Below are 113,142 nucleotides of genomic sequence, written 5' to 3'. Positions count from 1 at the left end.
GCCGCGCCAGCTCCTCGATCAACGGCCGGGAGACCGGGCTACCGACCTCCTCCTCCGTATTGATCAGCCAGCGGATCGCTCGGTGTTCGAGACCCTGCTCCTCGAGCCAGCGTACCGCTTCCAGCATCATGGCCACGCTGGCTTTCATATCGAAGACACCGGGGCCACGGGCCACGTCGTCTTCGACCACGAACGGCCGACGCTCGATCGTGCCGAGCGGCCAGACCGTATCGATATGGGTCATGACCAGCAGTGGCTCGGCATCTCGCCCGCGGGCGGGCCAGGAGGCGACCGTGAGATCGCCGTACTCTGCCTGGGGGTAGACGTCCACCTCGGCGCCGAGCTCGCGGCAGCGTTCCTGCAGGAGGCGAGCCAGCCGGTCAACGGCCGCTTTGTCGGTGCTGGGCGACTCGAGGGTAACGATCTCTCGCAGGATCTCGAGCAGCGCCTCGCGCCGGCGCGCCATCTCACCGATCAGGCTCATGCGGCTCTTCCTCTTCTTCCTCCGCGGGCAAATCGAAGCGCTGCGTCGCCGGCCGGTATCGCCAGGCCTCGGGGTCGAGCCGGCCGGTGCCAGTGTTGCGCGACCACTCCGAATAGCCGGCCGGCCGCGGCTGGCTGAAGTGACGGAGGTTCGCCTCGAGGTCGATGTAGCGGTCGGCAGCCTCCATCAACTCGACCGACGTGTTGCGCGGTGTCGAGGCGACCTCGACGCGCAGGCCCAGACGTTGAGCGCTCTCGACCAGGTACGTGAAGTCGCCGTCCCCGCTGACCAGCACGGCCACGTCGAAGTGCGGCGCCTGCGTCAAGAGATCGACCGCCAGCTCGAGATCCAGATCGCCCTTGAGCGAGCCATCGGGCAGACGCTTGAGCGATTTGGTCACGACCCGAAACCCGTTACGCCGCAGCCAGGTCAGGAACGGCACCGCGGTGCTGTCGTCTCCAGAGAGCGCCACATACGCGTACGCGCAGTAGAGACGACGTCCGGCTACCAGGAATTCGAGCAGCTTGGTGTAGTCGATCCGCACGCCTAGGTCGCGCGCAGTGAAGTAGAGGTTGGACATGTCGAAGAAGACGGCGACGCGATCGAGCTTTTCAGGCTGAATCATCTGTAACCCTGACTTCCTCCAGATATGGTCATCTGGCTCTTCTGTTGTGTGCCACCACTGGGCACCCACGCTCACCCCCTTCGCCTCCCCTGAGTGACCTCTGCGTAAGCTCAGGCGCGGGCGGTCACGATCGGCAGATCTTTCATCGTCACCAGTCCCGGCGCATGCTCCACCACGCGCGGCACCGCGTTGAGCGCGATGGCGGTCGTCGCCCGATCTCCCTGGAGACCGCCCGGGATGACCAGCTCCAATGGCGTCGGCCCCTCGAGCAGGATCTTATCGTAGGCCGGATCGGCGTCCAGATACATGCGCAGGTGAAGCGTGATCTTCTCCTCGCCACCGACGTAGCCCCGGCCGAGCTGCTCGACGCCGCAGACATAGCCTGGCTCCACCGTAAAGTATTGGGTCGTAATCCGTCGCTCGGCGATGACCGGCTCCGTCGACTCGCGGTAGTCGTCCAGCTCCCAGCCGAGCCCAGCAGCGATCAGGTAGACCGACTCCTGCAGACCGACATGCCGCACCGTGCCGGCCGCTACGAGCTCGCGGAATTCCTCGACGGTCTTGCCCGAGCCGATCTTGGCCTGGAGCGGGCGACGCCGGGTCGACGCATTCTGCACGCGCTGCACCCGGACTGCAGTGACTGACTGAGCGATGCCGCTGAAGAACAGCGGCAAGGCATCCATCACGTAGCCCGGGTTCACTCCCGTGCCGAGCACCGTGACCGCGTGCTCTCGGGCCAGCCGGTCGAGCTCCTGCGCGAGATCGGGGTGCTGGGCAGCCGGGAAGGACAACTCCTCGCAGGTCGATACGACGTTGCAGCCGCTTCGGATGATCAACTCGAGCTGGGGCCAGACCTGGTGCAGGTACGAGCCAGTGCAGTGGAGCACGCAATCGGGCTTCGTCTCAGCGAGCACCCGCTCAGCATCGCTGCGCACTGTCACGCCGAGCGCGCGGTCAAGCCCGATGACCTCCCCAATGTCGCGTCCCACCTTCCCGGGGTCGATATCCACAGCGCCGACCAGCTCGTACGATTCCCGCCGCGCTGCGAGACGCGCGATCTCCTGCCCGATCGGGCCCAGGCCGAACTGGACAACGCGATAGACCGTCATCTACCCTCCCACCCTGCTTCACCTGCACGCGGCCGACTGGTCTCAGGACTTGCGCTGGTCCTTCTCCTTGAGCTGGCGGTAGTACTTCTTCGGCTTGGGTAGCGGGCGACTCTCCTCAGCCGCCCGCGCGGCAGCAGCCTGGGTGGCAGCCTGGGTGAGCTGCTCCTCCAGGACTGCCAGATCGTCGTAGATGCCGATGTTGGCATTCGCGGCCGGAGTACGCATCAGGCGACGGACGAGCTCGAGCTGGGAGCGCACCTGCGCCTGCTCACCGCCCTGCCGCTCGGCTGTCTGCATCACGCTATCCACCAGCCGGATCGTCTCCGGGCGAGCGTGGTTCTCGATCAGTCGCTGGCGCACTCGCTGCAACGCCTCGATCAAATACATCGCTCATCCTTTCGCCGCTCCAGAGGAGCGTCATACGCCCGTGGAGTATCCAGCACCCGAACGTCGGGTGCAAGGGTACTGGCTGAGCATTACAGTCAATTGTAGTACTTGTGCAGTCGAAAGTCCTGCTCCTAATGGTCAGGTAGAGCGCGTCACCCCTTCTGTCGGTCGCAACCCGCCGTTGCCGCCGGATATCCGCCGTGCTTTACTTCTCTGACGCTGTCGCCGAGCCGGCGCAGGTTTCCGTGGCAGGCAGATGTCGACCGGCGTTTCGCCTGAGATGACGTTCGCTGTCGCGCCGGCGCACGGCGAGGCGAGCCTCCGAGCGATACGCGGGGCGGCGTCACGGGAGGATCGAGCGTTGGAACGCTTCCGCGACGAGCACGAGCTCCAAGCACGCTTCCTGGGCTGCCTGCTCGGCCTGGCGATCGGGGACGCGCTCGGTATGCCGGTCGAAGGCTGGGCGCCGGAGCGCATCCGCGAGCAGTACGGCTGGATCGATCGCTACCTGCCGCGTCTCGGCCCCGATGGCCAGGTGGAGACGCCGGCCGGGGAGTTCACTGACGACACCGAGCTAGCGCTCTGCCTCGTCGAGAGCCTGATCGGTGCCCACGGCTTCGTCGATCCCGAGGCGGCCGGCTATCGCTTCCTGCGCGTCCTCCAGAGCGACAGCGGGCACTTCCTCGATCCGACCAGCCGCCGCGCCCTCGAGCGGGCCGCCGAGTCCGACGACTTCCAGCAGGGGATCGGCGGCGAGGAGCGGCCGAACTGCTCGGCGGCCTCACGGGTCGCCCCTATCGGGCTAGTGCACGCGCTCGGCCGCTTCAACCCGGAGGTCTTCACCCGCGACGTCCTGCGCGCCTGCCTGATCACGCACAGCGACCCAGCCGCGATCAACGGGGCGCTGGCCGTGGCCTACGCGGTGCGCCTGCTGGTGGCGGCCGAAGTCCCGCCGGAGATGCTGATCGAGGACGTGCTGCACTTCATCGACGAGGACGCGGTCGCCCGTCGCCTGCGGCTGGCCGCCTCGCTGGCCGCGCACGGCGGCCAGCCGGAACGCGACCTCGCCAACCTCCGAGAGATCGGCACGTCGTCGTACGTCGCCGAAGCCGTGGCCGCCGCCTTCTACTGCTTCGCAGCACACCCGGACGACTTCGCCGCCGCGGTGCTCACCGCGGTCAACGCCGGCGGGGATACCGACTCGATCGCCGCGATGACCGGCGCGCTGGCGGGCGCCTACCTGGGTGCCCAGGCGATCCCGGCCGAACTGGTCGATGGCCTGGAGGGACGGATGTACCTGCTGGTCGCCGCGCCGGGGCTCTTCCAGACGGCCCAGCGCCGGGCCGGGCTCTACCTCCGGCTGCGGAGGCGCTGATGGAGCCAGCGATCGCGGTTCGGGGAGTCGTCTTCGACCTCGATGGCCTGCTGGTCGATAGCGAGCCGCTTCAGATCGCCGCGTGGCAGGCGTTCCTGGCCGGCCACGGCAAGCGGCTCGACGAGGGGCTACTGAACGAGCTGTTCGGGCTGCGGCTGCGCGACTCGGCCCGGCTGGTGATCGAGCGGTTGGGCCTGTCGCTCACGCTGGAGCAGGTGCTTGCGGAGCGCGACGCGATCTTTCTCGACTCGCTCGCCGGTCAGCTACGAGCGATGCCGGGCGCGCGGGAACTGGTCACGGAGCTGGCCGAGCGCGGGGTGCCGCTCGGGCTGGCCACCTCCGGCCACCGGCACTACGTTGAGCGGGCGCTCGTCGAGATCGGGCTGGCCAGCGCGTTCTCCGTCGTGGTCACGGCCGAGGATGTCGAACGAGGCAAGCCGGCGCCGGACTGCTACCGGCTAGCGGTAGACCGGTTGGGCTTGCCGCCGGAAGCCTGCCTGGCGCTCGAAGACGCTCCGCTCGGCGTACGGGCAGCCCGAGCGGCCGGTCTGCGCTGCCTTGCCATCCCCAACGAGCACACGCGGTCACTACCCGGGCTGGAGGAAGCAGACGCGATCCTCCCCTCGCTGTGCGAGGTGTTGCCCTGGCTGGAGGCACAGGGCTGGATGGGGGACATCAGGCCCGAATGATCGATCGCGGTCGCTGCAGAGGCGAGTTGCGATTCGCCTCTGCTTTCGAGACGTCCCATCGGGAAGGTTTCGCGACTCGGGCGGGTTGCAGAATCACGGGGAGACGACCGCGGAAGCCAGGAGCGGGGACGAAGGAGAGCTGAGTACAGGGCGCGAGTGAGCCGATCAGGAGAGGGGAGGGAACACGCGTGTACGACCTGCTGATCCGGGGTGGTGAGGTGCTCGACGGCAGCGGCCGTGCCGGATTCCAGGCCGATGTGGCGATCGAGCGGGATCGGATCGCGGCTATCGGGCAGCTCGGCGAAGCCCCGGCCCGCCGGGTGATCCAGGCGCGCGGCAGGGTCGTCGCGCCGGGGTTCATCGACATCCACACCCACTCCGAGCTGCCGCTGCTCGTCGATGGCCGCGCCATGAGCAAGGTAATGCAGGGCGTCACGCTGGAGGTCGTGGGCAACTGCGGCACCTCGCCGGGGCCGTGGACGGCCGCGGTAGGGCAGAGACTGCGCAGGCTGGCGCCGCCCGACGACGAGCTGCAGCGCTGGCGCTGGCAGTCGACCGGCGACGTGATGGCGAAGCTGGAGGAACGCGGGGTCGCGCTGAACGTCGCGTTTTTAGTCGGGCATGGCACGCTGCGCGCGGCGGTGATGGGGTCGGAACAGCGGCCGCCGAGTGGGGGCGAGCTGCGGGCGTTGCAGGAGCTGCTGCGGCGGGAGCTGGAGCAGGGGGCGCTCGGGCTCTCGACCGGGCTCATCTACGCGCCGAGCATGTACGCCGACACCGACGAGATCGTGGCCCTGGCGCAAGTACTGCGCGAGTACGGGCGGCTGTATACCAGCCACGTCCGCGGCGAGGGCGACACCGTGGCCCAGGCGGTCGCTGAGGCGATCGAGGTCGGCCGGCGAGCCGGGGTGCCGGTGCAGGTTTCCCACCTCAAGGCGACCGGGCGCAACAACTGGGGTCGCGGGCCGGAACTGCTCTCGCTGATCGAGCGCGCCCGCGCCGACGGCGTGGACGTGATGGCCGACCAGTACCCCTATGTCGCCAGCAGCACCACGCTGACCGCGGTGCTGCCACCCTGGGCGCTCAGCGGCGGCACCGGGGCGATGCTCGGGCGGCTCGCCGATGCCGAGCAGCGAGCGCTGATCCGGCGCCAGATCACCGAGGGCGCACCCGACTGGCCGAACCCGCTGATGCGTGGCTGCACCTTCGAGGATATCGTCGTCGCCTCCTTCGCTCCCAACCCGAGCTGGGAGGGGAGGTCGATCGCGGCGATCGCCGAGGAGCAGGGCGTCGAGCCGGAGGAAGCGGTGCTGCGGCTCCTCGAGGAGGCCAACGGTGACGTCGCGATCATCCGCTTTGCGATGAGCGAGGACGATGTGCGCGAGATCATGCGCCACCCGCTGGTGATGGTCGGCTCGGATGGCTCCTCGCTCGCAGCCGACGGGCCCCTGGCGCGCGGCAAGCCGCACCCGCGCTCCTACGGCACCTACCCGCGCGTGCTGGGCCACTACGTGCGCGAGGAGCGCGTGCTGAGCTTGCCCGAGGCCATCCGCAAGATGACTGGGCTCCCGGCCCACCGGCTGGGACTCAAAGATCGCGGCCGGATCGTGGCCGGGTTCAAGGCCGATGTCGTCGTCTTCGACCCGGACAGCGTGGCCGAGACGGCGACCTGGGCCGAGCCACACCGGTATCCGGCCGGGATCGAGTGGGTCATCGTCAACGGCGTGCCGGTGGTAGCCGAGGGACACCACACTGGCGCCCGGCCTGGCCGGGTGCTGCGCTGGGGCGCGAGCGGCTGCCCGGAGTAGCGCGCTCGCGCGGAGGCATGCCACTCTCCACCCAGTGCCGGGTCTCGCCGTTCGGTCATTGGGGCGCGGCGAGGGGCAGAAGCGGGAGAGCTCGGTCAGGAGGAGACCCGCCACGCCCCCATCCCTGTCCACGTCGCGAACGACTCGGATCGGGATCCGGGCAAAGGGCACGTGGCGCTCGCCCGGACATGAGAGCGCGACGATCCCAGGCGCTACGCCGTCTTGATCTCAGTCCAGAGCCGGTCGAACTTCAGCGTATCCTCGCCGACGTCCTCGATCCACTGGAGCCGCTGCCACACCTCGTCCGGCGGATAGACGCCGGGATGGTTGAGCATCGCCTCGTCGATGAGCCCCTGCTCGCGCGCCGTCTTGTTCGGGCAGCCGTACCAGATGAAGTTGGCGTTGCGGGCAGCGATGTCGGGCCGGTTCATGAAGTCGATAAACGCCATCGCCGTGTACTTGTGCGGCGCGCTCGCCGGCACGCAGAGGTTGTCCTGCCAGACCGTGCAACCTTCCTTCGGGATCACGTAGCGCAGGCCCTCGCGCTCCTGCTCGGCCAGCAGCGCGTCACCGGTCCAGATGTGCGAGATCACGGCCTCGCCGGCCACGAGCAGGTCGTCGTTGTTCTGGCTGCTGTAGGCCAGGACGTGCGGCTTCTGAGCCAAGAGCAGCTCCTTGACCTTAGCCAGTGCCTCGTCGCTGGTCTCGTTGATCGAGTAGCCGAGATACATCAGGGCTGCGCCGATCACCTCGCGCTGGTCGTCGAGCATGACGATCTTGCCCTGCGCCTCCGCGCCCGGCTCGAAGACCTCCTTCCAGCTCTCCAGATCCTCGCCCAGGATCGCGGTATCGTAGCTATAGCCGGAGGTGCCCCACATGTAGGGGATGCTGTACGTGTTCTCCGGGTCGTAGTACGCCTTCAGGTTGTTGGGATCGATGTGCTCGATGGTCTTGATCACGTTGTAGTCGAGCGGTTCCAGCATGCCGAGGTTGATCATGATGCTCACCATGTAGTCCGAGGGCACGATCACGTCGTAGCCGGTGGCGCCACCCTGCAACTTAGCGAGCAGGTCCTCGTTGCTGGCGTAGGTATCCTGAGTGACCTTGACGCCGTAGGTCTGCTCGAACTCGGCGATCACCTCGGGATCGTGGTACTCCGACCAGTTATAGAAGTTGAGCTCGCCCTCGAGCTTGCTGCGGTCGATATAGTCGGGGATGCCACCCGCGGCCGGCGTCTCGCCGGCGGCCGGTGTTTCGCCAGTGGCGGGCGTCGTCCCGCCTGGCGCGGTCGTCGGCGTCTCTGCCTCACCACCGCAGGCGGCGAGCAGCGCGGCGATCGCCGGCAGGCTGAGCCCCATCAGGGCGAGCCGGCGGATGAGCTCGCGGCGAGAGAGCCGGCCCTGCTGCCACGTCCTGATCAGCCGCTGAACGCGAAGGTCCTGTCTCACGGCGTCCTCCTCACGGATCGAGCATTACCTCTCGGTGTATCGATCGTCCGGCTCGCAGTTCCCCGGCCTGGTTCTCCAGTCGTCACCTCCACTCTATCGCCGGCGTTGCAGGAGCACCGACCCGAGCACGAGCGCGATGGAGGCGAGCAGCAGCACCGCCGAGAGCGCGTTGACTTCGGGGGTGATCCCGCGCCGGATGCGGCCGTAGATCTCGAGCGGCAGCGTCGTCGCCCCGATCCCCGCATTGAAGAAGGTAATCACGAAGTCGTCGATCGAGAGCGTGAAGGCCAGCAGCGCGCCGGCCAGGATACCGGGCATCAGCAGCGGTAGCGTCACATAGCGGAACGTCTGCCACTCGTTGGCGCCGAGATCCTGGGCAGCCTGCTCGAGCGTGCGGTCGAAGTCGGCCAGCCGGGCGCGAACGACTACCGCGACGAAGGGGAAGGAGAAGGCGATGTGCGCGATCGTGATCGTTCCCAGCCCGAACTTGAGCGTGAGGCCGAGCCAGCGGTCGAGCAGGGTGAACGTGGTGTTGAAGAAGACCAGGAGCGAGATCGCCATCACGATCTCGGGCACGATGATCGGCAGGTACATCGCGCCCTCGAAGGCGGTCTTGGCCCGGAAGCGGAAGCGATCGAGCGCCAGGGCGGTCAGCGTGCCGATGACGGTCGAGACGGCCGTCGAGACGAGCGCGATGATCAGGCTGTTCTTGGCCGCGGCGATGACTCGCTCGTCGCGCATCATCTGCTCGTACCACTCGATCGTGAAGCCGACCCAGACAGCCTGCTGGCGAGAGGCGTTGAAGCTGAAGATGACCAGGATCAGGATCGGCGCATACAGGAAGAGGAAGGTGAGCACCACGTTGGTGTTCAGCACCAGCCAGCCCGGCTTCAACCGCCGGCGTCGCCGGGGCGCGAGCGGCGCAGTCCGCGGGGCTGTCGTCGCCGTGGTGCTCATACTCGCCGCTCCCCGCCGACCCGGAAGTAGGCCATCGTCGAGATCAGCACGATGGCCATCAACACGAAGGACACTGCCGAGCCGAACGGCCAGTGCCGAACCGTCAGGAACTGCTGCTGGATCAGGTTGCCGATCATGACCACCTTGCCGCCACCCAGGAGATCCGGCGTGACGAACGCGCCGACCGATGGGATGAAGACGAGGATAGAACCCGCCACCACGCCCGGCATGGTCAGCGGCAGCATCACCCGGGTAAAGACCTGCCAGGTGTTGGCCCCCAAGTCCTGCGCCGCCTCCACTAAGGTAAAGTCGAACTTCTCGATGGAGGCATACAACGGCAGGATCATGAATGGCAAATAGCCGTAGACCAGCCCCAGTACCACGGCGAAGGTGGTGAAGAGCATGGTGACCGGCTGCTCGATGATGCCGAGCCACCGTAGCGCGCTGTTGATCAACCCCTCGTTGCGCAGCAGCAACATGATGGCATAGGTACGAACCAGGAAGTTCGTCCAGAAGGGCACCATCACCAGAACCAGCAGCGCGTTGCGCCAGCGGCGCGGCACCCGGGCCATCACGAAGGCGAACGGGTAGCCGATGACGAGGCAGATGACGGTCGTGAGCAGCGCAATCCAGACCGAGACGAGGAAGACGCGGATATAGAGCCAGTCGAAGAACCGGGTGTAGTTCTCGAGCGTGAGGCGCCAGATCACCTGGCCGTAGGCGCCGCGGCTGGCGAAGCTGTAGGCCAGCACCACGCCCAGGGGGATGAGAAAGAAGACCAGCAGCCAGAACGCTCCCGGCCCCAGCACCAGCGAGAGCTTGACTCCGGAACGCCGGCGCACCCAGTCGACTAGTCGAGTCGCCAGGTTCGCCGGCGGCGGTGATGGTGTCTCGACTCGCTCAGCCAGCGCCACGCTCAGCTCCTCCTCGCCCGCTCGCTCAGATCGACGAGACGATCCCGGGTCGATCTTTTGCTGGCGCTCATGTCTTCAACACCATCGCGGTCTCGGGTAGCCAGCTCAAAAGGACTTCCTCCCCATGACCGATCGTCTCGCTGCTATCGAGCCGGTTCTGGCTGTTCTGCACCCGCACGCGCACGGTACAGCGGTCGGTCAGCCGCACCAGATAGTAGGTGTCGGTCCCGATGTAGACGATCTCTTCGACGCGCCCACGGACACACCCATCGGCCCCTTCCGTCCCCAGCGAGCGCAGCCGGATCTTCTCTGGCCGGATAGCGACGGTCACCTGCTCGCCGATGGCGAGACCGTCCTGCGCGCGTGCCGGTACCGGCACGCGGTCGTCGACCACCACCGTCGCCCGCTGCCCGTTCAGATCGACCACCCGCCCGTCCAGGAAGTTCGACTCGCCGATGAAGTCGGCCACGAACCGGCTGCTCGGCCGCTCGTAGATCTCGAGCGGCGTCCCTACCTGGAGCACGCGGCCGGCGTTCATGACCGCGATCCGATCGGACATGGTCAGCGCCTCTTCCTGGTCGTGGGTGACGTAGATGAAGGTGATACCGACCGTCATCTGGAGGTGCTTGAGCTCGAGCTGCATCTCCTTGCGCAGCTTGAGATCGAGCGCGCCCAAGGGCTCATCGAGGAGCAGCACCCGAGGCCGGTTGATCAGGGCCCGGGCGAGAGCGACGCGCTGCTGCTGGCCACCGGAGAGCTGGCGCGGGTAGCGGTCTTCGAAGCCGCCCAGGCGGACGAGCTGGAGCGCCTCCCGTACCCGCCGGGCGATCTCGTCTCGCGGGATCCGCTTCATCCGCAGGCCGAACGCGACGTTCTCGGCGACGGTCATGTGCGGGAAGAGCGCGTAGTTCTGGAAGACCGTATTGACGTTGCGCCGGAAGGGCGGGGTCTCCCCCATCGGCCGGCCTTCGATCGAGATCTCGCCGGAGGTCGGCATCTCGAAGCCAGCGATCATCCGCAGCGTCGTCGTCTTGCCACACCCGGATGGCCCCAGCAGCGAGAAGAACTCTCCCTGCTCGATCTCGAGCGAGACGTTATCGACCGCGACGACGGAGTTATCGAACACCTTGCTGACGTTGCGCAGCTCGACGTCGGCAGTGCGGCTCAAGCTGCCTCCTCCCCACGCATCCCCGACCCGGGGTCATCGCTGGCGACGCTCAGAAGTGCCGATGGCTCAGTACGCTGACCGCTGTCGCGATCGGCAGGCGCACTGGAACCTGCGCTATTTTACTCTGTCCGCTCGCCAGTGACCGGGTTCCCCGCCACAAGAGCCCAGGAGCTACGACGCGCGCTCACCCTGGCGTGTGGTGATCAGCGGCCAGCAGGAGCACTGGAGCACGATCTCGCTCGCAGGGTACCAGCGCTCGCGGGCCTGACCCACCAGATAGAGCGAGCCCGTCACCAGAACCTGGTCGTCCGGCTCGGCCTGCTCTAGCGCCCAGTCGACCGCTTCCAGGGGCTCGGGGATGGCGACTGCCGGGCAACCCTGGGCCTGGAAGGTCTCGACCAGCAGCTCCAGCGGCGCGTGCTCGCGCTGCACAGCAACCGGTGCCGTCACCACCACCTGGTCGGCTGCCGCGCTGAGCTGCTGCGCCATCGCCGTCGCGTCGTGCCCCTCCAGCACCCCATAGACGACGATCCTCCGCCGTGGATGCCCCAGGCATCGCAGGCTCTCGAGCAACGCCCCGACCTTGTCGGGATTGTGCGCGCCATCCAGCACCACCTGCGGCGTCACCTGCACCACCTCGACTCTCCCCGGTATGCGGGCCTGCTCCAGCCCAGCGGCGATGGTCTCCGCGCTCACCTCGCCGCGCGGGAGATGACCGAGCTTCTCCACCGCGGCGATGGCGACGGCGGCGTTCGCGACCTGAAAGTGCCCGGGCAGGCCGATCCGATAGACCCGGCCACGGCGCAGATCGAGCATGCGGCTACCCTGCTCGTCACACTCGAGCTCGGCGTAGTCCTGGCCGGGATACAGGACGTCGAGCGGCGCGGCCTGGAGCTCGGCCTCCTGGCGGATCACGGCGAGCGGGCCGGGATCGGTCACGGTCGTCACCGCCGGCCGGCCATCCTTGATAATCCCAGCCTTGTGCCACGCGATGTCGAGCAGCGTCGGCCCCAGCGTGCGCACATGGTCGAGCCCGACCGAGGTGATCACGGCCACTTCCGGTTGGAGCACGTTGGTGAGATCGAATCGACCGCCCGCTCCCACCTCGACGACGGCCACGTCAACGCGGTCGCGAGCGAAGGCCAGGAACGTGAGCGCCACCCAGAATTCACCGTACGTGAGGCGCTGGCCGCCACGCGCGGTCCAGGAGCCGACCAGCCCATCCAGCTCGGCGACATAGCGGGCGAAGCGATCCGCCGGCAGGAGCCGGCCATCGATCTGAAGCTTCTCGGTCTCCACCTGAAGGTAGGGCGAGAGGTGCAGCCCGGTGCGGTAGCCGGCCTGGGTCAGGATGCTGGCGATGAGCGTCGCCGTCGAGCCCTTTCCTGAAGTGCCGGTGACGTGAACGGAGGGATAGGCATCCTGCGGCCGGCCGATGAAGTCCAGGAATCCGGCCAGCCGCTCGAGGCGAGCTTTGGCCCGCGCGCGAATCTCCTCCGTCGTTGCTCCCGGTGGTGGCGAGGGTGGGCCCTGGATAAGGCCGAGAAGGTACTCCGCGGCCCAGCGATACTGCGCGAGCGCCTGCTCGACGGACTCGGTCATGGCTCTCTTCGCCCCTTACGTCAGCCGTCCCGCGGCGAGACAGGGTGATTCTAGCAGTGACCGGTCGTCCAGGTAGGGATACTGCGACACTCCGGGTGCGCCGGAGGGGCTCTCCCGCCCGGGCTTCGTTCGCGCTATGGTATCCCAGCAAGCACCAGCCGGTCGCTCTGCGTGCCCGGCGGGCGCAGCGCTGAGGGACGGAGCCGGCGGATGGCCGGAGCATCGAGCACAGAGATAGCCAGCAAGCCTGCCCTTCGGATCTGGCGCGCGTTCGCCGTGGCCGGGCTCGCGCTGGCGATCCTGGCTGGCTTCGCCTCGGGCACGCTCGCCGTACTCGTCCGTCTAGCGGGCGGCCCGTCACTCTGGACAGCAGCGCTGGCCCAGGCCCACGGGCACGTGCAGATCTATGGCTTCGCCGGGCTGATGACGCTCGGTGTGGCCCAGCACTTCGTCCCCCGGCTGCGCGGGGTGAGCCCGCCCGATGCGAGGCTCTGCTGGCTCGGGCTGTCGCTGTTGGGCGCTGGGCTGGGGCTTCGCATCCTCAGCCAGCCACTGCTGGCCGGCGGGATCACCATCCAGGCTGCCGCGACCGCTCTAGTCATCTCCGGGACGCTGGAGCTCGTCGGCGGCAGCCTGCTGGTCTGGGCACTCGCCGCTACCCTGCGCCGGCCCGGCGTCACCCACAAGCGGCCACTCCGCACGTTCACGACGGCCCTGGTGACCGGCCTTGCGGCGTACGAAGCGGCACTGGCAATCAACCTGCTCGGCACCTGGCACGCTGCGGCTAGCACCGAGCGCCCCGGGATCGTGCCGGCGCCGGCCAGCACCGCGCTGGCGGCGCTGGGCTTCTACGGTTTCCTGCTTCCGATCGCCTTCGCTATGGGCAGCCGTACGTTCCCGCTCTTCTTCCGCACGCAGGCGCCGCGACCCATCCTCCTCGCCAGCGCCCTCGGCGCGCTCGCCCTCGGCACTGTCCTCCGCGCACCTGGCGTGCTGGTCAGCACGGGCCCGCTCCGTGCCGGCGGAGAGGCGCTCCTCGGCTGCGGCCTGCTGGCTGGTATCGCTGCGCTGCAAGTCTTCGCCCCACGCCGCCCGTTACCGCGAGACCAGAGGAGCGCCTGGCTCGACCCGCTGAGCCTCCTGGCCACCTCGGCGCATGGCTGGCTGGCGCTCGCGGCGCTCGCGCTGCTGGGCCGGCTGGCGTTGCCTCGCGCCAGCCTCGTCCCGCGCTCGCTCGACCTCGAATGGCACCTGCTAGGTGCCGGCTACGTCACGCTGCTGATCCTGGCCGTCGGGTCGCACCTCCTGCCTGGGTTCAGCGGCCAGCGGCTGCGCTGGCCCCGCGCGAGCTGGGCGCTGCTGGGGCTCGGTAACGTTGCCGTCGCTGGCCGGCTGGCCTGGTCGCTCGCCCCGGCTGCCCCGCTGGCCGGGTGGCTCGGGGCCATCGCCGGGCCTGCGGCGATGGCAGCGCTGCTGCTCTTCGCCCTGAACACCAGGGTAGTGGGCATGTCGGGGCCAATCCGAACGGCCTTGGCCGGGAGGTCGCCGCGATCGGCACACCGGTGAGGAGAGCGCAGTCACCGGCTGGCCCCGGGGAGATCCACCCGAGGGAGTGCGCCCGGCGACTGGCGATGTTATGATAGCGGCAGGTTGAGAAAGCCGAGCGCGCGCCTCTTGCGGGCCGGTAAGAGAAGAAGGGGCGAGTATGACTGGGATACATCGCGAGCAGGTCATCGACGCTCTGCGCCCGGTGAAGGATCCGGAGATCGGCCGCAGCCTGGTCGATCTTGGCATGATCAAGGACGTGCAGATCGAAGACGGAACGGTCCACGTCCAGGTCGAGTTGACGACGCCGGCCTGCCCGCTGCGGGCCAGGATCCAGACCGATGTCGAGCAAGCGGTGAAGGCCCTGCCGGGCGTCCATCAGGTGAAAGTCGCCTTTAGCTCCCGGGTACGGGCTGCCGGCACCGGGATGACCAGCCGCACGCCGCTTCCTGGCGTCAAGAACACGATCGCCGTCGCGAGCGGCAAGGGCGGCGTAGGCAAGTCGACGGTCGCAGTCAACCTGGCGGTGGCGCTGGCGCAGGACGGGGCGGCCGTCGGGCTGCTCGACGCGGACGTCTACGGCCCCAGCATCCCGACGATGATGGGCAACCGCGGGCGGCCGTACCTCCAGAACGACAAGATCATGCCGCTCGAGTCCTACGGTGTGCGCATCATGTCGGTCGGGTTCATCCTCGACCCCGAGCGGGCGCTGATCTGGCGCGGCCCGCTGGTCTCGCAGCTCATCACGCAGTTCCTGAACGACGTGGACTGGGGAGAGTTGGACTACTTGGTCATCGACCTGCCGCCGGGTACCGGAGACGTCCAGCTCACGCTGGTACAGCGCATTCCGCTCTCCGGTGCCATCATCGTGACGACGCCGCAGGACGTGGCGCTGGCCGACGCAGTGAAGGGACTGCAGATGTTCCGCGAGGTCAAGACGCCCGTCCTCGGGATCGTCGAGAACATGAGCTATTTCATCTGCCCGCACTGCGGTGGCCGCTCGGAGATCTTCGGCTTCGGCGGGGGCCAGCGCACAGCCGAGCGCTACGACGTACCGTTGCTGGGCCAGATTCCGATCGACCCCGCGGTGCGCGAGGGTGGTGACGCTGGTGCGCCGATCGTGGTCAGCGCGCCGGAGTCGCCGACCGCGGAGGCGTTCCGCGAGGCAGCGCGCCGGGCAGCCGGCCGGCTCTCGGTCGAGGCCGTACGCAAGCCGCGCAAGCCGACGATCATGCTCAAGCCGGGGGCGTAGGCACGCCGGCGAGCACGAGCGACCACGACGGGGCGGGTCGCCCGACCCGCCCCGCACTCTGCCTGGCGCGAACGCGTCAGCAGGCGCGATTACCGCTGCACACCGCAAGGCTACGCGACGTCTGGCTGTGCCGGCTGCGCGACCCGCCTGGCCAGCCGGCAACTCCCACCCGCAATGCTCCCGTCCTGCCGGTGACCGTCACCCCGCTACTCCGGCTGTGGCCGGAGACAGGGTAGACTGCCGACTGCGTCAACGGGGTCGATGAGAGGCGACGGGATCGGCAGTGGGCCTAGAGCCGAGCCAGGGCAGAATGGAGACGCCGCGAGAGCGGATCGAGCGCCTGGTGGCTGAAGGACGGAAGGCCCGGGCCGATCTCGAGCGAGCGCTGCTGTTCTGGCGGCAGCGTTTGCAGGCGGGCATCCTGCTGCCAACCGGCGAAATGGTCCGGATCACCCTCGACGACCTCTACCACCTGCTGGTCGATGATCGAATTTTTCGGAAGCCAGAGCGGATCGAGCTGATACTGCTCAGCATCTTCAAGATACGACAGGCCAGGCAAAACCGTCGGCGAGCGCTCAGCGCCTGGCAAGAGGGTGAGCGCCACCTCTTCGGGTTTGCTATCCTGGACGCTGAGAGCCGGGCGCGGACGATGCACGTCATCGACGAGCGCGATCTCCGCAAGTACGCGAAGGAACCAGTGCTGTGGTCACGGTCAGAGCGACCGTCGTCTGGGACGGACCAGGGGCAGACATCGTCCGCGTGTTCGTAGAGCCTGCGCTTCCCTCCGGCGCGGTGGTGCACGACGAAGACCTGATCCTCTACCGCGCGCTCGATCGGAACGAAGAGCCAACCGGTCCGGTTACCGGCATCGAAGTCATTGGCTTCCTCGAGTTCGACCGCTGGGACTCACTTCCCAAGCTCGACCTCCTGTGGCAGCTCCCCGGCCAGGAGCCGTTGCCGCTCGACGAGCTGCTGCGGCGCTTGCAGCGCGAGCTACGCCAGCAGGCGAGGCAGATCGCGAGCACGGCCTAGCACCCCCGTATACACGTTCAACGCGCGGTGGGCTGGCGCTCCCCATGCGGCTCGTCGCGGCCGGCTTGCCTGGGGACAACGCTCCCGAACGCCACCGCACCGCTCGCCATGGACACTCGCTGCGACGGATGGCTGTTGCCCTGTGCCCCGCCTGTCGCGGCTGAGACTGCGGTATCCATTCCCAAGCCCGGCCGGGAACTCCTATACTCCCAGCCAAGTCGACCAATGAGGAAGGGTAGACAGGGTTAGGGGAATACGACGGTGGAGCCGGAGCCGGGCCGTGGCAGCGCGGAGCCTCCCCGAGAGCGGATCGAGCGCCTGGTGGCTGAGGGCCAGATGCCACGGGCAGCGGTCGAGCAGGTCGAGCGGCTCTGGCAGGAACGGCTGCGGCACGGGGTCACCATGCCGAACGGCGAACTAGTGCGCATCACGCTCGACGACCTCTACCACGTCATCGTCGATAGCCGCATCTGGCGTCATCCCGAGCGGATCGAGCGTGCTATCGCACACGTCTTCGAAATTCGCCGTTCCCACAGTGGACGCCGCCAGGCATTCAGCAGATGGACAAAGGGCACGAAGGCACTGCTCGCTAGCATCATTCTCGAACCAGGAAATCGGTTGTGGTCGCTGCACCTCATTGATGCGAAACGCATGCGGCGCTATACTCGGCGTGGAGGCGAGATCATATGGAGACAATCAGAGCGACCATAGAGTGGACGCCCGAGATCGATCGATTCGTGCTGTGGAATGACGATCTCGCCGGCCGGGCATTCGTGCCAGAGCCGTTCGGTGACGTCACCGATAACCTCCTGCTCGAGCTCGATGAGCACGAGCAGGAGACCGGCCGGATCGTCGGCGTGGAACTCGCGATCCTCGAGTTCGACCGCTGGGATGATCTCCCCAAGCTCGACCTCCTGTGGCAGCTCCCTGGCCAGGAGCCGCTGCCGCTCGACGAGCTGCTGCGGCGCGAGCAGCGCCGGCTACGGCAGCAGGTCGCGCGCGCCGCTAGCCCGGCGTAACGAGCCCAACGAACGCACAAGGACACTCCAGCGCGCGGGTCGAGCGCGCGTTCGCCCGCGCATGTGCGGCTCCGCCTTCCCTCATCGCTGCCGTCCCCCGTGGCTGGCCGCGATGCTCCTCCCATGATCCTCCCGGTGATCCGCGAGAGGCATGACGACGGACGCGCCGTCCTCTGGGAGCGGCGAGACGATTCTGGTACGATCGGCAGCGCGAGCCGCTGGCTCGAAAGGCCAGGTCACAGCCGAGAAGGAGTGAGCGGTTGAACTGCGGTGCCTGCCAAACGCCGGTTCCGGAGGGAGCACGCTACTGCCCGCAGTGCGGGCAGGCGCTCGGCGAGCACGGGCGCGCGGCGCGCCGTCGGGTCGTCATCACGGGAGTCGGGGCAGTCACGCCACTGGGCCTGAGCGCCGAAGAGACCTGGCGCGGGCTCATCGCTGGGGAGTCCGGCATTCGCCGGATCGAGCGCTTCGACGCGAGCGAGCTGCCGGTTCAGATCGCCGGCGAGGTGCGAGACTTCGTCCTCGGTGAATGGGTCGACGCCAAGACCGCCCGCCAGATGGCACCGTTCAGCCAGTACGCCGTCGCCTGCGCAGGCATGGCATTGATTGACGCGAGGCTGGACCCAGAGACCGTGGATCCGGCGCGGGCAGCCGTGGTGATCGGCACCGGGGCTGGCGGGATGGCGACGATCCTAGAGACGCACGAGCTGGCGCAGCGACGGGGTCTGATGCGGGTCTCGCCGCACTTTATGACGACCTTCCCGCACAACATGCCGGCCTATCACATCGCCCAGGCTTTCCGCTTCCTCGGCCCGAGCCTGACCGTGTCCACTGCCTGCGCCACTGGGGCCCAGGCGCTCGGCGAGGCCGCCGAGCTGATCCGCAGCGGCCAGGCCGATGTCGCGCTGGCCGGCGGCACCGAGTACTGTGTCTTCCCGCTCTTCATCGCCAGCTTCGCCGTGCAGCGCGCGGCCTCCACCTGGAACGACCGGCCGCAGCGAGCAAGCCGCCCCTTCGACGCCGAGCGCCACGGCTTCGTCGTCAGCGAGGGGGCCGGGATCATGGTTCTGGAGGCCGCGGAGCACGCCCTGGCGCGCGGTGCCACCATTTACGCTGAGTTGCTCGGCTATTCGTCCAGCAACGACGGCTATCACCCGATCGCTCCCGATCCCGAGGGAAGCGGCGCCGCGCGCGCGATCCGCGCCGCCTTAGCCGACGCCGGCGTTCGACCGGAGCAGGTGGACTACATCAACGCGCATGCGGCCAGCACGCCGCTCGGCGACAAGGCCGAGACGCTGGCGATCAAGCAGGTTTTCGGCGAGCACGCCTACCGTGTGCCCGTTAGCTCCACGAAGTCGATGCTCGGGCACCTGATGGGCGCGACCGGTGCTGTCGAGTCGATCGCCACGGTGCTGACCATTCGGGACGGGATCATCCACCCCACGATCAACTACGAGACGCCCGACCCGGAGTGCGACCTGGACTACGTGCCCAACTGCGCTCGCCGCGCGACGGTACGGATCGCGCTCAAGAACTCGTTCGGCTTAGGGGGGCAGAACACCTGCCTGGTCTTCGGCGCCTGGGTGCCCTAGACGGCCGCGCGCCAGAGGAGGGAGTCGATGCCTCGCCGCTATGCACCGGCCAGTGGCCTGGTCAGCCCGCGCTTCAGCGGGATCCGCACCTTCGCTCGCCTGCCGCACGTCCGCGACCTGGACGAGGTCGACGTCGCGGTCATCGGCGTGCCGTTCGATACCGGGGTGACATACCGGATCGGTGCCCGCTTCGGCCCGGCGGCAGTTCGCGAGATGTCGGCCATGCTGCGGGCCTACAACCCGGCGCTCGACGTGAACGTGTACGACGTCCTCTCGGTCGTCGACTACGGCGATCTCCCCGTGGTACCGGGCTACATCGAGGACAGCTACGCCCGCATCGAGGAGGGGTTATCGCCGGTGCTGGAGGCCGGGGTGATCCCGATCTGCATCGGCGGCGACCACTCGATCTCGCTGGCCGAGCTGCGCGCGGTGGCGAAGAAGTACGGCCCGGTCGGCTTCGTCCAGTTCGACTCGCACACCGATACCTGGGACGAGTACTTCGGGCGCAAGTACACGCACGGCACGCCGTTCCGGCGCGCGGTCGAGGAGGGGCTGATCGATACCGCCCGAGCCATCCAGGTCGGCATGCGCGGCTCGCTCTACGGGCCGGAGGACTACGACCAGTCCCGCGCGCTCGGCTTCGAGGTCTGGCCGACCGACGACGTGCGCCGCGCGGGGATCCCGGCGGTGATCGAGGCCGTCCGCCGCCGGCTCGGCGATGGGCCCGTCTTTCTCAGCTTCGATATCGACTTCGTCGACCCCAGCTTCGCGCCCGGTACCGGCACGCCGGAGATCGGCGGGTTCACCAGCCGCGAGGCCCAGGAATTCGTCCGCGGCCTGGCCGGCGTGAACCTGGTGGCCATGGACCTGGTGGAGGTCTTGCCGGCTCACGACCCGGCCGGGATTACGGCGCTGATCGCAGCCAACGTTATCTTCGAGGCGCTGAGCGTCATCGCGCTCAACCGTCGCCCAGCGTGACCGCACTGGGACGACCGGATCTGGAGTGTCGGGACAGCCAGGCACCGTGCCGGATCGGGGCAGCCGGAGCAGTGGCGTAGGACGAGGGAGGGACTCATGACCATCACCGGCACCGAGCATATTCTCTTCGGGCGCATTCCCCGCCGGGCAGCGCAGATCCGCCCGACGGCCCCACTCGCTTTCCCGGTCAAAGAGGGACAGCTTCTCCAGATCACCGATGTCCAAGGCAAGCAGGTGGCCGATATGGTCGCCTTCAACCGGCACGATATCAAGGAGTTCCTCTCGACTTCGCACACCCGGGCGATCAACAACTCGTTGATGCTGGTTCAGGGCATGACGCTCTACAGTAACCGGCGCAACCCGATGCTGGTGCTGATCGAGGACACCGTGGGGCGGCACGACATTCTCTTCCCGAGCTGCGACCCGCGGCGCTACCTGGACGACTACGGCATCGAGGGCCATCCCAACTGCCGGGACAACTTCTACAACGTGCTCAAAGAGTACGGAGTGGAGTACGACTACATCCCCGACCCGGTGAACTGGTTCATGAACGTGGGGCTGAAGGCACGCGGCGAGTTCGAGATCCGCGAGCCGCTGTCGGAGCGGAACGACTACGTGCTGCTCAAAGCGATGATGGATCTGATCGTCGCGGTCTCGGCCTGCCCTCAGGATCAGAATGCCTGCAACGCCTTCAACCCGACCGATATCCTGATCCGCGTCTACGACTGACCTCCTGGGAAGGAGGGACAACGATGGCGACCGTCTCCGGCTCTCCGAGCTTCGCGCGCGATATCCAGCCGCTCTTCCGCGACAAGGACCGCGAGAGCATGCGCTTCTTGTTCGACCTCCACAGCTACGAGGACGTGGCGGCGCACGCCAGCGAGATCCTCGAGGAGCTCGAAGAGGGCGAGATGCCCTGCGACGGCCCCTGGCCGCCGGAGCAGATCGAGCTCTTCCGTCGCTGGGTGGACGAAGGCATGGCCCCTTAGCCAGAGTGGCAGCCGCAGGCACTCACCGATCCGCCGCGCGACCTGTAGCGCGGCGCCGAAGCTCTGCCGGCACGCCGGAGAGAAGGGGCACGGGATAGAGGCCCCGTGCCCCGATTTGACGGCCGGCCCATGTTGCCCACTCGAGGTCAGGAGTTACTCCTTTCAGTGCGTTACGACTAGCTCTCCCTGCTTGACCGAGCTCATATTGGCGAATACCGCAGGGTCCGGGGTAAAGTCGGTGGTGCCATCCGAGATGGGCCCGGAGGCCTGAGCCGTGCGGAAAGTGCCGTCGAAGCGGGCATTGAGCTTGAAGCCTGGTGCCTTGACCTGGAAGTGATCGCTGATCCGGACGCGATCGCCGGAGCCTTCCCAGCTCACGCTGACGTCGACTGGGAAGGAGGTGCCCGAGACATAGTCGAAGACCTCGATAGTGGTCTCGAGCGTCGCCGTGGTCAGCCGATGATCGATCTGAAACTCCCGCTCTGTCAGAATAGGGAAGCCTTCAGCAGCGAGGAGCTGTGTCCCGGTGCACTGGTCGAACCGGGAGATGAACAGGAAGGCTTGTGAGCTGACCTCTGGCGTACCCGCCTCCTTGCTACGGCCATCGACGGCCGCGACGAAGGCATCGGTGACGACACATCCAGTCTCATCGAGGTTGGAGAAGAACGCCTCGGCGAACTGGCTCTTGAACCAGAAGTGATGTGTCTCAGCTTCAGCGGCCCTGAGCGGCTGCAGGGCGGCGAGCACACCGAACAGGCCGAGCGCGAGGACCAGTGCGAGGAGCAAGCGGCGTGCCATGCTGGCCTCCTTATCGACGACGTCGCAGTGGCGGGTGCAGCATCGTGAGTCGTAAACTCTGGCCCACCCTGCTGCTGGTCCTCCTTTCGTTTGTCCTGCGGTGAGTGCCTGCCCATAAGCCGGCAGGCTGTGGAGCTTCAGCGGTGGAGCACCCACGCGCTCGCTCGGCCACAGCCTAGTACTAAGCGTGACAGGAGCTGTACCCCACGTCTGCACCTCGCTAGAGGGAACCGTATGTTTACAGTATAGCTGATGCGTTTCAGATTCTGTAAATCATACACCGCGTGAATCAGCTCACAATGTACCAGAGATTGAACAATTGCGTCCTTCTTGCTTCGATTCGTAGTCGCACCGGCTGCCTTGCGCCCTCAAGCCCTCGGCTGGGATGCACCCCTGTCTCGAGCCGGCTCTAGGCCACGAAGTAGCGGAGCGTGAGCGGGAGAGACTCCGCTGGCGGTACGTCGACCCGCTGGCCCTCGATGCTGACCTCCAGCGTCCGCGGGTCGACGCGTACCTGGGGCGAAGCCGTGTTGTAGCGCATCGCCGCTTTGAAGGTCTGGCGCGTGCTCTCGACTGGCACCGCGCGGCGGCGCAGCCCGTTCCGCTCGGAGAAGCCGGACTCGAACGCTTGCCGCGAGACGAAGTTGACCGCGAGCGCGGCGGGCGCCGCACCCAGCCCGCCGAACATGGGCCGGTAGATCAACGGCTGGCTGACCCGGGTCGAGCCCATGCCATCGCCGACGACCGCCCAGGCGACGAACCCGCCTTTGATCACGGCCTGCGGCTTGGCGCCGAAGAGCGCCGGGTGCCAGAGCACGATATCGGCCAGCTTGCCGGGCTCCAGGCTGCCGACCTCACGGGCTAGCCCGTGGGCGATCGCCGGGTTGATGGTGTACTTGGCCAAGTACTGGAGGATCCGCGGGTTGTCGTCGCCCTCGCCGGTCGCCGGATCGAAGCCACCTCCGCGCACCTCCTTCATCCGGTGAGCAAGCTGCCAGGTGCGGCTGATGACTTCGCCGATCCGCCCCATGCCCTGCGAGTCGGAGGACATGATGCTGATCGCGCCCAGGTCGTGCAGCACGTCCTCCGCGGCGATGGTGCTCGGCCGCACGCGGTCACGCGCCGCCTGCACGTCGGTGGGAAACAGCGGGGTCATCCGGTGGACGACCATGATCATCTCGTACAGCTCGCGGGCGCTGTTCACCGAGTACGGGATAGTAGGGCTCGTGGAGGAGCCGATGATGTTGGGCACGCTGGTAATCTCCAGGATGTTGGGCGCGTGCCCGCCGCCCGAGCCCTCGACATGGTAGGCATGGATCGAGCGCCCGCCGATGGCAGCGATCGTCTCCCGCAGTGCCCCGGCCTCGTTGATCCCGTCGGTGTGCAGCGCCACCTGCACGCCGGTCTGGTCGGCCACGCTCAGGCAGGCATCGATCACCGCGGGGAAGGCGCCCACGTCCTCGTGGATCTTCAAGCCGGCGCAGCCGGCCTCGATGTGCTCCTCCAGATGGTCACGCGCCGAGGAGCCACGGCCGAGCACAGCCAGGTTGATCGGGATCGCCTCGAACGCCTCGAAGAGGCGCTGGATGTTGGACGCCGGGTTGACGCCCAGATCCCAGACGCCGCCGGAGCCCTGGGCCACCAGCGTCGTGATCCCTCCGGCCAGGGCTGCCGGGATCAGGCTGGTGGAGGAGAGATGGACATGAGAGTCGATCCCGCCGGGGGTCGCGATCAGTCCATCGCCCGGGATAACACCGGTACTGGCGCTCAAGACCAGCTCGACGTCATCCATCACGTCCGGGTTGCCGGCCCGGCCGATCGCGGCGATACGGCCGTCCTTGATCCCGATGTTGCTCTTGAAGATGCCGAGCACGGGATCCATGACGACGACGTTGGTGATCAACAAGTCGAGCTTGCTCGGGCCCGGCTGGCGCCCGGCGAGCATGCCGTCGCGTACCGGCCTGCCGAAACCGGTGAGCGGCTCGAAGCCTGGCGGGGTATCGTCGCGCTCGATCCTGGCGAACAGGTTGGTGTCGGCCAGCCGCACGCGGTCACCGGTGGTCGGGCCGTAGATCGCGTTGTAGGTGCGGCGGTCCATCGAGTGCGGCATCGTCGTCCTCCTGGCACCCCTGGCTCGCCATTGCCCGGCGGCGCATGGCCCGTGCGCCTACTCCGCCGGCTCCTCCGGCTCGTGCAGGAACCCCTGGGCGACCATGTGCTCCAGCACGGCCTCGAGATCGACCTGATCGAGCGGGCCATCGACCAGGCCGTGGAACCCCCGCACGACTCGCCGCCCGCCGATCGGCACCAGCGGCACCTCGACCGTTTGCCCTGGCTCGATGCGAATCGCCCCGCCCGACGGGACGTCGGGGCGCATACCGAACGCCTTGCGCCGGTCGAAGCGGAGCCGGGGGTTCGCTTCGAAGACGTGGAAATGCGCCGTCAGGTGGACGGGAACGTCGTCCTCGTTGGTGATCCGTACCCGAGTCACCGGCAGCCCGGCGTTGATCTCGACCGGGTCGGAGGCCGGCAAGATGGCACCGGGCGGCAGGTCATCCAGCCTCATCGGATCGGGTTCCTCAGCGTCACCAGCCGGGTGCCGTCAGGGAAGAGCGCGTCGATCTGGAGCACAGGGATCATCTCCGCCACGCCGGGCAGCACGTCCTCACGGGTGAGCACCGAGCAGCCATGCGCGACCACCTCGTCGTAGGGCCGGCCGGCGCGCGCCTCCTCGAACACCTCGTCGCAGATGATGGCAACGCTCTCCGGATAGTTGAGCTTGAGCCCGCGAGCGCGTCGCCGCCGGGCCAGCTCGGCTAGGGTGAAGATGGTCAGCCGGTCAAGCTCTTTCTGTGTCAGATGCACCTGCTGCTCGCCCTCGCGTCCGGCTCTTCGACGGCTGATTATCCCCGGCGTCCCTCGGGCCGCCAAGTGGCGAACGGCCGGTCAGCTCGAAACGCACGCGGTACGGGATCCGGTAATCGCGCAGGAGCCTCGTGAGATCGACCGTCCGGTACCCGGCTGGCGTCTCCGGTCGCCGGTGGGGCGAGATCGCGAGCTTCGTCGGCAGCAGCGTGCCCAGCCGGCCGGCGGCAAGGGCTTCGGCCACCAGGTCCAGGTCGGCACGCCCGGGGACATCCTCGATCGTCCGATCGGGCGGGTGTGCCAGTGGATCGCTGTCGAGCCAGATGTACAGCTTACGCTCAGGCATCTACGTGAACGGGATCCAGGACTCGGCCGGCGGGAGGCGCTCATCGCTGGCGCGCTCGCGCTCGGCTGGCTGCAGGCGCAGCAGCGCCTCGATCTCGGAGCGGCGGTAGTAGCGCTCCCGGCGCACCCCGCGCCGGTAACTCTGGATCCGCCCCCGGCTGGCATAGGCGTAGAGGGTCGCCAGCTTGACACCCAGCAGGCGCGCTGCCTCCTGGGCGGTGAGGTATTCAACGCCGTCGATCTCGATCATCGCCCTGCACTCCCGGGCCTCGCATCGACAGTATACGGGTGAGCAGAGGGCACGTCCAGCGCTCGATCAACCTCCGTCAATGACAATCGCGTTTCATCGTGTTAGCATGAGGCACAACAGGGGTGCGCGAGAGGCATCAGTGAGAGGGGCAAGACCATGAGCCAGTCGGGTTCCACCATCGTTGCGCCGGGGCTCGAGGGAGTGGTCGTCGCCGAGACCGCGCTCAGCGAGGTCGACGGCCTCAATGGTCGGCTCGCCTACCGCGGGTTCAGCATCGACGACCTGGCGCGCCATGCGACCTACGAGGAGGTCCTTTACCTGCTCTGGCACGGGGAGCTGCCGGCGCGGGACGAGCTCGCCGCGCTGCACCGCGAGCTAGCCGCGAACCGTGCCCTCCCGGAGGAGGTGCGACGCGCCATCGAGGCACTGCCCAGGTCAGGAGAGCCGATCGACGCCCTGCGAGCCGGCGTGACCGCACTGGGGATGACTGACCCGGAGATCCGTGACCTGAGTCCCGAAGGGATCCTGCGGCGCGGGCTCCGCCTGGTCGCCATGATGCCCACGATGCTGGCGGCCTACGCGCGGTTGCGCCAGGGCGAGCAACCGGTGGAGCCGGATCCGGAACTGGGGCAGGCCGGCAACTTCCTCTCGATGCTCTACGGCCGGCGGCCGACCGAGACGCAGCAGGCTGCTTTCAACTGCTACCTGGTCCTGCTGGCCGAGCATAGCCTGAACGCCTCCACCTTCGCGCTCCGGGTCACCATCTCGACCCTGGCCGACCTCTACGCTGCGGTAGCGGCCGCGCTGGCTGCGCTCAAGGGCGATGCCCACGGCGGGGCGAACCAGCGGGCAATGGAGATGTTGCTCGAGATCGGATCGCCCGACAACGTCGTCGACTACGTGGAGGAGTCGCTGCGCATCAAGCGCCGGCTCATGGGGATCGGTCACCGGGTCTACCGCACGCGTGACCCGCGGGCAGCTCACCTGATGGGGTGGTCGAAGGCGGTGGCCGAGGAGTCCGGCGAGAGGACCTGGCACACGATCGCCGAGCGGCTGGAGGAGGTGACCGCGAATCACCCGTACTACGTCGAGCGGAAGCTCTACCCCAATGTGGAGTTCTACTCGGCGCCGCTGCTCTACGGGCTGGGGCTGGCGCCCGATCTCATGCCAGGCGCGTTCGCGATCAGCCGGGTAGCCGGCTGGGTGGCGCACGCGCTCGAGCAGCTCGCCAGCAACCGGCTGATCCGGCCACAGGCGAGTTACGTCGGCGAGCGCGAGCGCCACTTCGTCCCGCTCGACCAGCGGGGATAAGGGATCCGCTGCCGGATCGGTTCCGAGCGAGGCGAGACGGCCACACGCGGAATTCACTGTACGTACAGGAGCAAACCGGTCAACCATGTGATATACTGGGTCGGTGTGACCGGTGGGCCAGGGTCTGGCTACCTGGGATAGGTTCAGTGTCTCGCTCAATGGGAGAGTGATAGCCGGTGGCGAAGACTGTGCGTGTGGAGCTGCGCGATAACGAGAGCTTCGAAGCCCTTCTCAAGCGCTTCACTAAGGAGCTCCAGAAGTCCGGTGTGCTGCGCGATTATCGCGCGAAGCGGCACTTCGTGAGCAAGAGCGAGCAGCGCCGGGCCAAGATGCGCAAGGCCGAGCATCGACGGCGACGCAAGCTGGCCAAGCTGGCGAAGAAGGGCCAGAACCTGCTCTGAGGGGTCTGATCGGGCGAACTCGTCCGATCGGCGTGGGTAGAGGTCGATGCCGGTTTCTCGTTGGGGTGCTCGCCCGGGACAGCAGCGTAAGGATACCCTGGCCCAGGCAATCGCCGGCCTCACGTGGATGCTCCCGGTCGCGACAATCGTGTTCGTGGTCTATGTCGCTGGCGCGCTCGCCGGCGGCATTTTGTATGATCTGCCGATCTGGGTACTCATCCTGCCCAGTGTGCCGTCGCTGCTCGTCACCTGGATCGCGCTGATCGTGGCCCTGGTGGACGTGACCAGCCGGCCGGCGACGCAGCTCTCGGAGAGCGCTCGGCTGGCCTGGCTCATCGCTCTGGCCTTCCTCAACGTGCTAGCTTTCCTACCCTACTGGCTCGTCGTCGCGCGCAGGCCGCTCCAGCTCAGCCAGCCCTGATCGGCCCTGGCGCGCGCCGCTATATGGCCAGCCGCGGTTACCTGCCACGCTTACCGGCACTGGACAAGACGTAGGGGCGACCGGCCGGTCGCCCCTACCCGCTCGCGGCAAGTTCGGAACCTGCCCGTTTGACACTGCGCCAGTTGCCCTCACGCTCCACGCAGGACGGCATCCACCTGGTGCGGGCATGCGCTGTCGGGCAGCCGCCGGGAGCTGGTCAGACCGGCCAGGTCTCTTGCCGGTAGGCGGCGTCCCAGAACATCCACTCATACCGGCTGGTGGTGACGAAGTGCTCGCGCACCGGCGCTCGCCGGCCCTCCGGCAAGTCTTCGACTGCCCGATCCATCACCTCCAGCACCTGCTGCACCACCGTCCCGAACTCCTCAGAGGCGTAGGTGTCGATCCAGCGCCGGTAGAGCGGGTTCGGCGAGCCCTCCCGCTCCAGATGCTTGCCTACCTCCCAGTAGATCCAGTAGCAGGGCAAGACCGCGCCCACGACCTCCTCGAACGGCCGGGCATGGGCCACCCGCAGCAGGTACGAGGTATAGGCCAGGTTGGTGGGCGCTTTCGGCGTCCGGTAGATCGCCTCCGGGCTCAAGCTCCAGCCCTGAAAGAAGCCCTCGTGCAGCGACCGCTCGACGACCAGCGCCGTTTTGGCGTGCTCAGCGAACATCTCGCACCAGGCGTCGACCGGCGACTTGGCTCCGGCCAGCGCCAGGCAGCGGGCGTAGTCTTGCAGGTACAGGGCGTCCTGGATCACGTAGTACCGGAAGGCCGGCTCCGGCAGCGAGCCATCGGTCAACCCCCGGATGAACGGGTGCGCCAGGATCGCCTGGTAGATCCCTTCGATGGACGTCCACAGTTCAGCCGTAAACGGCCTGCTCATCGCGTTCCTCCCTCCAGCTAGCCACGCCTCGTCACGTTCCAGTCCCGACCCCACGCTCCGTCTATGGGAGAAGACGCCAGCCGCCGTGCGTTACCCCGAGAAAGAGGATGAGCCAGATCGCGATCACCATGAGCAAAACAATCGTCCAGATGCGCAGTACTCGCCCCATCACCGCCTCCTCAACGTCGCATCGCCGGCCCGCCGAACGGATCGAGCCGTGCCGGTAACCCCATCCAGACCAGTAGCGAGAGAACGACCACCGCGAAGACCGCGTACGCTAGCAAGAACGCCAGGTCGCTCCCAGAGAAGCGCAGATGCCGGTAAAACGTCCGCCGGCGCTGGGCACCGAGCGCCCGCGCGTCCATCGCCACGGCTACCTGCTGGGCACGGCGGATGCCGCTCGCCAGGAGCGGGATCGCGTAGCCGAGCAGCCGGCGAGGCGCCGCCAAAGCTCCGCCGCCCTCTGGCACCCCGCGCACCCGGTGCGCCGCGCGGATCTGAGCCAGCTCAGTGCTCAGGAGCGGGACGAACCGATAGGCTGCCATCACGCCGTAGCCGAGCCGAACCGGCAGCCGGCACTGCTGCACCAGCGCCAGGATGAAGTCGGTCGGATGCGTCGTGAGCAGGAAGAGAAGCGAGGAGGTATAGATCGCCAGCACGCGCAGCACGATGCTTACGGCATAGATGATGCCAGCCCTGGTGAGCTGGAGCGGGCCGAGATCGAGCGCCACCGCTGGCGCCTCCGCCATCCGGGTCTGGTAGAAGGCCGCCGTGGTCCAGAGGAGACCGATGCCGGCTGGCAAGAAGGGCAGCAGCGCTCGGGCCAGCCGCGACGGCGGGATACGCCCGAGCACGAGCAGCGCGAGCAGGAAGAACAGGCTGAAGAGGGCCGGTACAGCGATATCCACGACCAACGTGAGGATGAGCGTCGTCGGGATAACCAGCACGAACTTGGTCACCGGGTTCAGCCGATGGAGATACGAGCTGGTCTCCATGTAGATGCCCTGGCTCATCGCCCCGCTCCCAGCGCGGCGAGATAGTGCTCGATCGTGCTCAGCAACGGTAACCCGTCTCTCTGCTCGGCCAGGCGCTGGCCGAGCCGCACCAGCGGCGGGGGAACCAGCCCAGCCCGCCGCAGGAGCGACGTGCTGCCGAGCAACGCGGCGACCGGCCCGAGGAACGCGAGCTGCCCGGCGACGAGCACCCCGGCTGCGCTGGCCTCCTCGGCGACGAGCCGCAGATCGTGCGTGATCGCCACGACCGTCCCCCCACCACGGACCAGCTCGCGGAGGCGGCCCATGATCAGCGCCGTGGTCCGCCGGTCCTGGCCGAAGGTCGGCTCGTCGAGGATGAGCAGGCGGGGACGTAGCACTAGCGCGGTCGCGACCGAGAGCCGGCGCTTCTCCCCCTGGCTCAGCGTGAACGGGTGAGCGGGCGCCAGCGACGCCAGGCCGAACTCCTCGAGGATCGCGCTCACGCGGGCCTCGACCTCCCGCTCGGCGAGCCCCTGGACCCGGAGCCCGAACGCGACTTCGTCGTAGACGGTTCCAGTGAGGAACTGATGCTCGGGGTTCTGGAAGACGTAGCTCACGAGGTGCGGCAATCCCTGGCGCGTGTACGCCCCGAGCGGCCGGCCGAGCAGCCGGACCGCCCCAGGCGGCGGCTCCAGCACGCCGACGAGGTGGAGCGCCAGCGTGCTCTTGCCCGCGCCATTGGGGCCGACCAGGGCGAAGAAGCTGCCCTCGGGGATCGCCAGACTCACCTCGCGGAGCGCCTGGAATCCAGACGGGAAACGGTACGAGAGGCGACGAACCTCGGTCGCCGGCTGTCGCTCCGGCGGATCTACTATGGGAGGCCAGCGCAGGCATACCCGCCCCAGGTAGGGCTCCAGCGCCTCGGCTGCCTCCTCGACCGTCAGCGGCAAGGGATCGATCTCAACGCCTGCCTCGGCCAGCCGGTAGGCCAGCTCGGTCACCTGCGGGATCCAGATCCCGGAGCGGTCGAGGTCCTGCCGGTAGGTGGCGAACACCGCGCGCGGCGGCCCCTCGGCCAGCAGCCTGCCCCCAGGGCCGAACAGCAAGACACGGTCGACCAGCGGCATCAGGTCGTCGAGCCGGTGCTCGATCACGATGATCGTGTGCTGCCCGGTCGCCTTCAGGTGGGCTACAGCGGAGAAGAACTCGGCGGCCGCCTGGGGATCGAGGTGCGCGGTCGGCTCGTCGAGCACTAGGACCTGGGGCTCCATCGCGAGCACGCAGGCCAGGGCCAGCCGCTGCTTCTGACCGCCGGACAGCCGATCGATCCGCCGATCCCGCAGCTCGGAGAGCCCGACCAGCTCCAGCGCGGCCGCGATCCGCCCCGGCATCTCGCCTGGCGGAATGCCCAGGTTTTCCAGCCCGAAGGCGATCTCCTCCTCGACCGTGAGCAGGCAGAACTGCGACTCCGGGTCCTGGAAGACCACGCCGACCTTCTCGCTCAGCCGGTTGAGGGGCGCGTGGCGGGTATCGAGCCCGGCGACACGGACCTGCCCGTCCATCATCGCCCCAATGGCCTGCGGGATCACGCCGTTGAGGCAGAGCGCCAGCGTGCTCTTGCCACAGCCCGACGGCCCGAGAACGAGCGCGAGCTCCCCCGGCTGAATGGAGAAGGAGACCTCCTCCAGCGCCGGGCACTTGCGGCCCGGGTATTTGACCGTCAGGCCTTCGACCAGGACGGCCGGCTCGAGGCTAGATCTCCGGCCGGCGCTCGCGAGCGATGGGGAAAGCATCGAGCACTCCCGTCGGCACCAGGGCATCGGCGATGAGCTTGGCCCCACCACCGGCCAGGATCGCCGCGCCGGCCATGCGCATCAGCGTGTAGAGAACCTGCGCCTCGATCGCCAGCCGCCCCCATCCCTGGATGGGATAGAGGTAGAGCAGCGAGAAAGCCAGTCCACCGAACGCGGCTGCGCCCATGAGCCAGGGCAGGCTGAAGCGGCGGTAGCCGGTGGCGAGGAAGAAGAGCTCGCAGGCGCCGCCCTCGATCAGCCCGGCTATGAGGACGATCGCGCCCCAGGGAGTCAGCGGCATCTCGGCCAGGGCAGCGATCAGCTCGCCGAGCAGTGCCGCGCCAGGCTTGCGCACGATGTAGGGCGTGATCACGCCGCCGATCAGCCAGAAGCCGCCGACGAAGTGGGCAGCCCAAGGACCAAGAACTGCCGCAGTCGCCTGGTAGAACCAGGTCCAGGGCACCCAGATCAGACCGATCGCGATGCCCATGGTCGCGACGACGAGGATCTCGGCCGTCGTCCAGGGTTGCAGCAGTCGTCTCATCGTGCTCCCTCCGCGCCGATTCGCTCAGACCGGCCAGCTCTCGCGACGATAGACCATGTCCCAGAAGAGGTACTCGAAGCGCGCGGTCGTGAGGAATGCCGCCCGCACGCGCTCGAGCTCATGGGCCGGCTGCCCCTCCAGCAAGCGGGCGAGCGTTGTCTCCAGCCACTCGACCCAGGCAACGAAGCCGGGGCTGGTCCAGTTCTCGATCCACCGCTGGTAGTCGCCGGCCGACCGGGCGGCGCCCTTCACTGTCGACCAGGTATCGAGGTACGCCTTCTCAGCCGCCCAGGTTCCGGCGAGAAACTCGGGGAACGACCCCAACGCCGCGGCGGCCTGCCGGTAGGCGGCATAGCCGAGGCAGACCGGAGTCGGCTCGACCTCCAGGCTGAGGCCGTGCTCCCGAGCGTACTCCTCGAACAGGTCCAGCTCCCGACGCAGCGCGGCCGCGTTGTCGATCAGCGCGCGCCGGATCCCCTCATCCGGCGCGCGGGCGATCGAGAGCCCGCGGATCTTGAGCGCCTCGCGCACGAACAGGTAGTCCTGCTGGACCCAGAAGGCGAACCGCTCGGGCGCGAGCGTCCCGGCCGCCAACTCCCGGACGAAGGGGTGACGGACCATCGCCTCCCAGATCGGCCGGGCCTCGGTGAGGAGGCCGGCGAGGTACGCATGGCTCCCGCTCATCGTGTCTACTCCGCTCGCTGGCCTCGAACAAATAAGAAGAGCACCACAGGCGAGGCGATCGATTGCCCATGGTGCTCCGTACGCCGCACGAGTGCTCCCTCCGCTGGCATTACCCAGGTCAGGTTCACCGGTCGGTGGCGGGATCGTAAGCCACCCTCTCAGCCTGGTTCCCCCAAGCTCCCGGGACGACTGGCTGTTGCGTTGTCGCCCACACTCTAGCAGCAGCTCCCAGCGCCGTCAAGCGATGCCCAACAGCCCACGCGCCGATCAGGCGCACCGAAACTTGACACTGGCCGTATCAAGTCCTATCCTTGCAATGGCTAGCACTCGATCATGCTGAGTGCTAACGGGATGAGACGCCGTGGAGCTGACCGAGCGACAGCAATCCATCCTCAAATACGTGGTCGAGGAGTACATTCGGACCGGCCGGGCAATCGGCTCGAAAGCGCTGCTCGATCGATTCCCGCTAGGCGTGAGCTCGGCGACGGTTCGCAACGAGATGGGCGTGCTGGAGACCCTCGACTACTTGCAGCAGCCGCACACCTCGGCCGGTCGTGTGCCGACCGAGCGCGGGTTGCGCTACTACGTCGAGCATCTGATGCAGACCGACGAGCTGTCGCCGGCGGAGCAGCTCATGATCAGCCACCAGTTCCGCCAGGTGGAGCAGCAGGTGGCGAGCTGGCTCAAGCTAGCGGCAGCCGTGCTCGCGAACGCCAGCGGCAACGTGGGACTGGTGACGCCGCCACGCTCTCGGGTCGAGCGGCTGCGCCATTTCGAGCTGATCAACCTGCGCGGACGCCTGGCATTGCTGGTCCTGGTGACGCAGTCGAGCGCGATTCACCAGTCGCTGCTCGAGTTCAGCGAGCCGGTAGACCAGACGACGCTGAGCGCGCTCAGCCAGCGGCTCAACCCGGAGATCCGCTGGCTGGACCGCGAGCAGATCGAGCGCAAAGCGCGCGGGGCGAGCCCGCTGGTCGCCTCCGTGCTTCGCTGGATCGCCGAGGCGCTGCACTACCTCGAGCGGCAGCAGCGCAGCGAGCTCTACGCGGAGGGGCTGGATCAGGTCATTCGCCAGCCGGAGTTCGCCCGGGGCGACATGGCATACGCGCTGCTGGAGCTACTCCGGGGCGGGATGATCCTCTCAGTGCTCCTCCCCCAGCTCGAGCCGGGGGATGAGGTACGCGTCTTGATCGGGTCCGACCTGCACCTGCGCGAGCTGCGGCCGTTCAGCGTGGTCGTCTCGGCCTACCGTGCCGGCGACGAGAGCAGCGGGTTGCTCGGCGTGCTCGGTCCCCAGCGCATGGCGTACGCGCGCTCGATCTCGATGGTCCGCTACCTCGCCCACGTCGTCTCTCGTTTGATGGGCGAACTCTACGGCGAGGACGAGAACATCGGAGCCGACGATGCGGTGAAGGGGATGCTGAACTGATGAACGAGGAGCGACGAGTAGAGGAACAGGGACCCGAGCGCACGACGCAGGCGGAGCCGGATCGCGCACAGGAGCCGGTGCAGGTTCATGCGGAGCTGGCGACGTCGGAAGAACTCGAGGCGCCGCCGGGACAGCCATCGGACAGGAGCGAGGTGGATCGCCTCAGCCGGGAACTCGAGCATCAGCAGCGCCTGGCCGAGGAGTACCTCGACCAGGCACGGCGGGCACGCGCCGAGTTCCTGAACTACAAGCGCCGGATCCAGCAAGAGATGGACGAGCTGCGCGCGCAGGCCAACGCCCAGCTCATCCTCAAGCTCCTCCCGGTGCTGGACGACTTCCACCTCGCGATCGCCCGTATTCCGGAGGCGGAGCGAGAGAATCCCTGGATCCAGGGGTTGCTCCTGATCGAGCGAAAGCTTTGGAGCGCGCTGGAGTCCGAGGGAGTCAAGCCGATCGAGGCAGTGGGCACGCCGTTCAGCCCGGCCGAGCACGAGGCGATCGCCGTCGAAGAGGGTGAAGGCGAGGAGCAGGTGGTCATCGAAGAGGTGCGGCGCGGCTACACGCTCGGCGGGCGGGTGCTGCGCCCCTCGCTGGTGCGGGTCGGGCGCCGGCGCCGGCAGCGGGGCGAGCAGAGCCCAGCGGGGGACGAACCGTCACCCACCGACGGTCGGCAAGCAGAGCAGGCAACGTCGTAGTGTGAGAGGGTCGTGAGGGAGAGCTATGGGACGAGTCATCGGCATCGACCTGGGAACGACCAACTCGGTGATGGCAGTCATCGAGGGTGGCGAACCGGTCGTGATCCCGAATGCAGAAGGCGAGCGATTGACCCCATCGGTGGTCGCGGTCACATCCACCGGTGAGCGGCTCGTCGGGCGCTTCGCCAAGCGGCAGGCGATCACGAACCCGGAGAACACGATCTATTCGGTCAAGCGCTTCATGGGCCGTCGATTCGATGACCCGGAAGTGCAGAAGACGATCAAGCTGGTTCCGTACAAGGTGCGGCGCGCGCAGAACGGGGGCGTCGAGATCAAGATGGGCGACCGCTGGTACAGCCCGCCCGAGATCTCGGCCATGATCCTGCAGAAGCTCAAGGCTGACGCGGAGGCCTACCTGGGCGAGAAAGTCGACAAGGCCGTCATCACGGTGCCGGCCTACTTCGACGACAGCCAGCGCAACGCCACCAAGGACGCCGGCCGGATCGCCGGGCTGGAGGTGCTCCGCATCATCAACGAGCCCACGGCTTCGGCGCTGGCCTACGGTCTGGACAAGAAGTCCGAAGAGCAGATCGCCGTCTACGACCTGGGTGGTGGCACCTACGACATCTCGATCCTCGACATCTCCGAGGGCGTGTTCCAGGTACTGGCCACCAACGGCGACACGCACCTGGGCGGCGACGACTTCGACCAGCGGATCATCGATTGGCTGGCCGACGAGTTCAAGAAGCAGGAGGGGATCGACCTCCGCCAGGACCGGATGGCGCTGCAGCGCCTCAAGGAGGCGGCTGAGAAGGCCAAGATCGAGCTCTCGAGCGTGCAGCAGACCGAGATCAACCTGCCGTTCATCACAGCGGACGCCACCGGGCCCAAGCACCTGGTGATGACGCTGACGCGCTCCAAACTGGAGCAGCTCGTGGCCGACCTGGTGGAGCGCACGGTTCCGCCGATGGAGCAGGCCCTGAAGGACGCAGGCCTGAGCAAGAGCGACGTCGACGAGGTCGTGCTCGTCGGCGGCCAGACCCGGATGCCGCTGGTGCAGCGGAAGGTCTCGGAGTTCTTCGGCAAGGAGCCACACAAGGGGATCAATCCGGACGAGGTGGTCGCGATCGGCGCGGCGATTCAGGCTGGCGTGCTGGCCGGTGAGGTTCGCGAGGTGCTGCTGCTCGACGTGACGCCACTCACACTGGCCATCGAGACGCTGGGTGGGGTGGCCACGCCGATCATCCCGCGTAACACGACCATCCCGACCCGCAAGAGCCAGATCTTCACCACCGCGTCCGACAACCAGACGCAGGTCGAGATCCACGTCGTCCAGGGCGAGCGCCCGATGGCGGCCGACAACAAGAGCCTGGGCCGGTTCATCCTGGACGGGATCCCGCCAGCGCCGCGCGGCGTGCCGAAGATCGAGGTCACGTTCGACATCGATGCCAACGGCATCCTGAACGTCTCGGCACGCGATATGGCGACCGGGCGCGAGCAGAAGATCACCATCACCGCGTCGAGCGGCCTGACTGAGGACGAGATCCAGCGGATGATCCGCGAGGCCGAGGAGCACGCCGAGGAGGACCGCCGCCGGCGCGAGGCGATCGAGTTCCGCAACCAGGCAGAGGCGCTGGTCTACCAGTCGGAGAAGACACTCAACGAGTACAGCGATCGCATCCCGTCGGATCTGAAGCTCGAGCTGGAGAACAAGGTCGCCGAGGTCAAGGAGATCCTGGAGCGCGACCCGGAGAACATGCAGCGGCTACGCCCGGCCTATGACGAGCTGGCGCGCACGCTCTCGCAGGTGGGGGCTCGCATGTACGAGCAGGCCGGTGCCGCGAGCGGGTCGGGCCCGGATGGCACTGAGGACGAGCGGGCTCGCTCCGGCGAAGAGGAGACCGTCGAGGGCGAGTACCGCGAGGTGCAGTAGCACTGGTAGCGCCCGGCAGACCAGAACGCGCGAGATGACCTGGGGCGCCCACCGCGGGCGCCCCAGCGTCGTCGATCGCCTCTCCTCGCTAGGGCTCCACCAGGACTTCGAGGTTGGCCAGCGGAACGAGCCGGCGCGCGCCATCGTCGAATTCGACCACGACGGCCCAGCGCGCCACGCCGTCGAGCCGCAGATCGAGCACCGGGTCGCCCCGGCAGACGCCGACCTGGCCGAGCCTGCCCGGATCGGTGAGACGGACACGCACGCCGTCTCGCACTGGAACAGCGACTGGCTCGCGACCACCAGTCGCGCCCGCCCTGGTGATCAGGCACGCGGGTCGCGTCTCGCCCCTGATGCTGCTGGCGAAGAGTAACGCAGCGTCGTGTCCCTCGCGCGTGGCCAGCGCGTCGAACAGTGGCCGGGCCATCGGCCGCCGGCCGAACCCTTCGGTCACCAGGACGCTGACCGGTGCTTCGGTGAAGCCCCCTGACCAGGATCCATGCAGCAGCCGCGCTGCCCAGAGGTCGGCCTGAGCATCGGAACCACTGATCCCGAGCACGGCCTGGATCGAGGTGGCGCTGAGGCTACCGACGATGACGCCAGCCACCCCGAGCGAGGCCATCCGGCGCAACGCCGCGCTGCTCACGGTCATGCCTGCGACGACCACCGCACCGCGGCAGCGCTCGTCGATCGCATCCGGCGGCAGCTCGCGATCCGGGCGATCGGTGAGGACACGCAGCGGGCCGTAGACTTCCTTCCCCAGAAGAACAGCTCCCGCGACGCGATCTCCACTCGCCTTGATAGTCACCCGCTGCGCCTCATCGGCCTCGATGACGTCTCCATGCACCAGCGCGGCGTACTCGACCGAGGCAACAGCGGGCGTGACCGTCACCGTGCCGAGCTGCTCGTCGACCTCGGCGAGCTGCCCGGTGATCGGAGCGGTCACCTGGGCGGTGCGCAATCCCCGGCGAGCGGAGGCGATCGGCTCGCCAGCCGTGACCTGGCTTCCGAGCGGGCGCGTGAGATGCCGCCGAACCACCCCAGGCGACAGACCCAGCTCGCGGGCGACATGGACGGTAACCGGGCGGGGAACGCTCGACGGCGCTGACAGCACCACCGTTGCGGGCTCGACCCGAGCGCCAACCGGCACTCGCACCTCGCCCGGCAGCGCGGCACGGCGCTCGATGTGCAGCGTAACATCCCGGGTCAGCGCTGGCACCTGCTCGACCAGTGGTCTCTCCATCGCCGCTCCACTATCCACTAGCGCACTTGCCAGCCGAGGTCAGCGAGCCAGGAGGCGATACGCGCCAGCCGGAGTTCGGTCGCATCAGGCAACCGGAGCAGCCGGCCCCGGGCATCGATGAGCAGACCCAGCTTCGCCCAGCTCAACCCTGACTCCCCGCTGAGCTCGACCCTCCTCCCCGGCTCTCCAGCCCCAACCCGGAACCCCGGCTCGAGTTCCAGGCTCAGCTCGATCGACCCGGTCTCAGGCAGACGAAGCACATGCAGGCTCCCGTACGGCACGCTGAATCGCTGCCCCACACCGTCGACCCGCAACTCCCCACGCACGGCCAGCGCGCCCTCGGCGCCCTCCCCACTGACGACGATGCAGTGCGCCAGCGGGATCAGCGCGTCCTGCTCCATCACCGCGCCCGCGTATCCCGGATGCAGTGTCGCCAGCGCGCCGGCCGCGGCGAACAGATCCACGTCGTCGAGCGCCAGAGTGACGAGCCCTCTGCTCGGCAGCGGTTGCACGCTGTCGAGAAGCAGGAGCGCGACCAGGGCCGGTGGCAACTCGGCGAACCACGAGCTAGCGATCACGAGCTGCACGTCGGCCGGGGGTTGCAGCCCGAGATCACCCAGGCCGTCGGCCAGCGCCTCGCGCAATACCGCGCTTGCGATCAACGCATCCTCACGGGTCTCCAGGGCTGCGAGTGGCCTGAGCGAACGGTTGAGGAGCCACTCGGTCAACGACTCCAGGGGATACTGCGTGGGAAGCCAGCGAGCGATGCGTTCCGGGGCGATGCGCGAGAGCTCGGCAGCACCGGGGCCGAGGTCTCGCTCAGCATAAAACGCGGTCGCCGCCTGCCCGTCGTGCGTCCACATCAGTAGCATTCCCTGATCGATATGGACGAGCAGCGCGCTCTGTCCGGTGCGACGGTGCGTGAACGCCATGCTCAGCTCGAGCGCCTCGACCAGATCGACGAACGGGATCGAACCGAGCTGGTGTGCCGCCAGCGACTGGCGGACGGCATCCTTGTACCGGTCGCGCAGCTCGGTGGTCAGCGCCAGCGTGACGGAGGCGGTCTCATGCGCGCTAGGATCGACTCCGACCAGCTCGAGCTGATCTCCGATCGCCTCAGCGGCCTGCTCCTGGTGCGCTTCCGGCCCGACGACCAGGCCCAGGACTGGCGCCTCCGCGTCATCCGCCAGCCCCCTGATCCCGTCGAACACCGTGGCCCATTCGTCGGGCGTGCCGCTGTCATGGGCCAGCACGATCACCCCGGGACGTACCTGTCGCAACCACTGCTCCACGGCAACCGCCGAAGGGCGGCTCGTGCCCGCCTGCTCGCTGACGCGGAGCTGGGCCAGCCGGATCGGAGTACTCCTGAGCGCGCTCGCGAGCAGCCTGGAAAGCGTTTGGTCTGGCCCGATGGAGATCAGGGCAACCGGAAGTGGTGGTTTCGGAAGCCCGGTGAGGACATAGATATCGGCCCCGTCACCGAGCGCCTGCCGCGGGATGAGCAGCTTCGCGCCCTCCTGGAAGGCGCGACCGGCCTCCTCCGCCAGCGCAGCCAGTGCTGCCCTGGCTCCTGCCAGTTCGGCAGCGCTGGAGGATGGATCCGGCGGTGCTACCGCGGAGGCAACGAGGCGCGGGACCCGCTCGACGCGGTCGAATAGCGTGGCCCGGCACCTTACCCGGTCGGCGTGCATCGCGACCGCTGCATGCACGCGGCGCTCCCGGCGCTGCGTCGCCGGCTGGCCGGTCTCTGCCGACACCTTGCGTACCACTCCCGTTGCCCCCTATCGGCTCAAGACCACGACGTAGACGACGAGTAGCACGATCATGATGAGCACCAGGATGAGCAAGACTCGACGCAACCAGTTCGCCGGGGCTGCCCCCGCTGGCTCTTCGACCGGCGCTGGTTGGGATGGACGCTCCGCTGTCGCCACTGCCGGTCCGTGCGACACTTGGGCCAGCACCGGTGCCAGCGGTTGGAACGCCGGCACCGTCTCGCGCTCCGCGTCGCCGCTCTCCGGTACGAGCCAGGCGCGGGAGACAGCCGGCGGCGGCAGCGTCGTCCGCTGTTCCTGCTGAGTCTCCGAGGGCACCTCCGCCGTGACTGGCGTCTCGACCTCCAGCTCACGCAGCCACTCGGGCAGATCTCGCTCGTCGATGAATTGCAGGACGTCGGCATCGTCCGGCCGGGGGCCAGTGCCCTCGGGTGAACGCGCCGGCTCATCTTGTCTGTCACCGGCGAGTTCGCCGCGCGTCGCCGAGAGCCAGGCCGGGGACGGCTCCTCCGAAGCCCGTTCCGGTCGTCCGGCTTCCTGCTCGTGCGCGAACTCGCGCAGCCAGTCAGGCAACTCACCCGGGTCGACCGCGAGCTCGTCCTCGACGGTGAAGCTCGCGGGCTCCATTGCCTCAGCCGGTCGCTCCGGAAGCCTGGCGCCGCATGCCTGGCAGTAGCGGTCGTCATTGCCGACCGGCTCCTGACAAGCCGGGCACCGCTGGTCCCCCGGACTGCTCAGCGCCGCATAGCCGCAGATACCACAGGCGAGCTCGTCGGGCTCCTTACGGGAACCGCACTGCGAACAGTACACGAGACTCCTCCCGATCCGGCCAGCTCGCTGCCGCTGGGTGAGCCGGCACTGTGGAACGTCGTGTGGTCGACCTCGGACGACAGTGTAGCATCGCATCGAGCCGAGCGCACCGGCCCGGAAGTCCTAGACTGCACCTCCCCGCCGGCAGAGGAACAGTGAGCAGGAGAAGCGATGCTCTCGGAAGGGCTAGCTGACAACAGCGCTTGCGTGTGCCGCCCGAAAGCTGGCCCTGGCGCCCAAAGCTGGGCCCCCTCGGACTTCCTCGGGAGCTGGGGCTACCCGCGCAGGTCGTCAGTGTCGATCCAGATCGTGACCGGGCCGTCGTTGACGAGCGCCACCTGCATATGGGCGCCGAAGCAGCCGGTTTCGACGCGTAGCCCCGCAGCTCGCAGCTCCTCAGCGAAGCGGTCGACGAGCGGGCTGGCCACCTCGGGCGGGGCAGCGTCGATGAAGCTGGGCCGCCGACCCTTGCGGACATCGGCGTAGAGCGTGAACTGCGAGACCACGAGCGCTGCCAGCCCGAGCTCCACCGCCGACCGGTTCATCTTGCCCGCCTCATCCTCGAAGATGCGGAGATGCGCCACCTTCCGGGCCAGCAACGCCGCCGCCCCGGCGTCGTCCCCGTGCCGGACGCCGACGAGCACCAGCAGCCCAGGGCCGATCTGCCCTACCACCCGACCCTCGACCGTCACCGACGCCTGGCTGACGCGCTGGATCAGCGCCCGCATGCGCGCTCCTCTCTCCCGTGAATCCCGGGCCAGACGGGGCTACCTGCTGCTGGTCCGCCTACCCTCCTCGCCGGTCGGTGATGAGCGCGACGGCCAGCGCGGCGATACCCTCGCCCCGTCCGACGAAGCCTAGCCCCTCGTTGGTCGTCGCTTTCAGGCTTACCCGCTCGACCTCGATCCCGAGCGCGGCGGCAACCCGTGCCCGCATCTCCTCGCGGAACGGACCGAGGCGAGGCCACTCGGCGATCAGCGTGGCATCGACGTTGACCACCTGCCAGCCAGCCTCGCCCAGTAGCCGCACGATCTCGCGCAGCAGGAGCGTGCTCGGAGCATCTCGCCAGCGATCGTCCCCAGGGGGGAAATGCCGGCCCAGGTCACCGAGGCCGGCCGCGCCCAGCAGCGCATCGCCGATCGCGTGCAGGAGCACGTCGGCGTCGGAGTGCCCTTCCAGCCCTAGCTCGCCGGGGATCTCGACGCCTCCCAGCACGAGCCGTCGCCCCTGGACGAGGCGGTGGACGTCGTAGCCGATGCCAACACGGATCACGCCCGGGCTCCCTGCTGTCGGCGGGCCAGGAGCGCGGCTGCGACGACGAGATCGGTCTCGGTCGTCAGCTTGAGGTTGTCAGCGCTGCCGGGGAAGACGCGCACCGGAAAGCCAGCGCGCTCGACCAGCGTGGCCTCGTCGGTCGCCGGTGGCGCATCGGGTGGCCAGCGCCGGTAGGCTACCTCGAGCCAGTCACGCCGGAAGACCTGCGGCGTCTGCGCAGCGACCAGGCTGCTCCGATCGAGAGTACAGGCCACCTGGCCGCTCGCGTCGACCTGCTTGATCGTGTCGGATACCGGAACCGCCGCGACGGCAGCTCCCCAGGCGGCACCGGCCTCGATCCCGCGCCGCAGCAGCCCCGGCGTGACGAGCGGCCGCGCGGCGTCGTGGATCAAGACGAGCTCGACCTCCGCGCTCAACCGCTCGACCCCAGCACGCACCGAGTCCTGCCGATGCGCGCCGCCGAGGCAGACGATGGATCGGGCAGACAGCGGGGTGGCCCGGAGGAGCGCACTGGCAGCATCGTGATTCGCCGGGCTTGCGACCACCACGAGCTCGGTGATCTCAGGGACAGCGGCGACGGCATCGAGCACCCAGGCGAGCGCCGGCCTCCCCGCAAGCTGGGCCAGCGTCTTGTCGAGCCCTTGCATCCGGCGACTGCTGCCTGCCGCCGCGATGACCGCGCCGCACCTCATGCCGCCTGTCCGGATCGTCTGGCCTGGGCGAAGACCATCCGCCCAGCCGCAGTCTGCAGGGTACGCGTGACGGTGACGTTGATCTCCTGCCCCACGTACGGCTGGCCGGCCTCGATGACGACCATCGTGCCGTCCTCGAGGTAGCCGACGCCCTGCCCGGGCTCGCGCCCCTCCCCAACGACCCGGATCTGGAACTCGTCTCCAGGGTGAATCGGGGGGCGCAACGCCCGCTCCAGCGTGTTCGGGTTCAGGACCGTGATGCCGGAGAGCATCGCGATCTGCGCCAGGTTCTGGTCGCAAGTCAGCAGCCGTCCCCCTAGCTCCTGGGTCGTCCGCAGCAGCTTCTGATCGACGTCATCCGTCCCCGGTGGGTCGAGATCACACACCACGAGATCGATATGCGGATCCTGGCGAAGCTGGCGCAGCAGCTCCAGCCCACGCCGCCCGCGCGCCTGCTTGCCGGGATCGGTCCCCTCGGCGAGCTGCTGGAGCTCGTGCAGGGCGAACTGCGGCACCACGAGCTGGCCCTCGAGGAAGCCCGAGCGAGCGATCTCCCGTACCCGGCCATCGATGATCGCGCTGGTATCGAGAACCACCGGCGCGACCGGTGCTGAGTCCTGCCCCCGCCGCAGCGCGGCGAAGAGCTCGTCTCGCTTCGCCAGCATCGCCGTCGCCGATCCCAGCGTGAGAAGGACCGCGACGACAGCGGGGATGATCTGGCCTGCCGGCCGTGGCAGGAAGGAGAGCGGCCAGGCCAGCAGGGCCGAGAGCACGCCGCCGATGAGCAGACCGACCGTCACCGCCGTCAGATCTTCCAGAGTCAGGCGGCGAATCTGGACATGGAGCATGTCGATCAGCCCGAAGACAGCGTACGGGGTGACGAGGAAGCCGAGCGCGCCGAGCAGGGCCGCGACGAAGACGGGGTAGATCTGCCCCGCCTCGGTCGTCATGGCGAAGTACAACCCAACCTGCCAGCCGAGCAGGACTCCGATCAGCAAGCCGGTGTAGCGCAGCAATCGGCCGATCGGTGAGTTCGCCCGCTCCATCCGCGCCCGTCGATCGAGTCCTCGACTCCGCGCGTCCTGGTTGGTTCGCTGCTCGAGCGTGGGCTGCTGCCCCGAGATCTCGGGAAACCGTGTCACTTCATACCTCTTCAGGCCAGCGCGTACTCTGGTCTCGTGCACATGGGAGGCCCGCTGCAGCGCCGTAGCGGCAACGGGCAGTGTAGCACGGCAGATGAGGCCATTCAACGGCCCGTTCGACCCGCGGCGCGGCGTAGCCGCTCAACCGCCTCCAGCGGCACGTCGACCCCGCCGAGCTCGCGTCCCTTACGGAAGCCCTCGCCGTGGTAGTCGCTTCCCCCCGTTGCGATCAGACCGTGCGCCTCCGCGAGCTCCGCCAGCGACCGCCGCTGGTCCTCTGAATACTCTCCGTACCAGGCCTCCAGGCCGGCCAACCCGGCTGCGATCAGCTCCGGCAAGAGACGCGCAAGATCGCTTGCCGTGTAGGGATGCGCCAGCACCGCAGCCCCACCGGCGGCTCGCACCACCTGGACCGCTTCCGCTGGCGAGGGGCGCTCATGTGGGACGTAGGCTGGCCTGCCACGCGCGAGGTAGCGGGCGAACGCCTCGTCGATGGAGGAGGTGTAGCCCCGTTCGGTGAGCAGCCGGGCGAGATGCGCCCGGCTGATCGTTCCCTCACCCGCCAGGGCGCGCACCTCGTCGAAGTCGATCTGGAGCCCGAGCGCCTGCAAGCGCGAGACCATGGCCCGCGCCCGCTCCAGCCGCCGCTCCTGGAAGGAGCGCAGCGCCTCCTGGAGCCCCTGGTCGTGGGAGTCGATGAAGTAGCCGAGGATATGGACCTCGCCGGCTTCGACGGCCGTGCTCAGCTCGATTCCCGGGACGATCTCGACGCCGGCGGCCTGACCAGCGGCGACCGCCTCATCGATCCCCGCGGTGGTATCGTGGTCGGTTACGCTGAGCACAGCGACGCCCCGCTGCGCGGCCAGAGCGATCAGCTCAGCGGGGCGTAACCGGCCATCAGACGCTGTCGTATGGGTATGCAGGTCGACGCGCTGGCGTCGATGCGCGGCTTCGTCCATACGGCGTCCAAGTTGCGCGGGACAGCACCTCGTGCAGAGAGTACTGCCCGCTCAGGTAGTTACCGCGGTTCGACGATCAGCCGGAGCGCGGTGCGATCCTCGTCGCCGATCGTGACGTTGATGAAGGAGGGCAGGCAGACCGCGTCGATCCCGGTCTCAGCCAGGTAGTCGCGGGCAATGGCGACTGCCTTGACCGCCTGGTTCGCAGCGCCGGCGCCGATGGCCTGTACCTCGGCTCGCCCACACTCGCGGACCACACCGGCGATCGCGCCGGCCACGGCGCTCGGGCGCGAGCGAGCGGAGACCTTCAGGACCTCACTGCGACGGGCAGGTGCCTGGCGTTCCTGAGCCGGCGCCTGAGCCGTTTGGGCATAGCCTTCCTCGTCCGGCGGGAAGCTTGCCTCGGGGTCGATCTTGATGTCCCGCAGGTCGAGCTTGCTGAAGAAGCGATCCATCCTACCCCTCCACTTACGCTTGGTCCTGCCACGCAAAACGCACAAGCCTGTCTCTCAGCGCGAGCAGTGCGACTCCGTCAGTCTCTCCGGGGGCCCACTCCTCTCCAGTACCGTCGACTGACCACGCCCACGGCGGCGCCTTACCCTCACAAGCGACGCCCCGTCGCCTATGGGATCGCCAGGCACGGCTCGTGCCTGGCGCCGCCTGGCCAGAACTGGTACCACAGAACGTACAAGCACGTCAACACGGGGCGATGCTGAGGCTTGAGCAACCTTGCGCGTTCGGGGCTGGCCTGGGCAGGTGACCTCGGGGCACCGGGGCCACGCCTAGCTGCGTCCGGAGATGGCAACAGGCCGGCACACGCACCGGCCGCCCCCTGAGTGGCGAGAGGATCCCGGCCGGCTGGCAGAGAGGAGCACCCAGCCGCCCTACCGCTGTCAATAGCGGGAACACGGGATCGGCTACCCCAGGCCAGCGGACAGCTCCAGGGCGGCTCAAGACCACTGAAAAAGCGCGAGCGGCCGGGGTACAACCCGGCCGCTCGTCACCTGTCTTGCGCGCTCATCGGGCATACTCGACCGCCCTGGTCTCGCGAATGACTGTCACCTTGATCTGACCAGGATAGTCGAGCGTCTCCTGGATCTTCTTCACCACATCCCGCGCCAGCCGCATCGCACCGAGGTCATCGATCGCCTCGGGCTTGACCAGAATTCGCACCTCACGGCCCGCCTGAATCGCGTAGGCCTTCTGCACCCCCTTGAACGAGGTGGCGACGCTCTCCAGCGCTTCGAGGCGCTTGATGTACGCCTCCAGCATCTCGCGGCGCGCCCCAGGCCGGGCACCGCTGATTGCATCAGCCGCCGCGACGATGAAGGCCTCGACCGTCTTGGGCTCCTCCTCGCCGTGATGCGCGGCGATCGCGTGCACGATCTTGGCGGATCGCCCGAGACGGCGGGCAATATCGGCGCCGATCAAGGCATGGGGACCTTCGACCTCGTGGTCGACAGCCTTCCCGATGTCGTGCAGCAAGCCAGCCGTCTTCGCGACGTTGACGTCGGCACCGAGCTCAGCAGCCAGCGCCCCAGCGATCATCGACACTTCGATGGAGTGCTGGAGCACGTTCTGGCCGTAACTCGTGCGGAAGCGCAGCCGGCCCAGGAGCTTGATCAGGTCGGGGTGTAGTCCCTGGACGTTCGCCTCCAGCGCGGCCCGCTCCCCCTCCTCGATAATGATCTGTTCGACCTCCAGGCGTGTCTTCTCGACGACCTCTTCGATCCGGGCCGGATGGATCCGGCCATCCTGGATCAAGCGGAGCAGCGCTCGCCGAGCGATCTCCCGGCGCACCGGGTCGAACGACGAGACGGTCACCGCCTCCGGCGTATCGTCGACGATCAGGTCGACGCCGGTAGCTTGCTCCAGGGCACGGATGTTGCGCCCCTCGCGGCCGATGATCCGCCCCTTCATGTCGTCGCTCGGCAGCGGGACGACCGAGACCGTGTTCTCGGCGACGTACTCGGAGGCGATGCGCTGGATCGTCGTGGCCAGGATCAGCTGCGCGCGCTGGCGGGCCTCCTCGCGAGCCTGCTGCTCCAGTTCACGCACCTGGCGGTTGATGAACTCGCGCGCCTCCTCCATGACCTGCTGGATCACCAGGTTGCGGGCTTCCTCCACCGACAGCGCAGCGACGCGCTGGAGCTCGAGCTGGCGCTCCTCCGCGAGCTTGTTGAGTTGCTCGATCTGGTCTTCGATCTCCTTCTCGCGCGCCTGGAGCTTGCGCTCGCGTCGCTCCAGCGCCTCGATACGCCGGTCGAGCTGCTCCTCTTTGTTCTGGAGCCGTCGTTCGATACGCTCGACCTCTCGCCGGCGCTGCTGGTACTCCTGCTCGAGCTCATCGCGGAGCTTGATCGCCGCATCCTTCGCCTCCAGCAGGATCTCGCGCTGGCGCGCCTCGGCATCTTCGATGAGCCGCTTCACCTCGTCGGCGGTCGCTCGCAGCCGCGAGCGAGCCGAATGGCGCAAGTACAGGTAGGTCGCCGCGCCTGCCACGATGGCAGTCGCCACCGCGGTCAGGATGATAGGCACCAGGATCTCCATAGCGTTGTCACTCCCTAGACATGTCGGTTGGTAAGGTCCATGCAGGTCGCCACCGCCTGGACTGTAGCGACCCAATGGCGATGGGTAGGAGCGTTTGCCCCTCTAAGCATACCGACTGCGCTTCTTCACGGTCAACGCGAATATTTGCCTCATGCAAATAGACTTGCCTCATGCCGTCCTCGCGGGGTTGCACGGGCATTGATCTCCTCTCGGGGAGTCGAGCGCGAGGACGATTTGTGCTATATGATCTGATGACAGTATCGCCCGGCACTGGGCACCAGGCCGGGTTCGAGGAGGAGGCAGGCGACCATGTTTCCCCGAGCGGAATCGTCTCTCACGACAGCATCGGCACTGAAGACGAGGATGCACCGCCGCCGGCTCCTGCGCCTGGCGGCGATGGGCGGAGGGTTGCTGGCGACGGGCAGCCTGCTGGCCGCCTGCGGCGGTGCCGAGACGTCGCCCACGGCCGCCCCGGCCGGCGAGCAACCGACTCCCACGACCGCCCCAGCGGCTCAGGCGACCGCAACGGCCGCGCCGGCCACCGGCGGCACCTTCGTCATCGCTCGCCTGACCGACACGGTCACCCTGGATCCGTCGCGGCAATACGAGCTGACCTCGCCGATCGTCGTCGGCGCCTGCTACGAGCGGCTGGTGACCATCGAGCCGCCGGACATCAAGACCGTCGTCCCCCAGCTTGCCCGGGAGTGGGAGATCAGCGAGGACGTCACCACGTATACCTTCATGCTCCGCGACGACGTGACGTTCGCCTCCGGGAACCGGTTGACCGCATCCGACGTGATTTTCAGCTTCAACCGGCTGCGCGAGCTGAAGGACAACCCGTCCTGGATGGCCGAAGTCATCAGCTCGATGGATGCTGCCGACGACCATACGCTCACGATTACGCTGAGCGAGCCCAACGCCGCGTTCCTGGCGATGCTGGTCTCCCCCAACTTCTCCGTGCTCGACAGCCAGGTCGTCAAAGAGCACGGTGGAACCGACCAGCCAGGCGCCGATCAGTCCGATACGGCCACTGAATGGCTGAACCAGAACTCAGCGGGCAGCGGCCCCTTCATCCTCAGGAGCTGGGTGCCGGAGACCGAGATCGTGATGGAGCGCAACCCCGATTACTGGGGTGACCCTCCGGCACTCGAGCGCGTGATCATCCGCCATGTCGCCGATCCGACGACCCAGCGGCAACTTCTGGAGAGCGGCGACATCGATGCCGCCCACAACCTCGATGCCGATATCATCGCTGAGCTGGAACAGGCGGGAACCGTCAACATCGTCCGTGGCGACACGCTCGACACCGAGTACTTCGCCATGCATACCGGCCAGGACGTGGGCAAGGAGCTGGCTGACCGGCGCGTGCGGCAGGCGCTGGCCTACGCGATCGACTACGACGGCATCATCGAGCAGATCCTGCGCGGTGCCGCGGTGCGCCCGCCCTCGGTGATCCCTGCCGGGCTCGTCGGCGTGGCCGAGGCTGAGCAATACAAGTACGTGCAGGACGTCGAGAGGGCGAAGGCCCTGCTCGCCGAGGCGGGGCTAGCCGACGGCTTCGACCTCACCCTGACGTATAACAGTGGCGGAACCGAAGTCGGCGGCGTCTCCTCCGAAGTGCTGGCGAGCAAGATCGCAGATGACCTCAGCCAGATCGGGGTACGCGTCACGCTCGACCCGCGGGCACCCGATGTTCGGCTGGCCGACTACCGGGCCGGCAAGCTCCAGTGCACGATCTCCGGCTGGACACCCGACTTCCTCGACTCCCACGGGTGGGCCATCCCCTTCGGCGTGCCTGGTGAGGCAGCGGCCCGCCGCGTCGCTTACGAGAACCAGGAAGTCGCGGAGCTGTTCCAGCAGGCCGTCCGCGTGGCCGACCCGGCGGAGCGCGCCCGGCTGTACGCCGAGGGCCAGCGCCTGCTCAACGAGGACGCACCGTTCATCTGCCTGTACCAGCCGAAGGCTCAGGTGGCTGTGGCGAAGTCGGTCGAGGGGTATGTCTTCAACCCGGTAACCCAGGTCGACGTTGCGCAGCTCCGAAAGACATCGTGAACGGGTGAGGGCTGGGGCGAGCTTGGTAGGACTCGCTCCAGCCTCCTGCTCGCGTGCCAGGGAGAACTGCGGTGCTCCTGCAGTTCGTCGCCAAGCGCATCCTGCTCTCGATCCCGCTGCTGATCGGGATTACGCTGGTCACGTTCGTCGTGTCGCACCTCGTCCCGGCCGATCCCCTGACTGCAGTCCTTCCCGAGCGGGCCTGGAACAACCCCGAGACGGTGCAGATGTACCGGGAGCGCTGGGGGCTCGACCGGCCACTGCACGAGCAGTACCTGATCTACCTGCGCAACCTGCTCCACGGTGACCTCGGCGAGTCGTACACCACGCGCCGGCCGGTCGGGACGGATCTCCGGCTGTTCTTCCCAGCCACGATCGAGCTCGCGGCCGCGGCGATGCTCTACGCGGTGACTGTCGGCATAGCGCTGGGCGTGGTCTCGGCTGTCTGGAGCAACCGGCTGGCTGATCACCTCGCGCGGCTGATCGCGCTGGTCGGCGTCTCGCTGCCGGTCTTCTGGCTCGGGCTCCTGGCCCTGCAGGTCTTCTATGCCAATCTCGGCCTCCTGCCCGGGCCAGGGCGAATCGACACGCGGCTCGTCGCCCCGCCGACTCGCACCGGCTTCTATACGATCGACAGCCTCCTGGCTGGCCAGTTCGACGTCTTCCTCAACACGCTCTACCACCTGATCCTGCCCGGCATCGTCCTCGGCAGCTACGCCATGGGGATCATCGCCCGGATGACGCGCTCCTCGCTGCTGGAGGTGCTCAGCCTCGACTACATCCGAACCGCCAGGGCCAAGGGGCTCGCCGAGCAGCGCGTCGTGATCGGCCACGCGCTGCGCAACGCGCTGATCCCCACCGTGACCGTCGTCGGGCTCACCTTCGGCAGCCTGCTAGCCGGTGCCGTGCTGACCGAGACGATCTTCTCCTGGCCCGGCATCGGCCGCTACGCGGTAGACGCCGCGACCAAGCTCGACCTGCCAGCGATCCTGGGCGTGACACTGCTGATCGCCGTCGTCTACGTCATCGTCAACCTGATCACCGATATCCTCTACGGGATTCTCGACCCCCGGATCCGGGTCGGCTGACAGGCAGGGGCAGGCGATTGAGGACGGACACCGGATGACCGCGACGACGACCAGGGTATCGACCACGCCACTGGCAGCGCGCCGCCCCTTCTGGGAGTCGCCGCTCGGGCAAGCCGCGCGGGAGCTCGCGCGTAACCGCGCGGCGATGGCCGGCCTCGGAATCCTCGTGTTCTGGATCCTCGTCGCTTTTACCGTCTCGTTCATCGTGCCCTTCGACCCGTTGAAGACCGACGTGAGCAACCGGCTGTCGCCCCCGAGCGCGAGCCACTGGTTCGGTACCGACGATCTGGGGCGCGACGTGTTCAAGCGCGTGCTCTTCGGCTCGCGCTACTCGATCCCGGCCGGCTTTCTGACCGTGCTGGCAGCCCTGCTGATCGGCTGCATCGTCGGCGCGGTGGCCGGCTATGCCGGTGGCTGGATCGACAACGCGCTGATGCGGGTCGCCGATATGGTGCTGGCGTTCCCCTCGATCGTGCTAGCGATGGCCATCGCCGCAGCACTGGGGCCGGGGCTCAAAAACGCGTTGATCGCGATCGTCGTGGTTCTCTGGCCGGAGTACGCCCGGCTCATGCGGGGACAGGTGCTCGCCGTGAAGGCGCACGAGTACGTGACCGCAGCCGAGGCCCTAGGAGCCAGGCGCAGCAGGCTCCTGATCCGGCATATCCTGCCCAATACCCAAGCGCCTATCGTCGTCAAGGCGACGCTCGACGTCGGCGCCGCGATCGTGCTCACCGCCGGGCTCTCGTTCATCGGGTTAGGGGCGGTTCCCCCAGATCCCGAGTGGGGAGCGATGATCCGCGAAGGGCAGCGGCGCTTCAGCCAGTGGTGGATGGCCACCTTCCCCGGGCTAGCGATCTTCAGCGTGGTCATGGCACTCAACTTCCTCGGCGACGGGCTGCGCGACGCGCTCGACCCGCGTCGCCGTGGCCGCTGGGCCTGATCCCGTAGTACCCTCAACCCTGCTGGTTCAGTCCAGGCAGCGGCGCGGGCCGGCAGGCGAGTGCCCGATCGCTGGTTGGCTGCGCTGCGACGTCGCTCCCTCGCGCCCTCTACCGGCTCGCCAGCAGCGACCTCGAGAGGCAACCTGCGTGAAAGGTCCTCCCCGATGAATGCTCGTGAATCACCTCGAACTCGCCAGATCAAGGACTTGCTGCGCGAGCTGCACCGGAACGGCGTGCGCGACCAGCGCGTCCTCCTGGCGATCGCTAAAGTGCCCCGTGAACGGTTCGTCCCACTGGAGCTACGCGAGCGGGCCTGGGAGAACCGTCCACTGCCGATCGGAGCCGGGCAGACCATCTCGCAGCCGTTGATCGTGGGGCTGATGACCCAGGCGCTCCAGCTCGACGGTGACGAGCGGGTGCTGGAGATCGGCACCGGCTCAGGCTACCAGGCAGCCATCCTGGCCGAACTGGCCAGGTCAGTGATCAGTATCGAGCGCGATCCACTTCTGGCACAGAGCGCAGCCGAGCGACTCCGCCAGTTAGGCTACCAGAACGCCGAAGTCCACGTCGGTGATGGGTCGAAAGGTTGGCCAGCCGGAGCGCCGTACGATCGGATCATCGTGACAGCCGCGGCCACCCGGGTTCCGCCGGCTCTGCTGGAGCAGCTCAGCCCCGCCGACGGAGCCCGGCTCGTCATCCCGATCGGCGACAGCGAGCACCAGGAGCTCTACCTGTTCGAGCGTCGCGGTGGAACCCTGCACCAGATCGACCTGGGCCCGGTGCGCTTCGTCCCGCTAGTCGAAGGGGAGGACGGTCCCGGAGAGGACGGTGAGCGCACTTCTCCAGGCTCCACGCCGGACGTCTGAGCCGGTACGATAGTGCGCGGCAGGCAAGCAGGGAAGGGGGCAAGGCAATGGTGTGGGTGCCGCGGGTCGACCGGGTTTTGCTCAACGCTCGGATATACACGCTCGACGCCCAGTTTCAGGTCGCTGAGGCGGTCGCGATCCGCGACGGCCGGTTCGTCGCAGTGGGGACTACCAGCGAGATGCGGGAACTCGCCGAGGCTGGCACCCAGATCGAGGATCTTGCCGGCGCGGTCGTCCTCCCCGGTCTGATCGACGCGCACACGCACCTGCTCTCCACTAGCCTCGTGCTGCGAGAAGTCCAGCTCTACGATTGCCGCTCGATCCCGGAGATCCTCGACCGGGTACGCCAGCGAGCAGCCCAGACTCCACCCGGCCAGTGGATCGTCGGGCGAGGCTGGGACGAGGCACTGCTGGCCGAGCGGCGCCACCCGACGCGCTGGGAGCTCGATCGTGCTGCCCCCGACCACCCAGTCGTGCTCCACCGAGTCTGGAATAAGCTCGTCGCGAACAGCGCGGCGCTCGCGATGGCCGGCATCACGCGGGCAACCCCTGATCCCCCGGCCGATACGCGCTACGCCGGCGGCTTCGAGCGCGACCCCGAGACGGGAGAACCGACCGGCCTCTTCTGGGACCGCGCGAAAGAGCTCGTCCTGGACGCCATCCCTGAGCCGTCAGAGGCACAGCTCGCGGAGGCGCTGCGGTACGGTTGCCGTGCCTATAACGCCGCCGGCCTCGTCGGCGTCGCCGAGCCAGGGCTCGACGTCCCAGAGATCCGCGCCTACCAGCGGTTGCGGGACGACGGCCAGTTGACCGTGCGCGCCGACCTCCTGCTCGGGGCCTGGGGCTACGTGCCCGCGGAGCGCGAGCCGGAACTCGAAGGCTGGATCGCCGCGATGCCGGTCTACGGCGGCTTCGGCGATGATCTGCTGCGGCTGGCCGGTGTCAAGTTCCTGCTCGACGGGGGAGTCGGCGACCGGACGGCTCGCTTCTACGAGCCGTACCTCGACGAGCCGGACAATATCGGCCAGTGGGTGGTCGATCCGGAGGAATATCCACGGCTGGTTCGCTGGGTGCACGAGCGCGGATGGTCGATCGACACCCATACCTGCGGGACGGCAGCCCAGGATCTGGCCGTCAAGGCCTACATCGAGGCGCAAGCGGCGGCACCGAACCCGCGGCTCCGGCACCGGGTACATCATGCCTATTTCCCCAGCCAGGAGGCCGTGCAGTCGATGGCCAAGCACCGCATCCCGGCTCTGGTCAGCACCCCGTTCCTGCTGCACCTCGGCGACAGCTTTATCGCGAGCCTAGGTCTAGAGCGGGCGGCGCGCGCTATGCCGATGGCGACCTACCTGTCGGCCGGCGTCCCGCTCGCCGGAACCTCGGACGCGCCGATCACCGACTTCAACCCCTTCGTCGGCATCTACGCGGCTGTCACCCGGCGGACCGTGCTGGGCCGCGAGCTCGACCAAAGCGAGCGGATCAGCCGGAAGGAGGCGCTGCGCAGCTACACGGTCGGCGGCGCCTACGCGCTCGGCCAGGAAGGAGTGCGGGGCTCGATCGAGCCGGGGAAGCTGGCCGACCTGATCGTGGTCGACCGTGATCCGCTGGCGGTCGATGAGCAATCCTTGAAGGAGACACGGGTCCTCCGTACGATGCTCGGCGGCGCTTGGGTCTACGAGGCAAGCCCGGCGTAATGGAGGGCGAGATCCAGACGCCAGACCGCCAGGCGTTCGCCGGAAGCGACACAGGGAGAGAGCGATGCGAGGGCTGAGCAGGCTGCTGCGCTGGGCGGTGCTCGTCCTGGTTGGGGCCGCGATTTACGACCAGCTTCGACGGCCGGCCGCGGAGCGTACGTGGCATGGGAGGATCGGCTTCGTCCCGTACGACTTCCGCCCACCGACGGTCGAGCGTCTCCGGGAACGGCTCTGGAACCCGGACGACCCGCGGATCTTCACGCCACACGTCTGGGGAGTCGGCTGGACGATCAACCTGTATCAGCTTCGGCACTACCTGTTACCGCTGGTCGAGCGGGTGCGGGCCGAGCTCTCCGAGCGCCGCGGGTGAGCCCGCGCCAGCACCAGAGCGGTTTCAGCCGCGGCGCAGACCGGCCAGGAGCTGCCAGCAACCGATCACGAGGAGCAGCAGACCGATCCCGCCGAGCACTTCGCTGATGCCGAAGAGGTCGGCCAGAGCTCCGGAGAAGAAGACCGGGACGAACGCCACGCTGTTGGAGACGGTGAAGAAGGTGGCATAGACGCGGCCGCGGACATGCTCGGGCGAGCCCGCCTGCAGGAGCGACTGGCCCGGTGCCAGGATCATGCCGTTGACGATCCCCAGCAGCCCGGTCAACCCGGCCGCCACCAGGGTCTCGGCGGAGCCCACCCCGTTCGGCCCGCCTTCAGCGCTCCAGCCGACCAGGGCGAGCCCCAGCAGTAGCGCCCCGCCGAGTGCCAGCGCGCAGTCGGTCGTGCGCACGCTGCCGAGCCGGCCGGCCACATGCGGCACCAGGACCGTCCCCAGCACGACCCCAATGCCGGCAGGCGCCACCAGATAGGCGATATCCTCGGCCGGCAGCCCCAGCACCACGGTCACGTAGCCGGGGCCGAGCACCGCTACCATCAGGTACGTCGCCATTGCGATGGTCAGGTACGCGATCGCTTTGGCCAGGTGCGGCGAGGCGAGAATGAAGTGGACGCCTTCGCGGATCTCGCCGAGAACCTGTGCCACCAGCCTCCGGGCGTTGGGAAACGCGCGCGCCGGGGGACAGCTCGGCGGCAGGGCCAGGCTGACCAGGGCGCAGAGCGCGAAGATGACGATGATGCCGCTCAGTACGGTGTGAATGCCGAAGAGCTTGACCAGCAGCGGCCCGGCGGCGGCGAACCCGACGAGCTGCGAAGCGGTGAACGTGAGGTTGAACAGGGCATTCGCCTGGATGATCTGGCGTCGCGGCGCGACATCGGGCAGGGTGGAAGCCAGGGCCGGGCCGAAGAACTGGCCGACCGCGCCTGAGACGAAGGTGATCGCGTAGAGGACCGCCAGGGCGAGATACGCCGACCAGCGCGCCTCGATCAGCAGCAGCCCGCCTACCGCCACGCCGCGCAGCGCGTTCGTCAGCACCAGGATGGTACGGCGGTTGAACCGGTCGGCGACGACGCCGGCCAGCGGGCTGAAGAGGACAGCCGGGAGCGTAAAGCTGAGCACGGTCAGGCCGATGGCGGTATTGAGCTGCCCGATCGCGTGCCGCTCGACGATACCCCGGACCAGGATGAGCAGCGAGAAGTTCACCATGTTCTGACCGGTCTGCGAGAGGGTCTGGACGAGCCAGAGGAGGAGGAACGGCCGGTGACGGAGGAGATCGAGCGGGTTGCCGGGCGGGCCATCGAGTTCTCGGGGTGGCTCGACCGCCTGCATCTCAGCTCGTGGGAGCATCGGCGGAAGGCGCTTGCGCAGTGGGAGGCTCATAGCGACGAACAATCACCTTCAACCGCTTGCGGAAGGTCGGGCGAGGGATCAGGATGCGGCGGCCGCAGCCGAGGCACCGCAGACCGATATCCGCACCGGTGCGGACGACGACCCAATCGGTCGATCCGCACGGGTGTGGTTTTCGCAGGCGTACCACGTCGTTCACACGTACCTCGTCGCTCATCGGGCGGTCCTCGTCAACCGACCAGCCAGTCGAGTATAGCAGCCAGCCTCCCCGAGGCGCTCCGGTTTACGCACCGGTCAGGTAAAACACGAAGGGTGGTGGCGTGTCTGTCTCGGCTCAGCCAGCGTTGACAAGGAGGCCCGTACTTGGTAGGCTTGAGGCTCGTGGACGCACGCGTCCACCTTTTTGCGTGCTCCTGTCCTCAGGAAGAAGGAGACAGTCGTGTACGCGGTCGTGCAGACCGGAGGCAAGCAGTACCGGGTCGCAGTCGGCGACACGATCGACGTCGAGCGGCTGGATGCCGAGCCGGGTGGCGAGGTCGCGCTCGATCGCGTCCTGATGGTCGTCCGGGACGGCGAGGTGCTGATCGGCCGGCCCCTGGTTGAGGGCGCGAAGGTGGTGGCGGAGGTCGTCGACCAGGTCAAGGGGCCGAAGCTGATCGTCTTCAAGATGAAGCCGAAGAAGCGCTATCGCCGGAAGACCGGCCACCGGCAGAAGCTCACCCGGTTGACGATCAAGGAGATCGTCGCCTGACCATCGCGGGGTGATAGATCCGAGATCATAGCCGGCCGCATCGATCGAGCCGCGCGGCCGCAGCGAACGGAGGCGGAAGATGGCTCACAAGAAGGGCGCCGGCAGCTCGCGCAACGGGCGCGATAGCCAGTCAAAGCGGCTGGGCGTCAAGCGCTACGATGGACACTTCGTCCGTGCCGGTAACATCCTGGTGCGCCAGCACGGCACCCGGATCCGGCCGGGCAACAACGTCGGCATGGGGCGCGACTTCACGCTCTTCGCGCTGATCGACGGCTACGTCAAGTTCGAGCCGATCAGCCGCGACAAGCGACGGGTCAGCGTCTATCCCGAGCGTGTCGTGCCGCAGCCGGCGGCATCGGGGAGTTGATGGCTGATGAAGAAGGGGATTCACCCGCAGTACTACCCGCAGGCGACGGTGATCTGCTCCTGCGGGAACACCTGGACAACCGGCTCGACCAAGCCGATGCTCCGGATCGACCTGTGCCCACGCTGCCACCCGTTCTTCACCGGTGAGCAGCGTATCGTCGACACGGCTGGCCAGGTCGAGCGGTTCATGCGGCGACTGGAGCGGGCGCAGGAGGCGCCGCGCAAGAAGAAGGCGGAGCGGCGTCGCCGGCGACTGGAGCAGCGAGCTCAGCTCGTCGAGCAGGAGTCGCAGCTTCTGGTGAGCGAGACTGAGCGCGGCGCGACCGACGAAGAGAGCAACGAGGAGCAGTCCTGAGATCGCGCTCGCCCTGCTCCCAGCGCGCATGAGCGCGATGCGCTATACTGGAGGTGGAGCAGGAAGCCAGCCCGGTCTACTGGCACCGGCTCCCGCCCAGGGGCGCGATCACAGGGAGGAGAGAGCCGTGACCGGACCGAAGTCTGTGTCGCCGCGCCCAGAAGACCAGGCCGAATGGTCGCTGGAGCAGGCCGGGTTCACTAAGGAGCAGATCGCCCGGCTACGTGAGCTGCGAGACATGTACCCCTACATCGAGTACATGGACTCGCGGAGGCAGTGGCACCGGCTTCGCTTCGTCAAGTGGCTCTACGCTCGCGGCGAGATCCCCCGCTAGCACCAGAAACAGATATCGATCGTCGAGGGCGCCGAACAGCCCGGCGCCCTCACCGTTTGTGCAGGATGCCGTAGCCGATGCTACCCTTCGGTGAGTAAACTTGCTCAGGTGGTCGCTGGCCGGGATGGTGGTGGAAAGGACATCGGCCCATGACCTATGTCATTGCCGAACCCTGCATCGGGGTGAAGGATGCCTCCTGCGTGGAGGTCTGTCCGGTTGACTGCATTCACTCGGACGACGAGGCCGACCAGTACTTCATCGACCCCAACGAGTGCATCGACTGCGGCGTCTGCGCCGAGGTCTGCCCGGTCGAGGCCATCTTCTTCGAAGACGACCTGCCGGAGAAGTGGGCATCGTACCTGATCAAGAACCGCGAGTACTTCGAGAACCGCGGTTGAGCAGCGGTGAGGGGGGTATACCTCCCCTCGCGCTACCCGGCCGCGCGTCCCACTCGAAGGACGTCGCGCGGCTCGCTCCCGCTTACGCACACCGGAAACGCGTGCATCGAAGCCCACACCGGAACGTTGCCTGGCCAGGCCCAGCGCCGGTAAGGCGGTCGCTTCCCCTGGCTCGGAGGGGCATGCCTCACCAGATACTCCGAGCAGGGTCACCGACAACAGCTCCATGAGACGGCCGGCGCCGGAGATCCGCCACCGGGATAGGTGGGAACGACCGGTGGAGAGGCAGCTCACGGTCTCCGAGTCCCAGCTCCGGCGCGTGCTGGCCACACTCGTGGTCGTCATGGTCGTCAATCAAACCGGGGTCGTGATCATCAGCCCGCTGGTCGTTGAGATCGCGTCCACGTTCCAGGTTCCTGTCGGCCTGGCAGGGCAGCTCCGCACCGCCGGCGCGCTCGTCTCGGGCCTGGCGGCTCCCTGGCTGGGCGCGCTCTCCGACCGCGCTGGGCGGAAGCCGGTGATACTCGCCGGACTCGTGGTCGTCGGGATCTCGGCGCTCGCCAGTGCCCTGGCGCCGGGATTCGGCTGGCTGCTCGTCATCCAGGCGCTCAGCGGGCTGGGGATCGCGGCGCTGCTCTCCACCGGCCTAGCAGCGATCGGCGACTACGTGCCACCCGAACGGCGCGCCTGGGCGGTGGGATTGGTCACGACGGGGCAGCCGCTGGCCTGGGTCATCGGCCTGCCGCTGATCGGCTTGCTGGCTGACACCTGGGGCTGGCGCTGGAGCTATCTCGGCGTCCCGTTCCTGTTCAGCATCGCCGGCCTGGCGCTCGCCTGGCGGCTACCGCCAGGCAGGTACCAGGATCGCCGGCCGCGTTCCGGTATCACGACGTCGCGAGCCGTTCGCCAGGCGCTCGCTGACCGCGCGGCGCGGTTCTGGGTGCTGGCCGAGCTCCTCATCTACTCAGGCTGGGCCGGCAGCCTGACGTTCCTCGGCGCCTACTACATCCAGGTCTTCCAGTTGAGCGCGGGCCAGGCTAGCCCCTTGCTGGCAGCGGTCGCGCTCGCGTTCTCCCTCGGGAGCCTACTCGCCCACCGATTGGCACGCTGGCGAGCGCCAGTCGTGGTGTTCGGCAGCGCGATCGCGGCCGCGGGGCTCCTCTCGCTGGCGCTCACGATCCGCCTGCCGCTCGGTATGGCCGTCGCGCTGCTCTGTGGCTACGGTCTGATCCACGGCGTGCGGGGCGCGACCTCGAGCGCGCTCGGGCTGCGGTTGGGTGAGGCCCACCGCGGCACGATGATGGCGCTACGCGCCTCGGTCGTCCAGCTCGGCTACGTCTTCGGCGGCCTCTTCGGTGGCGCGCTACTGGAGCGCTGGGGCTTCCCGGCATTGGCCATCGCCTACGCCGCGTTCCTGGTGGGCGGCGGGCTTATAACCTGGCGCGGCATCTCCGGGGAGCGGTAAGGGCAGCCCCTGCTCCCGGCAAGCAGGAGCAGGGGCCCGCACGCCAGCGCTAGGCAGGCGCGATCCCAGGCATGGCCGGCTCGGCCATTCCAGCGAGCGGCCGCTCCTGCAGCGAGGCAACCACCTCCTGAGCAGCCTCGGCGGCTGCCTCGAGCGTCCGCCGCACGTCGTCCTCGGTATGCACGGCCGAGACGAACCAGCGCTCGAAGTGGTAGGGATGGAAATACACTCCGCGCGCGAGCATGGCCCGGTGGAACCGGTCGAAGAGCTCGATGCTCGCGTAGGCGTGGGCTTCGCGGTAGTTCCGGATCCGCTCGAGGTCGGGCGCGTCCGGCTTGGCGAAGAAGATGTGCCAGACCGGCCCGATCCCCTGGACGAGACACCGCAGCCCGGCGGAGCGGCAGGCCTCGGCCAGCCCCTCGCGCAGTCGCTCGCCGTAACCGTCGAGCACCGACCAGATTTCCTGGCGGCGTGTCTTCATCTCGGTGAGGACAGCTCTCGCGGCTGCCAGTGCCACGACGTTGGCGGTATAGGTGCCACCGTGCATGACCTGGTTAGTCGCCTCGAGCTGCATTACCTCGAACGAGCCACCGAAGGCAGCGATCGGGAAGCCGCCGCCTAGCGCCTTGGCGAAGGTGCTGATGTCCGGGACGACGCCCAGCCGCTCCTGCGCGCCACCCGGGGCGAGGCGAAAGCCGGTGATCACCTCGTCGAAGATCAGGAGCGCGCCATAGGCCCGGGTGATCTCGCGCAGGAACTCCAGGTAACCCGGCTCTGGCAGGATGACGCCGGTGTTGCACTGCACCGGCTCGACGAGCACCGCGGCGATGTCGTCGCCGTAGCGCTCGAAGAGCTGCGCGAGCCCCTCGCGGTCATTGTACTGGGCGATCAGCAGCGCCTCGCCGTAGCAGGCCGGGATGCCGCGCGAGCCCGGCCGAGGAACGGGCGAATAGGGGCTGACTTCGGGTCGCCAGACATCGGGGTGGCTCGACCAGAAGTGCGTATCGGCCCACCCGTGGTAGCCGCCCTCCATCTGGACGATCTTGCTGCGGCCCGTATAGGCCCGCGCCAGCCGCGCGGCGGCCATCGTCGCCTCAGTGCCGGAGTTGGCGAACCGGAGCAGGTCGACCCCAGGGACCAGCTCAGTGATCAGCTCGCCGACTTCGGCATCGAGGTCGTACGGGAAGGTCGCGACCGTGCCGTAGCGGTTCACCGCCTCGAAGACCGCTTCGATGATCTTCTTCGGACGGTGGCCGAAGATGAGAGGACCGTAGCCGAGGCTATAGTCGATGTACTCGTTGCCGTCGATGTCCCAGAAGTGGGAACCCTCGCCGTGGTCGAAGCAGAGCTCGAGACCCTTCTTCAGACGGGCGTAGGAACTCTCGCCACCGGCAATCGTGCGCGCTACGCGCTCGAACAGCGCCTGGCTGCGAGTGAAAGCTCCGTCACCCTCGTCGTCCGAGGTACTCATACATCCTCCTTCGGTAAGCCGGATGGCCACACAGTCACGGGGGTGGCCGAGCCCGTCGATGCCAGTATACGCGCGCCCCCCACACGCCGGGAAGTGGTTTCCGAGCAACGTAGGAGCCGAGGCGATCGGCACTCTCTCCCATTCCTCGGGTAACAGCGGCTCCACCGCTCGACCGCCGCTCGTCTCCACTGCGTTCGCCGCATCGAGAAACGGCAGAGGGGTTCGATGGCAGGCCACTGCAACCTTGCCGACCGGACGATCTAATCTAAAAAAAGCTGTTGCATTTGTAGCGTTTACATGTTACGCTGGGATGTAGCGCCCATAGCTAGAGAAAGGAAACTGCCATGCCGGCGGTGTCGGAGCGGGAAGCGATCAGTGTCGATGAGCGAGAGCGGTCGAGGATCGGCGAAATCGAACGGCTCTACCGGAGATCGCAGGGACAGCGATTCAGACTCGTCGGCCCAGAAGGGCAGGAGATCGAGCTGCCTGAATCGCTGAACGCGCTCTTCCGGGAGATCGTTCGCATCCTGGCAAGGGGAGACGGGGTAGCGGTTGTGCCGGTACACCAGGAGCTGACTACCCAGGAAGCGGCAGATCTACTGAACGTCTCGCGCCAGTATCTCATCCGCCTGCTCCAGAAGGGAGAGATCCCTTACCGCATGGTAGGCACGCACCGCCGTATTGCCCTTGACGATCTGATGGACTACAAGCGCCGGCGTTACGAGGAACGACGCCGGGGACTGGACGAGCTCACAAGAATGAGCCAGGAGATGGGTCTGTACTGAGTTGAGCTACCAAGATGCTCCTTTCCGCTGTCCTCGATGCCTGTGTCCTCGTCCCTGCCCCAGTCCGCGACACCTTGCTTCGAGCCGCGCTGGAAGAGTTCTATCGACCGTACTGGAGCAAGCACATCCTCGCAGAGGTAGAACGCACACTGATCAGCCGGGGAATGACTAGCCAGGACGGCGCTCGCAAAGTCATTGAGAAGATGAGAGAGGTCTTCCCCGAAGCCGAAATCGAACAGTATGAACACCTAATAGATCTTATGCAGAACGCACCGGATGACCACCATGTGCTCGCGGTTGCTGTGGCATCAGGTGCTCAAGCCATCGTGACATTCAATCTCCGTGACTTCCCCGCAGACGCACTGGATCCGTACGGCATCGAGGCGTATTCTCCGGATCAGTTCCTCTGCTCCCTATTTGGGCACTCTCCTGAGACGATGAATCGCGTCATCGAGGAACAGGCAGCGGCTCTTACTGCTCCACCGATGTCGGTCGATGACGTGCTCACGCGCCTACAGGCGCAGGTTCAGGATTTCGTTCGTTTGATCCAAGAGTGGCGGGGACGGCTGCCACGCTAGCCAGGCGGCGGCGCACCCCCTTTCGAGGCACTCCAGTCAACCATTCGTCCCTCTAGGGCAACTGGCACCACGCCCGCCGAGATCAGGTAGCATTGGGACATACCGGGCCACTGGCCCCGACCGCGAGGAGCGTGCACGATGTGGGAGCGACTGACCGGCTTGGGCAAGGTACGGGCGCCTGAGTTCCCGCCTGGCCTCGCCTGGTTCAACACCGAGCAGCCCCTCACGCTCGCCGAGCTGCGGGGAAAGGTCGTCCTTCTCGATTTCTGGACGTATTGCTGAATCAACTGCCTGCACCTGCTCTCCCAGTTGGGGGAGGTCGAGCGGCAGTTCCCCGACGTGCTGGTGACCATCGGCGTCCACTCGCCGAAGTTCACGGCCGAGCGCGTCGATGCAAACGTGCGCCAGGCCGTCCTGCGCTACGAGATCGAGCACCCGGTCGTCAATGACCCCGAACTGATCACCTGGCGAACCTATGCGGTGCGCGCCTGGCCCACCCTGGTCTTCATCGATCCGGAGGGGAGAATCGCGGGCGTCCACGAGGGAGAAGCCAGCGCTGCCGGGCTCGCCGCCGTCATCCGCCGGCTGGTAGAAGAGTACGAGGCGAAGGGGCTGATCGACCGCTCCCCGGTGGCCGCGCTCCGGCCCCTGCCACGACCGGACAGCGCGCTCGCCTTTCCCGGCAAAGTGCTGGCCGACCCCGCCGGCCGCCGGCTGGTCATCGCCGACTCCGGCCACCACCGGCTGGTCGTCGCCCGGCCAGACGGGAGCGAGGCCCGGGTCATCGGCAGCGGCCAGCCTGACCTGGCCGACGGGCCAGCGGAGAGCGCAGCGTTTCGACATCCTCAGGGGATGGCGCTGGCCGGCGACACGCTCTACGTAGCGGACACCGGCAATCACGCCATCCGGCAGGTCGATCTGATGAGCGGGCAGGTCACGACGATCGCTGGAACCGGCCGGCTCGGGATGAGCTACGCTGGGCCAGGGCCGGCCCGCCAGGTCGACCTCCGCTCGCCTTGGGCACTCACGCTCCACGGCGGCGTGCTCTTCATCGCGATGGCCGGCATGCACCAGATCTGGACGCTCGACCTGAACCAGGGCTGGCTCGCGCCCTATGCCGGCTCCGGCATGGAGGGCATCCAGGGCGGACGGCTCGACCGGGCCTGGTTCGCCCAGCCGAGCGGCCTCAGCACCGACGACACCGTGCTCTACGTCGCCGACAGCGAGACAAGCGCCATCCGCGTCGTCGACCTGCCGCCGGGCGACGATCTCCGGGTGCACCGGCTCGTCGGCGTCGGGCTGTTCGACTTCGGTGACGTGGATGGGGTCGGGGATCAGGCACGGCTCCAGCACCCGCTCGACGTGGCCTGGCACGACGGTATGCTCTACGTCGCCGACAGCTACAACCACAAGATCAAGCGGCTCGACCCGGCTACCCGGCGGTGCGAGAGCTGGCTGGGCGACGGCGAGCCGGGCCTGCGGGACGGGAGCGGCCCGGAGGCCCGTTTCTACGAGCCGGGCGGCGTCTCGGCCGGGGACGGCGTGCTCTACGTGGCCGACACCAATAACCACGCCGTGCGCGTGGTCGACCTCCAATCCGGCGTAGTCACCACGCTGGCGCTCGCGCTGTCCTGAGGGATCTCCGGGCAGCAGCGCGCCCGTTCAGCCGAGCCCCTCTCCCCTGCCGGGCATCGCCCCTGGAAGCTATCATTGCGAGGACTCCGGAGACAGTCCCCCTCGAGACTCGAGGCACACTGCCATGACAAGCGGAGGCGAGCGAACCCTGATCTTCCTCGGCGACGTGATGCTCGGCCGGCTGGTCAACCTCGCGCTGAAGCGCCTGCCGCCCGCGTATCCCTGGGGAGACACGCTACCGCTGCTGCAGCGTGCCAGCGCGCGCTTCGTCAACCTCGAGTGCGCCATCACCGACTGGGGCGAGCCCGAGCCTGGCAAGGTCTTCTGCTTCCGCACCGATGCCAGAAACGTCGAGGTGCTCGAGGTGGCCCGCATCGACGCGGTGTCGCTCGCCAACAACCACGTGCTCGACTACGGGGAGCCGGGCCTGCGGGAGACGCTTCGGAACCTGGACGCGTCCGGCATCCGGCACGCTGGGGCAGGGCTGACCGCGCTCGAAGCCCAGCAGCCGGCCTGGCTCGCCATCGATGGCCTACGGATCGCGTTCCTCGCGGCGACCGACAACCAGCCTGACTGGGAGGCGACAGCGGACAGGCCAGGGGTCTTCTATATCCCGATCGATCCCGCCGATGAGCGGTTCCAGCGACTCGTAACACTCGTGCGCGCGGCGAAGCGAGCGGCTGACCTCGTGGTGGTCTCCCTCCACTGGGGGCCGAACTGGGGCTACCAGCCACCGCCGGAGCACCCACCGGCCGCTCGCCTGCTGATCGAGAGTGGAGCCGACATCATCTTCGGCCACAGCGCGCACATCGTCCGCGGCATCGAGGTCTACCGCGGCCGGCCGATCTTCTACAGTTGCGGCGACTTCGTAGACGACTACGCGATCGATCAGGTGGAGCGGAACGATGAGTCGTTCATCTTCCAAGCCTACCTCTCGGGCCGAGAGCTGACGCGGCTCTCGCTCATCCCGACAGTCATCGAGGAGTTCCAGGCCCGGCTAGCGCGAGGGACGCGCCGGGACAGCATCTGCGACAAGATGGGCTCGCTCTGCCGGCAACTGGGCACGGAGGCACGGCGAGTAGCCGATGGGCTGGAGATCGAGCTGCGCTGAGCGGTTCGTCCCAGGCGACACTCATCCGCGCGCCCGAGGAGACACGACCGAGGACGCGCGTAGCGGTCACGGAGTCTCCGGAGAACCGGTGCGCCCACCTCGCTCACTGAGGTAGGCGCACTGCCCGGATCCCGAACAGCAGCGGCATCGGCGGGAAGGCTTCCGGCGGGTACCAGCGGTCGCCGACCAGCCGCATGCCGGGCCGCAGCGTGTACGGGCTCGCCGGATACTCGCGCAGCGCCTCCAGGCGGAGCCCGGCATCGAGGATCGCCGTCACGATATCGCCGAGCCCCCAGCAGAACTCATAGGCGGGATGCGGATTCTGGAAGCTCTCCACTCCGGGTACGGGCTGGCCGGGCACTCGCGCTCGCAGCTCGAAGGCCACGTAGTCGCCGACCCCTTCGTCAGCGAGCAGCACGTTGTCTTCATCGAACCCCGAATAGGGATAGCGCAGGGCCCAATCGTCGTCGAACATCATCCAAACCGGGTGGAAGTCCACCACGACGAGCCGGCCGCCCGGCGCGAGCACCGCGGCGATGCCAGCAGCCCAGCGCTTGAGGTCAGAGAGCCAGCAGAGGGCGCCGTAGGACGAGAAGACGACGTCGTACCGCTCCGGCCGCTCCGCCGCCTCGGCCAGCCAGTCGTAGACGTCGGCGCGGTGGAAAGTGGCCGGAATCCCGGCCTCAGCCGAGAGCTGGCGAGCGAACTCGATGGCCGTGTCGCTGATGTCCACGCCGGTGACGGTCGCTCCCAACCGGGCGAGACTCAACGTATCCTGGCCACTGTTGCACTGGAGGTGGAGTACGGATCGGGCGGGCAGATCGCCGAGCAGCTCCAGCTCTTCACGGTGCAAGGTGCTGCCACCCTCGCGGAAGAAGTGAGCCTGGTCGCCCTTATGCGTATTGTGGGCCGCCGTCGCGGCGTTCCACGACCAGCGGTTGGCCTCGTGCAAATCGCGGCGCATGTCCACCCCCTCCTCATCAGCGAGGCGAAGCATAGCAGATGCGCCCACCCGCACTGGACACCGCGGACGGCACGAGAGCGCATGCCGAGCGAAGATGGCGCTCCACGCGCGGCCACCGGCGGGTGCCTCGACCTGGTCTCACTTCCGCCATAGGCGCTCGATGTAGCTGCCCGTCTCGACATCGACCAGGATCGTGTCGCCGGGCTGGATGAACTGGGGCACCATGACCGTCATCCCGTTCTCGAGCACCGCCTCCTTCATCGTGTGCTCGGCCCGGCCACGGATCCCCGCCCCGCAGGAGGCGACGACGAGCGGCACCTGCTTGGGCAGATCGAGGTCGACCGGTCGCCCCTCGTAGAGCCAGGCATACACGGATGAGCCTTCCTTCAAGAAGGGGAGGTAGCGCTCCAGCGCAGCCCGAGGGACAGTGAACTGCTCGAAGGTCTCCGGATGCATCAGGACGACCTCTTCCGGGTCGGCATAGAGGAACTGGAGCTCGACGCGCTCGAGCGGCACGTCTTCCAGGCGCGTGTCGAGCGGCCAGCGGAGCTCGGTCACGGTGCCGGTGCGGAGGTTGCGTACAGTAGCGCGCACAGCGCCAGTCAACTGGGCAGTGCCCGTGTGGACTGTCACTGAGATTACCCGGTAGAGATCCCCATCGAGGCGGAGGACTTGACCTTCCCGCACGTCGCGTGCAACCAGCATCGCTGCCTCCTCCTCCGTGTCAGCTCGATCAGGCAGCGCTAGCAGGCCGGCAGCGCGAGAAAGCCCCGGCTTCGACAGCGAAGCGGCTACTCAGCCGGGCTCCCTACGGCTTGATTGCTCTCCGTTCCGAGCGCGCGCTCACCCTCCGACAGGCGACGGATCATCCGGGCGATGTCCGGCTTCATAAAGTAGACGCGCCGCGCTTCCTGATCGCCACCGGTGCGGAACTCGACTGGTTCCTCCTTATGCTCGAACCGCCGCATCGCATGGCCGACCGAGCTCAGTCGCCCACCGATCACCCGCGCCGGCAGGCCGAGCGCCCGCTCGAGCTCGGCCATCGGATACCCCTCTGGCCGCTTCGCGATCTCGGCCAGAATCTGCCGAGCACCCTCCTTGAGCCGGCTCCAGAATTGCTGGAACTCTTCGAACGTCCAGCTCTGCCGTTCGCCCCCGGGCCACCCAGCTTCGCCCGCCACCGCCTCCTCGGCTCCGGCCACCATCGTGGCGCCGGCAAGTCGCTGCAGCACGGACTGGATCGCCTCGATCTCTTGCGATTCGCCCTCGATCGTGATCGTGATACGAGCCACCGGCCTGTCTCCTCCCTATACAGATTACTTGCCACCACTTTCCGACACTCACTTAAGAAGTATACAGCGCCCACCATCCATATTAAACCCAGGACTTTTGACTCTCCACAAGAATCCTACCCGTGTCGTTTGGCACTCATGAATCAATGCCGAGGCTCCTGCCGGCTACCGGACAGCCGGCGGCCTGGACAGGGAGACTAGACCACACCCTCGCTCGGCTACAGCCCTTCGCGGGCAAAGAGCCGTGCCGCTCCGGCGCCTCGCGTGGGCATCGCCACCGTATTTGCGAAGTAGGGAAAGTCGAAGTCGGTCGGGTCTCCGGCCCGCTTGCCCGGCAGCGGCATCAAGCGCGCGGTGAGCGGCTTCTGTAGCCGAACAGCCAGCGTCGCGACGTCCAGGATCAAGCCGCGCAGCTCGTCCAAGCTCACATCCCCAGGTAGCGGCACCACGTCCAGCCCCAGCCCGCAGACGGCCGACCAGAGCAGGAGATCGTTCACCGCATAGGTGCCCTCGGCTGCGCGCCGGCCGAGGACTGAATCCTCCAGCACCGGCAGCATCAGGCCACAGAACCCGGTCTTCGGCACCTCGGCCCGCTGGAGCGCGCGGGTAATCATCGCCGCGGCGAAGAGCGTGCCGGGCGCGCCGAAAGAATCGACGCCCAGCCGCTCGACCGCCTCGCCGATGCTGCGGGCATCCTCCGGAAACGGCGCGAGCGACAGATCGATCCCAGCGAAGCGGAAGCCGGTCTCCTCCGCGACCTGGCTGGCGACCTCCGCTACCCGGCGCGCCTCGCGAGTGACGAGCTCCAGCAGGCGCGTCTCTGCTTCCGCCAGCGTCCCGGCACCGGTGAACGCCTCGACCGCCAGGTCGGCCGCTTCCCAGGCCACGCCGAAGGCCGGCTGCGGCCCGCGGTGATAGCCAGCGGGGAAGAAGGGGATAGCTGGCGGGCAGTTGGCCAGCGCGGCGAAGCGCAGGTTGCCGAACCCGCCCGGCGTCCGCTCGGCCAGCGTCCGGATGACCGAAGCGGCGGCGACGACGGCCGGCAGCGAGATTCCCCAGGGCTGGTCTGCCACCGCAACCGTGCCGAAGACGCGCTCGGTGGCCACCAGCGCCTCGGCCAGCGGGGATACCCAGTCGAGCTGCTGCGGGCCGGCCGGCCCGAGCGAGACGTATTCGTAGCCAGTTTCCATCCCGGCCTGCTCCAGCCCCCGGGCAAGAGCCAGCACCGCCGCCGGCTCGGCCGGCACGACCTCGGGGAAGGGCTGGCTGGCTAGCCGGAACGTCTGCACCGCGAGGCCGGCAGCGCTGAAGTGCCGGCGTGCTCGCTCGCCGAAATCGATGAGCCGCTCGTCCAGCCGGATCGTGCCGTCGGCAAGAGTGACCTCCGCACCTACGGTGATTGCCCGAACCTGCATCGCCGCGCCTCCCCTCATCTTCACCTCCAGCATACTGCGAGTCACGGCACGGAGTCCTTGACGCTGGGCAACACCTTTGTTACCGTCACGTACGCGGGCATCATCGCTTTATCTTCGGGAAGTGCCATGAAAGAGATCCTTTCGACAATCACGAGCAAGGGCCAAGTGACGATCCCCGCTGAGGTGCGATCGCATCTCGGGCTCAAGGAGGGTGACCGGGTTTTGTTCGTCTTGATGGATCAGGGTAGGGTCGAACTCAAAGCACTGAAATATCCCACGGTTGCTTCCCTCGCTGGGGCGGCCGGAAGACTCGCTGAACCGCGAGATATCGAGGAGATGCTTCAAATAGCCCGAGAAGACGCGTTGGAAAGAAAGTTCCGTAATGAATGATGGACGCTCCTTATGTTGACGCTGACGTGATTATCCGCCTACTTACTGGTGATGACCCCATCAAGCAAGGGGCTGCGAAATCTCTGTTTGAGCGGGTTGAGCAGGGGAACCTTGTAGTCCGCGTGCCTCACGTTGTTCTCGCCGATGTCGTCTACGTTCTCTCATCAAAGCGGCTTTACAACAAGCCTAGAAGTGAAATCGCGGAGCTCTTGCTCCCTCTTGTATCCCTCCCCGGTTTCCGAGTCCCGAATCGGCGCGCGGTGCTGACAGCACTTCTCCTCTAAAGCGCGAACCCGGTACTGGACTTCACCGATGCGCTCCTGATCGGGCTCATGCGGCATGCTGGACCGCCATTGATCTACAGCTACGATAACGATTACGATGGCATCGACGGCATCGCGAGATACGAACCCTGATTGCCTTCCGCTTCTGTAGGGCCATGAAGTCTTCATCTACCCTGACGTGATCCGCGGGTAGCAGGCATCCAGAAAAGATGATGCGGCGACACTCGGACGACCGGGACAGGTCGGCATTCTGCCATACTCCCGCCGGCGGCACGGTGGGCCTATACTGCCGCCCGGGAGGTGCGCATGCCGGAGACGATGCCTACGCCGGTCAGGGAAGCGATCGAGCACGTCCCCGGGCGGGTGAGCCTGCTGGCCCGCGATCTCGATCGCGATTGGGAGCTCAGCTACCGAGCCGAGGTACCGGTCACTGCCGCCAGCGTGATCAAGCTGCTGATCCTGGCCGAGGCCTACCGGCAGTTCGAGACCGGGGAGGCTCATCCTGGCGAGCCGGTGCGGGTCGAGCCGGAGAGCTGGGTGGGCGGCAGCGGCGTCCTGCGCTGGCTGCGGCCGGGCCTCCCGCTCACTCTGCGCGACCTGGCGGTGTTGATGGTCATCGTCAGCGACAACACTGCCTCGAACCTGCTGATCGACCGGCTCAGCTTCGAGCGCATCAACGGCCTGGCACGACGGCTCGGGCTGGCGCAGACAGTTCTCGCCCGCAAGTTCCTCGGGCGGGCAGCGCAGGGCGACGAGCCAGAGAACCTGATCAGCGCCCGCGATATGGCCACGCTGCTCGCGGCTCTCGAACTCGGCCACATCGTGCCTGAGGGGCCGCTGCTCCAGGATCTGCGCCAGATCCTGAAGGCGCAGCAGTTCCGGGATCTCATCCCTGGGAGACTCCCCGAGGAAGCCGTGGTCGGGAACAAGACCGGAAGCCTCCCCGGCCACACCCACGATGCCGCCATCATCTGGGCGCCCGCTGGCCGGCTCGTCATGGTCCTGCTTTCACGCGGCCTCGTCGACCAGGAACTGGGCCGGCGCGCGCTCTGTGATCTCGCGCTGGCCTGCTACCAGACCTGGGTAAGCCAGGTAGGATCAGCGAAGCGAAAGGGAGAGTAATGAGCGGATCCCTGCCGGACGCCCGGCGCGTGCTGATCGTCGGCGCTCACCCCGACGACCCCGACTTCTTCTGCGCCGGCACGGTTGCCCGCTGGACCGACGCTGGCGTCGTCGTCCGCTACGTTGTCGTGACCTCCGGCGACAAGGGGCAACCGCCGGAGTGGGACCGGCCCGAAGGCTTCACCCAGGTGCGCGAGGCAGAGCAGGAAGCCTCGGCGCGCCTGCTCGGCGTCGAGGGCGTCACCTTCCTTCGCTTCACTGACGGCGAGGTGTTCGACACGCTCGAGCTGCGCGAGCGGCTGACCGCTGAGATCCGGCGCTTCCGGCCCGATCTGCTGCTGACCCACGACCCGCTGACCCGGCTCTACCGCCAGCACCCAGATCACCGGGCCGTCGGCGCGGCAGCGCTCGCTGCCGCTTTTCCGTCCTGCCGGCTAGCCACCTTCTTCCCCCAGCACCTCGCGCAGGGCCTGCGCCCGCACGTGGTCCCGCGCGTGCTCCTCTTCGGTACCGATCGACCAGATACATTCGTCGACATCGCGCCGGTCTTCGAGCGCAAGCTGGCCGCGCTGCGGCTCCACGCCACCCAGGTCGGCGCGTTCCCCGGCGGCCTGGAAACGCGGCTACGCCGGCGGGCGGAGGAGGCAGGGCGCCCGGCCGGCCTGGCGCTGGCCGAAGCGTTCCTCGCGGTCGACCTGGAGTGAGCCCGCGCCGCTCACACCCGCAGGCGGCGTAGTTCACTCACCCAGCGTTCCAGGATCGGGTACGGCTGGGCGCCAGAGAGAACAGCACGTCCCTCGGCGACCAGCGTCGGCACCGCGTGGACACCGAGCTGGCGGGCCCGCAGCAAGTCGTCCTGAACGGCACGGGCCACGGCCTCGCTCCGGTAGTACCGTTCCCACGCGACCGGATCGAGCCCGATGTCGACGGCGCAGTCGCGGAGCACAGCGTCATCGGCGATGTTGCGGCACTCGGTGAGATGCGCGGCCTGCACTCGATCGAACATGTCCCAGTGCGCCGGCTGACCCCCGAGGAACTCGGCCGCCTTACAGGCCCGGAGCGCGGGCATCGAGTACGGGTAATCGAAGGGACGCGCGGCCATCAGATCCGGCTGGATACGCCGCTCATCGTCATGGCGATTGGCTGCCCGCCAGTGCTCGAGAATCTCCCGTTTGCCACGCTCGCGGGAGCCGAAGATCGCGACGATCGCGTCCGGTGTCGGCGCTAGCGCGAAGCAACGGTGAACGATCTCGAGACCCGGGTGCTCGGTGACGAGTCGCCGCACACGGGGCGACAGCACGTAGCACCACGCTCAGAGCGCGTCGTGGAAGAACTCAATGCGCATCGCCCCCTCCCTGAGGTCTTACCCGTAGCATGCCGATCAACCAAGGCTGAGCGGCCACGGTGTCGGCACATACATCAGCGCGAGCGCCGCGCCGGCGAGGGCCAGGTTCTTTAAAAAGTGGGCCATCTGGTTGGCGCGCGACATGGGATCTGTCTCGGCCCAGAAATTGTGCATAATGAAGGCGACCGGTACCAGGAAGACGACGAGCAGCACCGCACCGACCACCGGTTGGTAGCCAGTCGCGATGCTCAGCCCGCCGAGAAGAAGGAGCAACCCGGTCACGATGACCGCAGCTTGCGGCGCCGGGACGCCCTTCGACGCAGCGTAGGCGCTCATCCCTCGGAGTTGCGCGAAGTGGTTGATCCCGTTGAGGACGAAGAACAATCCGAAGACGAGACGGCCGATCAAGAAGACCCAATCCATGCGCCACCTCCCCCGCGCAGAGGGGCTGGGGAATTCCCCAGCCCCCTGTTCGTTCACGCTATTTCTTTGCGCACGGCCTCGATGTCGAGCGTTAGGTCAAGCGTGTCGCCCACCAGGAAGCCGCCGGCCTCGAGCGCCACATTCCAGCTCGCGCCGAAGTCGTGCCGGTTCAGCTTCGTGCGGGCGGTGAAGCCAGCCCGCTCGCCGCCCCAGGGATCCTTGCCGACTCCCAGGAACTCAGCGTCGAGCGCAACCTCCCTGGTCACCCCGCGAAGCGTCAGGTCACCGACGACCCGGAACCGGTTGTCCCCCAGCGGCTCGATACGCTTGCTGACGAAGGTGATCGTCGGATACTGTTCCACGTTGAGGAAATCCGGCGAGCGCAGGTGGTTGTCCCGCTGCTCGTTGCGGGTATCGATGCTCGCCGCGTCGATGGTCACCTCGACTCGACCGCTCTCCGGGTGAGCCGGGTCGAACTCGATGACCCCCTGGAACTGATTGAACCGGCCACGAACGGTCGCCACCATCATGTGGCGCACCGAGAATGCGATCTCGCTGTGGACCGGGTCGATCTCCCAGCGGGCGACGCCGGTTACCTCAGGAGCGACCGTCCTCTGCTGCATTGCCTCGAACCCTCCCATTACTACGTAAAACGTATCAACTACTGATATAATACTGAACCGGGGTCGCCATGTCAACTCCGAATTTGCGCTACAATGCAGGTACGAGGAGCCAGCCATGCGACGGAGCGACACATTGCAGAAGGAAGCCTGTCCGATCGCCCGGGCAGCGCAGTTGCTCGGGGATCACTGGACATTGCTCCTGTTGCGCGATCTCGGCCACGGCAGCCGGCGCTTCCAGGAACTGCTCCATTCGACCGGCATGAGCCCAGCGGTGCTCTCCAACCGCCTGCGCCACCTCGAGAGCGCGGGGATGATCACGCGCCGGCAGTTTGCCGAGGTCCCGCCCCGGGTCGAGTACACCCTGACCGAGATGGGACTGGCAGCGCTGCCGCTGGTCGAGCAGCTCAGGCAGTTCGGCGAGATCTGGCTCGCTGCCGTGCCCGAGCCTGCCCTCCAGCCCGACGAGGACGCCCTCCCCGTCGAACCGTGCGAGTGAGCAGCCTGTACTGGCCACGCCGGCCGGTTAGAGCTCGCGGTACCGAAAGCAGTCCACCAGGTGGTCGTTGACCATGCCGACCGCCTGCATGAAGGCGTAGCAGATCGTCGGGCCGACGAACCGGAAGCCGCGCCGGCGCAGGTCTTGGCTCAGCGCCTCGGATTCCGGCGTGCTGCCCGGCAGCTCATCGAGTCTCCGCCAGGCATTCCGCTTGGGCCGGCCATCGACGAAGCGCCAGACGTAGGCATCGAAGCTGCCGAACTCCTGCTGCACCGCCAGGAAAGCACGGGCATTCTGGATCGCGGCCTCGATCTTCTGCCGGTTGCGCACAATGCCAGGATTGGCGAGGAGCTGGACCACTTTCCGGTCGTCGTAGCGCGCGACGAGCTCGGGGTCGAAGAAGTCGAACGCGGCACGATAGGCCTCCCGCTTGGCCAGGATGGTCAGCCAGCTCAACCCCGCCTGGGCGCCCTCCAGGACGAGCATCTCGAAGAGGCTACGGTCGTCATGGACCGGGACACCCCATTCCTGGTCGTGGTAGGCGATGGAGAGCGGAGTGCTGGCCCAGCCGCAGCGGATCACTTCTCCTAGCTCCGCGCTCACGCCCATTCTTTCCTGGTCGACACTATCGCCCCGGGTCGAGGCCGCGCAACGGAAGGGTACCTCAGCCGATCGCGAACGCGCTGGGCCTCGCTCGACCTGTACGCTACGGACGATGAGAGCGATCGGTGCCATACTTGCTGGCGCGGTGCCAGCCAGCGTGCTCGCGATCGGAGAAGACGCTCGATGCGCATCGTCTCGCTTTTGCCCAGCCTGACCGAGATCTGCTACGCTCTAGGTTTGGTCGACGAGCTGGTCGCGGTGACCCACGAATGCGACTACCCACCGCCGGTACGCGCCAAGCCGAAGATCACGCGCAGCGTTTTGCCACCCGGTCTGCGCCAGGCCGAGATCGATCGCGCCGTCCGCGAGCTCGTGCGATCCGGCCAACCGCTCTACCAGCTCGACATCGAGCGCCTGGCCCAGCTCCGCCCTCACCTGATCCTCACCCAGGCGCTCTGCCCGGTCTGCGCCGTCTCCTACGAGGACGTCGTAGGGATCGCGCGAGCACTTCCCCAGCGGCCCGAGGTGCTCTCGGTGGAGCCGCACACGCTGCGCGAGGTGCTCGACTCGATCCTGCTCATCGGCGAGCACACCGGCCGGAGCGCGACGGCCGCGGCGGTCGTCGCGAGCCTGGAGCACCGGATCGGTTCCGTGCGGCAGCGGCTGGAGGAGGTCGAGCGAGAACCCGGTGTGGTCTGTCTCGAATGGCTCGATCCGCCGATGGTCGCTGGGCACTGGGTACCGGAGATGGTCAGGCTCGCGGGTGGGCGTGACCTGCTCGGCCAGCCGGGCGCTCCGTCGTTCACGGTGACCTGGGAGGACGTCCTGGCCGCCTCGCCCGAGGTACTGGTGCTGATGCCGTGTGGCTACAATCTCGCTGGCGCTCGCGCGGTGGCCACCGACTTGGGCCAGGTGCCCGGCCTGCTGGACACCCCGGCGGTGGCGAGCGGCCAGATCTACGCCGTCGATGCTTCCAGCTACTTCAGCCGCCCGGGGCCGCGGCTGGTGACCGGGTTAGAGATCCTCGCCGGCATCCTCCACCCGGCCGCGTTCGCCCGCTTCGGCCCGCCGGAGAGCGCGTCCCCCATCCGCTTCGCCGCGCCGGAGCCCGTCGGATGAGCTGGGGCAAGCAGCGCGCCAGCACGCTGGTGCTCGCGCTGGCGAGCGCAGTCGGCATCCTGGCGTTCCTCTATCCTTTTCTCTTGCCTTACGTCAATCAACCGCTTGACGAGCGCGACCGGGGTGTCGTCGTCCCATTGCTGTTCGCCGCGCTGGCGGGCGCGTGCCTGCTGGTTCTGCTCTTCGAGCTGCAGTGGCGGGCGCTGGGCCCTTCGCGCTCGCGCCTCGTCGCGCTGCTCGGCGTGCTGGTGGCCTTCGACGCGGCGCTTCGACTGATCCCCAGCCTGCTCGGCGCCTCGCCGATCTTCCTGCTGATCATCCTGGCCGGCTACTGCTATGGGGCCGAGTTCGGCTTCCTGATGGGATCGCTCACCCTGCTGCTCTCGGCCCTGATCACCGGCGGGGTCGGCCCTTGGCTTCCTTACCAGATGCTGGCAGCCGGCTGGGTCGGGATGACCGCCGGCTGGCTGCCGCGCCTGCGGGGCCGGTGGGAAGTAGCGCTGCTCGCCGCGTTCGGGGCTGGTTGGGGCTTTCTCTTCGGCGCTCTGATGAACCTCTGGTTCTGGCCTTTCGCCGCGCCGGGGATCGAGCAGCCGGTCGGGCTCTACTGGCATCCCGGCATGTCGCCCGGGGAGGCCGTGTGGACGTACGCGCGCTTCTATCTCGCCACCTCGCTGGCCTTCGATGGGACGCGCGCGCTGGGCAACGCCGCGCTCGTGCTCTTCCTGGGGCGCCCGGTGATCGCCGTGCTCGACCGCTACCGCGAGCGCTTCACCTGGCAGCCTTGGGTTCCTCTGGGCTCACCGCCCCTCCAGGCTCCGGAGCGGGAGCGGCCGAGCAACACTGGCTGAGCGCCGAGCGACTCAGACGGCCCCGGCCTCGCGCAGCCGGGCGATCTCAGCCGGGCTGTAGCCCACCTCGGCCAGCACCTCCTCGGTATGCTCGCCGAGCAGCGGCGGATGCCGCCGAATCGCGGCCGGCGATGCAGAGAAACGGTAGGGGAAGCCGAGCTGGTCTACCTCGCCGAGCGCCGGGTGGGGCACGCGCTGGCGCAGCTCGAGGTGCTGCACCTGCGGATCCGCGAAGACCTCAGGGACGGTGTAGATCGGCCCGCACGGCACGTCGGCCGCGTCGAGCATGGCGACCACTTCGGACGTCCGGTAGGTCTTCAGCACGGCTTCGAGCGACTCGACGAGCGCCGGCAGGTTGGTGATCCGGCCGGCGTTGGTCTGGAAACGCGGGTCCTCGAGCAAGCGCTCGAGCCCTAGCGCCCGGCAGAGACGGGCGAAGATCGCATCGTTGCCGGCCGCGATGTTGACGTAGCCGTCGGCCGTGCTGAACGTCTGGTACGGCGCGACGATCGGGTGCGCATTGCCGGTGCGTTTTGGCGTCTCTCCGGTCGCGAAGTAGATCCCGGCCTGATATGTCAGCAGCGCCACCTGCCCACCGAGCATCGAGGTATCGATGTACTGGCCCTCCCCGGTACGCTGGCGGTGGAACAGGGCGGCCACGATCGCGTAGGCGGCGAACATCCCGGCCGCGATGTCGGCGATCGGGACGCCGAAGCGGGTCGGTACGCCGTCCGGGAAGCCCGTCACGCTCATCAGGCCGGACATGCCCTGGACGATCTGGTCGTAGGCCGTGCGATCCTTGCCCGGCCCGGTCTGGCCGAAGCCGGAGATCGAGCAGTAGACGATCTGGGGACGCCGGCCGCGCACCGCCTCGTAGCCGAAGCCCAGCCGCTCGACCGTTCCCGGGCTGAAGTTCTCGACCAGCACATCGGCCTGCTCGATGAGTCGCCAGAGGATCTCCTGGCCGGCCGGGTGCTTGAGATCGAGAGTGATACTCCGCTTGTTCCGGTTGACGCAGAGATAGTAGGCGCTGATACCGTCGATGAACGGCGGCCCCCAGGAGCGGGTATCGTCGCCGGCGCCCGGGCGCTCGATCTTGACGACATCGGCACCTAGGTCGCCCAGCAGCATGGTACAGTACGGGCCCGCCATGACCCGCGTGAGATCGACGACCCGAATCCCGGAAAGCGCCTGCGTGCTCATCGCCTCTCCTCACCTCGCTCAGCCCGTGCCGAGGCCGGCATGCCAGCCCGTCAGGCGTACTCTGCCATAGCCGGCCGGCACGAGGCGAGACCTCGGCGAACTGCCGACGCCCCAGCCGAGGGGGCACAGCGAGAGTCCGTGGCCCGGCCAGCCCCCGTGCCAGGCAGCGAGGACGCGCGTCTAACGAACGCGGCAGGCACGGAGCGCCCGGCCGGAACCTCAGACGCGCTGGTCGGTCGGACGCGGGACGAGGCCGTGTGAGATGGCGTAGATCACCGCCTGGGTACGGTCGCGGACTCCGAGCTTCTGGAACAGCGCGGACAGGTTGTTCTTGACCGTGCTCTCGGCGAGTTGGAGCTGATCGGCGATCTGCTTGTTGTTGTAGCCCTGCGCCAGCAGCCGGAGCATCGTCAGCTCGCGCTCGCTGAGCTGCTGCTGGGTGCGGGAGGGGGCCTTCGTCAGCAGGCGCTGGTACTCGCGCATCAGGACGGGCGCCAGCGCTGGATCGATGCTCGCCCCGCCCTCGGCTGCCACGCGGATCGCGCGCAGCAGCTCCTCGGGCTTGCTGCTCTTCACCAGGTAGCTCTTGGCGCCGGCGCGGATCGCATGGATCACGTACTCGTCGTCCTGGTACATCGTCAGCATGATCACGTGCGTGTTCGGATGGTGACGGACGATGTACTCGGTCGCGCGGATCCCGTCCAACCCCGGCATGCTGATGTCCATCAACACCACATCGGGGTTGAGCGCTCTGACCCGCTCGATCGCCTGCTGGCCATCGGCAGCCTCGCCGACGACCTCGATAGCGTCGTCAGTCTCGATGAGCTGGCGCAAACCCTCGCGGAACAGATCATGGTCATCGACGATGAGGACACGGATCGGTCGGCTCGTCACCACAGCGACTCCACTCCTGCTTCACCGTGGGTCGATAGGAGAAAGTGATCCTCGTCTCCCTGCTCCCTCCATTGTACGGGCGTTCAGGCCGAATACCGAAGTGGACGCATCTCCCGAATAGCTATCCCAGCAGCAGACGCGCGCTCAATCCCCCAGGAGTCCTAGACCACGGTACCGCCATGTCCCTCGGGGCCGGCGGCGAGCGGCTCGGGCCAGCCCCCGTCCCGGGCGACCGGCGGCTCAGGGATCATCCCGCCTGGGCAACACGATCTGCATCACCGCGCCACCCTGCGGCAACCCGGCAAAACGCACCGCCCCGCCGGCCAGCGCAATCCGCTCGCGCAGCGCCAGCAGGCTCAGGTCGATCGGCTGTTTCTCCTCAGCGCCTGCCAGCTCCGGCGGCACGCCGTAGTCCTTGCCGTCGTCCGCGATCGTTACCACGACCGTCCCGTCCGCCCGCTGGCGGATGCGTACCAGCGCGCGGGTGATCCCGGCCTTCAGCCGCACCGTGTCGATCGCCTCTTGCACGACCCGGTAGATCGTGGTCTCCAGCTCGGGTGGCAAGCGCTCTGGCAGTTCGGCATCGAGGGCGGCCTCGACCCTGGCCTGGTGCTTGAGATGGAGCAGGTACTCCCGCAAGGCCGCCTCAAGTCCCAGGTGATCCAGCGTCGCCGGGCGGAGCCGGAACACGATCTCCCGGAGCTCGGCGACCTGCTGGGCCAGGAGGTCGCGGATGTGATGGAGTTCATCCACGGTGGCCTCGATCGGCTGCTGATCGGCCCGGCGGGCCGTCAGCTCGACACGGTAAAGACAGCTCGCCAGCCCCTGTAGTGTCGCATTGTGCACCGCATCGACCAGCCGCTTGCGCTCGGCCTCCTGCCGGGCCAGCAACTGGCCGAGCAGCGACGCCCGGCGCTCGCCGGCCTCGCGGGCCATCCGGAGTTGCTGCAACCGGACGACCGCGTGCGCTGCCCAGCGCGCTGCTTCGAGCGCCAGCTCCTCGTCCGATGCCCGGTAGGCGTCGGCCGCTGGACTCTGTAGCGCGAGGACTCCGACGACCCGGCCGTTGGCCATCGCCGGCACGATCAGCGCCGATTGCCCGGGCGGCAGACCGAGCGCTGAGGGGAGCCAGCGAGCTGGATCGGGCGCCTCGCGCTGGGTGAGGCGAACGGGTGCCTGGATCCGCAGTGCCCGACCAGCAGCATCGTCTCCCACGCCGGTCGTCACCGGCCCCAGTGGCCGACCCGACGACCACCCAGACCAGGTCAGGCTAGCGTGGCCGTTCACCAGCACCCCGAGACAACAGGCGGAGGTATCGAGGAAGGAGCCGAGGTACTCACAGATATGGCGGGTGACCGCGACCTCATCCTCGGCTTTGGCCAGGTCACGAGCAAGCCGTTCGATCAGCCACAACCGGTCGACCTGGCGGTGCAGCTCTTCCACCTTCGCCGCAAGCGCCAGCGCCGGGCCACTCACCCGAACCAGCTCGGCAAGCGCCACGGCATCGTGCTGGTCGAACTCCACTCCGGCTCGGGTCGCCAGCACGATAAGTGCGCCCTGCAAGCGCCCTTGTGGGTCGCGCAAAGGGGCGAGCAGAGCCGCTCGCGCGCCGAGCTGCTGCACCAGCGCCGGTCCGAGCTTCTGTGCTGCGTCCTGGCTCAGGACGATCACCGGCTCCGTCTGCTGGGCTACGAGCTGTAACGCCGGGACAACGGCCGGTTGGAACGAGATCGTCTTCAGCATTTCGATCAGATACGGCGCGCCGCCGGCGACGCCCACCGGGACGAAGGTGGCCTCTTCAGGTTGCCAGCGTACGCTCAGGACCAGATCCGCCGAGGTGAGCGCGCGCGCCGCCTCACCGAATCGTGCCAGCGTCTGATCCAAGTTGCCGGCCGGGTCGATCGCCTCGACCACGGCGGCGCGGGCCCGGAGCGCGGCCATCTCACGCTCTTCAGCAGGTCCAGCCGGAGGAAGCAGCACTCCCGCGAGCAGGTAGGCGATCAGCGGGGCGATCGCTCGCTTCTCGAGCGTAAACGGCAGGTCGATGCGCCGGCCGAACTCCAACCGCCCGGCTACCACGCCGCGCGCGCAGAGCGGCAGCACGAGCGCGTGCTTTACGCCCAGCTCGGCCAGCTCCTTCGCGTCACTCCGACCGAGATAGGCTCCCGGCGCCTCCCCGGCCAGATCGACCATCGCGAACGTGCCTGGGGGCACCTCGCTGAACCCTGGCGGTGCCGGCACGACCGCTCCCCGGAGGCCGGCCAACTGCTCCGGCGCGACTCCGGCGACGGCCTCGGTGAGCAGGCTCTGCTGGTCGGGCAGGAAGCGACGGACAACGACCAGGTCGGCCTCCATCGCTTGCCTGGCCTGTTCGGCTAGCTTTTCCAGAAGCTCAGTCGTGGAGTCGCCCGCTTGCAGGAGCTGGGCCATCGTCTCGAGGGCGGGGAGCAGGCTGCCACGCCGGTCGCTCGCCGGCTGCGGCTCCGCCGGTTTGGCCGGCGCTCGCCGGTGAAACCAGCCTCTACCTCCTGGCTGGCGGGTCGATGAGGCATCCATCTCCGGCGACTGCTCCAAGCGTCGAGGTCACGCCCACTCCAGGAAGACTATCGACGATCGCCTCTCGACCGGCAACCGGCCAGAAGTCCTGATTGCTCAGCCGGAGAGACCCGGTACGGGGTAGAATCGCTATCCGGCAACCGGCCGGCACTGGAACCCGAGGGGCGCGATGATTCGTCTAACATTCCTGGGAACCGGAACCTCCAACGGCATCCCGGTGATCGGCTGCGAGTGCCCGGTCTGCGCGTCCGACGATCCACGAGATCGGCGCACGCGCAGCTCGGCGGTCGTCCATCTGGCCGGGCATAACATCCTGGTCGACACTGCCCCCGAGCTTCGCCTGCAGGCGCTCGCGACCGGCCTCACGCGGGTCGATGCTGTCCTCTTCACTCATGCTCACGCAGACCACGTCGGCGGGTTCGACGACCTGCGCCAGTTCAATTACCTGGCCCAGTCGCACCTGCCGGTTTACGCCGATCCCGAGACAGCGACGGAGCTGCGGGCTCGCTTCGGCTACGCCTTCGTCGATCACTTCCCATTTTACGGCGGCAAGCCCGATCTGTGGCTCTACGAGATCACCGGGCCCTTTCGCCTCTTTGGCGAGGAGATCGTCCCGATCCCGGTGCGCCACGGCCGCTGGACCGTGCTCGGGTTCCGCTTCGGCCCGCTGGCCTACGTCACCGATGCCAAGGAGATCCCGCCTGAGTCGTTCGAGCTCCTGGCGGGGGTCGATGTGCTGGTGCTCAATGCCTTGCGCGAGCGACCGCACCCCACGCACTTGAGCCTGGCCGAAGCGCTGGCGATTGTCGAGCGGATCCGGCCACAGCGTGCCTACTTCACCCACATCAGCCACGAAGTGGCCCACGCCGCCACGAGCGCACGCTTGCCGCAGGGGGTCGAGCTCGCCTACGATGGGTTGACCATCTGTGCCGGCAAGGCCAGCGCTCGCTGATCTACCCACGCTGCCCGGTGGGTAGGGGCCACTGCTGGCACTGAGCGACAAGAGGAGTCTTCGATGACGGTCTCGCGCCAGAGAAGACGACGGCTGCCCTCCACACCGAACAGGCAGGTCGGACCGGCGCTGCTGGGCCTGGTGCTGGCCCTGTCACTGTGGCCGGCACTGACAGCGGAGCCGGCGAGGGCACAGGAGCACCAATTCGCCAGCGTCGCCTTCGCCCGGCGCTGGGAGTCGACCGACCAGCCGGTCGCTCTCGGACTCGTGGTCCGGACATGGTTCTGGGGCCCATCGCCTTCCACCCCAGCGCTGCGCGAGCGGTACCGGGAGTCGCCCGGGCAGGCGCGGCTGGTCCAGTACTTCGATAAGGGTCGGATGGAGATCACCGATCCCGCCGGCGATCCGAACGACCTCTGGTACGTGACAGGCGGCCTGCTCACCCGCGAGCTGGTCAGCGGGCGGATACAGGTCGGAGATAACGAGTTCCTCGACACCGGGAGCGGCGCCTCGATCCCGATCGCCGGCGATCCAGATAACCTGTTCCCCACCTACGCCGACCTCGGCCGGCTGATCGACCAGTCGCAACCCGACCGGACAGGCGAGTTCGCCACGGCCATGCTCTCGCCGGAGGGATCGGGGGCCCATCTCGAGGCTGCCGGGGACCCGAATGCCCAGCTTGTCCAGTATGTGCAGTATCTCGGCCCACTGGGGCAGACGGTCGGCTATAACATCCCTCGGGCGTTCTGGGACTTCATGACCCAGAGCGGCCAGGCCTGGCGCGATGGCCAGCTCGAGCCGGCTGCCCCCCTCTTCGATTGGGTCTTCGTGCTCGGCTATCCGATCGCCGATCCATTCTGGGCTCAAGTCCGGCTCAACGGGATGCCGACCTGGGTGCTGATCCAGCCGTTCGAGCGCCGCCTGTTGACGTATACCCCGTCGAATCCCCCCGGCTGGCAGGTAGAGATGGGAAACATCGGCCTGCACTACTATCGCTGGCGGTACCACTTTACCCCACCGACCCCATTGGGCGACGGAGCGAGCTACTACGGGCTCAAGCCGGAGACCCGCTGGGTCTACGGCACTAACCTGGGCAGCGACGAGGTCTGGGAAACCGGACGGCCGACCGAGAGCTTCGTCGCCGGTTCGACCTTGATACCGCGGCGGGAGCGCGGCCCTCTCGGCACGCGCATCACCTACTGGGCGATCACCCCCAGCGGGGTCTATCTCTACGGCAGCGATGAGCTCGACCGGGACGGAAACGTGGTCGAGACCGTCCTGCTCTGGCCCCCGGTCCAGTTGCTGGCGGCCGCCAATTTGAACGAGGGGGTAACTTGGTCGACCGAGAGCAGGGTGCTCTCGACCCGATCCCCGTCCCGGCGTGTGACGGTCGAGGTGATGGTACGGGAAGCGCAACTCGTCAGCACCACCTACGGGATCGTCCCGGCCTGGCAGATCGTCGTGACCGAGCGAGGCAATCCGGACAGTGATGTCGACACTGCGCTCATCTGGTTCAGCCCGGGTCTCGGCATCGTGCAGTGGATCGGCGATGGATACGCCGCACAGCTCAAGGCGGTTACGGCGCTGCAGCAGTGAGGGAGACGGTGAAACTTCCGTCCACCTCCGGCCGTTTACCTATATGGGTAGGGAGGCGATCGCGGGAACGCTTCGTCCGGCCGGCGAGCGCGAACAATCCCAGATCCCTGGAGAACGAGGACTGCCTGATCCCTGGGTTGGGTAGGTTTTTTTGACCCTCAGAAGAGGAAGGGAAGCACAGCCATGAGACTCCTCCGGCGGTGGGGCCTGGTGATCATCGTGCTCGCGCTCGCCATCGGGGCATCGGGGTTTTATGCCCCCCGTCCTGCCGCCGCGGCGCCCTGGACAGCGTTGAAGCTCTACTTCCCCGAGACCGGCCATCATCTCGGTGGCGAGTTTCTCCAAGCCTGGCTGACGCGAGGCGGCTTGATGGTCTTCGGTTATCCGATCAGCGAGCCGTTCACGCAAGATGGCCTCGTGGTCCAGTACTTCGAACGCGCGCGTTTCGAGCACCACCCGGAGTACGCCGGCACGCCGTATGAAGTGCTGGTGACCCTGCTGGGCAACTGGATCACGGAGGAGCGCCGGCACGAGCCTGCCTTCCGCCCGCTGCCCCCACAGACGGCCGAGTGGGTCAAGAATGATCCAGACCGGGTGTTCTTTCCCGAGACCGGCCACACGCTGGCCTACGGCTTCAAGCGTTACTGGGAGCAGCACGGCGGGCTCTACACGTTCGGCTACCCGATATCGGAGGAGTTCAGCGAGGTCAACCCCGACACCGGGCAGGTCTATACCGTGCAGTACTTCGAGCGGGCGCGCTTCGAGTACCACCCGGAGTACGCCGGCACGGAGTACGAAGTGCTGCTCGGCCGGTTGGGCGCGCAGTATGCCCAGGCCCGGCGAGTAAACACCGCTTCCGTGCCGCAGGCGGCCGATGCGATGCCCGTCCCGCCAGGACTGGTCGACCCGCGCTGGTCGCGCGCGGTCGGCAGCGACGACGGTGCCGTCTTCGGTGCCGTCACCGCCGATGAGCTCTTGATCCGCTCGGCTCCGCGTGCCGACGCGCCGGTCGTCGGCACCACCTGGCGTCGCCATCCGGTGGCCATCCGCGGCATAGTGCAGGGCCAAGAGATGTACGGAACGTCGATCTGGTACGAGCTGGGGCCGGGGCGGTACGTCTCCTCTGCCTGGATCGAGCCGCTGGTGCCGCACGAGCCGCCGGCGATCTACGCTGGCCACTGGGTCGACGTGAGCCTGAGCAGCTTCTACGCGGTCGCCTACGACGGCTACCGGCCAGTCTATGTGGCGATCATTACCGCTGGGCGCGACGGGAAGACGCCCACCGGCGTGTTCCAGGTGCTCTACCGCGTCCGCAACGAGACGATGGACGCGGCGACGGTCGGCATCCCGCGGGGAGCACCGGGCTACTACTACCTGGAGAACGTGCAATTCACCCAGTACTTCAAGTACGGCGGCTACGCTATCCACGGCAACTACTGGACACCGCCCTCCCAGTTCGGCGGGTTTACCAGCAATGGCTGCGTGGGCTTGCAGAACCCGGACGCCGAGTGGTTCTGGAACTTCCTGAACGTCGGCTCGGTGGTGAGCATCCACTATTAGCGTGGCCAGGCTGCCCCGGCGAGCGCGCTTCGGCGCGCGGAGCGGCTGAGGTATCGTCAGGAGAACAGGCGGGGCGACTTTGATAGCCACCCCGCCTGTGTTGCTCTCGCCGAACCGCGCCTGTGAGCCTGGGCGATCGACTCGACGACCACGGTTTGCCGGGGCCGGCCAGGGATATCAGAGACGCGCCAGAGAGACAGGAGCACAGTGCGTGCCGTACCCGATCGCCCCGCCAGCGATCGCCCCGATCTCCACCTGCGCTCTGCTTGACGCTACGCCGGCGGAGACTCGCGGCTTCCCCGCGCTCGGGCGGTCAGGTGCCGTTAGAGTCGCTCGAGCTGCTCGCGCGTGCGCTCGTTCCGCACGTTGCCAGTATTCAGCGTCGTCTTCGGCTCAAACAGCAGAATATGCGCCTCCTCGTCGGCCACCGGCCGGTGTTCGATCCCGCGCGGGACGATAATGAACTCACCCTCACCGAGCTGTATCTCGCGGTCGCGAAACTGCATCCGCAGGCTGCCCCGGACGACGAGAAACATCTCGTCTTCGAGCTCGTGACGGTGCCAGACGAACTCGCCCTTGACCTTGACCGCTTCGACGTAAGAGTCGTTGATCTCCCCGATGATCTTGGGGCTCCAGTATTCATCGAACAGGGCGAACTTCTCCGCGATGGTCACCTTCCCTGGCGGAACCACGACGCTTCCTTCCATCGTAGTTATCTCCCTCCGATACGCGGAATGGCTGGAAACCGCTTCCTGGTGCGCGATGATCCCGTCCCTGCTCACCTCCTTTCGCCGCGAGTCTCGACTGGCCTGGATGCGCAGGGAATTCGCTCCCGCCTGCGAGCGCACAGAACAAGGTAGGCCAAGCGCTCCAGGCACGGTCGCGGAGCCCACCACGGCGCCTGCCCGGCGAGCTGGCCCGCAACCTGGACAAGGGAGACACCAGGCCCGGCAACCGAGCAGGGCGTCTCCTCACCTGCCCTGGCGCTACCTTGTGATCCACGATCGCTCGTTGAGGTGGAAGCGGCGCAAGACCTGCTATGCCCGGATCAGATATGGCGGCCATGTGCTGGCATCAGGCGACGGACAATGTCACCGATATCACCCGGTTCGTCCGCGAGGCGATGCTGAGAGCAGGCCGCCTCATCAGTGTGCCCCAGGGATCGGCGCGCTTCGTCCCAGGGCCGGGGCACGGCAGGGTCTCGCTTGTTCCCTCGCTGACGTTAGCATACGCCCGGTCGACCCCGATACACAAGGTGATGCCGGATCGGCAAAGAGAGATCGCCGGCTGAAGGCGCCGTCGGGTGCCTGTGTCACCGGGCATCGACCGCCGGAACTGCGGAGGCAACTCCAGGCCGAAGCGCTCAGCCAGGGGCTCTATATCGCGATAGTCTCTCTCGGCAGGCACGTGTCCCTAAGCATGGCACAGGAGCTGCGCCGTGGGCGACAGGCAGCGATTCCAACCTCCTCGAGCAGCCGCAGCAGCTCGGGCAGTGCAGGCGCGGTCATCTCAGGTCTCGATTGCATCACGATGAACCTTTCACGCCGCTACTCTTCTGCTCGGAGTTCAGGTGCCGGCCTTCGACCATCCCTGCAGCTCCTCGATGTAGTGGCGCGGCAGCCCGTGGCGCCGGGCGGCAGCCACGATCCGCTCCAGGTATCCCGGTCTCGGGGAGCCAGGCCCGTCATCCGAAGCGACGTAGAGCAGGGCTTCCACTGCATCTCCGTCCTCGCGGTAGACCGTCTCCGTGCGCTTCACGTAGAAGCCCGAGCTCACGCCCTCGTAGTAATCCAGTGTCTCCTCGTCGCTCTCGCCGATGATCCAGAGCACGCCGTGGACTGTGCTCTCCTCGTCGGGAACGACGGTGGCCACTCCACGGGTGTTGATCCTGAACTTCCACCCCGGCAGCCTGGCTCTCCCCACCAGCTCAGCGTTCGGACACCGGAAGTCCATCTGCTTCTCGTCCATGTTCGACCCGTAGGCGAAGTAGTACCTGCGCGACATGGCCTGCCTCCGAAACGGCCCGCCGATCCGACCGTGCGCGAAAGTTCGACCATGCGAGGGAGTTGCAGAGCGCATTGTAGCCCCGCCAGCACCCGCGTCAATGGTCACGGAGCCCGGACATCGATCGCCTTCTGCTATCCGTCATCTCCTGTCCCATCCCCATCCCCTCGGGGGAGGAGACGAATGCCAGCGCGGCAGCCGCGCAAGAAGAACAGCGGCTCGCGGCCGGCGGCCCCTCATCGCGCCGCGCGGGAGAGCACCGGGGCGCTCGAGGGGCGAGGGTTTCCGACTACGCGACCGTGGCCTGGCCCTCCACTCGCGTTTGGAGTATGCTGGGAGTACCAACCAAAAGGAGCAGGCTATGTTCGAGACTTACCTGGGCACGGACTCCGGAGTCTTCCGCCTCGCTGGCGACCGGCTGGAGCCGCTAGGCCTCGAGGGACGGCGCGTGAGCGCCCTCTACGCCGAGCGCGCGGCCAGCGGCGATACCCTCCTCCTCGCCGGCACCTACGGCCACGGTATCTTCCGCAGTGAGGACGGCGGGCGCACCTGGTCGCCCGCCAACGATGGCCTGACCACGCCGGTGCTGCGGACCATCGCCCCCGACCCGGCCTTCCCCGGCGCGCTGCTCTGCGGTACCGAGCCGGGACGCATCTTCCGAAGCCTCGACCGGGGGCGGAGCTGGCAGGAGCTCGAGGGTGTCCGCCGGTTGCCCGGCTGCGACGAGTGGTACCTCCCCTACTCGCCGCGCGCTGGCGCGGTGCGCAACGTCTACTCGCCGCCCGCCCAGCCACAGCGGCTGCTCGCCTCGGTCGAGGTCGGCGGGCTGATCGAGAGCCGCGACGGCGGCCAGTCGTGGTCCTACATCGATGTCGGTCCGGACCACGACGTGCACCACATCACCGGCCACCCGTCGGACGCGAGCCTGCTCTACGTCTCGCTCGGCTACGCAGCGCTGCGCTCGCAGCCGCGGGGCGAGGGCGGGCCGAGGCTGGGTGGGGTGGCGCGCTCGCGCGACGCCGGGTCGAGCTGGACGAAGGTACTCACCGACTACACTCGCGCGACCATCGTCCCACCGGCACACCCGCACCTGGTGCTGGCCGGGCCGGCGCCCCACGTCGGGCGGATGGGCCGGATCCTCGTCTCAGTCGACGGCGGTGAGAGCTGGGAACCGGCCGACGCTGGGATCGAGACGCCGATGGAGGACATGGTCGAGCTGTTCGTGGCCGCGCCGGATGGGTCGATCTGGGCCATCTGCTCCGGCGGCCGCCTGCTGCGGGCCGAGCCCGGGGAATGGCACTGGCGATCGGCTGTGCCGGACGGGATCTCCGCCAGGGTGGAGTCGGTCGCCTTCGTGAGCTGAGCCCCGGAGGCGCCCGAAGCCCGGGGGACCGCGGTCACCAGCCCGGGCGAGAACGAGCGGGCAGCTCACGCGGGAGAGAGTTCACCGAGTCCCCAGCAGCGACCGGTTGACGCCGCCGGCCGGCTCAGCTAGCGTGGGGAAGCCGGCGAGGGAGGTGCGGCATCTCTCGCGGGTCGACGCGAGTCGAGGGAGGTGCGTCGATGGCAGGTACGATGGTCGAATTCCCTGGCAACGGCGGGCAGGTACCCGGCTACCTCTCGCTCCCGGGCACGGTCCCGGCGCCGGGCATCGTCGTGATCCAGGAGTGGTGGGGGCTGGAGCCGCATATCAAAGACGTGGTCGACCGCTTCGCAGCCGAGGGCTTCGTGGCCATAGCGCCCGATCTGTACCACGGCAAGATCGCGAGCGAGCCTGACGAGGCCCGCAAGCTGGCGATGGAGCTGGAGCATGACCGGGCGGTGGCCGAGATCGACGCGGCCGCGCGCTACTTGCTGAGCCGACCGGAGGTTCGCGGTCCGAAGGTGGGGGTGGTCGGCTTCTGCATGGGCGGCGGCCTCTCGCTGCTGACCGCCTGCCGGAGCAGCCAGGTGGGCGCGGCGGTGGTCTTCTACGGCCGCAACCCGAACCCGATCGAGCAGGTGCGGAACCTCTCCTGCCCGCTGCTCGGCCTCTACGGGGAGGCGGACCAGGGCATCCCACCCTCGGAGGTGGAGCGGCTGCGCCAGGCGCTGAGCGAGGCCGGCAAGCAGTTCGAGCTCCACATCTACCCGAACGCCCCGCACGCATTCTTCAACGATACCCGTGCCAGCTACCGGCCGGAGGCGGCCATCGACGCCTGGCGCCGCACGCTGGCGTTTTTCCGCCAGCACCTGGGCGCAGCTTGAGCGGCGGCTGCTCAGCCGTGGTAAGGCGCATGCGACAGAGGGGCTGGCAAATGAGTGCCGCAGCAGCGTCCATCGCCACTCACCGCGCCTCTGGCTGAGCAGAGCCAGGCTCTCGACGCCGGGTCAAACGCGGCAACGTGCCGTTGATCGTCACCACGCCGAGCAAGATCACCGCAGCGGCAACGGTCATCGTCAACGTCACTGTCTCGCCTGCGAGAAGCCAGCCCACGAGCACTGCGATGACCGGGTTCACGTAGAAGTTGGTACTCACCATCGCTGGCTCGACCGTCTTCAACAGCCAGAGATAAGCCGTGTAGCCGATGATGGAGCCGAAGACAACGAGATAGACCAGCGCCAGGATCGAGCGCGTCGAGATCGTCGCGGCATCGAGACGCCCGAACTCGCCAGCCAGCAGGCTGACCAGCAGCAGGAGCAGCCCAGCCGCCAGCATCTCGCTCGCCGTGCTGAGCCGCGTGTCTTCCGGGAGCGCAGCACGCCGCGAGTAGAGGCTTCCGATCGCGAACAGGAGTGCCCCGAGCAGCACGATCGCCATTCCCGTCAGGTTATCTACGCCCACACCAATATCGCCGGTGGACACGAAGAGCAGCGCCACCCCGGCAAGGCCGAGAACTAAGCCAACAACAGTCCTGGTACCGGGCCGTTTCCCTCCGAAGCCGAGCCATCCGAAGAGAGTGATCCATATGGGGATGGTCGCTACCATGAGCGCGGCCAACCCGGACGAGACGCGCTGCTCGGCGAAGCTCACCAGGCCGATCCCGCCGGTCAGCATCAGCCCACCGGCAATAGCCGCGGAGCGCCAGTGGCGCAGGCTGGGGAAATATCCTCCGCGCGCCAGCCAGATCACCAGCATCACGCTCCCGGCCAGGAAGAAGCGCAGGCCAGCCATCATGAACGCCGGAAGCGTCTCGACGGCGATCCGGATAGCGAGAAACGTCGTTCCCCAGACGAGGTAAATGGTGAGAAACGCCACGACGATCTTGACCCGCTTGCCCCGCGACGAGCTCGTGCGAACGGCGACTGCCATGGCTCGTGCTCCCTCCTGCTCGCGATGTCGCGATGTCATTGTCGGGAGGAGGAGTCGAGGCGTCTTGTATGTTCTTGCGGCGGGTCGCTACACTACAGGCTATGGATGCCAGCGCGAGATGCTCAGCGTCAGCCCAGCAGGACCGCGCTCGACTCTGGCAGACCGACGCTTTCGGTGGGCTAGAGCTGCTGCGTGCGCACTTCGTCGCATTTACCTTCTCGCCACATGCCCACGACGAGTTCATGATCGTGGTGACCGAAGAGGGCGCTGCGCTGCCCAGGTTGTGGGGCGCCGCGCAGCATGTCGGCCCGGGTGACGTGTTCGTCCTCGACCCTTGTGAAGTTCACGCCGGTGGCCCTGCGAGCGGGTCGATCTGGCGCTACCGCTCCTTCTATCTACCCGCCGCCCTTATGCAACAGGTTCTCCAGGAGGTCACCGGAGTGGACCGAGGTGCCCCACGGTTTCCTGAGGAGGTGATCCACGACCCGGCCACCGCAGTCATGCTCCGGCGGGCACACGCGGTACTCGAGCAGCCAGGTACGACCCTGGCGCACGAAGCGTCTCTCATGGAGGCGCTTGCGGGGCTGGTTGCGCGTCATGCCGTGGGCACAGCGCCGGTGCAGCGGGTCGGCCACGAGCATCGAGCGGTGATCCTGGCGAAGGAGTATTTAGACGCGTTTGCAACCGAGAACGTGTCACTCGACACGTTGGCGCGTGTGGCAGGCATCGGGCCATTCCACCTCTGTCGCGTGTTCCGTAACGAGACCGGATTGTCGCCGCATGCCTATCAGATACTCGTGCGTGTGCGCCTGGCGAAGGCGCTCCTTGCACGAGACATCCCCATCGCGCAGGTCGCGGTAGAGGCCGGATTCTCGGATCAGGCCCATCTGACGCGCCATTTCAAGCGCATGTTCGGCGTGACGCCTGGCCAGTACCGTCGCGAACGCCTGCCGCCCGCGCTCGGGGAGCGGGCACATAATGGCACGGATGACGTGAGGAAAGGATCGAGCGAATGCGCGGGCGAGCCCGGTCTACCTCACGCCGGCTGATTCTCGGACTCGTCGCCGTTCTGCTGGCCTTCATCGTCTTCACGAGCGTCTTCTTCGTCAGCTGGGATCTTGTGGGGGATGGGAGCGAGAGCAGCACACCCCCGCCTGTCCCGACGATCGCCCCGGCTACCCCGACACCCTAAGGCCGGCAGCCGGTGATCGGCGGCCCCGGTCACTTCGCGCTCGCTGAGCCTCGCCGCTCACTCGCGAGACGGGGTGCTCCCTGCCGTGGCCTGGAGATACGCTGCCAGCTTCTCCCGCGCCGCGGCCAGCCGCGCGAGCGACCGCTCCCGGCCGAGCACGCGCAGCGTCTCGAACAGCCCCGGCGAGACCATGCGGCCGGTCACCGCCACCCGGATGGGCATGAAGAGCTGGCCAGTCTTCAGCCCGAGCTCCTCTGCCAGCCCCCGCAGCCGCCGCTCGAGATCGCCCTCGTCGCTGAAGTCGGCCTCGCGCAGCGTCTCGATCACGCGCTCCAGCGCGTGGAGCACCGTGGCCGGCTCCACCTTGCGGGCCAGCAGCAGCTCGGGGTCGTAGTCCTCGACCTCGGTGAAGAAGAAGCGGGTCAAATCGACGACCTCGGTCAGCAGCTTGAGGCGGTCTTTGACCAGCGCCACCACCTCGCGGACGTAGGCATAGGCCGGGGTAGACGGGTCACCGGCCTCGGGCGGCACCAACCCGGCCTCCTGGAGCAGCGGCACGCAGCGCCGGGCCAGATCGTCGAGCGAGAGAATGTGGTTGATATAGTACTGGTTCATCCAGAGAAGCTTCTCGAAGTTGAAGCGGGCCGGGTGCGGGTTGACTTCCTCCAGCCGGAACTTCTCGAGCAGCTCCTCGCGCGAGAAGATCTCCTGCTCGGCGTCGTAGGCCCAGCCGAGGAGCGCCAGGTAGTTGATCATCGCCTCCGGCAGGTAGCCCTGGCGCTTGAACTCCAGCACGCCGGTGGCGCCGTGGCGCTTGCTCAGCTTGCCCTTGCCGTCCGGGCTGAGGATCAGCGGCAGGTGGCAGAGCACCGGCATCTCCCACCCGAAGGCACGGTAGAGCTGGTAGTGCAGCGGCGCGCTGGGGATCCACTCCTCGGCGCGCAGGATGTGGCTGATGCGCATGTAGTGGTCGTCCACCACGTTGGCCAGGTGATAGGTGGGGAAGCCGTCGGACTTGAGCAGCACTAGATCCTGCAGCAGCCGGTTCTCGTAGGTGATCTCACCGCGCAAGAGATCGACGATCGTCGTCTCGCCCTCGAGCGGCATCTTGAAGCGGATCACCGCCGGCTCGCCGCGGGCCAGCCGCTCCTCGACCTCGGCCGGCGGCAGGTTGCGGCAGTGGCGGTCGTAGCCGGGCGGCTCGCCGCGAGCGCGCTGCCCCTGGCGCACCCGCTCTAGCCGCTCGGGCGTGCAGAAGCAGTAGTAGGCATGCCCCGCCAGCACCAGCCGCTGGGCGTGCTCGCGGTAGAGGTGGAGCCGCTGGCTCTGGACATAGGGCCCGTACGGCCCGCCGACGTCCGGCCCCTCGTCCCAGTACAGGCCCAGCCAGCGCAGCGACTCGATGATCCCGGCGATGCTCTGGCCAACCAGCCGCGCCTGGTCGGTGTCCTCGATGCGTAGGATAAACGCCCCGCCGTGCTGGCGGGCAAACAGCCAGTTGAACAGCGCCGTGCGCGCCCCGCCGACGTGCAGGTCTCCGGTCGGGCTGGGCGCGAAGCGCACGCGTACCTGATCCGTCATCGACCTCTCCCGGCAACCCCGGCCCCGAGGGCCCGAAGGCACGCTCGCCTCGACCGTCGCTCAAGTATGGCACGCGAGGGTGACGGCTGTGCGAGCGAGCCGGGCCAGGGATTGACACAGCCCTAACCTTCTTCTACGATAGCTATACCGGTTCAGCTACGCGGAACGGGCTTCGGCGACGATGAAGGGCAGGCACGTCACCGTCCGGCAGGTCGCCCGCGAAGCGGGGGTATCGGTCGCCACCGTCTCCCACTACCTCAACGGCCGCTACTCGGAGATGAGCGCGGCCACCCGCGAGCGCGTCCAGGCGACCATCGAGCGGCTGGGCTATCGCCCGAACGAGCTGGCGCGCAGCCTGGCCCGCCGCCGTACCGCCACCATCGGGCTGATCATCAGCAGCCTGACCAACTCGCTCTACCCGCTGGTGATCCTGGGCGCCGAGGCCGCGTGTCGCCGGGCCGAGTACAGCCTGCTTCTCGCCGACGCTCCCGATGTGGAGTCCGAGCGCCGGGCCGTCGATTTGATGCGTCGCAAGCAGGTCGATGGCCTCATCCTCTTCTCGATCTCGCTGATCGGGATCGCCAACGAGCACCTGTTCCGCGCCCAGGCCGAGGGCACCCCGGTGGTCGTCATCAACCGCGATCTGCCGGCCGAGGCGCCGATCTCCCAGATCCAGTTCGACAACTTCCGCGGCGCCTATCTCGCCACCAAGCACCTGATCGAGCTCGGACACCGCCGGATCGCGCACATCACCCACCCGCTGAACCGGTTTACCGCGATCAGCCGGCGGGCCGGTTACACCGCTGCGCTCGCCGAGGCTGGCCTCGAGCACGACCCCTCACTCGTAGTCTCCGGCGACTACAGCTTCGAGAGCGGCTACGAGGCAACGCGTTCCCTGCTCGAGCGACAGCCGAGCGCCGTCTTCGTCGGCAGCGACGCGATGGCTGCCGGCGCCCTGCGTGCCCTGCGCGACGCCGGGCGTGAAGCACCGCACGACCTCTCGCTGGTCGCGTTCGGCAACCCGGACTACATCCGCTACTCTACCCCGGCGCTCACGACCGTGGATCTTCCGATCGCGGAGGCGGGCGCGATCGCCGTGGAGCTCTTGTTGGAGCGGATCGGCGAGCCCGAGGCGCCGGCGCAGACCCGCGTCCTGCAGCCGAAGCTCCTGATCCGCGAGACGACAGCCCCGCCCCAACCACGTCGAAAGGAGGTGGGTGAGCAGCCGTAGCCGCCTAGTACTGGCGTGCGAGTCTGAGCGTGCACATCTGTTCAGATCATCGAGCGGGGCGCGCTGCTCTGGAACCAGCACTGTCTGCGCATGGTCGGCGGCACGACCTCCGCTCTCGGTCGTAGGGAAGGAGCGCTCATGGCCTGGCCCAACCTGGGTCTCGCACACCGCCCCGCAGTGACCGGAGCCCGCGGGGCCGTTGCCTCGGCTCACCCGCTGGCCTCGCTGGCCGGTCTCACTATGCTCCAGCAGGGCGGCAACGCGATCGACGCCGCAGTGGCGATCGCGGCGACGCTCAACGTCGTCGAGCCGTTTATGTCCGGGGCGGGCGGGGTAGGGTACATGGTCATCACCACGCCTGGAGCGACAGCGCCGGTGGTGCTCGACTACACCGGCCGGGCACCGGCCGCCGCGACCCCCGACGCCTTCGCCGAAGAGGGAAGCAAGGACGACGGCATCCGCTCACCGCTCGTTCCCGGTGCAGTTGCCGGCTGGCTGGCGGCACTCGAGCGCTACGGCTCGCTGGATCGAGCGACCGTATTCGCCCCGGCGATCTACTACGCCGAGCACGGCTTCCCCATGACCATCAAGGGCCACTGGTTCTTCTCCCAGTGGGTCGAGCGGCTGCGGCGCTGGGAAACCTCCAGCCGGGCCTACCTGCACGACGGCGAGGCGCCCCAGCCAGGCGCGATCCTGCGCCAGCCGGATCTGGCCCGCACGTTCCGGCTCATCGTCGAGGGCGGGGCCGAAGTCTTCTACCGGGGTCCGATCGGAGCCGAGATCGCCCGCTTCTCGCAAGCCCACGGCGGCCTCCTCACCGAAGCAGACCTGGCGACCTACGAGCCGGCCTGGCTGGAGCCGATCTCCACCGACTACCGGGGCTACCGGGTCTTCTGCCCGCCACCGCCGTGCAGCGGGATCCAGTACCTGATCACGTTCAACATTCTGGAGGGCTTCGACCTGGCGGCCATGGGACAGGGCTCGGCCGACCACATCCACTACCTGGCCGAGGCGATGAAGCTCGCCGTCGCCGATCGCGCTACCTACGCCGCGGCGCCGAACCCGCCGGTCGCCGGCCTGCTCTCCAAGGAGTACGCCGCTCTCCGGCGCCGGCTGATCGACCCCGAGCGGGCCGGTTACAGCGGCGGCGAGCGCTTCACCTCGACCAAGCATCCCCGGGAGATCCTGCCCGGTAGCCCAGAGTCGATCCTGCGCGAGAGCACGACCCACTTCGTCGCCATCGACGCGGCCGGCAACGCGGTCGCCTGCACCCAGACGCTCGGCGGCCCGTTCGGCTGCGGGATCGTCCACGGCAACACCGGGCTGGCGCTCAACAACTTCGCGCACTGGTTCGATCTCGACCCCGCGAGCCCCAACGTGATCGCGCCGAACAAGAAGGTCGAGATGTGCCTCTCGCCTTCGCAGGTGTGGCGCGACGGGAGGCTCTTCCTGATGGTGGGCACACCGGGCTCGTTCGGCATCATGGAGACCACGCCCCAGATGATCATCAACGTGCTCGACCACGGCTTCAGCATCCAGGCCGCGATCGAGGCGCCGCGCTTCCGAACGCTGACCGGCACGGAGCTCGCGATCGAGAGCCGGATCGAGCCGGCGGTCGTCGAGGAGCTGCGCCGCCGCGGGCACGACGTCCAGCTCCTCGAGCCCTGGACACCGTTCGTCGGCGGCGGGCAGGGGATCCTGATCGACCCGGAGACGGGGGCGTTCTTCGCCGGGGCCGATCCGCGCCGAGACGGCTACGCGCTGGCGTTCTGAGAGGAGCGACCTTCTAGAACATCGGAGGAGGGGTTCTATGGCACAGCGAACGGTACCGGCCATCAGCCGGGAAGAGCTTCTCGACCGGGTCAACCGGCTGCCGCGCGTCCCCTTTGCCCACCTACCCACCCCGCTCGAGGAGATGCCTCGACTCCGCGAGGCCCTCGGCCCACGAGCGCCACGTCTCCTGGTCAAGCGGGACGACCTGACCGGCTTCGCGCTCGGCGGCAACAAGGTACGCCACCTGGAGTACCGGCTGGCCGACATCCGGGCCCAAGGGGCCGACACCATCATCGTGGCCAACGTGGCCCAGTCGAACCATGCGCGGCTGCACGCGGCGCTGGCTGCCCGCTTCGGGCTGACGACCTATATCCTGAAGATCCCCAGCCACAAGGACACTCCGGTCAACGGCAACCTGCTGCTCGACCACATCGTAGGCGCGCGGATCGTCGAGGCCTCCAGCGCCGACCCGGCAGTGGTCGACCGGGAACTCGACGAGCTGGCGGCGCGGCTGGAGGACGAGGGGCGAAGGGTCTACAACGTGCCCAAACATCCCTCCTGCAAATCAGACGGCAGCATCGCCTACCTGGCCGCCGCAGTGGAGCTGCTGGGGCAGCTCGAGGAGCGAGGCTTGCGGGCAGATCACCTCTTCCTGGCGGCCGGTACGTCCTCGGGCGGGCTGGCGCTGGCCGGCAAGGTGCTCGGCGAGCCGTACCGGGTGCACGCGGTGAGCGTGGGTGGGAGCCGCGAGCAGGTCACGGCGCTGGTCTGTGACGCTGCCAACGGTGCCGCGGAGCGGCTAGGGCTGGATGCGCGGCTAGAGCCGGCGGACATCTCCGTCTACGACGAGTACGTCGGCGAGCGCTACGGCGTGCCGACGCCGGCCTGCCTGGAGGCGATCCGGCTCGCTGGCCGCACTGAGGGGCTGATCCTGGATCCGGTCCACACCGCCAAGGCGTTCTCAGCGCTGATCGACCAGGTGCGGCGGGGAACGATCGGTCCGGACGAGACGGTCGTGTTCGTCCACACCGGCGGTATCCCGATCACCTTCGCCTACAGCGAGGAGATCCTAGCCGGCCTGGCAGGCGCCTGAGACCGACGCGGCCGACGTGGGGCAATATGCTGGCCGATGGGCGGGCCTACGTGGCGACGGCGTGGTGGCTCGCTACCTTCCCTGGCCTCGCCATCATGCTGACCGTGCTGTCGATCAACATGATCGGTGACTGGCTCCGCGACGCGCTCGACCCGCACCTGCGCAACATCGAGTAGCCCTCTCCCGCCCAGCCCGGTAGCCTGCCCCACGCGTTCTGTTGGCCAAGAGCGTCGACCATCTCCGCCGGGAGAGAGACCACAATGAGCAAATGTCTCCCCCCGCTGCTGGCACTCGCGCTGGCCGCGCCGGCTTCGGCCCATCACCACGGCATCATGCCGCTCCGCTGCGTGCCGGTCGATAGAGCTCTCACCGGCGCCAACGCGACCAACGGCACCTCGGCCGCCGCAGCCAACGGCGGGCCGATCAGCGGCCTGATCCCGCGCAACGTGGGTAGCGCGCCGCTCACGCTTGGCGACGGCGGCTTCAACGCGGCGACTTGTACAGTCCTGGGTGACGACGGCTAGCCCGACGAGCGAGGCAACCGTCCGGTAGTGGCCCGCTCCTGGCCGCGCTGGCACCGATGCCATTCCGCCTTCGAAAGAGACGCCCGCGAGCTGGCCTCCTCAGACCCGTGCTGGGCGATACGCGCGCTGGCGAGCAAACTCGGCCGCCGACCGCCCGGCCTGGCGGCCGAAGACCGCCCCGGCCGCCAGCCCGCTACCACCAGGGTAGTTGTGGTAGAACAGCCCGCCTACCAGCTCGCCCGCCGCGAACAGCCCGGGGATCGGCCGGCCCGACCGGTCGAGTACCCGAGCCGCGCCGTCGATCCGCAGACCTCCGTACGTGAAGGTGATCCCGCAGGTCACCGGGAACGCCAGGTAGGGCGGCGTGTCGAGCGGCAGCGCCCAGTTGCTCTTCGGCGGCACGATCCCGGCTGTCCGCTTGCCGTCCTTCACCGCCGGGTCGAACGCGCCGGGCTGCACCGCCGCGTTGAACGCCTCCACTGTCCGCTCCAGCCCCTCGGGGTCGATCCCGGCACGCTCGGCCAGCTCGCGCAGGCTGCCAGCCTCGACCCGCGTGACCTCTGGCCCCCGGTAGTCCGCCTGCAAGAGCGGCGCCGTCTTGGCATCGAAGATCTGCCAGGCCAGGGCCCCTGGCTGCTTGAGGATCTCGGCCCCGTAGCGGGCGTAGGTGTAGTTGCGGAAGTCTGCTCCCTCGTCGAGGAAGCGCTGGCCATGCCGGTTCACCACGATCCCTAGCGGGTAGGACTGTCGCGAGTAGCGGTGCCGCACCGTCCGGTCGCCGTGCGGTGGCGACTGGGCGTCCCAGGCGATGCTGTGGCAGCCGCTCCAGTGCCCGGCCGGCTGTGCCCCGAGTGCGAGCGCTGCTTGGAGCGCCTCTCCGGTGTTGTAGGGCGTGCCCCGCACCCTGGCCAGATCCCAGCCAGATCCGAGGTACATGGCCCGCAACCGTGGATCGGCTTCGAAGCCGCCGGCCGCCAGCACCACCGCGCCGGCTCGGATCTCCTCTCTCCCCGCAGGAGTGACACACACGAGACCCGCAGGGTGCCCGTCTTCGAGCAGCAGGTCGACTGCCGCCGTCTCGTAGCGGATCTCCACCCCGTTCCGCTCGGCGATCCTGGCGTGCGCCTCGATAAGTCCAACACCCTCGCCGGCAGCCCCGAGCACCAGCCCGCCCCAGAAGCGGTACCGACCGCCGGAGAGATACGCCTGGCGCTCGTAGAGCAGGACGTAGCGCAGGCCGAGATCGTAGAGCCAGCGAACCGTCCCGGCGATGTCGTGCACGAGAATCTCGCTCAGCTCGGGGTCGCAGCGCCCCTCGGTGACTCGGCGCAGGTCGGCCAGGAAGTCGTCCGGGGTATACGGCGGCAGCTCGGTGCGCTCGAGGCGCTCATCTCCAGGATCGGCAAGGAGGGGGCGGAGGTCGTCGAGGCTGTGGTAAGTCGTGCGGATGGCACCGGCAGTGAAGGCGCTGTTGCCGCCGGCCCACTCTCGCGGCGCCTTCTCGACCAGGAGCACCCTGGCACCGCACTCCCGGGCTGCGTGGGCAGCGCAGAAGCCGGCGTTGCCCGAGCCGACGACGATGGCGTCGTATGCCGCTGCGTTCACCGCTTTCCTCCCGTTCAGAGGCGGCCCGCACAGTGCTTCCAGGGTAACCGGACAACGCCCTCGGGGTCGAGCTCAATTGGCCGGGTACCGCCAGCGCTACTCCATGCCAGCATGCGTCGGCAGTTCAGCGTGCGGGTAACCGTCCCAGGTAGCGCCGAAGAGATGCCAGCGGAAGGCCTCGTTCAACGCGCGCAGCGTCGCCTCGATATTCTCGCGGATCGGCTGGCCCTCCGGCGTGAACCAGGGGCCGACCGGCTCCGGTGGTAGTACCTGTTCGGCATGGGTCGGCACGTCGCCGTGCGGGTTGCCATCCCAGGAGATTCCCCAGAAGTGCCAGCGGAAGGACTCGACGAGGCTGCGCAGCGTCGCCTCGGTAGCCGCCTGGTCGAAGCCGGCCTCGCTCACCCAGACCGGCACTGGCTCGCCAGGGACGATCTCCTCGGCATGAGTGGGCATGTCGGCCCGATGGTCGACGCCGTCCCAGCTCATACCGTAGAGATGCCAGCGGAAGGCCTCTACGAGGGCACGCAGCGTCGCGTTGATCCGCTCGGCTTTCGGCTGCCCGTTCCCGTCGAACCAGACGGACTCGCCTGGGTCGTCGCTCACCACGAAATCCCAGAGAATCCGGAGCGTGTCGCCCTGCTGATCGCGGGCAAGCGCCTCGACAGTGTACAACCCGGGGCCGAGCGCAAGACTCGCCGCGAGCTCGCCCGACTGCGCCGCGAACTCCTGCCCGGCTACCCGGACGACCAGTTCGACGACAGGCGTGTCCGATACCGCGACTGCGCGCACCGTCACCGACCCTGGAGCGACGCGGCCGTACCGGGCAGGTTCGAGGACGGTGAAGACCGGCTGCGGGCCAGCCACTGGCGGCTGGCCGGGCTCAGGCTGCTCCGGCTGCTCGGGCTGCCCGGGTTGCTCCGGTTGCGGAGCCTCTGCGCGCTCACGGCCGATCGTGCAGCCGGCGTCGGCGCAGACGTCCTCGAGGAAGGCCAGCGTGTCTTCATCGATACGCCGGGCGACGTTCGCCGCCGCGCGCTCGTGCGACACCACGCCGACGATAACTTGATCGGAGGAGCGCCAGACGGGCCCGCCGCTCATTCCCTGGTAGGCGTCAGCATCCATGAAGAGGAAGTCATCGGTCACGCGGAGAAATCCGGTCCCACCGGCCCACCACTGCGTCCCCTCCGGCTTGTCCCCGGGGTAGCCGGCGACCGTATAGGAGAAGCCCGGGTCCGCGAGCTCCTCGCTCGAGAGCGCCCCGACCGGAAGCCAGCCGGCTTGCTCGCCGATCGGAGATGCGAGCGCGACCACCCCGAGGTCGAACTCGGGGCCCCCGAGCTCCACCCATCCCGCTGGGACGACCACGCTGGCCGCGACCTCGTAGCCGTAGGGCCAGGTCTCGCCGTCAGCGCCCGGCACGACCGCGAGCTCTTCGACCCAGCCTCCTTCCTCATGGTCATAGAGACAGTGAGCTGCCGTCAGGACGACGTCCGGGCCGATCAGCGCGCCGCTACAGACAACCCAAAGATCGTCCACGATCCGGCCGGCTACGAGGACCACCGCCGAGGAGGGAAAGGCTGTCGTCGGGGACTGCTGGACGCGGTCATCGGGAGGAAAGACGCGCTGGTAGCCGGCCACCGGCTCAGCCGCGCTCTGTCGTCGAGGTGCCACCCCTGCCTGGTTCGCGGGACGGTGCGCGACCGGGGCAAAGCCGGCCGCAGGACCACCCGAAGCGGCCGCCGGCACGCCCCCAGGCTCGGCAGTCGAAGCCAGCGCGCTCAGCAGGAGCGCAAGGATAGCCAGCCACCAGGAGAGCCGCCGGCCCGTCATGGCAGTCTGTCGCACGGATGACTCCTCTCACATCCCAGACCGGCCAGCGCCTTCGCTGGGCGCCGGCCTCCCTTCCCTCGGTGCAGCGCGGTGCCGCCCCTCGTATAGTATCGGCAGCACGGCAGGAAGGTAGCGGTTCCCGCTCTACTGGCATCGAGCATCTGGCACTCGCGCACTCAACCCGCGCTCCTGCCGGGACGCTGCGCGCCGTAGGATACTGCCCAGCGCCGGGTCAGGACGACCGGAGAAGGAGCGAACGATGCCTCAGGAGCCGGAGACTCAGCGAGCCATGGTCATCGTCGCGCATCCGGACGACGCGGAGTTCGGCTGCGCCGGGACGGTCGCTCGCTGGTCAGACGAGGGCTGGCACGTCACCTACGTCATCCTCACCGACGGGTCAGGCGGCGGCCCCGATGACGCGATGGACGTCGGGCCGGCCGCCCGGCAGGCGATCAGCCGGCAGCGTAAGGCCGAGCAGCGAGCCGCTGCCGACGTGCTGGGAGTGAAGGAGGTGCTCTTCCTCGACTACCCCGACGGATCACTGCAGCCGACCCTCGAACTGCGGCGCGACATCGTGCGAGTCGTCCGGCAGTACCGCCCGGCTCGCGTCATCATCCCCTCGCCCGACCGCGTCTGGGTCCCCAGCTATGTCCTGCGCCGGCAACACCCCGATCACCTGGCCGCTGGGCAGGCCGCCCTGGCGGCGCTCTACCCGGCAGCGCAAAACCCCTGGGACTTCCCGGAACTGCTGGCGGAAGGGCTTGCGCCGCACCGGGTCTCAGAGATCTACGTCATCGGAGCACCAACCCTGAACTACGCCGTGGACATCACCAGCACGCTCGACCGCAAGATCGAGGCGCTCCGCGCCCACCGCAGCCAGCTCGGCGACCGGTTCGGCGAGATCGAGCGGATGATCCGCACTGCGGCCGCCGAGCGCGGAGTCAAGCACGGCATGGAGTACGCCGAGGAGTTCCACCGCATCGTCCACTGGTGAGACCGTCGAGCCAGACAGTGCCCGCCCGGCTGTGCGACAATTGCGTCGCCTGGAGCGGTGACTCCCGGGCGAGATGCCTGTGGCTCGAGCGCCGGCGACAGGTGAAGCTGGGAGCGTGGTAGTACAGGGCAGTCGCAGAGCGGGAGCGGGAAGAGTTGCTCCGGAAAAGCTGAGCGAGGATACCCGTGGCTGACGAGGTGCAACGACTCCTGCACTACATCGCCGAGCACTACACCGGGCTCGAGGAGGCTAAGGACGTCGAGCGCAGCGCCGCTGCCGAGACGGCTGAGGAGATCATTGCCGGGCAGCGGCGGGTCATGCGCAAGGAGCGGGCGCTGGCCGATCGACTGGCCCGCCCCTTCCAGCGTGGCCTGCACCGCGCCTACGCCGCCTACCGCGCTGGAGGGAACGCCATCTCGCTGGACGATCGAGATCCCGAAGAGAACCAGATCGCCGAGGCGCTCATCCACTTCCTGGTCGGCCCAGGGCTGGCGCACTCGATGACCCGGGAGACTGAACCGATGCACTATACCTACATCATAACCATCAACTGGGCCAGGCTGGCCGCGCTGGCGCACGAGGCCAACGTCGATCTCGACGCGCTGCTGAAGCCGACGACGTGACGAGATGATGACCTCCCTGGCCAAAGCCCGAGAGGCCTGGCAGCAGCCAGACACTCGCCTCCAGCAAGCGGCAGGACGGATCGGCGTGCGGTTCCGCAACCTGGAGCTGCTCCGCCAGTCGCTCACACACCTCTCCTACGTCAACGAGCTCAGCCCGCACCTCCGCGATGCGGTTCGACAGTCCAACGAGCGCTTGGAGTTCCTCGGCGACGCCGTGCTGAGCCTGCTCGTCGCCGAGTTCCTCTTTCGTCGCTATCCGGACGCGCCGGAAGGCGAGCTGACTGCCTATCGCACGGCACTGGTGCGCACCCAGACGCTGGCACGCTGGGCCCGCCAGCTCGGCCTGGACGACGTCCTCTACCTCGGGCGCGGTGAGCAGCCCGAGCCTGGCCGGCCGGTCAGCGAGCGGATTCTGGCCGGTGCCTTCGAGGCGGTGCTGGGAGCGATCTACCTGGATCGCGGGATCGGCGTGGCTCGCCGCTTCCTGATTCGCCTGCTGGAAGCCGAGGCAGACGAGCGAATCAGCGTCCACCAGGAAGCGAACTACAAGGGCCGGTTACAAGAGCTCACCCAGGAGCGCTTGCACATCACACCGGTGTATCGGACCATTGCGGTATCCGGACCGGCTCACCAGCGGACCTTCACGGCGGAGGTTCTGATCGGCGAGCGGCCTTTGGGTGTCGGCCACGGGCCGAGCAAGCGTGCCGCCGAGCAGGAGGCGGCGCGCCGGGCGATCGAGCGGTTGATGGCGGAGGGGGTCGATCGAGATCATGGGGCTCTATGATCAGCTCACCATCTTCGGCGGGAACTCCAACCCGGAGCTCACGCGCGCGATCTGCGCCTACATCGATATCCCGCCTGGTCGCATCGAGGTCTTCAAGTTCTCCAACGAGAACATCTTCGTCCGCGTCGGCGAGAGCGTGCGGGAGAACGACGTCTTCGTCATCCAGTCGTTCTCCAGCCCGGTCAACGAGAGCATCATGGAGCTCCTGATCATCATCGACGCGCTGAAGCGCGCCTCGGCCGGGCGGATCACCGCGGTGATCCCCTACTACAGCTACGGCCGCACCGACAAGAAAGACCAGCCACGGGTACCGATCACCGCCCGGCTCATCGCCGACATGATCACCGTCGCGGGCGCCGATCGGATCCTGACCGTCGACCTCCACGCCGGCCAGATCCAGGGCTTCTTCAACATCCCGGTCGACGAGATGACCGCTCTCCCCATTCTCGCCCGCTACTTCCAGGAGAAGGCGCTGGAGAACCCCGTGGTCGTCTCGCCCGATCTCGGCAGCACCAAGCGTGCCCGGAACTTCGCCGAGGAGCTGAACGCTCCTCTGGCGATCATCGAGAAGCGCCGGCTCGGCAACGACGAGCGCACCGAGACGCTCAACCTCATCGGCAGCGTCGAAGACGCCTCGGTCATCCTGATCGACGACGAGATCGATACCGCCAGCTCGATCACCCAGGCGGCCCAGCTCTGCATGGCGCGGGGCGCACGGGCGATCTACGCCGCCTGCACGCACCCGGTGCTCAGCGGCCCGGCCATCGAACGCCTGCTTACCAGCCCGATCCAGGAGGTCGTGGTCACCGACACCATCCCACTGCCGCCCCACAAGCGCATCGACAAGATCACCGTCCTCTCGGTGGCGCCGCTGCTCGGCGAGTCGATCCAGCGGATCCACACCGGCGCCAGCGTCAGCCTGGCGTATCGCAGCGCCGGCCGGCTGCCGATGCGGTGAGGGGCACGCCGCGCTTGACGTTTCGTCCAGCCGCGTGCCAGCATTGTGCCCAACGGTGAGCCGGCGCGATCGGGTGAGAGGCTCCAGCGCGAGATCCCTGCCGCGCGCCGATTGACGAACGGGTCGACCGACGGATCGGAATCGCTCAGGGACAGGAGACGCCGGCCGGTGCCAGGGTATCGCTCTCCCTATTCCCGGCGGCCGCAGCGACGTAATACCGTCTCCACGCTCTTCATCGGCACGCTCGTCCTGGTGGTGCTCTCCATCGGCTTCTTCGTGCTGGCCGATCGCCTCGGCCAGGCCAGCCAGCAAGCGAGTGGGCCAGAGGCCACCACCGGCCCGCAGGCCACCGCCAGCCCGACGCCGAGCTTCCGCTCGCCTCGCGATGTGGTCGAGGCCTTCGTCGAGCGCTGGACGCGCGGCGACTACGCCAGCATGTACGACCTGCTCTCCGAGGCCTCGAAAGCGCACATCAGCGAGGAAGACTTCGTCGCGCGCTACGAGGGGATCGCCGAGGAGATGGGCCAGCGCTCGATCGAGGTGACGATCGGCCAGGCCCCCGAGGGCGCCACGCGCATCCCGGTTCACATCGTGCGCCAGACCGACCGGGTGGGGACGCTCACCGAAGACAACGCCATCCCGGTCGTCGAGCAAGACGGGGAGTACTGGATCGACTGGACGCCCTCGGTGATCGTCGCCGACCTGGCCGACGGCTTCGTCCGCTGGATTCCTTCGGTACCCCAGCGAGGCCGCATCCTCGACCGCAAGGGACGGCCACTGGCCCACCTGGGCACGGTCAACAAGGTGGGCGTCATCCCCGGCCAGATCCAGGACGAGCAGGCCCTGCTCGACACGTTGAGCCGGCTCCTCCAACTGCCCCCGGAGACGATCAAGCAGCGCTACCAGGGCGGCCAGCCCGACTGGTTCATGCCGATCAAGAGCCTGCCCGACCCGATCGATCCGGCCGTGCTTCAGGAACTGGCCGGCATCCCCGGCGTGGTCGTCCGCCAGTGGCCAGAGCGGGTCTATCCGGCCGGGCCAGCAGCCGCGCACGTGACCGGCTACCTGACCGAGATCACCGGCGACGAGCTGCAGCAACTCGCCGAGCGCGGCTACGAGCCGGGCGACCGGATCGGCCGCGCCGGGATCGAGGCCTGGGGAGAGCAGTACCTGCGCGGCAAGCGCGGCGGCCGGCTGGTCATCGTCGGGCCCGACGGCCAGGAGCGCAGAGTGCTGGCCGAGGTGCCCAGCGAGCCGGCAGCCGATGTCGTCACCACCATCGACCTCGACCTCCAGATGGCCGCCTACCAGGCACTCGGCGACCGCACCGGGAGCATCGTCGTCCTCGACCCGAACAGCGGTGCCATCCTGGCGATGGTGAGCAACCCGACCTTCGACCCCAACCAGTTCATCCTCGGCCATACCGAGGAGAGCTGGGCAGCGATCAACGACGAGCAGCGGCGGCCGCTGCTGAACCGGGCTACTCAGGTCGGCTACCCGATCGGCTCGACCTTCAAAGTCGTCACGATGGCTGCCGGGATGCAACACCTCGGGCTGACGGCACAGTCCGTTTTCGATTGCCCGGCGACGTTTTCGCTGCCGGGAAGCTCGCAGGTCTGGCGCGACTGGAACCCCCGCGGGCAGGGGAGGCTGAGCCTGCACAACGCGCTGGTGCAGTCCTGCAATACCGTCTTCTTCCAGATCGGGGCCGAGCTCGACAGCCGGGAACCGAACCTGCTGCCCCAGATGGCCCGCGCCTTCGGCTTCGGCTCGGAGACCGGCGTCCCGGAGCTCCCAGAGGTCGCGGGGATCGTGCCCGACCCAGAGTGGAAGCTCCGCACGCACGGGGACTACTGGGCTCGCGGCGACGCGGTCAACCTCTCGATCGGCCAGGGCTTCTTCCTGGCCACGCCGCTCCAAGTGGTCGACGCCTACGCGGCGCTGGCGAACGGCGGCACGCTGTGGCAGCCCTACCTGGTGCAGGAAGTAGTAGCGATCGACGGCACGAAGCTCTACACTGCTGAACCCAAGTCGCGCGGCACGCTCCCCATCTCGCCGGAGATCCAGGCAGCGATCCGCTCGGCCATGCGCGACGTGACGTCCGCCCCCAACGGCACGGCCACCGCCGCGTTTCAGGGTGTAGCCCAACCGGTGGCCGGCAAGACAGGCACCGCCGAGTCCGGTCAGGAGCAGCCGCACGCCTGGTTCACGGCCTTCAGCCCGGTCGACAGCGCCCGCCTGGCGCTCACGGTGATGGTCGAGCACGGCGGCGAGGGCTCACGCACGGCTGCGCCGATCGCCCGCCAGGTCATCGACGCGGCCGTGCGAAGCGGGCTCATACCCTGACCCTCCTATCCGTCGCCATGACTGTAGTCCTTGCGTGATCCTCGACCGTTTCAGTACTTCTCGGCCATCGACCGCAAGCGCGCGTCTCCGTAGGCTCGATGACGGCGTAAAACACGCTGCTGTTACACGCGTGGGGACTCTCAGTCCGATGGGCGAGCGCCTCGCGTCCCGGAGACCAGCGCCTATGTCGACCACCACTGCTCACCGGCCGAGCGGTCATGCGGTACTCGGCGCTTTCCTCGCCCTCGTCACCTTCGCGAGCGGGGTGACGCTGTTCGCTATGCGGGTCACGCACGCGCCTGGCGAGGCCGGCTGGGCGATGTTCCCCTCATCGGGGCTGGGACTCGCGCTCTTCGCGATCGGGCTGAGCTACGCCATCCGGGATCGCTGGCAGGAGGCCAGGAAGATCGGGATAGCCACGGCAGTTCTCGGCTGCCTCGCCGTGCTAGCGGAGATCTGGAGCCTGTCCGTCGCCTCGCCGACGCCGTTCAGCCTGGCTTGGCTCTGGGCCCCCTCGCTCCAGTCCCGAGCCGTCGTCGGCCTCGCTGGGCTCGGGCTCCTGCTGGCCGAGGAGCGCACCACGAGCAGGCTCCGGCTCGCGCTGCTGTGCGTCAGTGGCGCCATCGTGACGTTCATCCCGGCGAACCTGGCCCTCGCGCTGGCGCTCGACTTCCCGGAATGGGTCATCGGCGGCAGCTTCGCGGCGTTGGCGCTCGCTCCGGCGGAGCAACGGCTGCTAGTGGCAGAGTTCAGCGACAATCTCGCCCTGTCGCTCCGCTGTGCAGGGGCGGCAGCGGCCGGCCTGGGCTTGCTGCTCCTGGCCTGGAATGCTGAGCGCCGGGCCGGCTATCCCTGGCCACGCTGGCTGCCCCCGGTCACTCTGCTGCTGGGCATCTGGCTCTCGATCGCGATCGCGGGCGCGTTGTGGGCGCAGGAAGAGAGCACGCGAATCCGTCTTGCGCCTGATGCCGTCCCGGGTGCATCGACCCCACTGCCCGAGATGGCGCTCGCCTTCGGAGTGGCGACCGCCGGGCTGCTTACCGTTGCGCTGTGGCAGACCCGCCGGGCGGCGGAGGCGGCCGAGCAGGCAAGGCTCGCCAACCGCCAGCTCCAGGACGAGATCGACGAGCGCCGTCAGGTTCAAACAATGCTGGCTGAGCGCGAGGCGCGCTTGCGGCTCGTCCTCGAACAGGTGCCCGCCATCGTGTGGACGACCGACCGCGACCTCCGCTTTACCTCAGCCAGCGGTGCCGGCCTGAGCGCCCTGGGAATGGACGACTCGTCGCTGCTGGGCAAGGCCGTCGTCAGCATCGCCGAGGACGACGCCGAGCGGGCGTTCTTGCTCGAGCGCTACCAGCTCGCGCTCGCTGGCACGCCGCAAGAGTTCGAGCTGAGCTACGGCGGCCGCGACTACACCTTGCGTCTCGAGCCACTGCGCGACCTCGCCGGCGAGGTCGCCGGCGTCATCGGCATCGCCCTGGACATCACCGAGCGCACGCAGATGGAGTCCCAGCTCCGCCACCTGGCTTTGCACGATCCGCTCACCGGCCTCCCCAACCGGGCCTACCTGCTCCAGCACCTGGCCAGGCTCGCGGACACCGGGGGCGACGCTCCCCGCTCGACCCGGCCGTTCGCGCTGCTCTTGCTCGACCTCGATGGGTTCAAGCAGGTCAACGACACGTTCGGCCACCCGGCCGGCGACCGGCTGCTGGTGGAAGTGAGCCACCGGCTGTCCCGGAGCCTCCGCTCGTCCGATCTGGTCGCCCGGCTCGGAGGTGACGAGTTCGTGATCGTCGCCCAGGGGGCCGATGAGCGCGCGGCCCTGGCCCTGGCCGAGCGGATCGCGCGCGAGCTAGAGCGGCCGATCCGGATCGACGGGCACGCCGCTACGATCCGGCCGAGCACCGGTATCGCCATCGGCGAGCCGGGTCACTTCGATCCCGACACCCTGCTCCGCGACGCCGACATCGCGCTCTACCGGGCGAAGGCGCTCGGGCGCGGCCGGGCAGTCGTCTTCGAGCCCTCGATGTACCGGGAGACCGTCACCCGAGCGCGGCTGGAAGCGCAGCTCCGCGAGGCCTTCGAGCAGGAGCAGCTCTCGCTCCGTTTCCGGCCAGTCGTCGAGCTGGCCTCGGGACGGCTCTTCGGCTTCGGCACGGAGATCGGCTGGGAGAGCGCGGGGTCGCGCATCGTCCCGGCCGAGGAGATCGTCCCGCTGGCCGAGGACGCCGGGATCGTCGTCCCGATCACCCGGTGGGCGCTCCGGGAGGCGATCGACTGGCTGGCAGAAGCGGGCGCGCGCCTGCCCGCGATGCCTGCCCTGGTGCTGGAACTCGCCAGCAGCGAGCAGATTCGCCCCGAGCTGGCTGACGAGCTCGACCGGCTGCTCGGCGGCGCCGGGATCCCGCCCGAGCGCCTGATCCTCGCGCTGCACGGGCCGGCGCTCTCGACAGCGACGGCGGGGGGCATCGAAACCCTCCAGACCCTCCAGGCACGCGGGGTGCCGCTCTTCGCCGGCGGGTACGAGCTCGCTGGCGCTCCGCTCGCCCTCCTGACGGGGCTTCCAGTGAGCGGCATCACCATCGCCCCGGCGCTGGTCTCCGCGCTCGACGAGGGCCCGCTAGTACCCGCGATCGTGCGGGCACTGGTTCGGCTGGCTGAGGAGCTGGGGATCGCCACGCTCGCCCAGGGCGTGAGCACGCGCGAGCAGTGCGCGGCGCTCGCTCGGTTCGGCTGCAGGCTGGCGCAGGGAGAGCTATTCGGCCCGACCGCCGACAGCGCGGCTGCCCTGGCCCTGGCGCAGGACGTCGAGCATCGAAACCTGATCGGGCCGCTCCCGCTGGTTCAGCCCGATTGACGGCGCCGCCCGGGAACCGTATCCTCCGGATGCTGCCAGACAAGTCGTCCCGCCGAGACTCCAGCGGAGTCCGGGGAGGGTCGGGCAGGGTGGCCGTCATACTCGCGCTCGGTGGCGTTCTGTCCCTGGCCATCGGAGCGCTCTGCGTCAAGGAGTACCTGAGAACCCGGCAGACGATCGGGCTCGTCAAACTGGTGAGCCCATGCACCGTCGCCGAGCTCGCCGACCGCTTGCCTGGCGAGGTCGTCGAACTGAAAGGGATCGTCCGCTGCGCGACGCCGCTGACGAGCGAGATCACCGGGCGCCCCTGCGTCTACTACCACTCGGTGACGACGCGGGAATACGTGCCGGCCAGCGGGGACGGAAAGGGGAGCAGCTTTCGGCAACGCCGTTCCGAGAAGATTTCGGAGAACGAGCAGCGCATCGCCTTCCAGCTCGAGGACGCGACCGGCCAGGTCACCGTGAACCCCTTCGACGCGGAGATCGATGCCCGCAAGCTGGTGGATCGGTTCGAGCCGTATGCTGGCGTGCCGGCCGGCTCGATCACGGTCGGCGGCATCTCGATCGAGTTCGGTGGCGACAGTCGCACACTGGGGTTCCGGAAGGTGGAGCACGCGGTGCTAGTCGACCAGCCGGTGTACGTCCTGGGAGTACTCCAGGACGACGGGACGATCGGGCCGCCGCCCGAAGGCAGCCGGCTGCGCCGATTCCTGATCAGCGCGCGCTCGGAAGAGGAGTTGGCCAGGGATCTCTGGAAGAGATCGTACCTGCTCGTGGCCAGCGCGACCGTGAGCTTTCTGGTGGGCGCCTGGATGCTCTCTGCCGCCGCGGTAAGGACGCTGGCATCCTTGTTCTGAGATGGCGACGCAGCGCAGCGCGACGCTCCCGGCGGAGCGCGCTACGAGGCGAGGAGCAGGCCATGAGCAGCACGCCGACCGGCACGCGGAGGCGACCGCCTATCGAGCGTGGCGACCGGATCCCGGACTTCACGGCACCGGCAGCCGACGGTGAGACAGTCAGCACGCGGCGCTACTACCTGCGGCGGATCCTGGCGCTGGTCTTCACTCACCGCTGGCCCTGCGCGGCCTGCCAGGACTACCTCCGGGCGATCGCCGAGCGGATCGAGGCGATCCGCGCCGAGGCCGGGGAGGTCGTGGCGGTGCTGCCGCTCGGGCCGGAGGTGGCGCTGGGCAACCTGGCGACATTGCCGTTCCCGGTAGCGTTGGCCGACGACGTGGAGATCCACGAGCGCTACGGCCTGGCGGCGAGCGACGGCCGCCCGCTGGCCGGAGTGGTCATTGCCGACCGCACCGGCACGGTCTACGAGGTGGATTTAGCAGACGAGGCACACCGGCTGCTGGATCCGGAGGAGATCCGGGGCTGGCTCGAGTTCGTGTCGTACGAGTGCTCGGAGTGCTGGGTCGACCGCGCGCAGGCGCCCAGGGGACGCTAGGCCAGCACGAGGAGTGGCGCGGCGAGTTCCGCTGCCAGCCGGCACCGCGCCTGGGCTCAAACCCAGCGCGAGGGGGCGCTTCACGGCGCGGCTGGCTGCTCAGGAGCCTCGACAGGACTCCGCGCGACCGGAGCGTGAGCGTAGGCCAGCGGCGTTGCGTGATCCGGAGCGGGAGAGTCGCGACGCAGGGCAGGCCAGAAAAGGTATCTCCCCCGCTGGCAGTATCGCTGGCGGGGGAGTCCTTCTCAGGATTGCGCCCCACGGGCACGGTGGGGCATCGAGGGCGGGAAGGGTGGGATTCGAACCCACGGGGGCCGGTTTACGCCAGCCCCAATCGCTTAGCAGGCGACCCCTTTCGACCTCTCAGGCACCTTCCCGTGCTGGGCCACCGCGGCGGAGAGGGAGGGATTCGAACCCCCGGGGCTCATCGCCCTGCTGTTTTCAAGACAGCCGCCTTCAACCACTCGGCCACCTCTCCGCGCACCCACGAACTCGCCACGAGCGAGGCTGTCGTCGTGAGGCCCGTAGGCAGAGTATAGCACTCTCGGTAGACGCTTGACTATGCCGGCGCGCGAGGTGCGTCGCTCGCCCGAGTCCGCGACACGCCCCAGATCCTGATCACTACGCGTTCAGAGCGATAACCTCAGTGACGGCTTCGCTCAGAAGCCGACCGAAAACGAGAAACGGGACAAGGGCTAGACCTCCTCTCTTGGCTCAAGAGGACACAAACCACGGCGGGAGCCATCACGGCCGGGCTCATGAGCGAGGCGACGGCGAGCGAGGCGGTACGGTGACGCCAGTGTACGCCGCGAGCCGGGCAGATTGAGCAGGTCAAGCGCCGAGCAACCACCGCCCGCTTCCGGGTCAGAGGATGACCGCACTCCTGTGCGACAGTGCAGCGGGTAGCGGCGGGCAGGGTGTAGACGAGGTCAGTAGTGGGAAGGCAGTCCCTTGACATCGCAAATGCAGTGAACCAGAAACTTCCCACTCTCAACGCGCCACAGTTTCTATCGAACCGAGCAGCTCGGCATTTCGGCTAAGGCTATGGAGCGAACTGCTAGTACTGGCCGAAACCGAAACATCAATGCTGCTCGTACCACACTCGACTATGGGTTCGGGGGCTCAGAAGGACGTGCAGGCGACGTCCGCGCAAACGTTCGCCGACTGTACACCAAACCGAGAAGGACGGCAGCATGCATCAAAGACCGATACATCGCAGACGCCAGTCGTTCAGGGTCGCCCGCGAGCAGCGCGATTCCCGAACCCCCTAGAGACAGTGCTGCCCAAATCACCGCGAGCCAGAACACCTTTGCGTGACCGATGAAGACAAGTCCTCCAAGCACGATCCAGACGACCGCGAGCACCAAGGAGAGCACGGATAATTCGGCTAACTCACCAGCATAGGTAAGCATTAACACTCCGAGACCGAAGGAACACCACAAGACACCGATAAGCCACCGCACCCAAACGCGCAGATCTGCGAGTCTCCAACCAAGGACACCGGTCACGATCAGACCCAAGCCAACGAACGTCAACGGCGACGGCGCCCCGAAGAGCATGGGATCGATTCCACACCACAACGTAAGACCGCAAACGATTGCGAGAACCGCGAAGACGCTGACCGGAGGTACTGACGCATTCTTCTCACTCACAACGCACCTCACCTCAGCGGCGCACGAGCTGCTACCGTCCGACTGATAGACCGCACATGCCAGGGTCTGAGGTTCGCCTGTGCCAGCCGCGCCAACGCAGACCCGCGTGCCGCCCACGCCCACTGCCGGCCGATCAGAGACCGTCGAACAGATCGCGCAGTGTCCGACCTTCCGAGCGGCGCAAGAGGTTGTACGACCGCATCGGTACGATCGCTACCGATGGCCAGCCCCTTTTCACGGTTGGAACGGCGGCGTTACGGGCCCTGCTGAGAACTCGCGAAACCCCACTCGCGCTGGATGCAACCGTCTCCCTCGTCAGCTCCACGCCCTCCACCGTCCTGCCGAAACAGAGTCGGATCCCAATGGTTCCCATCCTTCATCATGTTGTTTCAAGCCTTCATAGGTACTGTCGAAACCCGATCTAGCAATGTTTGAGCAGTACTTGCAGGATCGAGTTTCAAGCCCTCATAGGTGCGGTCGAAACCTGCTGACATATTCGTACCTTTGTGTGAGTGGGTAGGATTCAAGCCCTCATAGGTACTGTCGAAACCGGTGATCGGCGGCCAGCGGCTGGGCGACGGGACGGCCGTTTCAAGCCCTCATAGGTACTGTCGAAACACGATTCCTCGCGCGCGTCTCGGCGAGCGGGTCGACAGTTTCAAGCCCTCATAGGTACTGTCGAAACGTCGCCGGGTCAATCCCGAGCCCGAGCGGCATCGGGTTTCAAGCCCTCATAGGTACTGTCGAAACCGTCCAGTTTCCCTGCGCCGCCGATCGGCGCATTCGAGTTTCAAGCCCTCATAGGTACTGTCGAAACAAGGACGTGTACCGGCTCTGGCTAACGACCACGCCCGTTTCAAGCCCTCATAGGTACTGTCGAAACGTCTTTCGATAAGTCGCTGACCAGGAATGCTTCAAAAGTTTCAAGCCCTCATAGGTACTGTCGAAACGGGCAAACCTTCCGGAAAGACGTCCGGCCCGTTCCTTGTTTCAAGCCCTCATAGGTACTGTCGAAACGCGACTCCAGCCTACCACACGCTCACCAAGATCGCCAGTTTCAAGCCCTCATAGGTACTGTCGAAACTCCAGGGATGGTTCTCTCCGGCCGTTTTCGAGCTGCGAGTTTCAAGCCCTCATAGGTACTGTCGAAACAGCCGCGCCCCCAGACCTTCGGATGCCCGTGGAAGCGGTTTCAAGCCCTCATAGGTACTGTCGAAACCCGTCGTGATCGTCCTCGACGCGACCGAGACGCCCGTTTCAAGCCCTCATAGGTACTGTCGAAACGA

109 protein-coding genes, 2 tRNA genes, 1 pseudogene and 1 CRISPR repeat array (1 of these 113 only partly in view) are annotated in these 113,142 nt (G+C 67.7%); of the genes and pseudogenes, 60 read left to right on the top strand and 52 right to left on the bottom strand.

Annotation, left to right across the window (positions count from 1 at the left end; translation table 11 throughout):
• The 4 genes in view from NET02_RS05490 to NET02_RS05475 are tightly spaced (at most 42 nt apart) and all read right to left on the bottom strand, a layout consistent with a single transcriptional unit that may run on beyond the window.
• Positions 1–484, bottom strand: partial view of a M20 family metallopeptidase gene (locus NET02_RS05490; RefSeq protein ID WP_284056377.1) — the start only. It extends 650 nt beyond the left edge of the window; the window shows 484 of its 1,134 coding nt (coding positions 1–484); its start codon is at positions 482–484; its stop codon lies off the left edge, out of view.
• The gene (locus NET02_RS05485) at positions 468–1,184 is read right to left on the bottom strand and encodes a LabA-like NYN domain-containing protein (RefSeq protein ID WP_284056376.1); all 717 of its coding nucleotides are present in this window, start codon (positions 1,182–1,184) and stop codon (positions 468–470) included. The genes NET02_RS05490 and NET02_RS05485 overlap by 17 nt, the downstream gene beginning before the upstream one ends.
• 35 nt (positions 1,185–1,219) lie before the next feature.
• Positions 1,220–2,218 (bottom strand): NAD(P)H-dependent amine dehydrogenase family protein, encoded by a 999-nt coding sequence (locus NET02_RS05480; RefSeq protein ID WP_284056375.1) that lies wholly within the window; start codon positions 2,216–2,218, stop codon positions 1,220–1,222.
• A gap of 42 nt (positions 2,219–2,260) precedes the next feature.
• Positions 2,261–2,605 (bottom strand): hypothetical protein, encoded by a 345-nt coding sequence (locus NET02_RS05475; protein WP_284056374.1) that lies wholly within the window; start codon positions 2,603–2,605, stop codon positions 2,261–2,263.
• 361 nt (positions 2,606–2,966) lie between these two features.
• On the opposite strand from NET02_RS05475, the gene NET02_RS05470 reads away from it, so the two are divergent.
• The 3 genes from NET02_RS05470 to NET02_RS05460 all read left to right on the top strand — a co-directional run bounded on the left by NET02_RS05470 (position 2,967) and on the right by NET02_RS05460 (position 6,477).
• Positions 2,967–3,980 (top strand): ADP-ribosylglycohydrolase family protein, encoded by a 1,014-nt coding sequence (locus NET02_RS05470; protein ID WP_284056373.1) that lies wholly within the window; start codon positions 2,967–2,969, stop codon positions 3,978–3,980.
• Positions 3,980–4,669 (top strand): HAD family hydrolase, encoded by a 690-nt coding sequence (locus tag NET02_RS05465; protein ID WP_284056372.1) that lies wholly within the window; start codon positions 3,980–3,982, stop codon positions 4,667–4,669. Before NET02_RS05470 ends, NET02_RS05465 begins: the two co-directional genes overlap by 1 nt.
• 188 nt (positions 4,670–4,857) lie before the next feature.
• Entirely contained in the window at positions 4,858–6,477 is a 1,620-nt protein-coding gene (locus tag NET02_RS05460) for an N-acyl-D-amino-acid deacylase family protein (RefSeq protein ID WP_284056371.1), read from the top strand.
• A gap of 212 nt (positions 6,478–6,689) precedes the next feature.
• Here the strand turns inward: NET02_RS05460 and NET02_RS05455 are convergent, their stop codons facing one another.
• The 5 genes from NET02_RS05455 to NET02_RS05435 all read right to left on the bottom strand — a co-directional run bounded on the left by NET02_RS05455 (position 6,690) and on the right by NET02_RS05435 (position 12,566).
• Positions 6,690–7,925: a polyamine ABC transporter substrate-binding protein gene (locus tag NET02_RS05455; protein ID WP_284056370.1), complete on the bottom strand. Its 1,236-nt coding sequence runs from the start codon at positions 7,923–7,925 to the stop codon at positions 6,690–6,692.
• A 93-nt stretch (positions 7,926–8,018) separates the two neighbouring features.
• Positions 8,019–8,882: an ABC transporter permease gene (locus tag NET02_RS05450; RefSeq protein ID WP_284056369.1), complete on the bottom strand. Its 864-nt coding sequence runs from the start codon at positions 8,880–8,882 to the stop codon at positions 8,019–8,021.
• Positions 8,879–9,796, bottom strand: coding sequence for an ABC transporter permease (locus NET02_RS05445; RefSeq protein WP_284056368.1), 918 nt, complete (start codon positions 9,794–9,796; stop codon positions 8,879–8,881). The genes NET02_RS05450 and NET02_RS05445 overlap by 4 nt, the downstream gene beginning before the upstream one ends.
• A 67-nt stretch (positions 9,797–9,863) precedes the next feature.
• The gene (locus NET02_RS05440; RefSeq protein ID WP_284056367.1) at positions 9,864–10,964 is read right to left on the bottom strand and encodes an ABC transporter ATP-binding protein; all 1,101 of its coding nucleotides are present in this window, start codon (positions 10,962–10,964) and stop codon (positions 9,864–9,866) included.
• A gap of 171 nt (positions 10,965–11,135) precedes the next feature.
• Positions 11,136–12,566 (bottom strand): bifunctional folylpolyglutamate synthase/dihydrofolate synthase, encoded by a 1,431-nt coding sequence (locus NET02_RS05435; RefSeq protein WP_284056366.1) that lies wholly within the window; start codon positions 12,564–12,566, stop codon positions 11,136–11,138.
• Positions 12,567–12,776: 210 nt separating this feature from the next.
• Between NET02_RS05435 and NET02_RS05430 the strand changes: the two genes are divergently transcribed.
• From NET02_RS05430 to NET02_RS05385, 10 genes are all read left to right on the top strand, one after another.
• The gene (locus tag NET02_RS05430) at positions 12,777–14,132 is read left to right on the top strand and encodes a hypothetical protein (protein ID WP_284056365.1); all 1,356 of its coding nucleotides are present in this window, start codon (positions 12,777–12,779) and stop codon (positions 14,130–14,132) included.
• Between the two features lie 139 nt (positions 14,133–14,271).
• Positions 14,272–15,363: an iron-sulfur cluster carrier protein ApbC gene (gene apbC / locus NET02_RS05425; protein ID WP_284056364.1), complete on the top strand. Its 1,092-nt coding sequence runs from the start codon at positions 14,272–14,274 to the stop codon at positions 15,361–15,363.
• A gap of 310 nt (positions 15,364–15,673) precedes the next feature.
• Positions 15,674–16,132, top strand: coding sequence for a hypothetical protein (locus tag NET02_RS05420; RefSeq protein ID WP_284056363.1), 459 nt, complete (start codon positions 15,674–15,676; stop codon positions 16,130–16,132).
• Positions 16,123–16,395: a hypothetical protein gene (locus NET02_RS05415; protein WP_284056362.1), complete on the top strand. Its 273-nt coding sequence runs from the start codon at positions 16,123–16,125 to the stop codon at positions 16,393–16,395. Before NET02_RS05420 ends, NET02_RS05415 begins: the two co-directional genes overlap by 10 nt.
• Positions 16,396–16,656: 261 nt before the next feature.
• Positions 16,657–17,106 (top strand): hypothetical protein, encoded by a 450-nt coding sequence (locus tag NET02_RS05410; protein ID WP_284056361.1) that lies wholly within the window; start codon positions 16,657–16,659, stop codon positions 17,104–17,106.
• Positions 17,082–17,414: a hypothetical protein gene (locus NET02_RS05405; protein WP_284056360.1), complete on the top strand. Its 333-nt coding sequence runs from the start codon at positions 17,082–17,084 to the stop codon at positions 17,412–17,414. The genes NET02_RS05410 and NET02_RS05405 overlap by 25 nt, the downstream gene beginning before the upstream one ends.
• A gap of 260 nt (positions 17,415–17,674) precedes the next feature.
• The gene (gene fabF / locus NET02_RS05400; protein ID WP_284056359.1) at positions 17,675–19,006 is read left to right on the top strand and encodes a beta-ketoacyl-ACP synthase II; all 1,332 of its coding nucleotides are present in this window, start codon (positions 17,675–17,677) and stop codon (positions 19,004–19,006) included.
• Positions 19,007–19,033: 27 nt separating this feature from the next.
• Entirely contained in the window at positions 19,034–19,984 is a 951-nt protein-coding gene (gene speB / locus NET02_RS05395) for an agmatinase (RefSeq protein ID WP_284056358.1), read from the top strand.
• 96 nt (positions 19,985–20,080) lie between these two features.
• Entirely contained in the window at positions 20,081–20,713 is a 633-nt protein-coding gene (locus NET02_RS05390) for a DUF1989 domain-containing protein (RefSeq protein ID WP_284056357.1), read from the top strand.
• 23 nt (positions 20,714–20,736) lie between these two features.
• Entirely contained in the window at positions 20,737–20,973 is a 237-nt protein-coding gene (locus NET02_RS05385; RefSeq protein WP_284056356.1) for a hypothetical protein, read from the top strand.
• 162 nt (positions 20,974–21,135) lie between these two features.
• Here NET02_RS05385 and NET02_RS05380 read toward each other — a convergent pair whose 3' ends face one another.
• From NET02_RS05380 to NET02_RS05355, 6 genes are all read right to left on the bottom strand, one after another.
• Entirely contained in the window at positions 21,136–21,771 is a 636-nt protein-coding gene (locus NET02_RS05380) for a hypothetical protein (RefSeq protein WP_284056355.1), read from the bottom strand.
• A 409-nt stretch (positions 21,772–22,180) separates the two neighbouring features.
• On the bottom strand, positions 22,181–23,881 hold the full coding sequence (gene ureC / locus NET02_RS05375) for an urease subunit alpha (RefSeq protein WP_284056354.1): 1,701 nt from the start codon (positions 23,879–23,881) through the stop codon (positions 22,181–22,183).
• A gap of 57 nt (positions 23,882–23,938) precedes the next feature.
• The gene (ureB, locus tag NET02_RS05370; protein ID WP_284056353.1) at positions 23,939–24,337 is read right to left on the bottom strand and encodes an urease subunit beta; all 399 of its coding nucleotides are present in this window, start codon (positions 24,335–24,337) and stop codon (positions 23,939–23,941) included.
• Positions 24,334–24,636: an urease subunit gamma gene (locus NET02_RS05365; RefSeq protein WP_284056352.1), complete on the bottom strand. Its 303-nt coding sequence runs from the start codon at positions 24,634–24,636 to the stop codon at positions 24,334–24,336. The genes ureB and NET02_RS05365 overlap by 4 nt, the downstream gene beginning before the upstream one ends.
• Complete coding sequence (locus tag NET02_RS05360) at positions 24,611–24,982, bottom strand: hypothetical protein (protein WP_284056351.1); 372 nt, start codon at positions 24,980–24,982, stop codon at positions 24,611–24,613. The genes NET02_RS05365 and NET02_RS05360 overlap by 26 nt, the downstream gene beginning before the upstream one ends.
• On the bottom strand, positions 24,983–25,231 hold the full coding sequence (locus tag NET02_RS05355) for a helix-turn-helix domain-containing protein (protein ID WP_284056350.1): 249 nt from the start codon (positions 25,229–25,231) through the stop codon (positions 24,983–24,985). It abuts the gene before it with no gap.
• Positions 25,232–25,387: 156 nt separating this feature from the next.
• Between NET02_RS05355 and NET02_RS05350 the strand changes: the two genes are divergently transcribed.
• The 3 genes from NET02_RS05350 (at position 25,388) to NET02_RS05340 (ending at position 27,364) form a co-directional block, all read left to right on the top strand.
• A complete protein-coding gene (locus NET02_RS05350) occupies positions 25,388–26,542 on the top strand; it encodes a citrate/2-methylcitrate synthase (protein ID WP_284056349.1) in 1,155 nt (384 codons plus the stop codon).
• A gap of 176 nt (positions 26,543–26,718) precedes the next feature.
• Positions 26,719–26,943: a 30S ribosomal protein S21 gene (gene rpsU, locus NET02_RS05345; protein ID WP_284056348.1), complete on the top strand. Its 225-nt coding sequence runs from the start codon at positions 26,719–26,721 to the stop codon at positions 26,941–26,943.
• A gap of 46 nt (positions 26,944–26,989) precedes the next feature.
• Entirely contained in the window at positions 26,990–27,364 is a 375-nt protein-coding gene (locus NET02_RS05340; protein ID WP_284056347.1) for a hypothetical protein, read from the top strand.
• Between the two features lie 217 nt (positions 27,365–27,581).
• Here the strand turns inward: NET02_RS05340 and tenA are convergent, their stop codons facing one another.
• The 5 genes from tenA to NET02_RS05315 form a co-directional block, all read right to left on the bottom strand.
• On the bottom strand, positions 27,582–28,250 hold the full coding sequence (tenA, locus tag NET02_RS05335; protein WP_284056346.1) for a thiaminase II: 669 nt from the start codon (positions 28,248–28,250) through the stop codon (positions 27,582–27,584).
• Between the two features lie 179 nt (positions 28,251–28,429).
• Complete coding sequence (locus tag NET02_RS05330) at positions 28,430–29,263, bottom strand: energy-coupling factor transporter transmembrane component T family protein (protein WP_284056345.1); 834 nt, start codon at positions 29,261–29,263, stop codon at positions 28,430–28,432.
• Positions 29,260–31,017: an ABC transporter ATP-binding protein gene (locus tag NET02_RS05325; protein WP_284056344.1), complete on the bottom strand. Its 1,758-nt coding sequence runs from the start codon at positions 31,015–31,017 to the stop codon at positions 29,260–29,262. The genes NET02_RS05330 and NET02_RS05325 overlap by 4 nt, the downstream gene beginning before the upstream one ends.
• A complete protein-coding gene (locus tag NET02_RS05320; RefSeq protein WP_284056343.1) occupies positions 30,977–31,561 on the bottom strand; it encodes an ECF transporter S component in 585 nt (194 codons plus the stop codon). The genes NET02_RS05325 and NET02_RS05320 overlap by 41 nt, the downstream gene beginning before the upstream one ends.
• Positions 31,562–31,585: 24 nt before the next feature.
• The gene (locus NET02_RS05315) at positions 31,586–32,245 is read right to left on the bottom strand and encodes a TenA family protein (protein WP_284056342.1); all 660 of its coding nucleotides are present in this window, start codon (positions 32,243–32,245) and stop codon (positions 31,586–31,588) included.
• Positions 32,246–32,606: 361 nt separating this feature from the next.
• Between NET02_RS05315 and hrcA the strand changes: the two genes are divergently transcribed.
• The 3 genes from hrcA to dnaK are packed head-to-tail and all read left to right on the top strand — an operon-like array spanning position 32,607 to position 36,302.
• The gene (hrcA, locus tag NET02_RS05310; RefSeq protein WP_284056341.1) at positions 32,607–33,674 is read left to right on the top strand and encodes a heat-inducible transcriptional repressor HrcA; all 1,068 of its coding nucleotides are present in this window, start codon (positions 32,607–32,609) and stop codon (positions 33,672–33,674) included.
• Entirely contained in the window at positions 33,674–34,369 is a 696-nt protein-coding gene (locus NET02_RS05305; protein ID WP_284056340.1) for a nucleotide exchange factor GrpE, read from the top strand. The genes hrcA and NET02_RS05305 overlap by 1 nt, the downstream gene beginning before the upstream one ends.
• A 25-nt stretch (positions 34,370–34,394) precedes the next feature.
• The gene (gene dnaK, locus NET02_RS05300) at positions 34,395–36,302 is read left to right on the top strand and encodes a molecular chaperone DnaK (RefSeq protein WP_284056339.1); all 1,908 of its coding nucleotides are present in this window, start codon (positions 34,395–34,397) and stop codon (positions 36,300–36,302) included.
• A gap of 88 nt (positions 36,303–36,390) precedes the next feature.
• Here the strand turns inward: dnaK and NET02_RS05295 are convergent, their stop codons facing one another.
• From NET02_RS05295 to rny, 10 genes are all read right to left on the bottom strand, one after another.
• The gene (locus tag NET02_RS05295; RefSeq protein WP_284056338.1) at positions 36,391–37,545 is read right to left on the bottom strand and encodes a hypothetical protein; all 1,155 of its coding nucleotides are present in this window, start codon (positions 37,543–37,545) and stop codon (positions 36,391–36,393) included.
• Positions 37,546–37,562: 17 nt separating this feature from the next.
• Complete coding sequence (locus NET02_RS05290; protein ID WP_284056337.1) at positions 37,563–39,314, bottom strand: hypothetical protein; 1,752 nt, start codon at positions 39,312–39,314, stop codon at positions 37,563–37,565.
• Between the two features lie 12 nt (positions 39,315–39,326).
• On the bottom strand, positions 39,327–40,127 hold the full coding sequence (locus tag NET02_RS05285; RefSeq protein ID WP_284056336.1) for a zinc ribbon domain-containing protein: 801 nt from the start codon (positions 40,125–40,127) through the stop codon (positions 39,327–39,329).
• A gap of 275 nt (positions 40,128–40,402) precedes the next feature.
• Positions 40,403–40,855, bottom strand: a complete 453-nt coding sequence (dtd, locus tag NET02_RS05280; RefSeq protein WP_284056335.1) for a D-aminoacyl-tRNA deacylase — start codon at positions 40,853–40,855, stop codon at positions 40,403–40,405.
• Between the two features lie 58 nt (positions 40,856–40,913).
• Positions 40,914–41,396, bottom strand: a complete 483-nt coding sequence (gene ispF, locus NET02_RS05275) for a 2-C-methyl-D-erythritol 2,4-cyclodiphosphate synthase (RefSeq protein WP_347711007.1) — start codon at positions 41,394–41,396, stop codon at positions 40,914–40,916.
• Positions 41,396–42,049: a 2-C-methyl-D-erythritol 4-phosphate cytidylyltransferase gene (gene ispD / locus NET02_RS05270; protein WP_347711002.1), complete on the bottom strand. Its 654-nt coding sequence runs from the start codon at positions 42,047–42,049 to the stop codon at positions 41,396–41,398. The genes ispF and ispD overlap by 1 nt, the downstream gene beginning before the upstream one ends.
• Positions 42,050–42,090: 41 nt before the next feature.
• Positions 42,091–43,236 (bottom strand): PIN/TRAM domain-containing protein, encoded by a 1,146-nt coding sequence (locus NET02_RS05265; RefSeq protein ID WP_284056332.1) that lies wholly within the window; start codon positions 43,234–43,236, stop codon positions 42,091–42,093.
• Between the two features lie 104 nt (positions 43,237–43,340).
• Positions 43,341–44,195 (bottom strand): PHP domain-containing protein, encoded by an 855-nt coding sequence (locus NET02_RS05260; RefSeq protein ID WP_284056331.1) that lies wholly within the window; start codon positions 44,193–44,195, stop codon positions 43,341–43,343.
• A 59-nt stretch (positions 44,196–44,254) separates the two neighbouring features.
• Positions 44,255–44,650, bottom strand: a complete 396-nt coding sequence (locus NET02_RS05255) for a stage V sporulation protein S (RefSeq protein WP_284056330.1) — start codon at positions 44,648–44,650, stop codon at positions 44,255–44,257.
• 562 nt (positions 44,651–45,212) lie between these two features.
• Positions 45,213–46,745 (bottom strand): ribonuclease Y, encoded by a 1,533-nt coding sequence (gene rny, locus NET02_RS05250; protein WP_284056329.1) that lies wholly within the window; start codon positions 46,743–46,745, stop codon positions 45,213–45,215.
• 309 nt (positions 46,746–47,054) lie between these two features.
• Here rny and NET02_RS05245 point away from each other — a divergent pair, with 309 nt between their 5' ends.
• From NET02_RS05245 to NET02_RS05220, 6 genes are all read left to right on the top strand, one after another.
• A complete protein-coding gene (locus NET02_RS05245) occupies positions 47,055–48,797 on the top strand; it encodes an ABC transporter substrate-binding protein (protein ID WP_284056328.1) in 1,743 nt (580 codons plus the stop codon).
• Positions 48,798–48,868: 71 nt separating this feature from the next.
• On the top strand, positions 48,869–49,885 hold the full coding sequence (locus tag NET02_RS05240; protein WP_284056327.1) for an ABC transporter permease: 1,017 nt from the start codon (positions 48,869–48,871) through the stop codon (positions 49,883–49,885).
• 34 nt (positions 49,886–49,919) lie between these two features.
• Positions 49,920–50,825 (top strand): nickel transporter permease, encoded by a 906-nt coding sequence (gene nikC / locus NET02_RS05235; RefSeq protein ID WP_284056326.1) that lies wholly within the window; start codon positions 49,920–49,922, stop codon positions 50,823–50,825.
• Between the two features lie 165 nt (positions 50,826–50,990).
• Positions 50,991–51,692, top strand: a complete 702-nt coding sequence (locus NET02_RS05230; RefSeq protein WP_284056325.1) for a protein-L-isoaspartate(D-aspartate) O-methyltransferase — start codon at positions 50,991–50,993, stop codon at positions 51,690–51,692.
• A 47-nt stretch (positions 51,693–51,739) separates the two neighbouring features.
• The gene (locus NET02_RS05225) at positions 51,740–53,389 is read left to right on the top strand and encodes an amidohydrolase (protein WP_284056324.1); all 1,650 of its coding nucleotides are present in this window, start codon (positions 51,740–51,742) and stop codon (positions 53,387–53,389) included.
• 64 nt (positions 53,390–53,453) lie between these two features.
• Positions 53,454–53,759 (top strand): DUF5808 domain-containing protein, encoded by a 306-nt coding sequence (locus tag NET02_RS05220; RefSeq protein ID WP_284056323.1) that lies wholly within the window; start codon positions 53,454–53,456, stop codon positions 53,757–53,759.
• Between the two features lie 24 nt (positions 53,760–53,783).
• Here the strand turns inward: NET02_RS05220 and NET02_RS05215 are convergent, their stop codons facing one another.
• Both NET02_RS05215 and NET02_RS05210 read right to left on the bottom strand, forming a co-directional pair.
• The gene (locus tag NET02_RS05215) at positions 53,784–55,106 is read right to left on the bottom strand and encodes an MFS transporter (RefSeq protein ID WP_284056322.1); all 1,323 of its coding nucleotides are present in this window, start codon (positions 55,104–55,106) and stop codon (positions 53,784–53,786) included.
• A 1-nt stretch (position 55,107) separates the two neighbouring features.
• Positions 55,108–55,341: a DUF951 domain-containing protein gene (locus tag NET02_RS05210; protein WP_284056321.1), complete on the bottom strand. Its 234-nt coding sequence runs from the start codon at positions 55,339–55,341 to the stop codon at positions 55,108–55,110.
• A gap of 222 nt (positions 55,342–55,563) precedes the next feature.
• Here NET02_RS05210 and rplU point away from each other — a divergent pair, with 222 nt between their 5' ends.
• The 6 genes from rplU (at position 55,564) to NET02_RS05180 (ending at position 58,793) form a co-directional block, all read left to right on the top strand.
• On the top strand, positions 55,564–55,875 hold the full coding sequence (rplU, locus tag NET02_RS05205; RefSeq protein ID WP_284056320.1) for a 50S ribosomal protein L21: 312 nt from the start codon (positions 55,564–55,566) through the stop codon (positions 55,873–55,875).
• 79 nt (positions 55,876–55,954) lie between these two features.
• Positions 55,955–56,242 carry a 50S ribosomal protein L27 gene (gene rpmA / locus NET02_RS05200; protein ID WP_284056319.1) on the top strand — a complete coding sequence of 96 codons (288 nt, stop codon included), beginning with the start codon at positions 55,955–55,957 and terminating at the stop codon, positions 56,240–56,242.
• Positions 56,243–56,248: 6 nt separating this feature from the next.
• The gene (gene rpmE / locus NET02_RS05195; protein ID WP_284056318.1) at positions 56,249–56,596 is read left to right on the top strand and encodes a 50S ribosomal protein L31; all 348 of its coding nucleotides are present in this window, start codon (positions 56,249–56,251) and stop codon (positions 56,594–56,596) included.
• A 127-nt stretch (positions 56,597–56,723) separates the two neighbouring features.
• Positions 56,724–56,930 carry a hypothetical protein gene (locus NET02_RS05190; RefSeq protein ID WP_284056317.1) on the top strand — a complete coding sequence of 69 codons (207 nt, stop codon included), beginning with the start codon at positions 56,724–56,726 and terminating at the stop codon, positions 56,928–56,930.
• 149 nt (positions 56,931–57,079) lie between these two features.
• Positions 57,080–57,328, top strand: a complete 249-nt coding sequence (locus NET02_RS05185) for a 4Fe-4S dicluster domain-containing protein (protein ID WP_284056316.1) — start codon at positions 57,080–57,082, stop codon at positions 57,326–57,328.
• A 277-nt stretch (positions 57,329–57,605) separates the two neighbouring features.
• A complete protein-coding gene (locus tag NET02_RS05180) occupies positions 57,606–58,793 on the top strand; it encodes an MFS transporter (protein ID WP_284056315.1) in 1,188 nt (395 codons plus the stop codon).
• 49 nt (positions 58,794–58,842) lie between these two features.
• On the opposite strand, the gene NET02_RS05175 is transcribed toward NET02_RS05180, so the two are convergent.
• Positions 58,843–60,264 carry an aspartate aminotransferase family protein gene (locus tag NET02_RS05175; RefSeq protein ID WP_284056314.1) on the bottom strand — a complete coding sequence of 474 codons (1,422 nt, stop codon included), beginning with the start codon at positions 60,262–60,264 and terminating at the stop codon, positions 58,843–58,845.
• A 344-nt stretch (positions 60,265–60,608) separates the two neighbouring features.
• Between NET02_RS05175 and NET02_RS05170 the strand changes: the two genes are divergently transcribed.
• The 4 genes from NET02_RS05170 to NET02_RS05150 all read left to right on the top strand — a co-directional run bounded on the left by NET02_RS05170 (position 60,609) and on the right by NET02_RS05150 (position 64,373).
• Entirely contained in the window at positions 60,609–61,049 is a 441-nt protein-coding gene (locus NET02_RS05170) for an excisionase family DNA-binding protein (RefSeq protein WP_284056313.1), read from the top strand.
• A 14-nt stretch (positions 61,050–61,063) separates the two neighbouring features.
• Positions 61,064–61,627 carry a PIN domain-containing protein gene (locus tag NET02_RS05165; protein ID WP_284056312.1) on the top strand — a complete coding sequence of 188 codons (564 nt, stop codon included), beginning with the start codon at positions 61,064–61,066 and terminating at the stop codon, positions 61,625–61,627.
• 138 nt (positions 61,628–61,765) lie between these two features.
• Positions 61,766–63,262: a thioredoxin-like domain-containing protein gene (locus NET02_RS05155; protein ID WP_347711001.1), complete on the top strand. Its 1,497-nt coding sequence runs from the start codon at positions 61,766–61,768 to the stop codon at positions 63,260–63,262.
• A 124-nt stretch (positions 63,263–63,386) separates the two neighbouring features.
• Positions 63,387–64,373, top strand: coding sequence for a CapA family protein (locus NET02_RS05150; RefSeq protein WP_284056309.1), 987 nt, complete (start codon positions 63,387–63,389; stop codon positions 64,371–64,373).
• A 103-nt stretch (positions 64,374–64,476) separates the two neighbouring features.
• Here NET02_RS05150 and NET02_RS05145 read toward each other — a convergent pair whose 3' ends face one another.
• The 4 genes from NET02_RS05145 to NET02_RS05130 all read right to left on the bottom strand — a co-directional run bounded on the left by NET02_RS05145 (position 64,477) and on the right by NET02_RS05130 (position 68,044).
• Positions 64,477–65,337: a class I SAM-dependent methyltransferase gene (locus tag NET02_RS05145; protein WP_284056308.1), complete on the bottom strand. Its 861-nt coding sequence runs from the start codon at positions 65,335–65,337 to the stop codon at positions 64,477–64,479.
• 138 nt (positions 65,338–65,475) lie between these two features.
• Positions 65,476–66,042, bottom strand: coding sequence for an elongation factor P (locus NET02_RS05140; protein ID WP_284056307.1), 567 nt, complete (start codon positions 66,040–66,042; stop codon positions 65,476–65,478).
• A gap of 86 nt (positions 66,043–66,128) precedes the next feature.
• Positions 66,129–66,629, bottom strand: a complete 501-nt coding sequence (locus NET02_RS05135; RefSeq protein WP_284056306.1) for a hypothetical protein — start codon at positions 66,627–66,629, stop codon at positions 66,129–66,131.
• Positions 66,630–66,847: 218 nt separating this feature from the next.
• Entirely contained in the window at positions 66,848–68,044 is a 1,197-nt protein-coding gene (locus tag NET02_RS05130) for a DUF711 family protein (protein WP_284056305.1), read from the bottom strand.
• A 57-nt stretch (positions 68,045–68,101) separates the two neighbouring features.
• Here NET02_RS05130 and NET02_RS05125 point away from each other — a divergent pair, with 57 nt between their 5' ends.
• From NET02_RS05125 to NET02_RS05115, 3 genes are all read left to right on the top strand, one after another.
• Positions 68,102–68,434 (top strand): AbrB/MazE/SpoVT family DNA-binding domain-containing protein, encoded by a 333-nt coding sequence (locus NET02_RS05125; RefSeq protein ID WP_284056304.1) that lies wholly within the window; start codon positions 68,102–68,104, stop codon positions 68,432–68,434.
• Between the two features lie 590 nt (positions 68,435–69,024).
• Positions 69,025–69,840 carry a serine hydrolase gene (locus NET02_RS05120; RefSeq protein WP_284056303.1) on the top strand — a complete coding sequence of 272 codons (816 nt, stop codon included), beginning with the start codon at positions 69,025–69,027 and terminating at the stop codon, positions 69,838–69,840.
• A complete protein-coding gene (locus NET02_RS05115) occupies positions 69,840–70,544 on the top strand; it encodes a PIG-L deacetylase family protein (RefSeq protein WP_284056302.1) in 705 nt (234 codons plus the stop codon). Before NET02_RS05120 ends, NET02_RS05115 begins: the two co-directional genes overlap by 1 nt.
• Before the next feature lie 11 nt (positions 70,545–70,555).
• On the opposite strand, the gene NET02_RS05110 is transcribed toward NET02_RS05115, so the two are convergent.
• From NET02_RS05110 to NET02_RS05100, 3 genes are all read right to left on the bottom strand, one after another.
• Entirely contained in the window at positions 70,556–71,140 is a 585-nt protein-coding gene (locus NET02_RS05110) for a DsbA family oxidoreductase (RefSeq protein WP_284056301.1), read from the bottom strand.
• A gap of 81 nt (positions 71,141–71,221) precedes the next feature.
• On the bottom strand, positions 71,222–71,608 hold the full coding sequence (locus tag NET02_RS05105; RefSeq protein ID WP_284056300.1) for a DoxX family protein: 387 nt from the start codon (positions 71,606–71,608) through the stop codon (positions 71,222–71,224).
• A 53-nt stretch (positions 71,609–71,661) separates the two neighbouring features.
• Positions 71,662–72,231: a YceI family protein gene (locus tag NET02_RS05100; RefSeq protein ID WP_284056299.1), complete on the bottom strand. Its 570-nt coding sequence runs from the start codon at positions 72,229–72,231 to the stop codon at positions 71,662–71,664.
• 115 nt (positions 72,232–72,346) lie between these two features.
• Here NET02_RS05100 and NET02_RS05095 point away from each other — a divergent pair, with 115 nt between their 5' ends.
• The gene (locus NET02_RS05095) at positions 72,347–72,727 is read left to right on the top strand and encodes a winged helix-turn-helix transcriptional regulator (protein ID WP_284056298.1); all 381 of its coding nucleotides are present in this window, start codon (positions 72,347–72,349) and stop codon (positions 72,725–72,727) included.
• A gap of 27 nt (positions 72,728–72,754) precedes the next feature.
• Here the strand turns inward: NET02_RS05095 and NET02_RS05090 are convergent, their stop codons facing one another.
• Complete coding sequence (locus NET02_RS05090) at positions 72,755–73,330, bottom strand: DNA-3-methyladenine glycosylase I (RefSeq protein WP_284056297.1); 576 nt, start codon at positions 73,328–73,330, stop codon at positions 72,755–72,757.
• 183 nt (positions 73,331–73,513) lie between these two features.
• Between NET02_RS05090 and NET02_RS05085 the strand changes: the two genes are divergently transcribed.
• Positions 73,514–74,449, top strand: coding sequence for a cobalamin-binding protein (locus NET02_RS05085; protein WP_284056296.1), 936 nt, complete (start codon positions 73,514–73,516; stop codon positions 74,447–74,449).
• Positions 74,446–75,300, top strand: coding sequence for an ECF transporter S component (locus NET02_RS05080; protein ID WP_284056295.1), 855 nt, complete (start codon positions 74,446–74,448; stop codon positions 75,298–75,300). The genes NET02_RS05085 and NET02_RS05080 overlap by 4 nt, the downstream gene beginning before the upstream one ends.
• Before the next feature lie 12 nt (positions 75,301–75,312).
• Here NET02_RS05080 and NET02_RS05075 read toward each other — a convergent pair whose 3' ends face one another.
• The 3 genes from NET02_RS05075 to NET02_RS05065 all read right to left on the bottom strand — a co-directional run bounded on the left by NET02_RS05075 (position 75,313) and on the right by NET02_RS05065 (position 79,953).
• Positions 75,313–76,503, bottom strand: coding sequence for a CaiB/BaiF CoA transferase family protein (locus NET02_RS05075; RefSeq protein WP_284056294.1), 1,191 nt, complete (start codon positions 76,501–76,503; stop codon positions 75,313–75,315).
• A 219-nt stretch (positions 76,504–76,722) separates the two neighbouring features.
• Entirely contained in the window at positions 76,723–77,397 is a 675-nt protein-coding gene (locus NET02_RS05070; protein WP_284056293.1) for a response regulator, read from the bottom strand.
• A gap of 240 nt (positions 77,398–77,637) precedes the next feature.
• Positions 77,638–79,953 carry a GAF domain-containing sensor histidine kinase gene (locus tag NET02_RS05065; protein WP_284056292.1) on the bottom strand — a complete coding sequence of 772 codons (2,316 nt, stop codon included), beginning with the start codon at positions 79,951–79,953 and terminating at the stop codon, positions 77,638–77,640.
• A 169-nt stretch (positions 79,954–80,122) separates the two neighbouring features.
• On the opposite strand from NET02_RS05065, the gene NET02_RS05060 reads away from it, so the two are divergent.
• From NET02_RS05060 to NET02_RS05050, 3 genes are all read left to right on the top strand, one after another.
• The gene (locus NET02_RS05060) at positions 80,123–80,905 is read left to right on the top strand and encodes an MBL fold metallo-hydrolase (protein ID WP_284056291.1); all 783 of its coding nucleotides are present in this window, start codon (positions 80,123–80,125) and stop codon (positions 80,903–80,905) included.
• A 63-nt stretch (positions 80,906–80,968) separates the two neighbouring features.
• The gene (locus NET02_RS05055; RefSeq protein WP_284056290.1) at positions 80,969–82,501 is read left to right on the top strand and encodes a hypothetical protein; all 1,533 of its coding nucleotides are present in this window, start codon (positions 80,969–80,971) and stop codon (positions 82,499–82,501) included.
• Positions 82,502–82,684: 183 nt separating this feature from the next.
• Positions 82,685–84,061: a L,D-transpeptidase family protein gene (locus NET02_RS05050; RefSeq protein WP_284056289.1), complete on the top strand. Its 1,377-nt coding sequence runs from the start codon at positions 82,685–82,687 to the stop codon at positions 84,059–84,061.
• A 323-nt stretch (positions 84,062–84,384) separates the two neighbouring features.
• On the opposite strand, the gene NET02_RS05045 is transcribed toward NET02_RS05050, so the two are convergent.
• Complete coding sequence (locus NET02_RS05045) at positions 84,385–84,768, bottom strand: cupin domain-containing protein (RefSeq protein WP_284056288.1); 384 nt, start codon at positions 84,766–84,768, stop codon at positions 84,385–84,387.
• Positions 84,769–85,627: 859 nt separating this feature from the next.
• On the bottom strand, positions 85,628–86,065 hold the full coding sequence (locus NET02_RS05040; protein ID WP_284056287.1) for a gamma-glutamylcyclotransferase family protein: 438 nt from the start codon (positions 86,063–86,065) through the stop codon (positions 85,628–85,630).
• A 361-nt stretch (positions 86,066–86,426) separates the two neighbouring features.
• Here NET02_RS05040 and NET02_RS05035 point away from each other — a divergent pair, with 361 nt between their 5' ends.
• Both NET02_RS05035 and NET02_RS05030 read left to right on the top strand, forming a co-directional pair.
• Positions 86,427–87,428 carry a WD40/YVTN/BNR-like repeat-containing protein gene (locus tag NET02_RS05035; protein WP_284056286.1) on the top strand — a complete coding sequence of 334 codons (1,002 nt, stop codon included), beginning with the start codon at positions 86,427–86,429 and terminating at the stop codon, positions 87,426–87,428.
• Positions 87,429–87,628: 200 nt separating this feature from the next.
• A complete protein-coding gene (locus NET02_RS05030) occupies positions 87,629–88,312 on the top strand; it encodes a dienelactone hydrolase family protein (RefSeq protein ID WP_284056285.1) in 684 nt (227 codons plus the stop codon).
• Between the two features lie 79 nt (positions 88,313–88,391).
• Here the strand turns inward: NET02_RS05030 and NET02_RS05025 are convergent, their stop codons facing one another.
• Positions 88,392–89,357 carry an EamA family transporter gene (locus NET02_RS05025; RefSeq protein WP_284056284.1) on the bottom strand — a complete coding sequence of 322 codons (966 nt, stop codon included), beginning with the start codon at positions 89,355–89,357 and terminating at the stop codon, positions 88,392–88,394.
• A gap of 68 nt (positions 89,358–89,425) precedes the next feature.
• Between NET02_RS05025 and NET02_RS05020 the strand changes: the two genes are divergently transcribed.
• Positions 89,426–90,406, top strand: a complete 981-nt coding sequence (locus NET02_RS05020; RefSeq protein WP_284056283.1) for a helix-turn-helix transcriptional regulator — start codon at positions 89,426–89,428, stop codon at positions 90,404–90,406.
• 200 nt (positions 90,407–90,606) lie between these two features.
• On the opposite strand, the gene gltX is transcribed toward NET02_RS05020, so the two are convergent.
• Entirely contained in the window at positions 90,607–92,130 is a 1,524-nt protein-coding gene (gltX, locus tag NET02_RS05015) for a glutamate--tRNA ligase (protein ID WP_284056282.1), read from the bottom strand.
• A gap of 181 nt (positions 92,131–92,311) precedes the next feature.
• Here gltX and NET02_RS05010 point away from each other — a divergent pair, with 181 nt between their 5' ends.
• The 5 genes and pseudogenes from NET02_RS05010 to NET02_RS04990 all read left to right on the top strand — a co-directional run bounded on the left by NET02_RS05010 (position 92,312) and on the right by NET02_RS04990 (position 96,751).
• Positions 92,312–93,361, top strand: coding sequence for a LacI family DNA-binding transcriptional regulator (locus NET02_RS05010; RefSeq protein ID WP_284056281.1), 1,050 nt, complete (start codon positions 92,312–92,314; stop codon positions 93,359–93,361).
• Positions 93,362–93,499: 138 nt separating this feature from the next.
• Entirely contained in the window at positions 93,500–95,134 is a 1,635-nt protein-coding gene (ggt, locus tag NET02_RS05005) for a gamma-glutamyltransferase (protein ID WP_284056280.1), read from the top strand.
• Between the two features lie 37 nt (positions 95,135–95,171).
• A complete protein-coding gene (locus tag NET02_RS05000; protein WP_284056279.1) occupies positions 95,172–96,227 on the top strand; it encodes a pyridoxal-phosphate dependent enzyme in 1,056 nt (351 codons plus the stop codon).
• A 2-nt stretch (positions 96,228–96,229) separates the two neighbouring features.
• Positions 96,230–96,403 (top strand): annotated as a pseudogene (locus tag NET02_RS04995) (ABC transporter permease); the annotation flags it as partial.
• 84 nt (positions 96,404–96,487) lie between these two features.
• Positions 96,488–96,751, top strand: a complete 264-nt coding sequence (locus tag NET02_RS04990) for a hypothetical protein (RefSeq protein WP_284056277.1) — start codon at positions 96,488–96,490, stop codon at positions 96,749–96,751.
• A 99-nt stretch (positions 96,752–96,850) separates the two neighbouring features.
• Here NET02_RS04990 and tcuA read toward each other — a convergent pair whose 3' ends face one another.
• Both tcuA and NET02_RS04980 read right to left on the bottom strand, forming a co-directional pair.
• On the bottom strand, positions 96,851–98,356 hold the full coding sequence (tcuA, locus tag NET02_RS04985) for an FAD-dependent tricarballylate dehydrogenase TcuA (protein WP_284056276.1): 1,506 nt from the start codon (positions 98,354–98,356) through the stop codon (positions 96,851–96,853).
• A 96-nt stretch (positions 98,357–98,452) separates the two neighbouring features.
• Positions 98,453–100,204, bottom strand: a complete 1,752-nt coding sequence (locus NET02_RS04980; protein ID WP_284056275.1) for a trypsin-like serine peptidase — start codon at positions 100,202–100,204, stop codon at positions 98,453–98,455.
• Between the two features lie 244 nt (positions 100,205–100,448).
• Between NET02_RS04980 and NET02_RS04975 the strand changes: the two genes are divergently transcribed.
• The 8 genes from NET02_RS04975 to NET02_RS04940 all read left to right on the top strand — a co-directional run bounded on the left by NET02_RS04975 (position 100,449) and on the right by NET02_RS04940 (position 110,204).
• A complete protein-coding gene (locus NET02_RS04975; protein WP_284056274.1) occupies positions 100,449–101,183 on the top strand; it encodes a PIG-L deacetylase family protein in 735 nt (244 codons plus the stop codon).
• Between the two features lie 185 nt (positions 101,184–101,368).
• The gene (locus NET02_RS04970) at positions 101,369–101,806 is read left to right on the top strand and encodes a hypothetical protein (RefSeq protein WP_284056273.1); all 438 of its coding nucleotides are present in this window, start codon (positions 101,369–101,371) and stop codon (positions 101,804–101,806) included.
• Positions 101,807–101,810: 4 nt separating this feature from the next.
• The gene (rnc, locus tag NET02_RS04965) at positions 101,811–102,590 is read left to right on the top strand and encodes a ribonuclease III (RefSeq protein WP_284056272.1); all 780 of its coding nucleotides are present in this window, start codon (positions 101,811–101,813) and stop codon (positions 102,588–102,590) included.
• Positions 102,577–103,548 carry a ribose-phosphate diphosphokinase gene (locus tag NET02_RS04960; RefSeq protein WP_284056271.1) on the top strand — a complete coding sequence of 324 codons (972 nt, stop codon included), beginning with the start codon at positions 102,577–102,579 and terminating at the stop codon, positions 103,546–103,548. The genes rnc and NET02_RS04960 overlap by 14 nt, the downstream gene beginning before the upstream one ends.
• Positions 103,549–103,716: 168 nt before the next feature.
• Complete coding sequence (mrdA, locus tag NET02_RS04955) at positions 103,717–105,894, top strand: penicillin-binding protein 2 (protein WP_284056270.1); 2,178 nt, start codon at positions 103,717–103,719, stop codon at positions 105,892–105,894.
• A gap of 184 nt (positions 105,895–106,078) precedes the next feature.
• Positions 106,079–108,751, top strand: coding sequence for a putative bifunctional diguanylate cyclase/phosphodiesterase (locus tag NET02_RS04950; protein ID WP_284056269.1), 2,673 nt, complete (start codon positions 106,079–106,081; stop codon positions 108,749–108,751).
• 89 nt (positions 108,752–108,840) lie between these two features.
• Positions 108,841–109,608: an E3 ubiquitin ligase family protein gene (locus NET02_RS04945; protein WP_284056268.1), complete on the top strand. Its 768-nt coding sequence runs from the start codon at positions 108,841–108,843 to the stop codon at positions 109,606–109,608.
• 62 nt (positions 109,609–109,670) lie between these two features.
• Positions 109,671–110,204 (top strand): redoxin domain-containing protein, encoded by a 534-nt coding sequence (locus tag NET02_RS04940; RefSeq protein WP_284056267.1) that lies wholly within the window; start codon positions 109,671–109,673, stop codon positions 110,202–110,204.
• Positions 110,205–110,488: 284 nt separating this feature from the next.
• Here NET02_RS04940 and NET02_RS04935 read toward each other — a convergent pair.
• Positions 110,489–110,581 (bottom strand) — tRNA-Ser (locus NET02_RS04935).
• Between the two features lie 17 nt (positions 110,582–110,598).
• Positions 110,599–110,682 (bottom strand) — tRNA-Ser (locus NET02_RS04930).
• Positions 110,683–112,242: 1,560 nt separating this feature from the next.
• Positions 112,243–113,140: a CRISPR direct-repeat array (repeat unit 30 nt; unit sequence GTTTCAAGCCCTCATAGGTACTGTCGAAAC).
• Between the last annotated feature and the right edge of the window lie 2 nt (positions 113,141–113,142).

It is taken from the genome of Thermalbibacter longus (genome assembly GCF_023806485.1).
Classification (GTDB): domain Bacteria; phylum Chloroflexota; class Chloroflexia; order Thermomicrobiales; family Thermomicrobiaceae; genus Thermalbibacter; species Thermalbibacter longus.
This window is presented reverse-complemented; position numbering and strand designations above follow the sequence as displayed.

Bases quoted from the DNA above. Each gene is read 5' to 3' on its own strand.
- NET02_RS04940 (WP_284056267.1), top strand. From the start codon at position 109,671: ATGAGCAGCACGCCGACCGGCACGCGGAGGCGACCGCCTATCGAGCGT.
- NET02_RS05245 (WP_284056328.1), top strand. From the start codon at position 47,055: ATGTTTCCCCGAGCGGAATCGTCTCTCACGACAGCATCGGCACTGAAG.
- NET02_RS05220 (WP_284056323.1), top strand. From the start codon at position 53,454: ATGCGAGGGCTGAGCAGGCTGCTGCGCTGGGCGGTGCTCGTCCTGGTT.
- NET02_RS04960 (WP_284056271.1), top strand. From the start codon at position 102,577: ATGGGGCTCTATGATCAGCTCACCATCTTCGGCGGGAACTCCAACCCG.
- NET02_RS05435 (WP_284056366.1), bottom strand. From the start codon at position 12,566: ATGACCGAGTCCGTCGAGCAGGCGCTCGCGCAGTATCGCTGGGCCGCG.
- rny (WP_284056329.1), bottom strand. From the start codon at position 46,745: ATGGAGATCCTGGTGCCTATCATCCTGACCGCGGTGGCGACTGCCATC.
- NET02_RS05230 (WP_284056325.1), top strand. From the start codon at position 50,991: ATGAATGCTCGTGAATCACCTCGAACTCGCCAGATCAAGGACTTGCTG.
- NET02_RS04990 (WP_284056277.1), top strand. From the start codon at position 96,488: ATGAGCAAATGTCTCCCCCCGCTGCTGGCACTCGCGCTGGCCGCGCCG.
- tenA (WP_284056346.1), bottom strand. From the start codon at position 28,250: ATGAGCAGGCCGTTTACGGCTGAACTGTGGACGTCCATCGAAGGGATC.
- NET02_RS05350 (WP_284056349.1), top strand. From the start codon at position 25,388: ATGAGCCAGTCGGGTTCCACCATCGTTGCGCCGGGGCTCGAGGGAGTG.
- NET02_RS05420 (WP_284056363.1), top strand. From the start codon at position 15,674: ATGGAGACGCCGCGAGAGCGGATCGAGCGCCTGGTGGCTGAAGGACGG.
- ispD (WP_347711002.1), bottom strand. From the start codon at position 42,049: ATGCAAGGGCTCGACAAGACGCTGGCCCAGCTTGCGGGGAGGCCGGCG.
- NET02_RS05405 (WP_284056360.1), top strand. From the start codon at position 17,082: ATGGAGACAATCAGAGCGACCATAGAGTGGACGCCCGAGATCGATCGA.
- NET02_RS05465 (WP_284056372.1), top strand. From the start codon at position 3,980: ATGGAGCCAGCGATCGCGGTTCGGGGAGTCGTCTTCGACCTCGATGGC.
- nikC (WP_284056326.1), top strand. From the start codon at position 49,920: ATGACCGCGACGACGACCAGGGTATCGACCACGCCACTGGCAGCGCGC.
- NET02_RS05210 (WP_284056321.1), bottom strand. From the start codon at position 55,341: ATGAGCGACGAGGTACGTGTGAACGACGTGGTACGCCTGCGAAAACCA.
- NET02_RS05115 (WP_284056302.1), top strand. From the start codon at position 69,840: ATGAGCGGATCCCTGCCGGACGCCCGGCGCGTGCTGATCGTCGGCGCT.
- NET02_RS05100 (WP_284056299.1), bottom strand. From the start codon at position 72,231: ATGCAGCAGAGGACGGTCGCTCCTGAGGTAACCGGCGTCGCCCGCTGG.
- NET02_RS05175 (WP_284056314.1), bottom strand. From the start codon at position 60,264: ATGAGTACCTCGGACGACGAGGGTGACGGAGCTTTCACTCGCAGCCAG.
- ggt (WP_284056280.1), top strand. From the start codon at position 93,500: ATGGCCTGGCCCAACCTGGGTCTCGCACACCGCCCCGCAGTGACCGGA.
- rnc (WP_284056272.1), top strand. From the start codon at position 101,811: ATGATGACCTCCCTGGCCAAAGCCCGAGAGGCCTGGCAGCAGCCAGAC.
- NET02_RS05380 (WP_284056355.1), bottom strand. From the start codon at position 21,771: ATGGCACGCCGCTTGCTCCTCGCACTGGTCCTCGCGCTCGGCCTGTTC.
- NET02_RS05260 (WP_284056331.1), bottom strand. From the start codon at position 44,195: ATGGACGAAGCCGCGCATCGACGCCAGCGCGTCGACCTGCATACCCAT.
- NET02_RS05315 (WP_284056342.1), bottom strand. From the start codon at position 32,245: ATGAGCGGGAGCCATGCGTACCTCGCCGGCCTCCTCACCGAGGCCCGG.
- dnaK (WP_284056339.1), top strand. From the start codon at position 34,395: ATGGGACGAGTCATCGGCATCGACCTGGGAACGACCAACTCGGTGATG.
- NET02_RS05225 (WP_284056324.1), top strand. From the start codon at position 51,740: ATGGTGTGGGTGCCGCGGGTCGACCGGGTTTTGCTCAACGCTCGGATA.
- ureC (WP_284056354.1), bottom strand. From the start codon at position 23,881: ATGCCGCACTCGATGGACCGCCGCACCTACAACGCGATCTACGGCCCG.
- NET02_RS05340 (WP_284056347.1), top strand. From the start codon at position 26,990: ATGCCGGTTTCTCGTTGGGGTGCTCGCCCGGGACAGCAGCGTAAGGAT.
- NET02_RS05170 (WP_284056313.1), top strand. From the start codon at position 60,609: ATGCCGGCGGTGTCGGAGCGGGAAGCGATCAGTGTCGATGAGCGAGAG.
- NET02_RS05080 (WP_284056295.1), top strand. From the start codon at position 74,446: ATGAGCTGGGGCAAGCAGCGCGCCAGCACGCTGGTGCTCGCGCTGGCG.
- NET02_RS05040 (WP_284056287.1), bottom strand. From the start codon at position 86,065: ATGTCGCGCAGGTACTACTTCGCCTACGGGTCGAACATGGACGAGAAG.
- NET02_RS05480 (WP_284056375.1), bottom strand. From the start codon at position 2,218: ATGACGGTCTATCGCGTTGTCCAGTTCGGCCTGGGCCCGATCGGGCAG.
- NET02_RS05025 (WP_284056284.1), bottom strand. From the start codon at position 89,357: ATGGCAGTCGCCGTTCGCACGAGCTCGTCGCGGGGCAAGCGGGTCAAG.
- NET02_RS05055 (WP_284056290.1), top strand. From the start codon at position 80,969: ATGACGGTCTCGCGCCAGAGAAGACGACGGCTGCCCTCCACACCGAAC.
- NET02_RS05050 (WP_284056289.1), top strand. From the start codon at position 82,685: ATGAGACTCCTCCGGCGGTGGGGCCTGGTGATCATCGTGCTCGCGCTC.
- dtd (WP_284056335.1), bottom strand. From the start codon at position 40,855: ATGCGGGCGCTGATCCAGCGCGTCAGCCAGGCGTCGGTGACGGTCGAG.
- NET02_RS05305 (WP_284056340.1), top strand. From the start codon at position 33,674: ATGAACGAGGAGCGACGAGTAGAGGAACAGGGACCCGAGCGCACGACG.
- apbC (WP_284056364.1), top strand. From the start codon at position 14,272: ATGACTGGGATACATCGCGAGCAGGTCATCGACGCTCTGCGCCCGGTG.
- NET02_RS05360 (WP_284056351.1), bottom strand. From the start codon at position 24,982: ATGCCTGAGCGTAAGCTGTACATCTGGCTCGACAGCGATCCACTGGCA.
- speB (WP_284056358.1), top strand. From the start codon at position 19,034: ATGCCTCGCCGCTATGCACCGGCCAGTGGCCTGGTCAGCCCGCGCTTC.
- NET02_RS05450 (WP_284056369.1), bottom strand. From the start codon at position 8,882: ATGAGCACCACGGCGACGACAGCCCCGCGGACTGCGCCGCTCGCGCCC.
- NET02_RS05045 (WP_284056288.1), bottom strand. From the start codon at position 84,768: ATGGAAGGAAGCGTCGTGGTTCCGCCAGGGAAGGTGACCATCGCGGAG.
- NET02_RS05035 (WP_284056286.1), top strand. From the start codon at position 86,427: ATGTTCGAGACTTACCTGGGCACGGACTCCGGAGTCTTCCGCCTCGCT.
- NET02_RS05105 (WP_284056300.1), bottom strand. From the start codon at position 71,608: ATGGATTGGGTCTTCTTGATCGGCCGTCTCGTCTTCGGATTGTTCTTC.
- NET02_RS05060 (WP_284056291.1), top strand. From the start codon at position 80,123: ATGATTCGTCTAACATTCCTGGGAACCGGAACCTCCAACGGCATCCCG.
- NET02_RS05475 (WP_284056374.1), bottom strand. From the start codon at position 2,605: ATGTATTTGATCGAGGCGTTGCAGCGAGTGCGCCAGCGACTGATCGAG.
- ureB (WP_284056353.1), bottom strand. From the start codon at position 24,337: ATGAGGCTGGATGACCTGCCGCCCGGTGCCATCTTGCCGGCCTCCGAC.
- gltX (WP_284056282.1), bottom strand. From the start codon at position 92,130: ATGACGGATCAGGTACGCGTGCGCTTCGCGCCCAGCCCGACCGGAGAC.
- NET02_RS05065 (WP_284056292.1), bottom strand. From the start codon at position 79,953: ATGGATGCCTCATCGACCCGCCAGCCAGGAGGTAGAGGCTGGTTTCAC.
- NET02_RS05085 (WP_284056296.1), top strand. From the start codon at position 73,514: ATGCGCATCGTCTCGCTTTTGCCCAGCCTGACCGAGATCTGCTACGCT.
- rpmE (WP_284056318.1), top strand. From the start codon at position 56,249: ATGAAGAAGGGGATTCACCCGCAGTACTACCCGCAGGCGACGGTGATC.
- NET02_RS05355 (WP_284056350.1), bottom strand. From the start codon at position 25,231: ATGATCGAGATCGACGGCGTTGAATACCTCACCGCCCAGGAGGCAGCG.
- NET02_RS05385 (WP_284056356.1), top strand. From the start codon at position 20,737: ATGGCGACCGTCTCCGGCTCTCCGAGCTTCGCGCGCGATATCCAGCCG.
- NET02_RS05325 (WP_284056344.1), bottom strand. From the start codon at position 31,017: ATGCTTTCCCCATCGCTCGCGAGCGCCGGCCGGAGATCTAGCCTCGAG.
- NET02_RS04975 (WP_284056274.1), top strand. From the start codon at position 100,449: ATGCCTCAGGAGCCGGAGACTCAGCGAGCCATGGTCATCGTCGCGCAT.
- NET02_RS05030 (WP_284056285.1), top strand. From the start codon at position 87,629: ATGGCAGGTACGATGGTCGAATTCCCTGGCAACGGCGGGCAGGTACCC.
- NET02_RS05140 (WP_284056307.1), bottom strand. From the start codon at position 66,042: ATGCTGGTTGCACGCGACGTGCGGGAAGGTCAAGTCCTCCGCCTCGAT.
- NET02_RS05020 (WP_284056283.1), top strand. From the start codon at position 89,426: ATGTTCTTGCGGCGGGTCGCTACACTACAGGCTATGGATGCCAGCGCG.
- NET02_RS05150 (WP_284056309.1), top strand. From the start codon at position 63,387: ATGACAAGCGGAGGCGAGCGAACCCTGATCTTCCTCGGCGACGTGATG.
- NET02_RS05145 (WP_284056308.1), bottom strand. From the start codon at position 65,337: ATGCGCCGCGATTTGCACGAGGCCAACCGCTGGTCGTGGAACGCCGCG.
- NET02_RS05120 (WP_284056303.1), top strand. From the start codon at position 69,025: ATGCCGGAGACGATGCCTACGCCGGTCAGGGAAGCGATCGAGCACGTC.
- NET02_RS05215 (WP_284056322.1), bottom strand. From the start codon at position 55,106: ATGCAGGCGGTCGAGCCACCCCGAGAACTCGATGGCCCGCCCGGCAAC.
- NET02_RS05330 (WP_284056345.1), bottom strand. From the start codon at position 29,263: ATGAGCCAGGGCATCTACATGGAGACCAGCTCGTATCTCCATCGGCTG.
- rpmA (WP_284056319.1), top strand. From the start codon at position 55,955: ATGGCTCACAAGAAGGGCGCCGGCAGCTCGCGCAACGGGCGCGATAGC.
- NET02_RS04950 (WP_284056269.1), top strand. From the start codon at position 106,079: ATGTCGACCACCACTGCTCACCGGCCGAGCGGTCATGCGGTACTCGGC.
- NET02_RS05295 (WP_284056338.1), bottom strand. From the start codon at position 37,545: ATGGAGAGACCACTGGTCGAGCAGGTGCCAGCGCTGACCCGGGATGTT.
- NET02_RS05255 (WP_284056330.1), bottom strand. From the start codon at position 44,650: ATGGATCGCTTCTTCAGCAAGCTCGACCTGCGGGACATCAAGATCGAC.
- NET02_RS05075 (WP_284056294.1), bottom strand. From the start codon at position 76,503: ATGAGCACGCAGGCGCTTTCCGGGATTCGGGTCGTCGATCTCACGCGG.
- NET02_RS05010 (WP_284056281.1), top strand. From the start codon at position 92,312: ATGAAGGGCAGGCACGTCACCGTCCGGCAGGTCGCCCGCGAAGCGGGG.
- NET02_RS05185 (WP_284056316.1), top strand. From the start codon at position 57,080: ATGACCTATGTCATTGCCGAACCCTGCATCGGGGTGAAGGATGCCTCC.
- NET02_RS05000 (WP_284056279.1), top strand. From the start codon at position 95,172: ATGGCACAGCGAACGGTACCGGCCATCAGCCGGGAAGAGCTTCTCGAC.
- NET02_RS05430 (WP_284056365.1), top strand. From the start codon at position 12,777: ATGGCCGGAGCATCGAGCACAGAGATAGCCAGCAAGCCTGCCCTTCGG.
- NET02_RS05130 (WP_284056305.1), bottom strand. From the start codon at position 68,044: ATGCAGGTTCGGGCAATCACCGTAGGTGCGGAGGTCACTCTTGCCGAC.
- NET02_RS05165 (WP_284056312.1), top strand. From the start codon at position 61,064: ATGCTCCTTTCCGCTGTCCTCGATGCCTGTGTCCTCGTCCCTGCCCCA.
- NET02_RS05095 (WP_284056298.1), top strand. From the start codon at position 72,347: ATGCGACGGAGCGACACATTGCAGAAGGAAGCCTGTCCGATCGCCCGG.
- NET02_RS05390 (WP_284056357.1), top strand. From the start codon at position 20,081: ATGACCATCACCGGCACCGAGCATATTCTCTTCGGGCGCATTCCCCGC.
- NET02_RS05320 (WP_284056343.1), bottom strand. From the start codon at position 31,561: ATGAGACGACTGCTGCAACCCTGGACGACGGCCGAGATCCTCGTCGTC.